The following is a 112818-nucleotide window of genomic DNA, read 5'->3' as shown; positions in this document are numbered from 1 at the left end:
GAAGGCCCTGCTTGACAAACTCCTGATCCACAGGGTTAAGGTGTACCGGGGGTCCAACGGAGATTTCCTGGTGCCCACCGGGCAACCCCAGTACCGGATGGTCCAGACCTTTTTTGAGACCTATCGGCGGTACCGGGACAGTGTTTTTTACGATGCCTCCGCCTGGTCGGTAGCCCATTTTTACAATATCGATTACCGTCCGCTGCGATCTGCATCCCTGGGCGAGGAGGTCAAGGACCTAAACAACCTGTTCCCTGTGGCCCCGGTGGCCCGTTCCGAGTACGCCTACCTGATTGACTGGAACGATTATAATGCCCCCGCCCTGCTCCACCGCCTGCAGTCTGAGGGCCTGGTCCTGGCCAGCGCCTTTAAACCCTTTACCACCCGCGTGGACGACATGGAAATGGCCTTTGACGCCGGAACCCTGGTAATCCCGGTCCGCCAACAATCCCACCCTCCCGAAAAGGTGTACGAGGTACTACAGGCGGCTCATCAGGAGCTGGGCGTCCCCGCCTACGCGGTGCACTCCGGCTACCACCTGAAGGGGATAGACCTGGGAAGCCGGTATGTACAGCCCCTACGCAAGCCGAAGGCCGCCATGCTTATAGGGGAAGGGATTCGCTCCTATGAAGCCGGGGAAGTCTGGCACCTATTGGATACCCGGGTGGGTATGCCCATTACCAAACTGCCGCTACGGGATTTTGACAGGATCCGCCTGGACGGGTACAATACCCTGGTCCTGGTCAGCGGCCGGTATGACCTGGATGAAAAACAGCGGGAGAAAATAAACGCCTGGGTCCGCAAGGGCAATACCCTGATCACCATTGGAAGCGCTTCCTCCTATGCAGTCAAGCAGGGATGGGCTAAGGAAACGCTGACCGAAGCCGAAAAGGACAGTACCAAACCCGCTACCCGAAAGCCCTATGCAGACGCCCCGGAAAACATCGGACGGGAAGAAGTGGGCGGGATCATCCTCAGGGCAGACCTGGATCTCACCCATCCGCTGGCATTTGGATATTCGGGTCGGGAAATCCCGGTCTACAAAAACAACCAGGTCTGGCTGGCACCGAGTAAAAACCCATATGCCACTGTGGCAAAATACACCCAGAACCCACATGTGGACGGATACATCAGCCCGGAAAACCTGGAGCAATTCGCGCGGAAATCGGCCTCCCTGCTGGTAAGCCCGGCCGGGGGAGGGCGTATTGTCCTTTTTGCCGACAACCCGAATTTCAGGGGGAGTTGGTATGGAACCAACCGGCTGTTCCTCAACGCGTTGTTCCTGGGGAATCATATCCGGGTGCCCCAGTAGAAAGTGTTTTAAACCAGCTTGCCGGCAGATTGCAGGGCAATCAGCTATTTTGGTGCCGGGGGGGGCGCCCCCCTGGAACCGCGAATAAATACCAAATCCTATGCGAAAATTCCTGTTTTGCCTGAGTGCGGCCATTATGCTTACCGCAACGGCCCTGGGCCAGCAATCCCTCTCCGAGGGTCCGTTTGACCAACTCATTATCCGTGGTGCAACCCTGATCAATGGAAACGGGGCACCTCCCTTGGGTCCGGTAGACATCGTAGTGGAGGGCAACCGCATCACACGGGTGGAAACCGTCGGGTATCCCGGGGTGGCCATCGACCCCAAGGACCGCCCAGCACTGAAACCAGGAGGAAAAGAAATCCAGGCAGCCGGCATGTATGTCCTCCCCGGGTTTATCGACATGCATGGGCATATCGGTGGAAAACCCCAGGGAGCTGAGCCGGATTATGTATTTAAACTCTGGATGGGCCACGGGATTACCACAGTCAGGGAACCCAGCGGCAGAGGGGTGGACTTTTCCATGGACCTCAAACGCAAGAGTGCCCAAAACAGCATCGTTGCCCCCCGCCTGCATATCTATACCGGATTCGGCCAGGGCAGCGACACCCCTATAAGCACTCCGGCACAGGCGCGGGAATGGGTCCGCAATAACGCCAAAAAAGGAGCCGACGGCATCAAGTTCTTCGGGGCTGCGCCCGATATTATGACCGCCGCATTGGACGAAAACAAAAAACTCGGGTTGCGCTCCGCCTGCCACCATGCCCAACTGGCAGTGGCGCGGTGGAATGTCCTGCACTCTGCCAGGGCCGGTCTCACCAGTATGGAGCATTGGTATGGCTTGCCGGAGGCCTTATTTGCCGACCGGACCGTACAGGACTATCCGCTGGATTACAACTACAACAACGAACAGCACCGCTTCGAGGAGGCCGGGAAACTCTGGCAGCAGGCAGCCCCTCCCTATTCCGACCATTGGAATGCGGTCATGGAGGAGCTGTTACAACTGGATTTTACCCTGGACCCCACCTTCAATATCTACGAAGCCAGCCGGGACCTGCACCGGGCCAGACGCGCCGAGTGGCATGAGGCCTATACCCTGCCCTCCCTGTGGCGTTTCTACGAGCCCAGTATGGTCTCCCACGGCTCCTACTGGCATTACTGGGGCACCGAACAGGAAGTGGCCTGGAAAAAGAACTACCAGCTTTGGATGACCTTTGTGAACGAATATAAAAACCGGGGCGGCCGCGTAACGGTAGGGTCCGATTCCGGGTTTATCTACCAGCTGTACGGCTTTGCCTATATCCGTGAAATGGAACTGCTGCGGGAGGCCGGGTTCCACCCGCTCGAGATTATACGCGCAGCAACCCTCAACGGGGCTGAGGCACTGGGGATGGAGCAACAAATCGGCACGGTGGAAGTAGGGAAGCTGGCCGACCTGGTGGTAGTAGAGGAAAACCCCCTTCAGAACCTGAAATCCCTTTATGGAACAGGAGCGGTGAAGCTAACCGAAAACAATGAGGTCGTCCGGGTAGGCGGTGTGAAATACACCATCAAGGACGGGATTTTATACGATGCAAAAGCCCTGTTGGCAGATGTACGCCAACAAGTCCGTCAGGCCAAGGAAGCAGAAGGTTTCCAACTCCTGCAGCCCGGGGTTAAAGAATAACCTCTTTATTTACGAACCTTAACGGGGCGAAGGGCGCGCCGGCTGGCGAGTACCAGGACCAGGGTCCCGGCAAGGCCGGTAATGAGCAGTATCAGTTCCATAACGCATACCCTTTAGTACGGGTATTATAGTAAAGTAACGCGTTTTGGGCGGGATTCTGCGGTATACCAGACCAGCAGCCCGAATATCCGTTAAATTACCCCAATCGGCGTAGCCGCTTGAGAAACCAGACCACCTCTGCGGCAGCCCAATACCTGGGTTTTTCCGTATCTTAAGCCTAAAAAAATGGCCCTGCCCCTGCTTCCCATACCCTCACGCGTATTACCCCTGGCCCTGCTGGCCTTCACCTTTCTGACTATCCGGGCTCAGGAGGCCCCAGTGTCCTACTACGGTTGCCTGCAGGAGGTATACCAGCGGGCAGGAGCGAACCTTGACAGTCTGGCGACTCGTTTTGAAACCGACCTCATCCAGGCAGGTGTCCTGTCGGACAGAACAGGCACAGCCTATCGCGAAATGTTGCAGCAAATAGCCTCCGGCATCCGCCTGGAGACCCGGGATATCCCATCATTCACCCCCCCGGCCAGTCCCGAAAAACTTTCCAGTGAAGCCCGAACAACGTGTACGGCTCTAAGCCCCGGCATTACGGATCAGGAACAAGAAGATCTTCCCTCCCGGTTTCTGGACCGGCGCGATATCCTGCGCGCTGAGGAGATCCCCGCAAGTCTTCAGGCTGCCTCCCTGCTGGAACTGTTGGATGCAGATGCTCTTGAAGATCCCTTCTACAGAGTAGAAACCTACTTTCTGCTGGAAGCACAGAGCCGGGAATCCGAAGCAGAAGCCACCCGCCTGAGGCAACCCCTGCCCCCTCCTGCCGGGATGCAAACCTTAGGGGCCAACCTGCTGCGGGTCTTCCTCAACAAACGCGACCAACTGGTGGTGGCGGACCAACTCCTGCCCTGGGAACGGCTTAAACCCCTGGTTTATGAGCATGCCCGCAGGTTTGGGGACGATGCCCGCTATATAATTGAACCGGAACCCGACGTCAAATTCAGCAGTTATACCCGGCTAAAAGACCAGATTGCCCTTGCCATCACCGAAGCTCGCCTCCAATACGCCCAACGGGTCTTCGGAAAATCCCTCTCCGGACTTTCCCCCGAGGAAACCCAATGGGTTTTCCGGCGGTTCCCCATGGCTATCAGTCTGCCATAAAAAAACCACCGCCTTGCGGCAGTGGTTTTATTCCTATTCCAATTAAACGGCTTAATCCATTTCCAGGAATTCTTCGAAACTCGCCAGTTGAAGGGTTTCCCCGCCCTTCACCCTGGGCTTTAGTTTCTCAAACTCGGCTTTGGCGGTGGCAAAACGGTCAGAGATCAGTTTAAAGTTCTCCATATCGGCTCCGGAAGGTGCCCCGTAGCTGCTGGCCACCTTACTGTATAGGTCTGCCATCTTCTCGCGAAGCTGCGGTTCTGCCGAGGCCACATAATTGTCTCCCGTGGTAATCACCAGGCCCTCTTTAAGGGTCTGGAGGCGTTCCAGATCGCGTTTGTCACCGGCCGCCTCTGCCTGTGCCATATAGGCGTCCACCTGGTATACCAGGTAGGCCAGGGATTCCGTCATGTCGAAGAGCTCCATGGTGGTCTTCTCCTTGGCCTTGCGGTCTTCCAGGGAAATACCATTGTCCTGGTAGACTACCTCGAAGGGATGCTCATAGGTCTCACGTCCCTTCTGGATGACAGCCTTGTACATCCCTGCCGGCACAGTAGGGGCGGTAAACCCTCCGAAGGAGAACGTCTTGCCCTTGGCCACTTTAGGTATCTTCCGGGTAAAGCCCCAGGAAACCACATTGATCCCAGCAGATTTCCCAGGTTCTACGTCGACAACCTTATTGCCATCCATATCCTGGATCTGCATGGTCATCTTCCCGAAGGTGTGACGCCGTTTCATATAATACTTCAGCTGACCCTGGGTGCTCCGGTTGGCCCCCACAAACTCGGTCTCTACCGTGGAATTGCCAAAACTGCTGCGCTCGTTGATTTCCATCGGTTTGGAATCGAAAAAGTGCAGGGTGGCATCCATAACCCCGGCATTGAGTTCGCGTAAAGGGGAAATATCGTCCAGGATAATCACCCCGCGGCCATGGGTCCCCATAACCAGGTCGTTGGTTCCCTTGTGCAATTCCAGGTAATGGACGGCTACAGGAGGCATGTTATTGCGGAAGGGAGCCCAGCTCAGGCCACCATCCAGGGTAATAAACAGGCCGAATTCTGTACCCAGAAAGAGCAGATCCGGGTTCTCGTAATCTTCCTGGAGGGAGCGGGCAAAACCTTCCACCTCATCGGTAATGATGGATTTCCAGGTAGCTCCGAAATCCTCTGTTTTGTAAGCGTAGGGAGCCATATCCCCGCGGGTGTGGCCGTCGAATACGGCATAGGCCGTACCCTTGTCGTGCACACTGGCCTCAATGTGGTAGACCCAGGTATTGGCCGGGAGTCCTGAGATATTGGCAACGGTATTGGTCCAGGTCTTGCCCCCATCGCGGGTGACCTGCACATTTCCGTCGTCTGTCCCCACCCAGATGATGTTCTCATCCAAAGGCGATTCGGCTATGGTAAAGATGGTAGTATGGTTTTCCGCCCCGGAATTGTCCATGGAAAGCCCACCGGAGTCTTCCTGGTTTTGCTTGGCCGGATCGTTGGTGGTAAGGTCCGGGCTGATGATTGACCAGGTTTCCCCCATATCCTCGGATTTGTGTAGGTATTGGCTTCCCATATAAAACCGGTCCGGCTGGTGGACGCTGGTGGCCATAGGGGCATTCCAGTTAAAACGCAGGTCAGGCGCCTGAGCTGTGGGTTGGGGCTGGATGGTCTTGATCAGTCGCTTTTCCGTATCGGTACGCCAGACATTCTCGGCACCCTGCATTTCGCTGTAAATAATGGGTTTGGTGGGGTGCTTCAACACCCGGAACCCGTCGCCCTGGCCAATGGAATTCCAGTCTCGGGCGGTAATGCCGCCCGGGGAAGAGGAAGGCCCATACCAGGATCCATTGTCCTGCAATCCGCCATAAACGTTGTAGGGCTCCGCGTCGTCCACGCTAACGTGGTAAAACTGGGATAGCGGAAGGTCTTCGCAGATTTCCAGGGTGCTACCCCCGTCCCAGCTCCGATACAGCCCGCCATCGGTACCTACATACATGATATCGGAATCGACAATGCTGAAGGCGATGTCGTGGATGTCCGAGTGCATATTGCCCAGGCTGCGGAAGGTTTTTCCACCATCCCGGGAAATACTGCCGCTGAGACCGCCTTTAACCACCACATCCTCGTTGCGCGGGTCTACCACAATACGGGAGAAGTAGAAGGGGCGTACTGTAATCTCAAAATCGTTGTTGAGCTGTTCCCAGGATGCCCCGGCATCGTCGCTGCGGTAAAGTCCTTTGCGTTCGTCCTGCTCGGCCTCAATTACAGTATAGAGTACCTGTGGGTTGGAAGGCGCTACGGCAATCGCCAGGCGTCCGAGGGCCCCACCCGGGAATCCGTTATGAATCTTGTTCCAGGTAGCACCGCCATCGGTCGATTTAAAAAGGGCACTGTTCCCGCCGCCAGACTCAAAGGACCAGCCGGTACGGCGGAATTCCCACATGGAAGCATAAAGGGTGTTGGGGTCGGAGGGGTCCATGGCCATATCAGCCACCCCCGTCCGGGCATCCGTATAGAGGATACGGTCCCAGGTAGCACCCCCGTCGGTGGATTTGTAAACCCCGCGTTCCTCACTGTCGCTCCAGAGGGCACCCAAAACGCCCACATAGATGATGTTGGGGTCTTCCGGATGGACCAGTACATTGGCTATGCGCTCGCTGTTGTCGAACCCGAGTTTTTCCCATGTCGCACCGGCATCTCGGGAGCGAAACAAACCGCATCCCACAGATACGCTGTTTCGCGTCCAGGTTTCTCCTGTGCCTACATAGATGGTATTGTCTGGATCGCTCGGATCCAGGGTCACTACCCCGATGCTCTGGCAATACTCGTCGAAGATCGGGGCAAAGGTAGTCCCGGCATCGCCGGACTTCCAGACGCCACCCCCTGCGGATGCAACATACATAATCCGGTTGTTGGCAGGGTGGACCTCCAGGTCGTTGATTCGGCCGCTCATCAGGGCCGGGCCAATGTGGCGTGCACGCAAGTCGCCGAAGACATTGTCTGCGCGCAAGGTGTCTTTTTGTTGTCCGGCAACGGCTTGTGGAAATGCCACCGCCAGCAACATGAGCCATATAAAAGTTCTCATATTACAGGTTGATTAAAAATAAAAGGCCGGTACAATACCGGCCTTTATAATGGGTGAGTTATTCTTTGGTCTCAGCTACTTCTTCCGGGAAGGCAAACGCAGCGGCATCTACCTCCGGGTTGAGTTCGATGGTCTCCATGGTAATGGGCTGGGAACCTCCGTTCTTAACCCCCTGGCTCATGGAGAAGGGAAAGTACAGGCCATCCACTTCCTGGTAATCGCTGAAGGTGACCCAGGACATCTGGCCCTTCATGGGACCCATATGGATTTCTGACTCCATGGCGATGGGCACGTAATTTTCAGTGTCGAAGTAGTAAAATGCCACATCTTCCTTGGTTTCCCCATCTATGGTGAGTGGCTCCTTTACGAGCTTAATTTTATAGGCCGGGGTACCTTCTACCGATTCTTCACCCACATATTCTACCGTATACCCCTTGTCCTTATAATCCAGGAAGGAATCCGGAAAATCGTTGGTGTTCAGCTTAAAATTGGCGGTGGCTTCCGCATCGCTTTTTTCTGCCTTCATGGTCATGAAGTTGGTGCTCCAAAGGGTTTCCCCATCGAAGACCCCTTGTTTGATTTCCTTGCCCTGAAACTTTATGACAGTCATCTGCCGTCCGTCGCTGAGCTGGTAAATCTCTAATGGGATCTCCATGCCCTGCTGATTGACTTTGGCAGTCATTTTCATCCCTGTAACGGCTTTAAGGTTCTCCCGACCCCCGATATTTTCAAAATAGTTGTCGAGGATCTCGTCGGCTGTCTGGGCCTGCAGGGAAGTCCCCAATGCCAGCGCCAGCGCGAGAACGGTGAAGCGAAGTGTTTTCATAGATTTCCGAATTTTAGAATTAATGGTTCTTAGCATAAGTAGCGAATTCCCGGGATTTGTTTCACTTTTTTCGGGTTTTTTTTTGGTTTGGGAAGAAAAAAAAATCATTTCTGGTAGTGGCTGACTGCAAGGGGTTTGCAGGGAAAAGGGCGAACTTGTTCCCGGGCGGGCGGGTGGGTCCCTGAACGGCAACCTCCCCTACCCCCTCTAAACCCCCTCTTTTCGGAGCACTTCCAAGGGCGGGCTCTTAATAACCCCACGGCTGTTCGCAAGGCCGATACCCAGTACCAGCAGGGTAATCACCGGGAAGACTACCCCGAAGGGGACCCAGGAGGGGGTAAAGGGAACCTCGAAAACCCCATAGGCCAGCAGTTCCGTAGCCAGTAGGGCCAGTACGGCGCCCATCAGCCCACCTATAGCCCCAAGGAAAAAGTATTCCATGGCCGAAATCCTCAGGATCTGCCGGCCCTGAGCCCCCAGGGTACGCAACAGCACACTTTCCCGTATGCGCTGGTATTTGCTGGTACGGACTGCGCCCAGCAATACGATGAGTCCTGTAAGGATACTGAAAAAGGCCATAAACCGGATCACCCAGCCAATTTTATCCAGTATATCGGTAATCACATCCAGGATCTGGCGGATGTCCAGTACGGTAATATTGGGGAAATTCCGGACCAGGGCCTGTTGCAGGCGGGCTGAGGAATCGGTATCCGGGGCATAGGTGGTCATCACATGGAACCGAGGGGCGTCCTCCAGGACTCCCGGCGGGAAAACCACGGAGAAGTTGAGCTGCATCCGCCCCCAGTCCACCTGGCGGATACTGGCCACATAGGTGTCCATCAAGACGCCCTGCACATTAAAGACCAGGGTATCCCCAATGGTTACCCGGGCATCGCGGGCCACGTTGTCGGAGAGGGAGACGGGCACCGGGCCGGTCCCTGCGTAACTGGAGGCCCATTCCCCCTCCTGAAGGACTTCGGAGGGAATCAGGCTATCCCTGTATGTGACCCGGAATTCGTGGCTTAGAATCCATTGGTTGATCGTTGAAGTGGAATCGGCACGGATTGCCTCCACCGTGCGGCCCGCAATGGAGGCCAGCCGCATGGTTACAATGGGGATATTCTCAAGCACTTCCATACCCGTGGGCCGTATCTGGGCTGCCACCGACTCTTGCTGCCCGGCCTGGACATCCAGTAAAATCAGGTTGGCAGCAGGCCGGTCATCCTCCATCCTGGCCCGGGCTAAAAGCATGTCCTGCGTAAAATAAAGCGTACTGATTAAAAAAGTTCCAATCCCGATGGCCAGGATCAGGACCAGGGTCTGGTTGTTGGGACGGAACAGGTTAAGGAGTCCCTGCCGGGCCTCGAACCCCCATCCGTGGGGAAAATACCGGCGCACCCCCCACATAATACCCCAGGCGATTAACGCCAGGACCAGGAAGACCGCGGCAAGACCAAGTACAAACCACAGAGCGCGCAGGGGTCGCTCCAGAAGCAAGACGGACACCCCCCACAAGACCCCAAAAATGAGCAGGAGAACTGCGGTGGTAATCCTATTGGACATGGCCGGGGTACGCTCTGCTACCCGCAATACGGCCAACGGACTCACAAACCAGCTGCCCAGCAAGGGCAGCAGTCCAAATAGGAGTGCCATCCCCACACCAAGGACAAGCCCCAGAGCTACCGGTTCCCAGTGTGTGCTCCATTGGAGTTCCACCGGTAGCAACCCGCCTATGAGTTGGGGGAATACCGCTTGCAATACCAACCCGAGACCTGTACCGACTATTCCTCCCAGGAGCCCGATCCCCGCGATCTGGAAAAGGAAAATCAGAAGACTTTGCCTGCGGGAAGCGCCCAGGCACTTCAGAATAGCTATGGAAGCCCGCTTCTCCTTCATGTAGATGTGTACGGAACTGGCAATCCCTAAACACCCCAGCAAAAGGGCGATAAAGGCCACCAGCTTCAGGAATCGCCCCACGTTTTGGTAGCGCCTGCCAAGCCGGTCGCTGGTGTCGGTATGCAGGTCCATATCCGCATTGGCGTCGTCCAGCACGGCATCCCAGCGGTCGTAAATGGCGCCCAGGTCCGTTCCCTCGGGAACTTGAAAATAGTAATTGTACTCCACCCGGCTGCCCACCTGGATGAGCCCGGTAGCTGCAATCTGGTCATAAGGGATCCAGATGGCAGGGGCCACCGAAGTGGAAACCTGCGTATTTCCCGGGGCATCCACAAGGCTCGCCGCTATGGGAAGGGTCAGGTTTCCGATGGTCACGGAATCTCCCGGCCGAAGGGCATACTGGGTCATGACCGTGGCATCCACCAGCGCCCCAGGGGCCTTCCCGAAGGCACCGGCAGCAGCTTCCGGTCTTGTGGTTAGTTCCCCATAAAAGGGGAAACCGGGTTCCACCCCCCGGATGCGCACCAGGCGGGTCCCTTCCCTGTCCGGGAAGGAGAGCATGGAGGCAAAATTCACTTCCCTGAGATAGGTCCCTGGAATAAGGGCTATGGTATCGCGGAGGGCTTCATCGGGTTCGGATTCCATATCTACCAGGAAGTCGGCACCCATGAGCTCGCGGGACTGGCCGGCGATGTTTTCCTCCAGGGTCATCCCGAAATTCTGGATGGCCACCAGGGCAGCGATACCCAGCACGATGGAGCTCATAAAGAGCAATAAGCGCCTGAGGCTGGCCCGCCCATCGCGCCAGGCCATCTGCAGGAGCCATAAAAGCCCTGCCTGGTTCTTCGGTATTTGATCTGAATGCCTGCTTCCCATTTGCCTATTCCAGGATTCTTCCTCCTTTAAGCCTGAGGATCCGGTCGCACTGCCGGGCCAGGTCCATATCGTGGGTTACAATCACCAATGTGGTCCCGGCTTCTGCATTGAGGTTAAAAAGCAGGTCTATAACACGGCTTCCGGTATCCTCATCCAGGTTCCCCGTGGGTTCGTCCGCAAAAAGGAGGCTGGGACTGTTGGAAAATGCCCGGGCCATGGCCACCCGCTGCTGCTCGCCCCCAGACAACTGGCTGGGGTAATGGTCCATGCGCTCGGCCAGGCCTACCTTGGTGAGGAGTTCTTTTGCCGTGGTTGCAGCAGCCTTGTCTCCCCTGAGTTCCAGTGGCAGGCTCACGTTCTCCAGCGCCGTCAGGGTGGGCAGCAACTGAAAATTCTGGAAGATGAACCCGACCTCCCGGTTGCGCAGGGCTGCACACTGGTCCTCATCTAGGGTTCCCAGGTCCTCCCCACATAGGCTCACACCCCCGGAATCGGGTTGGTCCAGGCCCGCACATAAGCCCAGTAAGGTTGTCTTTCCGCTCCCGGAAGGCCCCACAATGGCAAACCGGGTTCCGGCCTCTACCGAGAAGGTAATATCATCCAGGACGGTTAGGGTTTTTTCCCCGCTATGGTAGCTTTTCCGTAGCTGCGTTACGTTTAATATATTTGACATGAGCCCGTGGTTCGAAGGGCTGAAAATACACAAACCACCTCGAAAACCCAGAGCGCGCGCTATGTCTGCCTTCTTAAAATTTCGTTATTTTTTGCTGCTTGCCCTGTTGATCTCCTGTGGGGACCGGACGGCTCAAACATCTTCCCAGGCTCCTGCAGAGGAGGAACAAACAGCTGAACAACCCACTACCTCTGCCGGGAACGTCATCCTCTTTTTCGGCGATTCCCTCACGGCGGGTTACGGCCTGGAAACCGAACAGGCCTTCCCTGCCCTCCTGGGGCAACGCCTGGATTCCCTGGCGTATCCCTACCGGGTAGTCAATGCCGGGCTCAGCGGGGAAACAACCGCCGGGGGGCGTAACCGCCTGGACTGGATCCTCAGGCAGGAGGTAGCTGTTTTTGTCCTGGAACTCGGGGCCAACGATGGGCTGCGCGGGATTCCCTTAAGTGAGACCCGTGCCAACCTCACAGCTATTATCCAGGGGGTGAGGTCGCGCTACCCCGAGGCGGAAATCGTTCTTGCCGGTATGCAGCTCCCGCCCAATATGGGACCGGATTACACCGCAGAATTCCGCGCGCTCTTTCCCGAGATCGCTGCAGAGGAAGGCGTGGCGCTGATCCCGTTTCTGCTGAAAGGAGTTGGGGGCATTCCGGAGCTCAACCAACAGGATGGCATCCACCCCACGGCAGAAGGCCATAAAATCCTGGCCGAAAACGTCTGGGCGGTATTAGAGCCGCTTTTAAACAAGAATCCGTCCTAAGTTCTCGAACCCGAATTTTGATTTGGGAATCCCCGATGGGAGGCTGCAGGGGTATGGGCTAATTATACCCCCGGGGGGCCATAGGCCTGCAAGGCGGTTGCATCCTGCATGGTTACATTGATGGTTGGGGGCGGGGGCAATACCCCGAGTCAGATCAACACCCTATCCGGAAAGCTCCGGCATCAAACCCTGTCCGAATCTTAAGCGATCCCCTTGTCGTATTTGGTACTGAAGGAAAGTGCCTTCTTTACCCGGGAGCCGCTGCGGCGGTACAGGCGGGCTACCTGCTGCTCCTTCTGGGCCATATGCTGCTGGATCTCGCTGACCTGAACCAGCTCCATTTTTACACCTTCTACTTTTACTTCGGCAATGCGCTCCTGGGCCTGGGCAGCTACTCCGATGAAAAGGACAAAAACGATGGTGATTACAGCTTTCATGATTTGGGGTCTTTATCTGTAATCTGAACGGGGCAAAGGGGTGTACAGGCCCTTGCATTTCGTCGAAGAACCCTTTATTCCCGGTATCTGGCAAAATCCCGGATAAGCGGTATCAAAATCCCGGTGAACGGATCAGATGCCCGTTTCCGCTTATCGAAAGAAGTGGTCGTTTATCGGTAGGGTCCCGGGTTTTTCAGGGAGGTATTTTCGGTATTTATCAGAAATCAGGAAAGGCGCGGGGCGAATCTTAAGCGATTCCCTTGTCGTATTTCGTGCTGAAGGAGAGCGCTTTCTTTACGCGGGAGCCGCTGCGGCGGTACAGGCGGGCTACCTGTTGCTCCTTCCTGGCGATGTGCTGCTGGATTTCGCTAACCTGTACCAGCTCCATTTTTACACCTTCCACTTTTACTTCGGCAGTGCGCTCCTGAGCCTGGGCGGCTACTCCGATCAAAAGGACAAAAACAAGGGTTACAATGGCTTTCATAATTCGAACTGTTATTTGATAAAATAACAGCCCGATGAGGGGTCAAGGGGGGGTGAAATCGGCCAAACCCCCTTATTTTTCGGTATGCGACAAAAACGGCGCTTAAGTGCTCAAAAGCATCGGTGAACGGATTCCACTCCGTAAACCGCATACCGGGAAAACAAGCCGTTAACCGATGGTTTTGGGCCTCAGATTTTGAGGAAGGGAAGCGGGTCCGGGCAATTTTGGCGATAAAAATCCAGCTCTTCGGGACTGCAAACCCCCGGGTAGTCGCCACTATACCCTTCAAGATCCCGGATAAGCTGAAAATGCAGGTGGGGCGGATACCCGCCATTGTCGGCCTCCAACCCCAGGCTACCCAGCACTTCCCCGGCGCCAATCGCCCGACCCGGGTAAAGTCCGGTAAGGCTTTCAGGACTCAGGTGTCCGTAGAGGGAAAAGAGGCGCTGCCCATTCGGCATATCGTGCTCCAGGAGGATCACCGGGCCATAGTCCCCTGGGGTGAGGCGATGCGCCAGGCTGTGGACCTTTCCCGAAACCGGGGCCAGGACAGGGGTTCCGGCCGGGGCCCAGAAATCCACCCCCAGGTGGATGTTGCGGGGCACATTTTCCTGCCCTCCAAAATGGCCGAAGCCCGCATAAATCCCCCGACGCTCCAAATATCCCCCATACGCCACCTGCGCCTGATGGTCATCCAAATGAGTCAACACCCGAACCCCACAGGCTTGAAGGTCGAGGCCTTCCAGGTCTATCGGGATATAGTCCTTCGGGGAATAGGGGATTTGCAGCAAGGGTTTCACAGGAGCCAATTTCGGTTAATTCTTCCGGATTTCACAAGCGGGGTTGTAAGTATCTCCCACCCGCGGCGACCCTATCCCCGGTACCGGGCACCCAGGCTTTAACACCCTTTAGGGAAGCGGTCTGCCCGTCCCTTTGTATCTTCGAAAACAAAAAAAGAATCGCCATGCGCACAATTGGAAAAAGTCTGTACGGGGCCGCGGTCCTGCTCCTGCTGGTCTGCTGCCAGTCCCATGCCAAATCGGATGCCTCCAAGGAGGAGCCCCTGCCCACCCCCATGGCAGCAGATACCCCCCAGGACCTGTCCGGGTATGAAACCGCCTATTTCGCCAGCGGTTGTTTCTGGTGTGTGGAGGCCATTTTTGAAAGTGTCAGGGGAGTAAAAGAGGTCATCTCGGGCTATGCCGGCGGCCTGGAAAAAGACCCGACCTATGAACAGGTCAGTTACGGGCGAACCGGGCATGCCGAGGCCGTGGAGGTCTACTATGACCCGGAGCAGATCAGCTTCTTTGAATTGGTCCAGGTCTTTTTCGGCTCCCACGACCCCACTACCCTGAACCGCCAGGGACCGGACAGGGGGGCGCAGTACCGCTCCATCGCCTTTTATAAGTCTCCGGAGGAGCAAAAAATCATAACTGCGTATATAGAGGCCCTGGAGGAAAACCAGGTCTACGACCAGCCCATTGTAACCGAGGTGACCCCTTTTACCCTTTTCTACAAGGCGGAGTACTACCACCAGGATTATGAGCGCCGTAACCCGAATAACCCGTATATCCAGAATGTTTCCATTCCCAGGTTAAACCGATTCAAGGCCAATTTCAAGGAGTATCTCAAGGAGAATGCGCATTGAGCGCCTCGTAGGTGAGTAGGTCGCTGGGCCAGGACGGCCCAATAGAAGGCAGTAGGGATTTGGGATGGCGTGAAGGCTGTTGCTACTCTTTTAAGGTTACATCGCTGTAAGAGGCATTAATGACCACAGAACGGCCCGAATCTCGTTTCTGATGGTAGCCTTTCCTTTCGCTCCCGTAGGCTTTTGCAGGGCCCTCCCAAACGATCTGTCCGGGCAGGGACACATTCGAGGCGTGGTTGGCCACCCGGATCCCATAGGGGCTGTCCGGTAAAACGGCCCGGATTTGTCCGTTTTGCACCTGAACCTCCATCCGGCTGAAGTCGGACGCAATGGTGCCGATGTTCAGTACCCCAAGGTTATTGTGAATGGATACCTCCCTTAGGAGCCTTTCAATAGTCACCTCCGAGGCATTGGCCGAAAGCCGCAGGCGTCCTACCTGGTCCAGAAGGACCTCGTCAGAAAAGTCTGCCTGGAGCTTCCCGTTATTCCATGACTTTACCGCCACGGGGGAATAACGGACGCTTACGTCCGTTTGATCCCCGTCTATGGTGGAGGCAAGCAACCTTGAATAGGACAAGGTTGCCTGCATATTGTGGGTATTCCCAGCGAGTTTCACCTCCCCGTGGCGCACGTTGAGTTTGAGCCGGGCATCTTTCGGCATCTTAACCCGGATGGTCTTCTTGATGTTGAACTTGCGGTTCCCATCGTTACCGCGCATAAAAAACACCCTGGACCTATCCGCATCCTTCCGGGCCCTCAGTCCCATTTCGCGGGCCTCTACACGAGCCTTAGCAGCTTTTTCGCGTTCCTGTGCCCGCAGCTCCATCCGGGCCTCCCGCTCTTCCATCCGCCGGGCCATACGTTCTTCCATCTCGGCCTGCCGTTCTTCCATCCGAGCCTGACGCTCCTCCATGCGTGCGGCGAGCTCTTCGCCCCGCGCTTCCATCCGCTCGGACCACTCCTTCATCCGCTCTTCGTACTCCGGGGTGAATTTCTCCTTGAATTCGGACTGCCAACGTTTCATGTAGGCTTCCCCGTCCTTGGAATAGGCTTCGTAATCGAAATTGGGAACGGGCGGCATGGGTGGCAATTCAGGCATATAAAATCCGGGGACTTCTATGCCTTCCAGGATTGGAGCGATGTCCGGGATTTCGATGTCCGGCATCACAAAATCAAAATCGGCCACATCAGGAGCAGCAAAACGGTAGGTCCAGGCCTGGTCGGCGCGGGTGCTGATTTCCACCTCCGAACTGTTGCCCAGGATTTTCATTCCCCCGTTTTCGAAATAGGCCCGGGCCTCTTCCTCAGTAGCCCCTTCCAGGGTAATCTCGGCCTCCACTACCACCTCATTGCGGTTCCAGGTTTCAAATTCGATGTCGGCATGGGTGGTATTGAGGGATACCGAGACATCGGGAGCCACCTTGAAGGTTTCCTTGTAGGTCCTGGATTGCTGGCCCAGGGCGGTGCCCAGGCCGAGGACCATAAGGAGCAGGCCCTTACACACTGCTGATAACTGTTTCATTTTTCGATTGTTTTAATTCGTTCAACTTCGCTTTTAGTTTTTGCAACAGGTCCAACCGCAGCTGGAAATTCCGGATCATAGCCGTTATGGTTTCTTCGTTGGGGCCAATCTCGTTGAGCTCCCGGCTGAGGCTTTTGTATTCGGCATCGAGCTGCCGCAGCCGCTCCAGGTACCCGTCGGCCACGGCCTTGTTCCCATCGGAGATATCCAAACTGGCCAATTCCATACTGATGTTCGCCGCATAGTACTGCTCCAGCTTTTTCAGGTCGGGCGAGAGGTCCCCCAGGGAGAGGCCTTCTTCCACTGCAGTGCTATCCTGCAACACCACCTGGGGTTGCACAGGAACCGAGGGGTCGCGGGGTGGATAGAGCCAAATCCCGAGACCGAGCAGGCCCACCACGCAGGCCGCTAAACCCAGCCACAGATAGGGTTTGTTCCGTTTCCTGGGGAATTCGGCATCGAGCCGCTCCAGGAACCGCGCCTCGTGGCCGTCGGGCATGGGCGGGGCTTGCTGCCGTTCCTTTTCAAATAGGTTTCTAAGATCCTGCGACATGTCGTTTCTCTTTTAAAAGTTCCTTCAGATACCCTTTCCCCCGCATCAGGCGGGTCCTGCACGTGGCTTCGCGCAGGCCGAGGATTCCCGATATTTCACTGTGGTCGTAGCCTTCCACCAGGTAGAGCTGCACCACATAGCGGTATTTATCCGGCAGGTCCTCAATGGCCTGGTACACCTGCTGAACCCCCACCGGGAAGGACACTTCCCAATTTTCGGTTTCCGCCACAGCCAACCGGTGTTCCTCGAGTTCCACAAAGTGCTGCCGGCGCGCTTTGAGGAAATCGATGCAACGGTTAATTACAATCCGCTTAAGCCAGGCCCCGAAAGCGACCTCCCCCCTGTACTGGTCCATCTTCCGGAAAGCTTTGATAAAGGCCTCCTGGACCAGGTCTTCGGCATCCGCCTCGTTCTGCACCAGTCGCATGGCCACACAGAACATGCCATGGGCATATTTCCGGTAGAGGGCCAGTTGTGCCTTGCGGTCCTGCTTCCTGCACTGCTGGATCAGGTCGGATACTATAGCGGTCGACGATTCCAGTTCGGGTTGATTTTTGTTGCTGCCTAAAGGACGGGAGCTTTCCGGCTGCGTTTCAAAAACAGCTGATTTTTTGTGAAATTTTAGGAATTCCCATCCAAAAGGTAAGGCGAATCCGCGAGGGGCAGACGGAACCGGGCTGCGGTTCGGGCCGAATTCGTATTTTTAACCAAATAACTGCCGACCTATGAAAATCGTTAAGTGGATTGGAATTATCCTGGCCGTAGTGCTGCTGCTGGGTTATTTTATCGGGATGCCCTACCTGAGGGAACAAACCAAGAAGCACAGCCCGGAAAAGGAAGTGGTCTATGAAGCCTCGGGCATCACCCTTAAGGTGAACTATTGTGCCCCGTTCAAAAAGAACCGGGTTATTTTCGGCGACCTGGTCCCCTATGGAGAGGTCTGGCGGACGGGCGCCAATGAACCAACCACCTTCTCCACAACACACGACATTACCGTTGGGGGAAAGGACCTGCCGGCAGGTACCTACTCCCTTTGGACTATCCCGGGCAAGGACGTCTGGTCCCTGATCCTGAACCAGGAAGTCCCGGACTGGGGCGTTACCCTGCTCAGCGGGGGTGCAAAGACAACCCGGAACCCGGATATGGACGTATTGCAGGTTGCCGTTCCCGCCCTGGGCCTCCCTCAGCCGGTGGAGCAGCTCCTTATCGAATTCCAGATTGTCCGGGGCGAGGTGGTGCTGGTACTCTCCTGGGACCAGACCCAGATCATGGTACCTGTAAAGCCTGTCGCCTAAGCCCCAAACCCATGGCCCTTTCCAAAACGCGAAAACCAAGGGATATTGATGCCCTCCTCCGGGAATTGCAAAACGGAGACCGGGGCGCCCTGGCGCGGGCCATTACCCTGGTGGAAAGCACCCTCCCTGCAGATGTACCCGACGCCCGGCAACTGGTGGAGGCCTGCCTGGGCAGCGGGACCGACAGTATTCGCGTGGGTATTACCGGAGTCCCGGGGGCTGGAAAAAGCACCTTTATAGAAGCCCTTGGTCTATTGCTGACCGGGCAGGGGGAGAAAGTAGCCGTCCTGGCTGTAGACCCCAGCAGCAGTGTCAGCAAGGGAAGTATCCTGGGCGACAAAACCCGGATGCAGCAGCTCAGCCGCCACCCGAATGCCTTTATCCGCCCCTCCCCTGCCGGGCAGTCCCTCGGGGGGGTTACCCGAAGGACCCGGGAAACCATAAGCCTTTGCGAGGCCGCCGGGTACCGGATTATCCTAATTGAGACCGTAGGTGTCGGTCAGAGTGAAACCGCCGTCCACGGGATGGCGGACTTTTTCCTGCTACTGAAGATTGCAGGTGCCGGCGACGAATTGCAGGGCATAAAAAGGGGGATTGTGGAAATGGCCGATGCCATAGCGATCAACAAAGCCGATGGGGAAAACGTCCCCGCAGCCGAGCGGGCCGCAGCCCGTTTTCGACAAGCCCTGCATCTCTACCCCCCGAAACCCGGGGGCTGGACCCCGGAGGTACAGTTATGCTCGGCCACCGAAGGAACGGGTATTCCTGAAATCTGGTCCATGATCCTGGCCTACACCGAACGTATGAAAACCGCCGGGGTTTTTCAGGCCAAGCGCAGGGAGCAAAACCTGCAATGGTTCCAAAGGGCCCTGGAAGATGCCATGCTGGAACAGTTTTACCGCGACCCCGCCTTCCGGGAAGCCCTGGAGGCCGGGCGCAAGGCAGTGGCAGAAATGCAGGTAAGCCCCTTCCGGGCAGCCCAGTCTTTGGTAGCGCGGTTTTCGCAAAACCCGCAGACCGGTTCTCCCACCCCTTAAGCCGAAAAGAATTACCTTTGGCCCCAAACCCGCAACATCCATGGAGGTGCTGACCCACTCCCTGCTTTCAATCGTCATCCCCCTGTACAATGAGGAGGATAACGTGACCCTGCTCACCGAAAAGATACACGAGAGCCTCAAAGGATACACCTACCAGATTATCTATGTGGACGATTTTTCCACAGACGCTACCCGCAAGGTGGTCGCCGATATGGCAGACCCGAAGGTACACCTGGTTTGCCTGAAAAAGAATTACGGACAGAGCCTTGCCCTGGCCGCGGGGATAGACTACGCGGAAGGGGAATACATCATAACCATGGACGGGGACCTGCAAAACGACCCGGGGGATATCCCCATGATGCTGCCCCACGTCCTGGACGGCAGTGCGGATGTGGTAACGGGCATCCGCCAGAAACGCAAGGATTCCCTGGTGAAGAAAATCCCGTCCAAAATCGCGAATTTCCTTGTCCGCCGGGCCACCAAGCTCGATATAAAGGACAACGGCTGCGCCCTGAAGGTCTTTACCCGCACCATTGCCAAGGATCTGAACCTCTATGGGGAAATGCACCGGTTTATCACCCTGCTGGCCTACCTGGAGGGCGCCCAGATCAAACAGGTGCCTGTACGCCACCACGCCCGCAATGCCGGGGTTTCCAAATATGGCCTGGAGCGGGTCTTCAAAGTCATCGCAGACCTGATGCTGCTGCTGTTTATCCGCAAGTATTTCCAGCGCCCCATCCACCTCTTCGGGATTTTCGGGGTCCTGCTTATTATGCTGGGTATAGCCATAAATGCCTACCTGCTGATCGTTAAATTCGGGTTCGGGCAGGATATCGGTACCCGGCCCCTGCTCATTTTCGGGATGATGTTTATCCTGGGGGGCATCCAGCTGTTTACCATCGGGATTGTCATGGAACTCCTGATCCGCACGTACTACGAATCCCAGAGCAAACGGCCTTACCGGGTCAAAAATGTGCTGATCGGTGGAAAACCTTCGTAAAAAAGGAATGGCGGTGCTGAAGATCTCCTTCAGCCTCCTTCTGCTTTACCTGGTTTTCGACCGTATCCCTTTCCGGGAGGTATGGGCTGCAGCCAAAAGTGCAAGCCCGGTTTACCTGCTGGCTGCCCTGTTGCTGTTCATAATCTCAAAAGGTATTGCGGCCGTTCGCCTCAACGGGTATTTCCATCAGGTGGGCCTGCCCCTATCGGTGGGCAGCAACCTCCGGCTCTATGCCCTGGGGATGTTCTACAACCTGTTTCTCCCGGGAGGCATAGGCGGGGATGCCTACAAGGGATATGCACTGAAAAAAGCCTTCGGGCATCCGCTTAAGCCGCTGGTATCGGTCCTCCTCCTGGACCGCCTGAGTGGCCTTTACGTCCTTTTTGCTTTTGCACTGGTGTTACTGATCTGGGCGGGACCTGAAGCCATCGCGCCCTTTCGATGGGCTCTGGCAGCCCTCATTCCCGTAGGGCTGGGGCTTTATTTTGTCCTGCACCGCCGCCTGTTCCCGCAGATAACCCCTGTATTCTGGAAGGCCCTGGGCCAAAGCGCCGGGGTACAACTCTCACAGGTTGGCGCCGCTTACTTTATCTTTCTCTCCCTCGGGATACACGGGGATGCCCTCCCCTACCTCCTGCTGTTCCTGGCCAGTAGTATAGCTGCCGTACTGCCCATTACCATAGGGGGCATCGGGAGTCGCGAACTCGTCTTTTACTACGGGGCGGTGTGGTTCCTGCTGGAGGAACGGACCGCTGTGGCAATCAGTATGCTGTTTTTCCTGATAACAGCCGCGGTTTCCCTCTGTGGCATCTATTACCACTTCCGCAAACCGGTCCTGGTTCTGGAAGATGGGGGGAACCCTACGGGCGGGTAAGGTGTACCAAATGCCGTTGCCGGACCACCTTTCCGCGGGTTTCAGGGTTGAGGAACCGGGCCTGTAGGCGGGATATCCGGAACTGGTCTGCTGTAAACTGCCTGTCCCACTCCCAGCCATCTGCCCGCAATGCATCCAATTGGTCCTGGGTGACATAGACCCAGGGAGAGGCAACCTCCTTCAGGGATTCTTTATCGGCCTGCACGAGTGGCCTTCCGAAATAAAAGTCGAAGGCCCAGGTATGGGACGCATCAAGCTTGTAGATCCGCTCCGGGGCGAGGCCTTCCCCGGTCAGGGAGCGCGCCAGTTCGGAACCGGCCTGGTACTTGAGCAGTCGGGGGTAAAAATATCCGTTTAATACCAGGTTCAAGCCAATGGCCGCCAAAAGGCTGATGCCTGCCAGGCGGACCAGCGGGCTATCCGCCCTGCGATACAGGGCTACACCAACCCCTCCCCAGAGCAACAGCAACCCGGCGGCAGCCCAAAAGGGCAGGGGAAAAACCCAGAGCAGGATCCCGGCCACAGCCAGGAGGAAAATACCAAATACAGCAGCCTGTACCACGGCTGCCTTCCGGAGCCAGTTTTCCCGGCCCTGCTGTGCCTGTTGGTCCAGAAACCCAGCCGTCAGCACGGCAAATAGCGGGATTACGATATTCAGGTAATGCGGCAGTTTAAACTGGGCAAAGCTGATCAGCAGGAATATCAGGCCAATGCCCCCCAGGGTAAGCCACTCGGGCAGGGCACCCCCGCGCCCCCTGAAATGGCGCCAGGCTTCTGCAGCCCTGCGGCCAAATGCGGCCAGTCCCATGAGGGTCCAGGGCAGGAAGACCCATAAAAAGGTGTGGAAAAAGAAAAAGTAATCGCTGCTGTTTTTGCCTACGCCTTCCCCACTGAGCCGCTCGAAACTCTGTTCCCAAAGGATAAAGAGGACCCCGCTGCGGTGGTCCCGCCCCCGGATAACCTTCTCCGGGTGCAGGTCAAACTGGTGGTAATATGCATACAGTACTGGGGCCAGTACCAGGGCAAACACGGCAAGGGCCACCAGGACCCTGGGGTGAAACAGCCGGTGCCATGTTCGGGTAGCGATTAACTGGCACAATACGGGAAGCCCGATGACCACGATGGCAATCTGCCCCTTGGTGGAGAAGGCGAGACCCGCCCCCAAAGCCCCCCATAACAAACCGGAAAGGCGACCCTGCATGAGGTAGCGCATCAGCTGCCAGAGCGCAAAGGCCGTGAAGCCGGTCAGGACGGCATCGGTCCGTACGTCTATGACGGAAAGGACAATGGTCTGGGCACTCAGGAAAATCAGCGCAGCCAGCCGTCCGGCCTGCTGGCCGTACAACAGGTTGCCCAGGCCCTTAACACTCCATGCCGCTACCAGGGTCAGCAGCAGTGCCGGGAGGCGGTAAGCCCAGTCGCTGACCCCAAAGATCGTATAGGACAGGGCAGCCAGCCAGTAATGCAGGTGGGGTTTATCCAGATATTCCTCGGTGCCCTTCCACAAATTAAGCCAGTCGTTTTCCACCACCATGCGCTGCGCCATCACGGCAAACTGGGCGGAATCGTTCTCCATAAGGGTTGCAGGTAGCCCTACGGCATAGGCCAGGACTACCCCTGCAACACCAAGCCAGTACAACCGGTTCCCGATCATCGCATCCATTTTTGGTCCGCCAAAAAATGCAGGCGGGCGAAAAGCCACCCGAAGAAAGCGCCTATCAGGATGCCGGTGAGCACATCGGTCGGAAAATGGACCCCAAGATATACCCGACTGTAGCCTACCAGTAGCGCCCACAAGATCAGAAGGCTTCCCCAGAGACTTCGGGAACGCCCCCAATGGGCAAAGAAAAATACGGCCAGGGCCATGGCATTGGCGGCATGGGCGGAGAAATACCCGAAGCGACCGCCGCAGGAGGCCTTCACCACGCGAACCAGCCCGTCCAGTTCCGGGTCATGGCAGGGCCGCAACCGCCCTACGCCATATTTAAAGAGGTTGGCCATCTGGTCTGTGGCGGTAATGAGCAAGGCGATAAAAACAAGGAAAAGCAACGCCCGCCGCCAACCCAGGGATCGAAACGCGTATACCAGCAACAGGGCATAGAGCGGGATTGCCGCCCATTTATCGGAAAGCGTCAGCCAGAGCCGGTCCCACCCGGCCCCGCCCCAGCCGTTCAGCGCGAGGAGGGCTTCCCTGTCCCACTCCAAAAGCGTTTCCCACATACGGCTTTAGTCTTCATAGCGCGCCACTTCCCTGTCGTAGAAATCCGTGGCTTCTGAAATTAAACGGGTGCTTTCTTCCTCCAGGTCTTTGCGGTCCTCAGGGGAGAATTCCTCGAACCACTCCACCTCGTCGTTCTCCAGGTTGATGATAAACCTCGGGTACTCGGTATGGAGTACAAATATGGCGGTAGGGTAGTCGGTATTGTCTGCGAGCAGGAATTTAGGAAGGTCCATGGTCGTCGCGGTTTTACGGTTGGCCGGGACCGGACAGCAGGCGTGCCGTCCGGTTCCGGAATCGAAGATACAACATAATTGAAGAGGCCGTGAGCCCTGCAAAAAGCCCGATCCATATCCCCGTGCTTTTCAGGTCGGTTTTCAGGCCCAGGTAATAACTCACCGGAAAACCGATAACCCAATAGGCCACAAAGGTGATCAGGGTGGGGATGCGCACATCCTGCAACCCCCTCAGCGCCCCGAGGATGACCACCTGGAGCCCGTCGGAAATCTGGAAAAAAGCCGCCACCAGCAGCAGGGTGGAAGCGATTTGCATAACCTCCAGGGCGTCGGCCCGGCCCACAGGGTCTGAAAGGTCCAGGTACAGGGTAGGGAGCCAGTGCCGCCCAATTAGGAACAACAGGGCAAAGGCCACCATGAGAATGGCAGACATCACAAAAATCGAAGTGGCGATCCGCTTGAGCTCCGGATAGTCCCGAAGCCCTTTCTGGTTGCCCACCCGGATCATGGCCGTAACGCCCAGGCCCATCCCGAACATATAGGTCATACTGCTCAGGTTCAGGGCGATCTGGTTGGCCGCCTGCGGGTTCTTCCCGAGAACACCGCTAAGCCAGATCGCCGCGGTAAAAATGGCAACCTCAAAGAAGAATTGCAGGGCCGAGGGCAGACCCAGGCTAGCAATTTTTCGGAGTACTTTTTTCTCCACCTGACGGAACCGCAGGGCCTTTACATAAGGCTCGAAGTACGCACGCCTCTGGAACAGGGCCCAGAGGAACAGGACCATGACCACCCGGGAGGCCAGGGTCCCCACACCTGCCCCTACAACCCCCATTTTGGGAAAGCCCAGAGAGCCGAAGATCAGGAGGTAATTAAGGGTGATATTGACCACATTGGCCACAATGGTGGCATACATCGGGTACCGGGTTCGGGAGAGCCCTTCGGAGAATTGCTTCAGGGCCTGGAATACCACCAGAGGGACCAGGGAAATCGCGATAAGGTCCAGGTAGGGCATGGCCAGGGCCACCACCTCTTCCGGCTGATCCATCAGGTACATGAGCGGCTTGCCCAGCAGGATACCCCCGAAAAGGGCCAGGCCAATGCCCAGGCAAAGGACCAGGCCATTCTGCAGAACCTTCCTTCCCTGCCGGGGGTTGCCGGCCGCATCCGCTTCGGCTACCAAAGGGGTGATGGCGGTGGAAAACCCTATCCCCAGGGACATGGCGATAAACAAGAAACTGTTCCCCAGGGATACCGCGGCCAGTTCAGCTGTCCCGAGCTGGCCCACCATGAGGTTGTCCGCGAAGGCCACGAAGGTATGCCCGAGCATCCCCAGAATGACAGGGGAAGCCAGGCGGAAATTATATCGGAATTCTCGGGTGTATTGCCGGATCAAAACAAAGGGTTTCGGCGTTAGGGTTTAGGGTCGTGCGCCTTGGCCGCCTCCCAATGGACGTCCATCTCGGCCAGGGTCATCTCGTGGAGGGAGCGGCCAGCCTGCCGGGCGCGCTCCTCCAGGAACTGGAAGCGACGGATGAATTTTTTGTTGGTGCGCTCCAGGGCATCTTCCGGGTTGATCCCGAGGAACCGGGAATAGTTGACCAGGGAAAAAAAGACATCCCCCATTTCGGCCTCCAGGGCGTCGCGGTCCTTCCCAGCCCTTGCAGCCTCGAGCTCTTCCAATTCTTCCCGCACCTTTTCGAAGACCTGTTCGGGGGCTTCCCAGTCGAAGCCCACCCCGGCCACCTTTTCCTGTACCCGGTTCGCCTTGACCAAAGCGGGCAACCCAAGGGGCACCCCCTGGAGGACGCTTTTCTTGCCTTCCTGCAGCTTGATCTTCTCCCAGTTGGCCTTTACCTGTTCGGCATCGGCCACCTCGGTATCCCCGTAGATATGTGGATGGCGGCGGATCAGTTTTTCGCAGATATCGTTGGCCACGTCGGCCAGGTCGAAATCCCCCGTCTCTGAACCGATGCGGGCGTAAAAAACAATATGGAGCAGGAGGTCCCCGAGCTCCTTCTTGACCTCTTCCAGGTCGTTCTCCAGGATGGCGTCGCCCAGCTCATAGGTCTCCTCAATAGTCAGCTGCCGGAGGGTCTGCATGGTTTGCTTCCGATCCCAGGGACAACCCTCGCGGAGTTCATCCATAATAGTAATCAGTCGGTCTAGGGCCTTGAGCTGTTCGGTTCGGGAATTCATGGCTAAGAATTTCGGCAAAGGTACGGATTCGGAGATTTTGGCGGCGAACGGAAATTCCCGTAAATTTAACAGATAACCCAACCGATACCACCATGGCCCTGCGCTCCCTGTTACTCTTGCTTCTACTTGCGTCCTGCACTACCGAGCCAGCCTACGATGTTATCATCCGCGGCGGAACGGTAGCCGATGGCAGCGGGGCGCCCGCCTACCCCGCCGATATAGGGATCAGGGGCGATACCATTGCCGCCATCGGAGACCTTTCGGGCCAGGTGGGCCATTCCGAGGTCGACGCCACCGGGCTGGTGGTCTCCCCTGGGTTTATAAACATGCTTAGCTGGGCCAATGTATCCCTATTGGTGGACGGCCGCTCCCAAAGCGATATCCGCCAGGGGGTAACCCTGGAAGTGATGGGCGAAGGCCGCTCCATGGGCCCGCTCAATGCGGAAATGCACCGGGAGATGGCCACAGACCAGGGCGATTTCCGATTCGAAGTGCCCTGGCGCACCCTGGGCGGATACCTCAGCCATCTGGAAGCCAAAGGCGTTTCGACCAACGTTACCTCCTTTGTAGGCAACGGGACGTTGCGGCAATACGTTATGGGATATGAAAAACGAGCCCCTACCCCGGCAGAGCTGGATACCATGAAACGCCTGCTGCGCGAGGGAATGGAAGAAGGGGCCGTAGGGCTTTCCACTTCGCTGATCTACGTCCCCAGCGGTCATGCCAGTACCTCGGAAATCATAGATCTGGCCCGTGTTGCTGCCGAATATGACGGGATGTACATTTCCCATATCCGGAGCGAGGAAGACAGCCTTCTGCACGCTGTAAAGGAGCTTATTACCGTTGCGGACTCGACCGGTATCCGTTCCGAAATCTACCACTTCAAGGCATCGGGGCAGGACAACTGGGACCTGCTGGACAGCGCCATTACCCTGGTGGACGACGCGCGCCGGAGGGGCCTTAAGGTCACCACCGACATGTATATGTACAACGCCAGCTCTACCGGCCTGAATGTGCTGCTTCCGGCCTGGGCCAAAGACGGGGGGCACGAGCAGACCATGGCATTCCTGGAAGACCCTGCACAGCGGGAACGAATGATCCGTGAAGTCAAGTTCCATGTACCGCCGGAAAATATCCTGTTGGTAGGGTTCCGCAACCGGGAGATGCGGCACCTGATCGGGAAGACACTGGCCGATGTTGCCCAGGAACGGGGCATTGAGGCCCGCGAGGCCATAGCCCAGCTCATTTATGAGGATGACAGCCGCATTCAGGTGGTCTACTTCTCCATGAGCGAGGACAACATCAAAAAGAAACTGGCCCTTCCCTATATGTCCGTGTGCTCGGATGCCGGGTCCTACACCAACGAGGGGGTGTTCCTGGAGCAGAGCACCCACCCCCGGGCCTATGGTTCCTTTGCCCGGTTACTGGCCCATTATGTCAGGGAAGAAAAGGTGATCTCCCTGGAGGAAGCCGTCCGCCGCCTGACGTCCCTGCCGGCTACCAACCTGAAACTCGACCGCCGCGGGATGCTTCAGGTGGGCTACTACGCCGATGTGGTGGCCTTCGACCCGGAGCGGATCCAGGACAACGCGACCTTTGAATCCCCCCACCAATACGCAACGGGTGTGGACCATGTTTGGGTCAACGGGGTTGCAGTGATTTCAGGAGGGGAACATACAGGAGCCACCCCGGGCAGGTTTGTAAAAGGCCCGGGCTACCGAATGAACAAATAAACCACCTATGAAACCCAAAATCAAAGCGGTCCTCGGGACTGCCCTGCTGATGGCTGCAACGGCCTGTAAGGAAAAAACCGAACCCCAGGCCGCCGAAGCTGCAGACCCTGCCCCCCAACTCCAATTGGTGGCGGAAACCTTTAGTTTTACGGAAGGCCCCGCCACCGCGGCAAACGGGGATGTCTACTTCACCGACCAGCCCAATGACCGCATTTACAGGTGGGACGGGGCAACCGGGGAAATCGAGCTGTTTATGGAACCCGCCGGACGGGCTAACGGGCTTTATTTTGACCAGGAGGGATACCTGCTGGCTGCGGCCGATGAGAAATTCGAGCTCTGGCGTATAGGGCCGCAGAAGGAAGTGCAGGTCCTGGCCAGTACGTACGAGGGCAAGCACTTTAACGGACCCAACGACATCTGGGTTCACCGGGACGGGACCATCTACTTTACCGACCCCTATTACCAACGGCCCTACTGGACCCGGAAGGCCAAGGAAATCGAGCAGGAACAGGTGTATATGATCCGGCCCGGTTCAGAGGAGATCGTGCTGGCCGCTTCCGATTTTGTGCAGCCCAACGGGATTATCGGCACCAAGGATGGCTCATGGCTGTACATCGCAGATATAGGGGATAAAAAGACCTACCGGTACACCATAGGTCCGGACGGGACACTTGGGGAACGCGTCCTGGTGGCTCCTATGGGATCGGACGGGATGACCCTGGATGCGGAGGGCAACCTCTACCTCACCGGAGACGGGGTGCATGTCTACAGCCCGGAAGGCGATCTGCTCAGGCATATCGAAGTCCCGGAAGACTGGACGGCCAATGTCACCTTCGGTGGCCGCGAGGGGAATATCTTGTTTATCACCGCCATGGATGCCATTTACACCCTTAAAATGGACGTGAAAGGCATGTATCCCTGATCCCGGAAATACAAACCTTAAAACAAAACGGAATGCGAAATACGATACTCGCCCTTGCTGGGCTATTGTTAACCACCGGGGCCGGCTGGAGCCAGGACAGTATCCCCCTGCCCCACACCCCGGCAGAAAACGTCATGTGGTCCGGGGGCGAAAAACACTACTACTCCCCCATCTGGGACAATGAGGTAGTCACCAACGTTTCCACGCCAAGCCTGCAAGTCTTCCTGCCAGCAGCAGGGACGGGCAATGGGGCCGCTGTGGTGGTTGCCCCTGGAGGCGGGCTATATGGCCTCAGCATCGAAAGCGAAGGGCGGCAGGTAGCCAGCTGGCTGGCGGAAAAGGGTTTTACCGCCTTTGTGCTGAAATACCGCCTGGTGCCCACGGGTAAGGACGGGATACAGGAAATTACAACCCTGGGGACGGAAAACCCCAGGGAACTCATGGCCCAGGTGGCCCGGGTGCTCCCCTTCTCGATTTCGGACGGGCAGCAGGCGGTTGCCTATGTCCGGGCCCATGCCGCCGAATACGGGCTAGATCCCGGAAAAATCGGGTTTATGGGCTTCTCGGCAGGGGGCGCCGTAACCATGGGTGTCGGCTATGAAGCCTCCGGCAAAACTGCGGCCGACTTTATCGTCCCGGTTTACCCCTGGACTACAGCCTACCCGGTTGCGCCCGCCCCGGACAACGCCGTACCCATGCTGGTGATATGCGCCTCGGACGACCCGCTTGGCCTGGCAGCCGGAAGCACAGCACTCTACCAGGCCTGGTTGGCTGCCGGGAAGACCGCTGCTCTGCACATATATAGCGTAGGGGGGCACGGCTTTGGCATGAAACAGCAGGGGTTGCCCTCGGATTCCTGGATCGAGCGCTTTTACGACTGGGCCAAAGTCCATATTTTAGCTCCTTAACCGCCTATGAAGATATCCCCCAAGAATTTCGGTCCGGGCCACGGCCTGTTTTGGGCTTTTTGCGCCATGGGCCTGCTGTTGCTGCCCCGACAGGCCCGGGGGCAGGACCCTTTGCGTTTCGAAAAGGAAGTGACGGCCCTGTTGTCCCGAACCGACAGCCTTTGGAACAGGCAACAGCCCGCCATTGTCTTTACGGGGAGCTCCAGCATCCGGATGTGGAATACCCTCTCCCGGGATTTCCCCGGGGTGCAAATACTCAATACCGGCTTTGGGGGTTCCCAGGCCTCGGACCTGCTCCATTACCTGGAGGCCCTGGTCCTGCAATACAGTCCGGCCCAGGTGTTCATTTACGAAGGGGACAATGACCTGGCAGAAGGCAAGCGGCCCCGCCAGGTCCTGAAAACCCTGGAAACCCTGACAATGCAAATACAAACTGAGCATCCCCGGACCCCGGTGGTCTGGATTGCGGCAAAACCCAGCATAAGCCGTTGGCACCTTAGGGGGAAATACCGGAGGTTTAACCGCAAGCTGGAGAGACGGGCCCGAAAGAGCCCCGCCGTAGATTTTGCAAATGTCTGGCACCCGATGCTTAATGGGCGCCGTCTGAAAACCGGGCTGTTTATTGAAGATGGCCTGCACATGAATGCCGAGGGCTACCGCATCTGGCGGGAAGTCATCGGCCTAAAACTCAAAACAACCGATAGTACAAACTAATATGAAAACTCCTTCCCTTTCCCGATTCCTGATCCGTGGGGCTGCCATTGCCGGCCTCGTGGCGGCAGTAGCCGCCTGTACCCAGGAAGCCCCCAGGATTGTTTTTCCCGAAACCGACCTGGCAGCAGTCCCCATGATTCCCAAGCCCCTGGATGTAGCACCCAGCGGCACCGCTTTTGGCCTGGACCGTTTCACCGCCATTTACAGCACGGAAGCCCTGGAAGGGGTGGCCGGGTTCTTGTCGGAAAAAATACAGTCCAAGACGGGGCTCCGGATCCCGGTGAATGCCGAAGGGGAAACAGAAGTGCACCGCGGGATTTACCTGAGCACCTCGGAAATGGATAACCCGGAGGCCTACCACCTGCGCATAGGCCCGGATTCGGTCACCATAAGCGCCGGATCGGCCCAGGGAGCATTCCTGGCCATCCAGACCCTGCGCCAGGCCATTCCGGAGACGTCCAATGACACCCTGGCGGAATATCCCATCTGGCCCGTCCCCGGAGGAGAAATCCGAGATGTACCCCAATTCGGGTACCGGGGAGCCATGCTGGATGTCGCCCGTCATTTCTTTTCGGTGGAGGACGTCAAAAAATATCTGGACGTGATGGCCTACTACAAACTCAATGTACTGCACCTGCACCTTACTGACGACCAGGGGTGGCGTATTGAAATCAAGTCCTGGCCCAAGCTCACCGAAGTGGGCGGCAGTACAGAGGTAGGGGGCGGACCCGGCGGATTCTATACCCAGGAGGACTATGCGGAAATCGTACGCTATGCGGCCGAGCGCCATATTACCATTGTACCGGAGGTGGATATGCCCGGGCACACAAACGCTGCCTCGGTAGCCTACCCTATCCTAAATGGCAATGGTAAGACCCCGGAACTGTACACTGGGACCCATGTGGGATTCAGCACCTGGGACACGCGCAAGGACACGGTCTACGCCTTTATCGATGATGTGGTACGGGAAATCTCGGCCCTGACCCCGGGCCCCTACTTCCATATCGGAGGGGACGAGAGCCACGTCACCCGGAAAGACGACTATATCTACTTCATTGAGCGGGTGGAGCCCATTGTGCAGAAATACGGCAAACGCGTGATCGGTTGGGATGAAGTGGCCCATGCCGACCTGGACAGCAGCACCGTGGCCCAGTTCTGGGCAGATGAGGAAAATGCCACGAGGGCCGTGGGTAAAGGGATGAAAGTCCTCCTATCCCCCGCCCGCAAGGCCTACCTGGATATGCAATACGACACCTTATCAGAATACGGGTTGCACTGGGCCGCGTATATCCCGGTGGATACCGCCTATATCTGGGACCCATCCACCTACTCCGCGGGGATTGCCCCGAAAGACATCCTGGGCATTGAAGCGCCCCTGTGGTCGGAGACCATCAGTACCATAGAAGAATTGGAATACCTGGCCTTCCCCCGCCTGTTGGGGTATTCAGAACTGGGCTGGACCCCGGCAGCAAAACGCTCCTGGGATGAATACAAACTGCGGCTTGCAGCGCAGACACCTTATTTCAAACGGATGGACATCCGGTACTACCCGTCTGCCCTGGTCCCCTGGGAAGTCCCTGACTTACCGGAGCCTCAGAACCCGGATTAAGGGATCAGGCCTCCTGGCCGGCATCCTCCCCGCTTTCAGGCTCAGTGTCCGGGGTGAAATCGTTCACCCCATTCTCCTGCAGCAGGTTATACCATTGGATAACCTTGCGGATGTCGCTGGCATAAACGCGGTCCTCGTCGTAGTTGGGGAGGACCTCGAAGAAGTAGGCTTCCAGGTCTTCCCTGGCCGCCTTGTGGCTTAGCGGGATTTTACCCCCCTTTTCCTTCTTCTGGATTTTGGCAAACACCTCCCTTAAGGGAAGTTCCTCTTCCAGGGTATAGATGGCAATTTCCGAGAGGACACTGACATTTCCGGTCATACCTACCGAGATTTTTTTGCCGTCCAGCAGGGATTCCGCCACAAATCCGGTACGGGTCTGGGTAACCAGCCGGAAAAGTCCCGGCTTGCCCCCAATGGATAATATCTTTTCTAATTGCATAGCAGGGGTTGAAATTGGCTGCAAAGATGTAAAAAAAGTTGGTTTCCGGGCAGGGTCCTACCGCTTTCGTTTCATGTCTGGGAACCGCATGCGGTAATCGACCTGCACCTTTCCTTTGGAAATATTGCTCAGGCGTCCTTTAAGCAGGCGCTTTTTAAGGGACGAGAGGTGGTCTGTAAAAAGCACCCCTTCAATATGGTCGTACTCGTGCTGGATCACCCGGGCCAGTAACCCGCTGAAGGTCTCGGTGTGCGTCTCGAACGCCTCGTCCATATAGGTCAGGGTGATGGTATCCATCCGGTTAACATCCTCCCGGATATCCGGGATGCTCAGGCAGCCCTCATTAAACGGCCACTTACTTCCGGTTTCGGATTCCATACGGGCATTGATAAAGACCTTTTTGAAATCTTTTAACTGCCCCCTTTCGGCCTCCTCCAGCTCGTCGTCCTCGGCAAAGGGGCTGGTGTCTACCAGGAAAAGGCGGATGGCCTTGCCAATCTGGGGTGCCGCCAGGCCCACCCCGCTGGCCTGGTACATGGTTTCCCACATATCGGGGATCAGGCTTTCCAGGCCGGGGTAATCCGCATCGATCTCTTCGCATTTCTTCCGGAGCACCGGGTCTCCATAGGCCACAATGGGTAAAATCATAAGTTATTTCTGCTTAAATAGGATTGCAGGATCAGGGTGGCGCTTACCTTGTCCAGCACCGACTTGTCCCTGCGCTTTTTCTTTTTCATCCCCCCTGCTACCAAAGACCTCGCGGCCATTTTGGAGGTGAAACGCTCGTCCTCCCTCACAATCTCCAACCCTGGGAAACGCTTCTCCAGGCGCGTTATAAAGGCCAGGATGGCCGGTTCTACCTGAGAGGGGGTGTTGTCCATCCGACGAGGCTGACCAATAACCAAAAGGTCCACGGTTTCCGCACTTAGGTAGGATTCCAGGTAGGCCATCAGGTCTTCCGTAGCCACGGTTTCCAGGCCCGAGGCAATAATCCTGAGCGGGTCTGTTACCGCCAGGCCGGTCCGTTTCTCCCCAAAGTCCATTGCCAGAATCCTGCCCACCGGAAATTTTTGACAAAATTACGGATAAATCGTTACAGCTCTAAATTTTGCTGGCCGCCCCGCCCCGTAGTCCTATCTTTGCCCAAAATACAGACCCAGACCATGGAAGCATTGCGCCAAAGCATCGAAGCCGCGTGGGAAGACCGCGGACTCCTGAAAAACCCAGAAACCCAAAAAGCCATCCGGGAAGTAGTGGACCTGCTGGACCAGGGCGCCCTGCGCTGCGCCAGCCCTACCCCCAATGGGTGGAACATTGAGGAATGGGTCAAAAAGGCCGTAGTGCTGTATTTCCCCATCCAGAAAATGGAAACCCTGGAAGCCGGGATTTTCGAATACCACGATAAAATACCCCTCAAACGCGGATACGCGGGGAAAGGGGTACGGGTGGTTCCCCATGCAGTTGCCCGCCACGGAGCCTATATTGCACCGGGCACCATCCTGATGCCGAGCTATGTCAACATCGGGGCTTATGTGGACGAGGGGACTATGGTCGATACCTGGGCCACCGTAGGAAGCTGCGCCCAGATCGGCAAGAACGTGCACCTGAGCGGGGGCGTGGGCATTGGCGGGGTCCTGGAACCCCTGCAGGCCGCCCCGGTTATTGTGGAGGACAACGCCTTTATCGGGAGCCGCTGTATTGTGGTAGAAGGGGTGCGCGTGGAGCGGGAGGCCGTCCTGGGAGCCAATGTGGTCCTGACAGCGTCTACCAAAATTATCGATGTCAGCGGGGACGCCCCCGTGGAATACAAGGGACGGGTACCTGCCCGTTCTGTGGTAATCCCGGGCAGCTTTACCAAGTCATTTCCGGCCGGCGACTACCAGGTTTCCTGTGCCCTCATTATCGGAACGCGTAAAGAAAGTACAGACAAAAAGACTTCCCTGAACGATGCGCTCAGGGAATACGATGTGGCCGTTTAGTATAGGGGTTTTCTAATGTTCTTTTACCAGTCCTTAGGCCTGTACAGCCCTGCTCCTAAGTAGGTCGGAAGTCACGGAACCCCATAAAACGGACCCTTTGCCTTTTTCGTAAGGTATGCAGGCTCGCTTAAAATAATCCCCCTTTTTGTGCGTTACAAGGGTATACCCATGCCCGATTTCGGGTTTCGAAAAACGCCATAATGCCGTATCGCACTGCAGTTACCGCCCTAATTATCACCTACAACGAGCGTGAGAACATCGAGCGTTGCCTCGCCTCGGTGGCCTTTGCCTCCGAGATCATCGTGGTAGACTCCTACAGTACAGACGGCACCTATGAGTACCTGCTCCGGCAGCCCCAGGTCAAAGTGATCCAGCATCCGTTCCAGAACTTTACGGCCCAGAAAAACTTTGCCCTCCGGCACGCCAATAACGACTGGGTCCTCTTTATAGATGCCGATGAGGTCGTGGGCGATTCCTTGAAAGCCGAAATCCTGGGAACCCTATCGGCAGCACCGGCAGACGTGGATGCCTATTGGTTTTACCGCGACTTTATGTTCGGGGAAAGGCCCCTGAGGTTCAGCGGCTGGCAAACCGATAAGAATATCCGTTTGTTCCGGCGTTCCGGGGCCAAATACAGCGAATCCCGCCTGGTTCACGAACGCCTGGAGGTTAAGGGGAAGACTGGAGCGTTAAAGGCCCGCCTCACCCATTATTGCTACAAAAACTTTAAAGACTACCGCCGGAAAATGCTCATGTACGGCCGGCTGAAGGCCGCGGAGGCCTTCCGCTCCGAAAAACGCTTTTCCTGGGCCCTGCAACTGCTGAAGCCCGCGTGGAAATTCGGCTATAACTACCTGGTACGCCTGGGCTTTCTGGACGGGATTAACGGAATCACCATCTGTTACCTGGGTGCCCTGGAAGATGTGGAGCGTTACCGGTACCTGCGCCGCCTGGAACGGGAAGCCCGAAGGGCGGAACGTACCTGGGTCAAACCGGTACCCCGCGCCCTGGAAATCTACAAGGCCGGCGAAGCCTCTTCGGCTGCCTGAAACCCCGACAGGCACCTACTTTAATGCTATCCCCGGTTTTCGGACCCCCTTTATTCGGGTATAATACCCTATTCCTACAGGTTTTAGGTTAGCTATGCGTAGCTTTGCAGCATGGCCTATGACATCACACTCGAAGGGAAAAACCTCAAGGAGGCGCACTCCCTCCTGCAACAGGTTTGCGGCATAGCGGAACAGGCAGGGGTTACCTACTGGCTGGAAGGCGGTACCTTACTGGGAATCCGCCGGGAAAACCGGCTGCTGCCCTGGGACAATGACCTGGATATCTCCATGATGTCCGACCAATTGGGTAAACTGGACACCTTTCTTTCCCTGGCCAGGGGCGCCGGTTTGCGCATCCGTATCCGGACTTTCGAGGCGGGTAACCCTCCTTTTACCCCAGGGGACATTCGCATGGTTAAAATCCGAAAGCGCCGCTTTTTCGGGTTGCTCAAAGGGAAGGTCACCCTGGATATCTTCGTAAAATACCGACAAGATGATCTGGCCTACTGGATGATAGCGGGAAAGACCAAATCTGTGCCTTATAACTATTACCAGAAATTCCGCACTGTGGAGTTTCGAGGCCACTCCTACAGCATTCCGGTAGATACGGAGGGCTACCTAACCTACAGGTACGGGGATTGGGAAACCCCTAAAAAAGACTGGGATACCACCACGGACGACCGGGCCCTTTCCTAAGCTTTGGGGTGCAGGGTGAGGTTGAGGGTATCTTTCAGGATGGTACTGCTTATACTTTTGGTATAGGGGAAGTACTCCATCTGGCAGCTCACCTTGGGATATCGGCCCTTCCAGTCATCCCCCACCGAAATGGCATCGATACGGTAGGCATCCACGACCTTTTGCTTGTCCTTGTCCACCTGTGGGATTACCTGGTCTACATAGGATATGGCCTCCAGAACGCGGGCGCGTTCCTCATAGGGGATTACAGGACGGCGGCCTTTCTCCTTTTCGATGAGTTCGTCTGTGGAAACCCCTACGATAAGGTATTCGCAGAGGGCTTTAGACTGCTCCAGGATATTCAAGTGCCCGAAATGGAATACATCAAAACACCCGGAGGTGTACATCCGACGGTATTTTTTGGCCTTGCGTTCCAAAAGGTCGATAATGGGCTGTGAGCCATGGATCCGGATCTCCAGGTCGCCCTCAGGGTTGAGGGCGCGCAGCTGCCCAACCAGTTCGGAAGCCTGAGTGGCTGCCCGGTCGTCAGTTGCCGAGATACGCCACCCCGAAGGCGTTGCCACTACAAACTCCCATCCCGGAAAACGCTTTGCCAGCGCTTCCATTGCCTTACCATCCATAATGCCGTTAGTTTGAAGTGCAAAAGTAGTCAAATCGGTGACAATGGGAAGGGAGGTCACCCACAGCGGCTAGGATAGCCTATTTTAGTAGTTGCCCAATAAAAAGTACCTTTGACCCCACGGGCGGGTGCAGTTCCCGGAGTGGGCTCCCCCGCCTGCCCAGAAGACTCCTTAGCATGAAAATAATTATCCTGGCCGCGGGTATAGGTTCCCGCCTCGGCAATCCTTTTCCGAAGCCTCTTACACCCCTGGCAAACCAAAAGAGCATCATGCAAATGCAGGTCGAGAACCTCTCACGCCATTTCCATTTGGATGCCATACAGGTGGTGGTGGGTTTTAAAAAAGACCTGATCATGGAGCGTTTCCCGGAACTGACCTATATCTACAACCCGTTTTTCGATCAGACCAATACCTCCAAAAGCCTCCTGATGGCCCTTCGGAAAAACCGTGGCGAAGATGTGCTTTGGCTTAACGGGGATGTGGTTTTCGACCACAGGCTCCTGGAAGCCATACGACCTTTCATTGAAGTGAGAACCTCCTTTGTGGCCGTGAACACCAGTAAGGTAGGGGAAGAAGAAGTCAAATACACCCTGAGCGATCAGGGAACTATCAAAGCGCTGTCCAAAGAAGTAGAGGGCGGACTGGGCGAGGCCGTGGGCATCAACTTTATCGCCGCCGAGGACCTTGAGGTATTTATCAGCCATCTGGAAGCCTGCGAGGACAACGATTATTTCGAAAAAGGCCTGGAGCGGTCCATCGAGAAGGATGGGGTCCAAATCCAGGCGCTGGATATCTCCCAGTTCGATTGTATGGAGGTCGATTTCAAACAAGACCTGGACAAGGCCAACTCCATGCTCCGTAAATGAGGACGGTCCTTTTTTGCCAAAACCCCTATGCCTTTGGGATCATGGCACCCCTTCGCGATGCCCTGCGCAGCGAGGGACATGAATACATATGGTTTCTGACCGGTAATCTGCTGAAGTCCTTTCCTTTCAAAGAAGATCCGTTTACGACCCGGATCCTGGAGTTACAGCACTACCTGCCGGATGCAATCTTTGTTCCGGGAAACGAAGTCCCCCACTACCTGCAAGGGGTAAAGGTCCAGATTTTCCATGGCCTGGCCGGGGAGAAAAAGGGACACTTCCGGATCCGTCACTATTTTGACCTTTACCTCACCCAGGGCCCCTATTTTACTGAGCGGTTTCTGGCCCTCAGGGAAAAGCACCAGGATTTCGAGGTGGTGCAAACCGGGTGGCCCAAGCTCGATATCCTCTGGGATGCCACACTCCGGGCCCGCTGCGTACAACACAGGACCCAACTCCTGGAACAGGCCGGGGCCGGGACTTTATTGCTCTATGCCCCCACCTTTTCCCCAAGCCTGACCTCAGCCCCCTATCTGCTGGACGAAATCCGGGACCTGGCGGAAGACCCGAAGTATCTCATACAGATCAAATTTCACGACCTGATGGACCCGGGGGTGGTGGCGCAATACGAGGGGCTTGCCTCCCAGCACCCTCGGGTAGAAGTGGTCCGTGAGAGCAATATTGTGCAGTATCTGCTCGCGGCAGACCTACTGATCAGCGATACCTCTTCCGTGATTTACGAGTTCCTGCTGTTGGACAAACCCGTGGTATCCTACAGGAGTATTGCCGAGCGAATCCAATGGGAGAACGCTGCGAATTACCGCAACCTCAGGGCCCTGGTGGAAACCAACCTACAGGACGACCCTTTCTCCCGGCAGCGGGCGGAGATCAAGGCCGCCTTCCACCCGTATGAAGACGGGCAGTCGGCATCCCGAATGCTACAGGCTACCGAAGCCTACCTCAGAACCCATGGCGTGCCTGAAGGCCGTCGCCTCTCCCCTTACCGGCGTACCAAAATCCGGTGGCTGTTTGGCCCACATATCCACGAGCCTTATCTGGGGCCCAGGAAGGTCCCGATATCCGCGTTGCTGATTACCTATAACGAAATCCTGCATATTGAGCAGGTGCTGGAGAACCTCAAATTTGCCGATGAGATTATCGTGGTGGATTCCCACAGTACAGACGGGACGGCAGAAGTGGTACGGGCCCATCCCAAGGCCAGGCTCATCCAGCGGGATTTTCTTAACTATACGGACCAGAAATCCTATGCCCTGGAGCAGGCCAGCCACGATTGGGTGGTATTCACCGATGCAGATGAGCGCATCCCAGATACCCTGCTCGATGAAATCTACCGGACCATAAACAACCCGGAACAATCGGTAAGTGCCTTCTTTTTCAGGCGCCGGTTTATGTTCAAAGACAAAGTATTGCGCTTCAGCGGCTGGCAGAGCGACAAGAATTACCGTCTGTTCCGAAAAAGCCGCTGCAGGTTCACCAACAACCGTATTGTCCATGAAACCCTGGATGTGGATGGGTCTACGGCCATTCTGGACAACAAGCTTATCCACTATTCCTACCGCTCCTATGAGGACTATAAAGGGAAAATGCTGCGGTACGGAAAGATGAAGGCACAGGAGGAATACGCAAGGGGAAAACGCTTCGGGTGGCTGCCCATGGTCCTGAGGCCCGCTTATAAATTCCTGAACCACTTTATCCTGCGTCTAGGTATTCTAGACGGTACAAGGGGCGTAGTTGTCTCATACTTAAATGCCCTTGGGGTATACTCCCGTTACCAGGAACTAAAATGCCTCAGCAGGATAAACAAACCTTGAGGGCCGGCTGCCCCTGCCCCATCGTAAAGCAGGAAGTTCAAGGCCATGATTCAGAATGCGAAAACTGGTCCGGCCATTTGAGCAGCTCTGGTGTAAGTGGTACCTTTGCCAGACGGTAGTCCCCTTGGGGAAACCCGGACAGGGATGACCCTGTACGAACCGGAATTGGAGCGATGACCACCCAGAAATACCATAAGGAGGCGCTGGCCCACCCTGTTTTCAAGACCCTGAGTCATGCAGCACAGGAGCTTGGACTGGAGGCGTATGTCATTGGTGGGTATGTCCGGGATTTCTTCCTGGGCCGCGACCAGAAAAAAGATATCGATATCGTGGCCATAGGCAGCGGGATTGGTCTGGCCCGTGCAGTGGCCAACGAACTCCCGGGAAACCCAAAGGTGACGGTTTTTAAAAATTTCGGGACGGCCATGGTCCGCCACGGGGACCTGGAACTCGAATTTGTGGGGGCACGGCGGGAAAGCTATTCCCGGGACAGCCGCAAGCCCATAGTAGAAGACGGTACCCTTCAGGACGACCAGAACAGGAGGGATTTCACCATCAATGCCCTGGCCCTTTCGCTGGATCCCTTGGAATTCGGGAAACTCCTGGATCCTTTCGGGGGCCTGGATGACCTGGAAAAAGGGATTATACGAACCCCTCTGGAACCGGCCACTACGTATTCCGACGACCCCCTGCGGATGATCCGCGCCATTCGGTTTGCCGCCCAGCTCGACTTCCGCATCGAACGGGATTCGCTCAATGCCATAGGAGTGCAGAAAGACCGGATCCGAATTGTTTCCCCGGAGCGCATTACCGATGAGTTACATAAAATTATGGCAACCGATAAACCCTCCATAGGTTTCGGGTTGCTGCACAAAACCGGGCTGCTGGGGTATATCCTTCCGGAACTCGTAGCCCTGCAGGGGATTGAAGAGCGGGAAGGCCAACGGCATAAAGATAACTTCTGGCACACCCTGGAGGTAGTGGATAATATTGCCCAGGCCACCGATAACCTTTGGCTGCGGTGGGCCGCCTTGCTCCACGATATCGGGAAGGCCCCCACAAAACGGTTCGACCCCAAGGTGGGCTGGACATTCCACGGACATGAATTTGTGGGATCCAAAATGGTGTACAAACTCTTTAAAAGGTTGCGCCTGCCCCTGAACGACAGGATGAAATACGTCCAGAAACTGGTTATGATGAGTTCCAGGCCCATAGTCCTGTCCAACGATTATGTGACGGATTCTGCGGTGAGAAGGCTGGTATTCGATGCAGGGGATGACGTAGAAGACCTGATGACCCTGTGCGAGGCGGACATCACCACCAAAAACCCGAAAAAACAAAAACGCTACCTGAAAAATTTCCAACTGGTACGTGAAAAAATCACCGAGGTCGAGGAGCGGGACCGGATCCGGAACTTCCAACCCCCGGTTACGGGGGAGGAAATCATGGAGGCCTTCTCCCTGAAACCCGGGTGGGAAATCGGCATGATCAAGGAAGCCATAAAGGAAGCCATCCTGGAGGGGGAAATCCCCAACGAACACGGCCCCGCCAGGGACTTTATGCTTGAAAAGGGCAGGGCCATGGGCCTGAGCCCCAATACCAACAAACCCTAACAGGCACATTGTGAGAACACGACTCAGAACGTATTATTACCGCATGGCCCGCACCGCCCTGATCCTGGTTTACCTGGTAATCCTCGCAGGGGCCGTGGTCCGCATGACCGGCAGCGGCATGGGGTGCCCGGACTGGCCCAAGTGCTTTGGGTACTACATCCCCCCTACCCAGGAATCCGAATTAATCTGGACCCCGGGAAGGGAATACTTAAAGGGCCAGGTCATAATCCGCGACGAACAACTCTTGCTGGCAAGGGAGGATTTCACTGCGGCCGAAGCCTTCGAAGCCTCTCACTGGGAACCCTACACCCGCCACGATTACGCTGTTTTCAACGCTGCCCATACCTGGGTGGAATACATCAACCGGTTGCTGGGCGCGCTCTCCGGCCTGGCCATCCTGGCCATGGCCCTCTGTTCCCTGGCCTGGTGGCCCGAGAAAAAAGGCCGGGTGGCCTTTGCCTGGCTCACGGTAATCGCCATAGGCTTCCAGGCCTGGCTGGGAGCCACCGTGGTCTACTCCGTACTGGCACCTGTGCGGATTACCCTGCATATGTTTATGGCCCTGGTCATCGTGGGCATGCTTATCTGGATTGTATTCCGGGAAACCAAGACCAATCCCGGACACCGGGCAGACCCCCTGACCTTCCGGGTCTGGACCGCCACTGTCCTGGCCTCTCTGCTGCAGATTCTGATGGGTACACAGGTCAGGCAATTCGTGGACGAGCAGGCAGAGGCCCTCGGGGAAGGCACCCGGGACCTCTGGCTACAAGATCCTTCGGTCGTTTTCCTGGTACACAGGTCTTTTTCCATCCTGATCGTACTGCTGCACCTGTGGGTAGCCTGGCGCATTGGCAAGAAGCAACTGGGATATGGGGGCATGACCCCTATCCTGATCGTAATCGGTCTCATCCTGGTCAGCGGCGTGGCTATGAATTACCTGGCCTTCCCCTGGGGAAGCCAGCCCCTGCACCTGGTCATGGCAGCCGTACTCTTCGGAATGCAGGGTTTCCTGTGGTTGCAGATGCGGCATACCCACCGAACGCGGTTTTCTTCGTAACTTTGCCGGAATCTTTTTTACAAAGAAGACTCCATGATTTACAAAATCCGCGTTATCCTCGATGCCCAGGAAGATATTTTCAGGGACCTGGAAATTGAGGCAACAAGCAGCCTGGAAGACCTTCATATGGCCATTACCCAGTCGTTCGGTTTTTTGGGTGAGGAAATGGCATCCTTCTTTACCTGCGATGAGAACTGGCAACAGGAGGAGGAAATCCCCCTCTTCGACATGCGGGAGTCCGAGGACGAAGGCATGCGCATGGGCAATACCACCATTTCCCAGGTGCTTAGCGAGGAAAACCCGAGGATGCTCTACGTCTACGACTTCCTGAATATGTGGACCTTCTTTGTGGAACTCGCCGATGTGGCCCCTTATGAAAGCGGACGCAGCTACCCCAACCTGCTCTTCAGCTTTGGAGAAGTGCCCGATACCCCTCCGGAGAAACGGTTTGAAGCCGAACCCGAAGAAGAAGCGGAGGACATTGACGACGCTTTCGGGAATTACGAAGACATGGATTTCGACGAAAACTGGAATTAACCTTATCTCTACGGCCTGGCCATGCTAAACCTTTATGCGACCCAAATCGAGACAGTATCCCTGCACCGTGTGGGCAACAAACACCGTGCTGAACCCCTGTTTCTGTCGGAGACCCCATACGCCCTGAACGATGAAATCAGCGGGCTGCTGAAGGAGTACTTTTTTAAGCCGTTCCGGGAAAAAGAGGAGAATTATTTTTGTTTCCGGCACGAAGCCTCCCTGGAATTCCATCCCATATACGAAGCGGTCTCTGCCGTTTTCGACAACCCTGCCCGCCTGCACGAGGTAAGCCGGGAAATCGCCCGCCACCTTTATGGGCAATCCAACCACCCCCATATAAAGAGTGGGGAGTGTTACGTGACTTACCTTACCGATGTGATGCTGGACAACGAGAGGACAGATGCCGTCGGTATTTTTAAAAGTGAAGTAAAGCAGGACTTCCTGCAATTCCGGGAAAAAGGTTCCAATCTGGACATGATGGTTGAGCAAGGGGTTAACCTGCATAAACTCGATAAAGGCTGCCTGATATTCAACCGTTCCCGCGAGGAGGGGTACAAAGTCCTTTCGGTGGACAGCAACCGCTACGACGCCAAGTACTGGGTTGAGGAATTCCTGGGGCTTGCCCCCCTCACAGATGAGACCTTCTACACCAAAAATTACCTGAAGTTCTGCCAGGGGTTTGCCCGCGACGTGGTCCTGCCCGCTGAGGATAAGCAACAGGAGGTCCTCTTTATGAACCGGGCGGTAAACCACTTTGCCAAAAATGACGCCTTCGAGGAAAGCCGCTTTTTAAATGAGGTCCTGGAGAACCCGGAACTCATCCCGGAGTTTAAACACTACAAGGTGGAAAAAGGGCCCAAATACAGCATTGAGGACGTCTCGGATTTTGCCATCGCTAACAAAGCGGTAAGCGATACGCGCAAAAAAATCAAAAATGTAATCGACCTGGACACCAATATCCAGATTAAGCTGAACTTCATCAACCCGGAGTCTGCAGAGAAATTTGTGGAAAAAGGTTGGGACGAGGAGCGGCAGATGTATTACTACCTGGTGTACTTTAACCGGGAGCAAAAAACCTGAGGGCGGTTCGGGGGCGATTTAAGGGCCCCCTCCCCCCACCCAGCAAGGTATTCCCGGACCCTGCAACCCGCAAGCACCCCGGCCTGGGACCAGCCCCCGATTGACGCTTGCAGTATAAGCCCCCATATTAAAAAAGAAGGGGGCGGGGCAAAAGCCCCACCCCCTTTGAAATCATTTTACTCCCCGTACCGGAAGCCTATCCCTCCTCCCCGGCCGGCGGCTGCACCACCACATAGTCGTAGCGGATCTGCCATCCTTCATCGGTCTTCTGCCACAAGACCATGTAGTCCCCCGTCAATTGCATGGAGGGGATGGGGCTGTTCTCATTGGCTTCAAAAGTCTGGACACCCCTGCCGCGTTCCACGGCATGGTCACCAAAAAATTCGAAGTCGAGGACTTCCAATTCCAGGCTCCAATCCCCAATTTCGGCCGCGGCCCTCTGGGCAGCAATCCAGGCTTCCCGCCCCCGGATCTCCGGCTGGCCAGTAATAATTTGTATAACATCCGGGGCGAAGTAGGCCCCGGCAGCCTCAAACTGCCCTTCCCTGCTGAGGGAGGTAATGGCGGCATTGGCGGCCTCTACCTCAGCCAAGGCCGCCTCCCTAGCCTCCTGCCAGGCAGCAGCTTCGGCCTGGGGGTCCGGTTCCGGGGCGGGTTTCGGGTTACAGGAAACAACGAACAGGACAAGTAGTCCCAAACGAAAAAGGGTCTTCATATGTTGATGGTTTTAGTTACGAAACAAATGGGCATTCCGGAAAACGGGGGAAGGGAAACTATATCCGGATACGCTTTTCAATAATCTGCTTCATGCTGACGTCCTCGTAATTCCGCTTCACGAAATCGAGGGCTACCTCCAGGATATCCCCCATACACCGGCATTTCTTAAAGTGCACATCGTGCGTGAGCTGGTAGATATCACTCTTGAGTTGTTCCACGTTCTCGGGGGTGGAGATGGTATCTGACTTGGCAATCGAGATCAATTTACCAATCCGCCGTTGGGAACTCAGGATGCGCTTGGCCACAAAGGACCGCTCCTCCACCTTGTACTGGTCCACCGAATCCCGGAGCAGGCGGTCACGCACCAGACCTACCATGGGGTTGTTTTCCTTAAAGAATTGCGGGCGGTAAATCTTGAGCTTGCCCTCGTAGCACTGCTGGTCAAAATCGATGGCCCGGATCTTGTACACCACATGGTCGAAATCGTGCATGGGGACAATCACGTAGTTATAGGAACGCATGTCCCCCAGCAGGCGGATCATACACCTCTCGTTGAATTTCACGAATTCCTTGGCCAGTTGTGCCTTTTCCGAGGCACTGCAATCCGGCAGCATTTCCTTGATGAAGACATCGCCGGGGATACCTGCGATATGCTCTTCAATAAGGGTGTTGCCGTATACCAGAAAGTTCAGGTTATAAGGCGATAAGAGGTGCTCCAGTTCCAACCCATAGATTCGGGAGGCATCCGCCTTTTTTACGTAGAAATACGTGAAGTTGTCATTCAGGATGTTCCGCACTTTGATCCGGAAGGGCTTGGAATTCCCAAACGTGCAGTAATCTACGGCATCCACATTGAGGTATTGGAAAGTGTGGTCGCTCCCGTCCGAGTGCAGGATAGAGTACACCTTTTTAAGACTTTCATCGATCTCCCTCCGTTCAGTGTCTGAGTAATATACCCGGATCCAGAGGGTATCCTCCCCCCTGTCGTCATAAACCACCACAGAACCCGCAAACCGCAGCAGGTCTTCATAAAAAATCGGGATTTCAATCTTCCTGCTGTATTGGTCCAGATACGCGTCCAGGGCCGGGCAGACCGGGAAAGTCGGCTTCTTTTTGGACATGAGTTTTTCTTCGGACACAACGAGGCGCTTTAGGTGGTTACCTGTAACAAATTACGCAATTCTTCGTCAACTAAGGAAAGAAGCTCCTAAAACCCTTCCGTTTGGACACCATACTAACCGTTACCAACCTCACCAAGAAATTCGGGCTGCTCACCGCCGTGAAGGATCTGTCCTTTTCCATAGAAAAAGGCAATGTTTACGGCATCCTGGGGCCCAATGGCAGTGGTAAATCCACCACCCTGGGCATTGTCCTTAATGTGGTAAACCGGACCTCGGGCAGCTTCCAGTGGTTCAATGGCACCGCTTCCACCCACCAGGCCCTGAAAAAGGTCGGGGCCATCATTGAGAGACCTAATTTCTACCCGTATATGTCTGCGGTGCAGAACCTCAGGCTGGTATGCAAAATCAAGGAAGTACCTGAAGACCGCATCCGGGAGAAGCTCGAACTGGTAGGGCTCTGGGAACGGAAAGACAGCAAATTCAAAACCTACTCCCTGGGAATGAAACAGCGCCTGGCCATTGCATCGGCCCTGCTGAACAACCCGGAGATCCTGATTCTCGACGAACCAACCAACGGCCTGGACCCACAGGGCATCCACCAGATCCGGGAACTGATCAAGCAAATTGCAGCACAGGGCACCACCATCCTGCTGGCCTCCCACCTGCTGGATGAGGTGGAAAAAGTGTGTACCCATGTGGTGATCCTGCGCAAAGGTGAAAACCTCTACACGGGCAAGGTAGACGGCATGCTGGCCTCCCACGGCTTCTTCGAATTGCGCGCTGCCGATAACGGCCAGTTGCGTAGTTTTCTGGAAAGCATGGGTGCCTTTTCCAATTTCAGCGAGGAGAACGGGATCCTTACCGCCTACCTGGAAACCCCAATGGAAGCCGAAACCCTCAATGCCCGGTGTTTTGAGAACGGCATCCGCCTCTCCCACCTGGTGAAACGCAAAGAGAGCCTGGAACAGCAATTCCTGGCCCTAACCAACAATACTGCCCCCCGGGCCTCCTAAACCGACCCCCAACAGATGAAACGCCTCCTGCAAATCGAGTTTATAAAGCTTTGGAACAACCGCTCCAGCCGGGTATTGATCCTCTCGTACTTTATCCTGCTGACCTCCATCGCCTTAATTGCAGCCATCCGCTTCGATATCGGGCCCATCGAGTTTCACCTGGCAGAACAGGGAATTTTCAACTTCCCTTACATCTGGCATTTCAACACCTTTGTTACCGCCTTCTTCAAATTGTTCCTGGCCATTGTTATCGTCTCCATGATGTCCAACGAGTACAGCAACAAAACCATCAAACAAAACCTCATAGACGGGTTGTCCAAAAAGGAGTTTATCGGCTCCAAATTTCTGACCGTACTCAGTTTTGCAGGCGTCTCCACCGTTTTTGTCTTTGTGGTTTCCATGATCCTGGGCCTGATCTATTCGGACTACAACGAAGTTTCTATCATCTTCTCCGACATGGAATTCCTGCTGGCCTTCTTCGTCAAACTGGTGGGCTTCTTCAGCTTTTGCCTTTTTCTGGGCATCCTGGTCAGGCGCTCTGCCTTTGCCCTGGGGTTCCTGATACTCTGGGCGATCCTGGAGCAGGTTTTTTTCGGCCTGCTGGGCTGGAGGTTCGTCAGCTGGGAAACCGCCCAGCAGATCAAGGATTTTTTCCCGCTGGAATCGATGGCCAACCTCATCAAGGAACCGGTTAGCCGTCTCAACGCAGTCCAATCCGTAGCGGAGCAAATCGGAGAAACCATCGAACTGGACTACCAGGTACACGCCTACGAATTCCTGATCACCCTGGCCTGGACCGCCCTTTTTGTGTACTGGTCCTACGCCTTGCTTCGCCGCCGCGACTTGTAGGGCTTACCCGGCCTTCCCCATCGGGTAAACCGTTCACCTTCAAAGCCCTGCCACTTGTCGTACCCAGGGGCCGATTTACGGATTATTTCGTACTTTACCCCTCCTGGACCGAAGGAAATGTTTAAAAAATTGCTATGTACCGCCGGGCTGCTTTTTGGGCTCCATACGGCAGCCCAGCAATGCCCCGCCATCCTGTCTCCCCTGCCGGGAAGTACAGGTGTATCCGTTTCTGCCAGCATTAGCTGGGAAGCGGTGGAAGGGGTTACAGGATACCGCATCGCCATTGGTACCACCCCGGGCGGAGACGAGGTCCTGCCCCTGACCACGGTAGGTGCGGCCACGACCTTTACCCCTCCCTTCGGCCTGCCGGACGATACCCAGATGTACGTCAGTCTCTACCTGCTCTTTCTGAACCAGCCGGATATCGCCTGTGCCCCCTTCAGCTTTACTACGGAGGATGTAACCCTCCCACCGCCGTGCACAGCCCTGAGAAGCCCGGTCAACGGGAGTACGGATATCCCGGTGGCCTCCAATCTGAACTGGTCCTACAGCCCTACGGCAAGCGGGTACCGCCTGGCGATCGGTACCTCCCCGGGCGGCAGTGAAATCCTCCCCCTGACCGACGTGGGGAATGTCCTGAGCTATAACCCGCCTGCGGATTTCCCGGCCGAAACAACTATATACGTGCGCATCGTCCCCTACAACGACAACGGAGATGCGGATGCCTGCCTGGAAGAGCAATTCACCACCGGGCCCCTGGCGACCCTGCCGCTGTGTTCACAAATGGTCAGCCCGGTAAACGGGGAAAGCAATGTCCCCCTTTCCCCTGTGCTGGAGTGGGAGGCCGTTGCCGGGGCCGATGGCTATATCGTTTCCATCGGCACCTCCCCCTTTGACAATGACGTTTTGGACAATGTGCGCTTTTTTACCAACCTCACCAATGTGATCAACTTTGAGCCCAACCGGATTTACTATATCCGGATAATCCCCTTCAATACGGCCGGGGAAGCCATAGGCTGCGGGCAGGAGACCTTCTCCACCATCCTGGGGTGCGGTCCGTATTTCGACCCGGGCACGGGGGAACTGGTAGACCTCCGCCCTGAAATCGACTTCCCGGAGCTTGTGGGCATTTGCCTGGGGGATGCGGTGACCACCCTGAGCGCCACGGGAGATGCGGACGGGTACCGTTGGTATATCATCGACAGCCCGGGCAGGGAGCGCCTGCTGGCCGAGACCGAGGATTTCGAAGTGCCCGGAGAGGGATTGTACCGGTACGAGGCCTACAGGAGCTATTCCGGCCCTTCCGGCGCCTTTGAGTGCGCGTCCTCCGCAGAGTTCCGGGTTACCGCCTCGGAAGCCCCGGAAATAAGAGATACCGATGTCCGTCTGGGGGTAGGCGTAATCAGCATTACCACCGAGGTCTCCGGTTCCGGGGACTACGAATTTGCCCTGAAGGATCCTGCCGGGCCCTACCAGGACAGTAACCGCTTCGAGAACTTACCCTTGGACACCTATACCATCCATGTGAGAGATAAGAACGGATGCGGTTCAGACCAGGTAGTGGTAACCCCGGACCTGACCGTGGAGGGCTTTCCCAAGTTCTTTACCCCTAACGGGGACGGCACCAACGACCGGTGGCAGTACATCGTTCCGGAATCCGGCCTCAACCCAGTTCGGGAAATTTTCATTTTTGACCGGTACGGGTCCCTGCTGGCCCAAATAGGACCGGATTCCCCGGGGTGGGACGGAACGGTCAACGGGCGGCCACTCCCCCCTAATAACTACTGGTTCAGGGCGGTGGACCGCAATGGAGGAGAGATCCACGGACATTTTGTTTTAAAACGGTAAGGGAATGAAGTGCCAGGGTGTTTTATGGTGTTTTGCGCTGGTGCTGGCGGGGTTCTCTGCCAAGGGACAGAGCTGCCCCAGGCCCGTATTTCCGGCAGACGGCCAACAGAATGTCCCCGTGGATGCCGCCATTTCGTGGACCGCCCCCGGGACAGCTACTGGCTTTATCGTTTCCATAGGTACTACCCCGGGAGGAGTGGATATCCTCACCAACCGCACCTCCTCCCCTATTACTTCCTATACCCCGGAAGTGGGCCTGCCCGAGGACACGGTGGTATACCTGAGTTTTATCCTGATCCGTTCGGACGGCTCCCAGGTGAGTTGCCCCGGCTGGAGTTTCCGCACTGCACCTTTTCCTTCGCCTCCGGGGTGTACCCGGTTGGTGGAGCCTGCAGAAGGGGCCACTGGATACCCGGTAAACGACGCCCTTACCTGGGCCTATGCTCCCCTGGCCACGGGGTACCGCATCAGTGTGGGCACCACCCCCGGAGGCACCGATATCCTGGACAACAGGGACGTTGGGAACCGCCTGACGTTTAACCCCCCGGGTAATTTCCCCACAGAAACAGACATCTACGTGAGTATCACGCCATACAACCGCCTGGGTCCCGCCCCGGGAACCTGCCCGACCCAGCGTTTTACCACCGGGGCTTCCCTGGTAGACTGCTCTTTCCATGAGCCCACCGTGTCGGGCTTCCCCGAACGCTTTTCCCTATGCCCCGGGGAGACCAGCCGGGAGATATCGGCCCCCGGTCTGGCGGACGGATACAATTGGTACCGCCTGGGCCCTGGCGGACAGGAAACCCTCATCGGTACGGAAAACATCCTTGAAGCCACCCAAACCGGGTCCTACCGGCTTGAAGTCTACAACCTGGTGGGCTCCCTGAACGAGTTTACCGTGTGCAATATCCTCAGGGATTTTGAAGTGGTGGAGGCCCGTCCCCCGGAAATAAACGGGGCCACGATTACCCGGGAGCCCGATGGCCTGCGCATCGTGGTGGAAGTAGCCGGCGAGGGAGATTTCGAATACGCCCTGGACCCCGATGGCGGGTTCCAGACCTCTCCTGTATTTACAGGTCTCCCGTTAGACACCTATACGGTTTACGTAAGGGACCGGGATGCCTGTTTCGTCAGTGAAAAAACCCTTACCCGGCGCCTGAGCGCAGCAGATTTCCCGGCCTTTTTCACCCCCAATAATGATGGCTACAATGATCTGTGGAAATACGAGCCCCCGGAAGACATTCAGGACGCCCAAATGGCTTCCATCCATATCTTCGACCGCTACGGCAACCTGATCCTGCAGCTGGATCCGGAAACCCAGGGGTGGGACGGGAAACTAAACGGGAGGCCCCTGCCTTCCACCGTGTATTGGTTTGAGGCCATCTCAAGGCAGCAACAGATCATCCGGGGTTACTTTGCCTTGAAACGATAAGGCTTGCCAGCCCCCTGCCTCCTTTGTATTTTTACAAGATGAAGTTCCAAGTTGTTTCGCCCTTTAAACCCACCGGAGACCAGCCCGGAGCCATCCGCCAGCTGGCCGGGGGTATCCGGGAGGGAGACCGCTACCAGACCCTGCTCGGGGTAACGGGTTCGGGGAAGACCTTTACCGTGGCCAACGTGGTGGCAGAAGTACAGCGGCCCACTCTGGTGCTGGCACACAACAAAACCCTGGCGGCACAGCTCTATTCGGAATTCAAACAGTTCTTCCCGAACAACGCCGTGGAATACTTCGTCTCCTATTACGACTATTACCAACCCGAGGCGTATATCCCCAGCAGTGGCCTTTACATCGAGAAAGACCTCTCGATAAACGAGGAGATTGAAAAACTCCGCCTCAGCGCAACGTCCTCCCTGCTTTCCGGAAGGCGGGATGTACTGGTGGTGGCCTCCGTTTCCTGCCTCTACGGGATCGGGAACCCGGTGGAATTCAAGAAAAATGTCATCCGCCTGGAGCGCGACCAGGTACTGGCCCGGACCAAATTGCTTCAAATGCTGGTCCAGAGCCTGTACGGCAGGACCACTGCCGACTTTAAAAACGGGAATTTCCGGGTAAAGGGCGATGTGGTGGACGTCTTCCCCAGTTATGCGGACCACGCCTACCGCATCCATTTTTTCGGGGATGAGATCGAGGAGATCGAAGCCTTCGACCCCTATAACAATACGGTCATAGAGGCCTACGAAACCCTGACCATTTACCCCGCCAACATGTTTGTGACCTCCCCGGACATCCTGCAGGAGGCCATCCGCCAGATCCAGGACGACCTGGTACGGCAGATCGACTACTTCCGGGAAATCGGGAAGCCGTTGGAAGCCAAACGCCTGGAGGAACGCACCAACTTCGACCTGGAAATGATCCGGGAGCTGGGGTATTGCTCCGGCATTGAGAACTACTCCCGATACCTTGACGGGAGGGAACCGGGTACACGCCCCTTCTGCCTGCTGGACTATTTCCCGGACGACTACCTGATGGTGGTCGATGAAAGCCACGTGACCATCCCCCAGGTGCACGCCATGTACGGGGGGGACCGGTCGCGCAAGGAAAACCTGGTGGACTACGGCTTCCGCCTGCCGGCAGCCCTGGATAACCGGCCCCTGAAATTCGAGGAATTCGAGGCCCTGCAGAGCCAGGTGATCTATGTAAGTGCCACCCCGGCCGATTACGAAATGGAAAAGAGCGGAGGCGTCTATGTAGAGCAGGTCATCCGCCCAACCGGCTTGCTGGACCCGGTCATCGAGGTGCGGCCCAGCGAAAACCAGATAGACGACCTGGTGGAGGAAATCCAGCAGCGCGTACAGCGGGACGAACGCACCCTGGTCACTACGCTGACCAAACGGATGGCCGAGGAACTCACCAAATACCTGACCCGGATCGATATTCGCTGCCGGTATATCCACAGCGACGTGGATACCCTGGAACGGGTTGAAATTATGCAGGACCTGCGCAAGGGCATCTTCGACGTGCTGGTGGGGGTAAACCTGCTGCGGGAAGGCCTCGACCTGCCCGAAGTCTCCCTGGTAGCTATCATTGATGCAGACAAGGAAGGGTTCTTACGAAGCAACCGCTCCCTGACCCAGACCGTGGGCCGGGCCGCACGCCACCTCAACGGTAAAGCCATCATGTATGCGGACACTATTACAGACAGCATGCAGAAGACCATAGACGAGACCCAATACCGTCGGGAAAAGCAGCTGGCCTACAACAAGAAACACGGGATCACGCCAAAGGCCCTGGAGAAAAGCCTGGACAATGCCCTGGCGAAAAACTCCGTCTCCACCTTCCACTTCGAGAAAAAGGCACAGGAAGCCAAGGAGCCTGATCCGGCTTACATGACTGCCCAGCAGCGGGAAGACCTGATCCGCCAGAAGCGCAAAGCCATGGAAAAAGCCGCCAAGGAACTCGATTTTATGACCGCAGCCCAGTTGCGCGACCAAATCCGACAGCTCCAGGAGCAGGAATAAAAAAAGCGCCCCGGTTCCCGGGGCGCTTTCCTAACTAACCAACTAAACAAACCAACCATTATGCGGCCCGTTAGGAGGGCCGGACATAATATCGTTATGCGATTTCAATAAGCCTTTTCGGCTTGGGAAGGGCCTCTTCGCGCTTCGGGAGCGAAAAGCGAAGGATTCCGTCCGTATATTCCGCCTCAATAGCGTCCTCATTTACGGTTTCCGGCAGGGTAAAGGCCCGCTTGAAGCTGCTGTAGCGGAATTCCCTGCGGGTATACCCGTTCTCCTCTTCCTGTTTTTCGGCTTCGCGCTCCATGGAAATGGTGAGCACGTCATCGTCGATCTCAATGTTGAAATCTTCCTTTTTCATGCCCGGAACAGCCAGCTCCAGGGTAAAATGGGTTTCCGCCTCACGGATGTTAACCGCCGGCAGGGTATGGTTCTGGAAGTCTGTGCCGCCAAACCAGTCCGGGGTCAATACATCGTTCCAGATACTGGGAAATAAGCCGGGATTTCTGCGAATCAAACTCATGGTATAGTCATTTTTATGTTTTACATCGTACTGCAGGTCTATCCTGCACCCACTGTAAAGCAAATGCTATACCGTCGCTAACAAACTGTCGTTTTGTCTTGTGTTTTACCAGGAATACTGTCGTATTGACAGTTTTAGCTTTTTTCCTAGTTGTAATGAGACCTGAAGATCTCCATCATTACCTCCGGGGGGACAATCTTGTCCGGATACTGATGCATCACGGTCAGAACCTGGTCAATGGCCGACGGAGGAAGTCCCATCTGCAGGCCGATGTCCTTGAGTTTGCGGACCTCTTCCGGTTGCCGCTGCTGGTCTACATTCATCAGCAGGACCAGACGGTGGAACTGGACAATCCGGTCTATCTGGCTTTTGGGCATCACGGTGTTGACTCCTTCATCCAGCAAGGCATCGAAATCCTGACGGGTAATACCCAATTGGCGGGAGACCCCCAACAGGAAATAGAACTCCGGCTCTGCAATGGCCTTGTCGGCACGGGCAAAGGTGATCATTTCCGAGAGGATGCCAAGTTTTTCCCTGTAGTTCGCCATAGTTGTCCTAGAGATTCCTGTATACTATAAACTCCAAAGACGCCTTTTTCGTATACAACGCCCGCGGAAGGCAAATCCCGGAAATAAAAAACCCCGGCGCTAAGGGCCGGGGTCTATTACCTCTCATGGGAGGTTAGCTGGTAAAGCGGATCGGCACTTCGTAGGTTTTGCCTTGTTGCAGGCCTGCCCCGGTTACATCCTTGTAATTGAGCTTGGCCTTCAGGAAGGATTCCACCTTGCTGTCTTCGGTCCTGACGGAAAGTACGACGATTTCCCCTTCAGTGTTTACGGTAAAGCGCACATAGGCGGACAGGTCCTGGTCCTCATTCAAGACAATATTGTTGTCTTTGAGCATTTGACCGATTTCGGAGGCGATTTTGGTTTCGGGCTCCTTAACCGAATTCTTGCCTTCTGTGGCAAAAACGCTGGCGGAGAACATCAGGGCTGCGGCTACGAAGAATACACTTGCTTTTTTCATGACTTGTTTGTTTTGATGATTGATGATTGATGAATGTATGCCTAAAAGACGACGTCATGCGGACGCCGTTACAGGTAATTTCGGTTTTAACACTTTTTTAGTTCATTTTTTAGATAATCCGCAATTTTATTAAGCCTTCTAGCGGATTCCCTAAACAAAAGGCCCTTTGGTGAGAAGGGCCTTAGGTGCATTACGATGCGACGCGAATGGGGAGTACAAACCGTTTCCCTTCCAGGGATTGGTCTACATAGACCTTACGCCCTTCGAGCTTTTCCATTACAAAAGACTCCAGGCCAGGGTTTTGGCTCTCCACTTCCAGTATCCGGATGCGGTTGGAGGCATCGAAGGTAAAAAGGATCTTGGCCGTGAGGTCTGCCTGCCCCGATTCGAATGCGTTCTGACTCAGCAGAAATTCGATCTGGCCGGCAAAGGGGGCACGGGGTTCAACACTTTTTTCAGGGGCTGCGAAGGCCGGAGCGGCCAACAGCACGCCCAACAGGGCAGTAATCAACATTTTCTTCATGATGTTTCGATTTTGATTGATGATTGATGAATGTATATGGAAAGGACGCCCCGGGCCATGGCCTTGTTACAGGAAAGCGTGCGGATTAACACTCTTTTAGGCATTGCTACCGTCCTTTCACAGGGCCAAAGTAAGGAAGGGAAAATGGGCTGGGCAAGGGGTAAACCGGAACTTCACCCAATGATAAACCCAGGGTAACACCAGGGTGCCCGGGCATAAAAAAAAGGTTGCGAAACCCTGTCGCAACCTTTATATGCTATAGCCGAATGAGGGCTTTAGGCCAGTACTTCCTTTACCTTATCGGCAGCTTCCTGGAACTGCACGGCAGAATGGACCGCTAGGCCGGAATTGTCGAGGATTTCCTTTGCCAGCTCGGCATTGGTACCCTGCAGGCGGACAATTATGGGCACCTTAATGGCATCCCCCATGTTCTTGTAGGCATCTACCACCCCCTGAGCTACCCGGTCGCAACGGACAATCCCTCCAAAAATATTGATCAGGATGGCCTTTACATTGGGGTCCTTGAGGATGATGCGGAACGCTTCTTCCACCCTTTTGGCATCTGCAGTACCCCCTACATCGAGGAAGTTGGCGGGCTCCCCGCCAGCCATCTTGATAAGGTCCATGGTGGCCATGGCCAGGCCGGCACCGTTTACCATGCAGCCCACGTTTCCGTCCAGGTCCACATAGTTCAGGCCCACGGCGCGTGCTTCCACCTCTATGGGGTTCTCCTCCCGCAGGTCGCGCATCTCGGCGTACGCCTTACGGCGGTAGAGGGCATTGTCATCGAGGGTTACCTTGGCGTCTACAGCCGCGATCTTGTCGTCGGAAGTCTTCAGTACCGGGTTGATCTCAAAAAGGCTGGCATCGCTTTGCTCGTAGGCTTTGTAAAGGGCCATGACAAACTTGACCATCTCCTTGAAAGCCGCCCCGGACAACCCCAGGTTAAAGGCTACCCGCCGCGCCTGAAAAGGCAGGATCCCCGTTGCGGGGTCTATCTCCTCGGTAAAAATCAGGTGTGGTGTCTTTTCGGCTACCTGCTCAATATCCATCCCTCCTTCCGGGGAGTACATAATCATGACCTTGGCCGTAGCCCGGTTGAGCAATACAGACATATAGTATTCGCTGGTTTCCCCGGGGCCCGGATAGTACATATCCTCGGCCACCAGTACCTGGTGCACCTTTTTGCCCTCGGCCGAAGTCTGGGGGGTTACCAGGTTCATCCCGATGATCTGCCCGGCAATCTCCTCCACCTCCTTGAGGTTTTTGGCGAGTTTAACGCCCCCGCCCTTGCCGCGGCCACCTGCGTGGACCTGGGCTTTGATAACATGCCAGCTGGTACCGGTATCCTGGGTGAGCTGCTTGGCGGCGTCTACCGCTTCCTGGGCATTGTGAGCCACAATCCCGCGTTGCACCCGTACTCCAAAACTCGCCAGGATTTCCTTCCCCTGATATTCGTGTAAGTTCATGTCTGTCTTTTTCGGTAGTTGGTTGCAAAAATAGCAAACGGAGGGCATTTCCCCTAATGGATTTCAAGGGGAATCTCCTCCCGGGCAAAAACACTGCGCCCCCACCGGCGATCCTTCCCACCGCTGTAAATGACCGGAGTCATGGCAGACCCGGGTCGATGGAAATGATGGCGGTCATTGTAAAGGCCAGGTGTTAAAGGTACCTTAACGACCAGCATTAAAATCCGGAAGTATTCTGGCATGGAAAATAGAATTTGAGGGCTTGAAACATCATAGGGAATCTGAAAATGGGATTGAAAATAGTAACCCAATAAAAAATAAGTCATGAAAATTTTCAGATTGATTTCAGGCGGGGTTCAGAGTATCATTCTAATATTCTTTGCCTCAAGTTGTACAACGGAGGAAGTCATCGTAGAAGAGGGCAGTTGCAGCCTCGAGGACTTCATTGAAAACGTCCAGATTGCCGTATCGGAGGAACCCACCGAAGGCAACAACCTCTCATTTCCTGTCATTTGGTCGGATGGGTTTGAAAAAACCCTTCGCGAACCGCCAATAGAAGGCGAAGCACGACTCGAAGGGGAATGGTGGTATGTCTGGGGCGAAGACCCCATCGATCCCAGTTTCCCGGTTTACAGTTGCCAGCCCAATAGCATCATTCCCTACCTGTGTGCCGATGCCAGCGAGCCAGGCGCGGACGGAAGCGACATCTATAAGGCGTACATTCAAAAGGTTGCTTCCAACGTTTGGCAGGCTGCCAATTTCCCGGCAACTGAACCGGTGAATGTGGACCTGGTGGACTGGGGCGACAACCTGGAATCCATAGACTGGAACATCCGTTCCATGGTACGGACCGAGGTAGTCCTTTATGAAAATCTGGCTGAACCTGTCCTGGAATACGCCATGCGGCATGTCAGCGGCTGGGGCGAAGACGAAGTCCACGGTCTTCAAACTACCCTAGACAGCGCCATTGTTTACGGTCCCGGAACCCAGGCAACCGTTTACTCTCACAACGCCCGGCTTACCATTCAAAAACTGAATGTGGACCGGGATTCCATCCCGGAAGGCAGCCTTACCTGGATTCCGAAGGAAGGATGGGTAAGCGCCCAGCAGGATACCACCCTCATTAACTCACCCCTGTTAAACATGGCCGTATATGAAGCGGCAGACGGGCCCGGGTATTACAATGCCGAGGTTAACGTGAAAGGCAAAATAATTTATGGATATACCTGGAACCTGCGGCATCTGAATGAAGGCGCAGGTACCTATCGGATTACCTTCAGCTTCGACGAAGAAGGAGGTCCGGCAGCCCTGAATACCTTCTTTGACGAAATGACGGAAATCCTGATTGCGGAAGAGGAAGAAGTTTCTGAAGAATCCGAGGACGCGGAAGGTGGACGAGGCGGAAGTGGTGTTATTGACTTTGAAAACAACCTCACCTACATGGATATCCGCATTAAAGAAGGCGGCGGCGGCGGTGGCGGCGGCGGTGGCGGTGGCGGCCACAACGGCGGCGGCGGTGGCGGCGGCCACAACGACGGCGGTGGCGGCGGTGGCGGCCACGGCGATTGATGCCTCAAAAAAAGCGATAAAAGCCCAAACGTGCGCTGCACGTTTGGGCTTTTTCCGTTATAGACGGTTTGCAGATGACCTGAATACGCACCAGCGGCACCACCGGGCTCCCAATCCCTATAGCGTCAAACCCTCGAAGTCCAGCGGGTCAAAATTCCGGAAATGCCCGTTCATCCCGATGCGCTCCCGGGTGCGGTTAAGCTGCTCCATCACGGTCGCCGTTTGCTTCAGGTGAGCCAGCAGGAACTCCAGGCGTTCGCGCTCCCCCGGCATGCAGAGCAACTCGAATTCCTGTTGCAGGGATAATCCCATTTTATGGGCCAGGGAAAAACTGTTGAAAACCTCCCGCCGAACAGGTCCGAAAGGCAGGTCCATAAGGCCGTACAAAACCCCGCAGGCCTGGATTACCGCCTCCGTCAGCGATGCATCCGCATCGTTTAACGTGTCCAGGAATTGCACTTCTCCACCGGGGTATAGCTTCCCCTCCATCCTCGGCTGGAAACTCAGCACCCGGAATACCTGCCTGGCCACGCACACCACATCCATAGACCGATCGGCATAGGTATTTACAATTTCTTTTAGTTGTACTTCCGTCCCATGTGAAATGGTCTCATTGAGATATACCGGGATTCCGAAGGTACGGGCGTGCTGCCGGCAATCGGAAATCAGGGACTTGTAACGCTCCTCAAAAATATGGAGGGGCACGGTCTCCCCCGGAAAGAAGACGGATTGTAGTGGAAAAAGGGGCAATATCATATCCCTAAAGCTACGACGCGGCAACCTAATATTCAAGATGATTCAAAAATTGAAAGTTTTATTTATAACATTTTGTTTGATTTTATAGATTCACTTTCTTTTTTTTGGCCCACACCGGCCAAATAAATTAGATTTGCGCAAATCGCATGAGAGATGCAAAGACAGGATTTACTGCAAATTGCAGAGACTTACGGGGCCCCGGTATACGTATATGATGCCGGTAAAATCCAGAGCCAGTTCAACCGCCTTACAGCTGCCTTCAGCAGCGTGGGACGTCTGAAACTGAACTATGCGGCCAAAGCCCTCTCCAACCTGTCCATCCTGCGGCTGATGAACCAGCTGGGCAGCGGGCTCGATACGGTTTCCATCCAGGAGGTACAATTGGGCCTGATGGCCGGGTTCCGACCGGAAGATATCATCTACACCCCAAACGGGGTCTCCCTCGAAGAGATCGAACAGGCGGCCGCCATGGGGGTCCGGATCAACATCGACAACCTCTCCATCCTGGAGCAATTCGGCAGCAAGCACCCGGACATCCCGGTTTGCATCCGCATCAACCCCCATGTCATGGCAGGGGGCAACAGCAAGATTTCCGTTGGCCATATCGATTCGAAGTTCGGGATCAGCATCCACCAAATCCCCCACCTGCTCCGGATTGTGGAACTCACCCGGATGAAAATCAACGGGATCCACATGCATACAGGCAGTGATATCCTGGATATCGATGTCTTCCTCTATGCCTCCGAAATCCTATTTGAAACCGCAATGCATTTCAAAGACCTGAATTTCATCGATTTCGGCAGCGGCTTTAAGGTACCCTACAAGGAAGGGGATATCCAGACCAATGTAGAGGAGCTGGGCGAAAAACTAGGGGGGCGTTTCAACGCCTTCTGTAAAGCCTATGGACAGGAGCTGGAACTCGCCTTCGAGCCCGGGAAATTCCTGGTTTCCGAGGCCGGTTACTTCCTGACCCGGGTAAATGTCGTAAAACAGACCACCTCCACCGTATTTGCCGGGGTAGACTCCGGGTTTAACCACCTGATCCGGCCCATGCTCTACGGTTCCAGCCACGAAATCATCAACCTTTCCAACCCGGAAGGCAAGGAGCGTTACTACTCCGTAGTGGGATATATCTGCGAAACCGATACCTTTGCCAGTAACCGGCGCATCGGTGAGATTGCCGAAGGGGATATCCTGTGTTTCCGCAATGCAGGGGCCTACTGCTTTACCATGGCCAGCAATTACAATTCCCGGTACCGCCCGGCAGAGGTGCTGTGGAAGGACGGCCGGGCACAGCTCATCCGCAAGCGGGAAACCTTCGAGGACCTGATCCGCAACCAGGTGGAAGCGGACCTGAGCCCAGCGTCGGAAATGACCCATCGGGAGGTGAAATAAATCCCATCCCGGAGCGTTAGGTTTTATAAAGGGTTGCGACCCAAATAGCAACCCCAGATACCCGATATGAAAAAACACGTACTAAACCTCTTTCTCGTGGTACTGCTGGCCTCCGGGTCGGTAAGTGCCCAACAGGTGGAATGGATGAGTTGGGAAGAGGCCGTAGCCCTGGCCGAGTCCGGGCAACAATCCAAAAAAATATTTGTGGATGTCTACACCGATTGGTGTGGCTGGTGCAAGCGCATGGACAAGGATACCTTCCAGAACCCGGAGGTAGCCGCCTATATGCGGGAGAATTTCCTGATGGTAAAACTCGATGCCGAGCAACAGGCGCCCATTGTCTATAAGGGCAAGACCTTTTCCTTTGTCCCCCAGGGGCGGCGCGGTTATCACGAACTGGCGGCTGCCCTCCTCCAGGGCCGGCTGAGCTACCCCACGGTAGTTTTCCTGGATGAAAACCTCAACATGCTGTCCCCTGTCCCGGGGTACCAGCAACCGGAGGCCTTTATGAAAATTGCCCGGTATTTCGGGGATAACATCTACAAAGACAAAGATTGGCAGACCTATAGCGGCAGCAGTCGCTAAGGATACCGCAATAAAACAGAAACCCGGCCTGGCGGCCGGGTTTTTGCTTTTCTGAAGGAATTCCGCTACCTGCTGTAGTTCGGGGATTCTTTAGTAATAGTCACGTTGTGCGGGTGGCTCTCATGGATACCGCTCGCAGTAATTTTTACAAACCGGGACTTCTCCTGGAGCGCAGGGATATCTGCGGCCCCGCAATAACCCATCCCGGCACGTAAGCCACCGACAAACTGGTGGATACTTTCAAACAGGTCTCCCTTGTAGGGAACCCGCCCCACAATGCCTTCCGGGACGAGCTTCTTAATGTCGTCCTCCACATCCTGGAAGTAGCGGTCCTTGCTGCCTTCCTTCATGGCCTCAACAGAGCCCATTCCCCGGTAGCTTTTGAATTTCCTACCCTCATAGATGATGGTTTCCCCGGGGGATTCCTTGGTCCCGGCCAGCAAGGACCCCAGCATAACGGAGTCGGCACCGGCGGCCAAAGCCTTGGGGATATCTCCCGTATAGCGGATGCCCCCGTCTGCAATAACAGGTACCCCGCTGCCTTTGATGGCGGCAGCCACTTCGAGCACAGCCGAAAACTGCGGAAAGCCTACCCCGGCTACTACCCGGGTGGTACAGATACTGCCCGGACCAATCCCGACTTTTACCGCATCTGCCCCGGCATCTACCAGGTAGCGGGCGGCTTCCGCGGTGGCAATATTACCTACAACCACATCCAGGTCCGGATACGCCTTCTTCACTGCCTTGAGGATGCCCACCACCCCTTTGGTGTGCCCGTGGGCGGTATCGATAACCACTGCGTCCACCCCGGCCCCTACCAGGGCACCGGCCCGCTCCAGGGCATCGGCTGTTACGCCTAGGGCAGCGGCGACGCGCAGGCGGCCATACTGGTCTTTGTTGGCAATGGGTTTCTGGGTGAGTTTGGTAATATCGCGGAAGGTAATAAGGCCGGCCAGCTTATTGTCCTTATCCACCACCGGGAGCTTCTCGATTTTATTTTCCTGGAGGATGTCCTCGGCCTGGGCCAGGGAGGTCCCCACAGCCGCGGTAACCAGGTTCTCCGAAGTCATAACCTCGGAAATGGGCCGGTCGTTGTTTTTTTCAAAGCGCAGGTCCCGGTTGGTCACGATTCCGATAAGGGTTCCGTCGTCGCTTACAATGGGGATACCCCCAATACTGTGTTCCTTCATACTCGCCTTGGCATCGCGCACCAGGGCGTCGGCTGGGAGGGTGACCGGGTCCAGGATCATCCCGCTTTCGGCCCTTTTGACCCGCCGTACCTTCATCGCCTGCTGGTCTATGGTCATGTTCTTGTGCAGGACCCCGATACCCCCTTCCCGGGCCATGGCAATCGCCATCCGGGATTCGGTTACCGTATCCATAGCCGCGGATACAATGGGAACATTGATGCGGATGTTGCGGGTAAACTGAGTGGTAATATCAACTTCCCTGGGCAGGATTTCGCTGTAGGCGGGAACCAGGAGGACATCGTCGTAGGTGAGGCCTTCTCCGAGAATCTTGGCGTGGTGGGCTTCCATGGCAATTAAGGATTAATTGCGTGCAAATATACTACAATTTCTCCGCAGTTGCGCAGTTGGTCCATCCGGGCCGGGAACAGGACAGGAAACCCGACATGACGTTTGTCATATTATTTTTAATTATTCTAAATAAACTTTGGTCATTCAAATATGAGCTTCTACATTTGCGATATATTTTTAACCAGTCTAAATAAACAGATGAAACGATTAACCTCCCTCCTGCTCCTGTTATCCGGGCTACTGACCACAGCCCAACAGAACGATAGCCTGCCCCCTTTCCCTACCGTTAACCTCAGCGAAGTAGTCCTTCAGGCGAAGGTTATTTTCGGGAGTAAATTCGAAGCCCGCAACCGCACGGGTTCATCCTATTATATTTCCCCCCAGGAAATCGCCAAGTTTAATTTCACAGACGTCAACCGTACGCTCCGGGCCGTCCCCGGGGTCAATATCTATGAGGAGGACGGGTTTGGGCTCCGCCCGAACATCAGTTTGCGCGGCACTTCCCCGGAACGCAGCTCCAAAATCACCCTTATGGAAGACGGCGTCCTGATCGCCCCTGCCCCCTACAGCGCCCCCGCAGCCTATTATTTCCCAACCATCGCGCGGATGCAGGCGGTGGAAGTCCTCAAAGGCAGCAGCCAGGTCCAGTTCGGGCCCTATACCACAGGAGGTGCCATCAACATGATCAGCACGGAGGTCCCAGAAAAATTCAAGGCCTATGTCCGCAGCAGCTACGGCAGCTTCCAGAGCGCACAACTGCACGCCCAGCTGGGCGACAGCCGTAAATACTTCGGGTACTCGGTGGAATACCTCAACTACAATTCCAATGGCTTTAAAAACCTGGACGGCGGTGGGGATACCGGTTTTGACCGCAATGACCTGGTAGCCAAGTTCCGGGTAAACCTCAACCCGGAAGGAGAAGTAAAACAAGCCCTGGAACTCAAGTTTCAATACTCGGACGAAGACTCAGACGAGACTTATCTGGGGCTTACCCAGGCCGATTTTGACGCGGACCCTTTCCGGCGCTATGTGGCCTCTGCCGAAGACAATATGGCTACCGAGCACACCCAGTTCATGCTCACCCACGTTCTGGATATCAACCCGAATTTCAGGATTACCACTGTGGGGTACCGCAACCAATTCCAGCGCAACTGGTATAAACTAAACGACCTTACCCTGGGTGGGGAGCGGGTAGGCATTGCAGACATTATGGAAGACCCATCCAACTTTGGCAGTTACTACGATGTGGTGAGGGGAGTATCGGACAGTCCCTCAGACGCCCTGGCCGTGAAGGCCAACAACAGGGACTATCTCTCCACCGGGGTACAGACCAAAATCGATATCCACTGGCGTGGCGAAGAAACCTTCCACGACGTGGAAGTAGGGCTGCGGTACCACTACGATGAAGAAGACCGCTTCCAGTGGGTAGACCGGTATGCCATCCTGAACGGGGATATGGCCCTGACCACCTCAGGGGTTCCCGGCACGGACGCCAACCGCATAAGCGATGCCACTGCCTTTGCCGGGTTCGCCATGTACAAGTTCAAGGTGGGCAACCTGACCCTCACCCCCGGCCTCCGTTATGAAAACATGCGCCTGGGCCGCGAAAACTTCGGCACTGCAGACCCGGACCGGATTGGAACCGACCTGAGCACCCGCGAAAACCGGGTGGATGTCTGGATCCCAGGGATGGGCTTTAACTACAACTTCCCGAACATTTCTGTCTTTGGCGGGATCCACAAGGGCTTCTCCCCTCCCGGAAATGAGGAAGGCCAGCAACCGGAAGAAAGCATCAACTACGAATTGGGTACGCGCTTCAGCTATGCCGGATTTACCGGGGAAGTTCTCGGGTTTTACAACGATTACAGCAACCTGCTGGGCAGTGACCTGGCAGCCACCGGAGGTACCGGATCCCTGGACCAGTTCAATGCCGGAGAGGTCCGCGTTAGCGGCCTGGAACTCCTGCTGAATTACAACCTGATGCAGAACAACGAGCGGTTTTCCCTGCCTGTGACCTTTGGCTACACCTTTACAGACACCGAATTTCTGAACAGTTTCGGCAGCGAGGATGAACTCTGGGGGACGGTAACGGCCGGGGATGAGATGCCTTATATTTCCCGCAACCAGTGGAACGCTTCCGTAAGTCTGGAGCACAGCGCTTATGAACTGAATTTCAATGCGCGGTATGCAGGGGCCTTCCGGACCCAGGCCGGCAGAGGGGATATCCCGGCAAACCAACGGGTGGATTCCAACTTTGTTCTGGATTTTGGCGGGAAATACCACCTCAACGAACATGTGACCTTTACGGGGAATATCCTGAACCTGCTGGATGAAACCTACGCCGTGGCCCGGGTACCTGCGGGCCTGCGGCCGGGGCATCCCTTTGGCGTGTATGCGGGGATTATCCTGCAATATTGATATGTGTTTGTTTGCACTTACCCCGGACCGGAAACGGCCGGGGTTTTTTATTAGTGGTAGGCAGAAAAGAGTTCAGTGGCCTTGTTGAATGCTGCCTCAAAGGCCATCCACTTGACGCCGGTTTCCACCTTTTGGGAAGTAAAGTAGGAAAGCATCTTTTCAGTGGGCATATTGCCAGTGAGTTCATCCAAGGCCATGGGACAGCCGCCAAAACCCTGTACCGCCCCGTCAAAGCGTCGGCATCCGGCCCGGAAGGCTGCATCCACTTTCTCGTGCCAGGTGGTGGGATGGGTATGGAGATGGGCGCCGAACTCCACCTTCGGGTGGCGCGGGATCAGTTCGGAAAAAAGCAACCCGATAACATCGGGGGTAGAGCTCCCCACCGTATCGGAAAGGGAGAGGATGGAAACCCCCATGGCTGCAAGGCGCTCGGTCCACTCCGATACGATTTCAGGACTCCACGGATCCCCGTACGGATTGCCAAACCCCATTGAGATATAAACCACCACCTGCTTACCGTTCAGGGCGGCAAGTTCCAGGATATCCTCCAGTATCCCGATGGATTCCGCGATGGTTTTATGGGTGTTGCGCATCTGGAAATTCTCCGAGATGCTGAAGGGGTACCCCAGATACTCGATCTGCGGATAACGGCACGCTTCCTCGGCGCCCATTCTGTTGGCCACTATAGCCAGCAACCGGGTACGGGTACGGCTAAGGTCCAGGCCCTCCAATACCTGGACGGTATCGGCCATCTGGGGGATGGCCCTGGGCGAGACAAAACTACCGAAATCCAGCGTATGGAAGCCACACCCCAGCAAGGCTTGCAAGTAGCGAACCTTAGCCTCTGTTGGGATAAAGTCCCGGATGCCCTGCATGGCATCCCGGGGGCATTCCACAATTTTTACCTGCTCCGGCATGGTTTGTTCTCTGGGGTATAAAAGTACTATAAATAGTGCTTCCCGGGCCCGGGGATTGGTTTTGGGCTTGTGACTGCTGGCAGGGTGCAGGGAGTTGGGTTAAGTTGGAATTGGGTGGGCGGGTGGGGGGTCCCCCCCTGCATAAAAAACACGCCTCGGACCCATAACCTTTCTTTGCTTATCTTTCCCCAATAAAACGCCGCCCATGCGACCCCTAACCCAAGCCATCCTTATCTGTGTCCTGGTAGGATCCATCACCTCCTCCGGGGCCCAGCAAACCCAAGAGCCCAACGAACGACTGCTACGACACGTGGTCCTTTTTAAGTTCAAAGCGGAAACCACCGGGGATACCCTGGATGCTATCCGGGAAGCCTTCCTCGCACTCCCGTCCAAAATACCTGGAATCCATGATATGGAATGGGGCCTGAACAATAGTCCCGAAGGCTTGAATAAGGAGCTGACGCACTGTTTTATGCTCACCTTCACCTCCGAAGCGGACCGGGATGCCTACCTGCCAAACCCGGACCACATTGCCTTCACAGAACTGGCAGGGCCGCATATAGAAGATGTTTTAGTAGTAGACTACTGGACGGGCGGACCAAAGTAATCAAGTGGCCCGCTGCAGCAACGCCTTGTTGATCCGACGCACCAACGCGGGGCCCTCGTAAATAAATCCGGTCCACAACTGCACCAGGCTGGCACCTGCATCCAATTTTTCAAGGGCATCTTCTGCCGAGTGGATGCCACCCACGCCAATAATGGGAAAGGAACCGGAACTCTTCTCATGTAAAAAACGGATGACCTCGGTAGCGCGCTCTCTGAGGGGCTGCCCGCTAAGTCCTCCTGTCTCCTCCTGCAGGTACAGGTCCGAACGCAGGTTTTCGCGGGCGATGGTTGTATTGGTCGCAATAACCCCGTCAATGCCAGAAGCCCTAACAATTTCGATGATATCCAGTAGTTGGGAATCGGTGAGGTCGGGCGCAATCTTCAGCAGGATGGGCTTTTCGGCAGATCCGGTTATCTGGGCACATTGCCTGTTTTCCCGCTTCATCATCTGGAGCAGTTCGGTAAGGGGCTCCTTATCCTGGAGTTCCCGAAGCCCTGGCGTATTGGGGGAGGAAACATTTACCACAAAATAATCCACGTGGGGAAATAGGGCCTCGAAGCAAATCATATAATCCTTTACGGCCTGCCGGTTAGGCGTAATCTTGTTCTTCCCGATATTGCCCCCAATGAGCACCTTATGTTCCTTTTTCAGTTGCTCCACGGCTGCAAATACCCCCTTGTTGTTAAACCCCATCCGGTTAATGATGGCCTTGTCTGCGCGTAGCCTGAAAAGCCTTTTTTTGGGGTTGCCGTCCTGGGGCTTGGGGGTCAGGGTGCCGATTTCGATAAATCCGAAACCAAAATTCGACAGCTGGTTGTACAGACGGGCGTCTTTGTCGAATCCGGCGGCCAGCCCCACAGGGTTGGGGAACCTGAGGCCAAAAACCTCCCGCTCCAGGCGGGGGTCCTCCAGGGTGTAAAGCCGGCGAATGAGGCCTCCCAAACCTAGTGTATGCACCCAACGGATGGCTGCAAACGACCAGTGGTGCACCCGTTCCGGATCGAACAGGAAAAACAGGGGGCGCAATAGGGTTTTGTACATGGGGGCGGTGGAATTTGGTCAAAAGTACAAACTTCCACGTGTTACCGCCAGAAGGAAAAAGGAAACTTATCCCATAAGATCAACAGGGTATCACTCCTGCCTCAGGGGAGCCATGGGAGCACGGTAAACCTCCCTGCAAAGCTGAGCATACCGCTCGTATTGCGCTTCATTAAACGTCCCCAGCAGCAGTCGGTCAAACCGGGTGGCGTTGGCTATCATTTCCTGCTTGAGCACATCGAATTTCTGGCCCAGGGCTGCAAGGTCCTCATCGGACTTCTGGGGGTGGGTATCCAACAGGATCCGGGCTTTCTCCTCCAGGGGAGTGTTAACAGCTTCCAGTTCCTTCGTCCACTGGGACAGACGGGATTGCTGTACGGAATCGAGCTCGAAAACGGCGATGATCATGTCGGTGTCCCTACCCCCTATCCCAAGGGTGCAATCCTGGGCCTGTACCAGGAAACTGCCCAGGAAAAGGGCAAGTAGCAGACTAAAAGAGTGTTGCTTCATTCTTCGTATTTTTCCGGGCCTAAAGTACCTTTACCCTAAAGCTATTAACTCCGAAACCCCCTAAAAAGTATATGGAAAACCTGTTGAAACGATTCCTGGGCTATGTACAGACCGACACCCAAAGCGACCCGGGTTCCGACACCACCCCCAGTACGGATAAACAATGGGTCCTGGCCCGGAGGCTCTTCCGGGAACTGAGCGAGATGGGTATGGAAGCGGTGACGCTGGACGAAAAAGGATATATCATGGCTACCCTGCCCTCAAACACCTCCTGGGAGGTACCCGTAATCGGGTTTATAGCCCATTACGACACCAGCCCCGATTTCAGCGGAACTAACGTGAAGCCCCGGATTGTGGAGGAGTACGACGGGGGGAACATCGTCCTGCACGCCGAAAAAAACATCGTGCTATCCCCGGACCAATTCCCGGAGCTCCGGGCCTATACCGGGCAGGACCTGGTCGTTACCGACGGAACCACCCTCCTGGGCGCGGACGACAAGGCCGGGATTGCCGAGATCCTCACTGCTATGGAATACCTGATCGCCCATCCGGAAATCCCCCATGGAACCATCCGGGTCGGGTTTACCCCGGATGAGGAAATCGGGCGTGGGGCCCACCATTTCGATGTTGCCGCTTTTGGCGCCCAATGGGCTTATACAGTAGACGGGAGCCAGATCGGCGAACTGGAATACGAAAATTTCAATGCGGCCAAGGCTACCATCCGGGCACATGGGCGCAGCGTACACCCGGGGTATGCCAAAGACCGGATGATCAACGCCATCACCGTGCTACGGGAAATCCTGGACCAACTCCCCCGGGAAGAGGTCCCGGAGCGCACCGAGGGAAGGGAAGGTTTTTTTCATATCCACGACCTTTCCGGCCACGTGGAGGAGGCTACGGCCTCCCTGATTATCCGCGACCACAGCCGTGAGGCCTTTCAGGCGAGAAAGGCGCTGCTCGAGCAACGGGTACGGGAAGCCTCCCAGCGCCATAACACCCCGGTGGACCTGGATATGGCCGACCAGTACTACAATATGAAGGAAAAAATCATGCCCGTATTCCCCATCGTGGAAGTCGCCCGGGAAGCCATGGAGACCATTGGAATTAGCCCTAATGTTAAGCCCATCCGGGGGGGCACGGACGGCTCCCAGCTCAGCTTCATGGGGCTCCCTTGCCCGAACATCTTTGCGGGCGGGCATAATTTCCACGGGAAGTTCGAATTCGTCCCGGTCCAGAGTATGGAGAAGGCTGTAGCCGTAATCGTAAAAATTTGCGAACTTACTGCTTCCAAACCGCCGGAAACATGGACAAAGCAGCAAAAATAGAGGCGTATTTCGAAAAGGATGGCCCTTTCCGGGAAGGACTGGCCTTGTTAAGGGAAATCGTCTTGAAGGCCGAAGTGGAGGAAACCCTCAAATGGGGCTCGCCCGTATATACGCACAACAACCAGAATGTACTGGGTGTTATGGCCTTCAAACAGCACTTTGGATTGTGGTTCTTTAACGGGGTTTTCCTATCGGACCCGTTGGGGGTGCTGGAAAACGTCCAGGAAGGCAAAACAAAGGCCATGCGCCATTGGAAATTCACCTCGGCCGCCGAGATCGACCCCAGGGCTGTTCAGGCCTATGTAGCCGAAGCTGTTGAGAATGCCCGGAAGGGGTTGAAATTGGAACCTTCCCCCCGAAAATCCCTGGTCATACCCGAAGCGCTGAAGACAGCACTAAAAGCCAACCCAACCCTCGAAAAGGCCTTCCAGGCTCTGGCTCCATACAAGCAAAAGGACTTCGCTGAATATATCGGGACAGCAAAACGGGAGGCTACCCGGGAACAGCGGATGGCAAAAATCCTGCCCATGATCCGGGAAGGCATCGGGTTAAACGACAAGTATCGCAAGTGCTAAGGACGGCCCTTTCCCGGACTACTTCAAGGACCAGCCATTGTGGTATTCGGCCTGCATCAGGGCATTGGCCCCGGCGTCGGTGAAGGCTGCCTGTCCCGAATCCCAGAAGAGCCGTTTGCCGGATTTAAAGGCAATATTCCCCATATGCGACACCCGCGCCGCATGGTACCCGACTTCTATGGGTGCTTTAAGGATTCCCGCATCCCTGCTTCTGACCGCTTCGGCAAAATTCAGGGTGTGCAGGTCCAGACCACTGCCCTCGGCAGAGCGGGTGGGAACCGCTTCGATCTTCGGCTGGTCTCTGAGTTGCCTCCAACTTTCGTGTTCCACCTCGGGGATTACTTCCCAGCCACCCCGGTCCAGTACAAGGGTACCGTTGTTCCCGATAAAGGCGATCCCATGGTTGCGGCCGTAATTGCCCCCATCGATGCCGGTGGCATGCTCCCACAGCAGGTTGAAACCGTCAAATTCGTACACGGTCTGCAGGGTATCCGGGGTTTCGGAAGCATCGTCTGCATAGGCAAATTTACCCCCTGAAGCCATAACCGATTTCGGCTGGGTCGCCTGCATCCCGTAAAGGGCATAATCAATCAGGTGCACCCCCCAATCCGTCATCAGCCCTCCGGCATAATCCCAGAACCACCGGAAATTGAAATGGAACCGGTTGGGGTTAAAAGCCCTTTTAGGGGCTGGGCCCAGCCACATATCGTAATCGACACCTTCAGGAGCCTGGGTGTCTGGTTTCAACGGAACGGGCATCATCCAACCCTGGTAGGCCCAGGCCTTCACCAGGCGGATAGGGCCCAACACCCCGGAATGCACATATTGGATGGCGTCCACAAAATGGGGCTGACTCCGCTGCCACTGCCCTATCTGCACCATCCTCCCGCTTTGCTGCACGGCCCCAAGCATCCGGTCTGCCTCTTCTATGGAATTGGCTATAGGCTTTTCGCAATACACATCCTTGCCGGCGTCCAGAGCATGGACCATCTGCAGGCAATGCCAGTGGTCAGGGGTCCCGATGATGACCGCATCGATGTCTTTGCGCTCCAGCAGTTTCCGATAATCGGTATAGCCTTCGGGTTTTTTCCTTCCCCCTCCAGCCACATCGGCCTGCCGGCGTTCCAGCACATTCCGGTCCACATCGCAGAGGGCCACCACCTCTACATCCTGCTGCCGCATAAAGGAAGTGAGGTTGGAAAAGCCCATCCCGTTACACCCTATCAGGCCAAGTCTGAGTCTGTTGTTGGCCCCCAGAATACGTTTGGGTGTTGCCCAGAGGGAGGCCGGCACCACGAGGCTGGCTGCAGTGGCAGAGACCCCCAGGGTCCCTGTTTTAAGGAAGGATCGTCTTGAATACATATCGGAAGGTTTATCCTGTAAAAGGTAGGGATTTTTGTAAAAAAAAGCACCGGGGTTACCGGTGCTTTTCTTTCGGAACAATGGGAGCTGTCCGTTTACTTCTGCTGAGGGGTATTGAGTTTTTTGCTCATCTCCATGGAAATGGCAGACCGGTCGAACTTAAGGCGCCCGGCCATGGTCTCAATGATGCAGGAAAAATCGCTGTCGTTCAGGTCCACGACCTTGCCATGAAGGCCGCTTTTGGTAACGATTTTATCCCCCCGCTTGAGGTTTTGGGTAAATTTCTTTTCGTCCTTTTGCCTCTTGATCTGCGGGCGGATCATAAAAAAATACGCCACGGCAAATATGAGGATCATCGGGAGAAACTGCTGGAAGCCCTCCATATCTAATAGTTATTTGTTACGCAATTATCTTATTGGGAAACCGGGCCCATAGTGGCGGGAGCCGTTCCGGTGCGGGCATTGACAAACGCCTTGATCCGCAACATCTCGGCACCTTTGGAGGTATTGGCGCGGATGGTTACCGTTTTGGTTACCTGGCCACTTCCGGAGCCGTTGAATTTCACCTTGATCTCTCCCGTTTCCCCTGGGGCGATGGGCTGGTTTACCGGGGCATCCGGTACGGTACAGCCGCAGCTGGCGGAAGTACTGGTAATGATCAGGGGGGCGTTACCGGTATTGGTAAACCCGAAAACGGTTTCCTGGGCAGCACCCTGCTCGATGGTTCCAAAATCGTGTTCGGAGCGGTCAAATGTCATGACAGCTACGTTCTTGGAAGCCTCGTCCCGCTGTGCGGCCACTTCCAGGTTGGCGGCATCTATTTTCTCAGAAGCCTTGTCCTTGCATGAAGTAAAGGCCGTCAGGGCCAGAACACTCAGAATGACAGTTGCTTTTCTCATGATGGTGTGCATTTAATTTCAGTTCGGTCAAAAATAAGCATTAATTCCTTATAAGAGGCCGCGGCCCGTTTTTTTAAGGCGGCCCGAAGCCTTGTATTCGCGGATGAGTTTATCCAGGATTCCATTGATAAACACACTGCTCTTGGGCGTGGAGTATTCCTTGGCGATTTCCAGGTATTCATTGATGGTGACCCGCTCCGGGATGGAGGGGAAATACAGCAATTCCGCAATCCCCATCTTCAGGAGGATGGCATCGATCTCAGCAATGCGGTCCTTATCCCAATTGGGTGTTTTGCCCTCGATTTCCTTTTCGAGTTCCCCGTCCCTGAGGACCGTCTTGCGCAGCAACTCCAGGGCAAACTCCATATCCTCCGGTCCTTTCAACAAAGCCGGCAGCAGAAACCCTTCGGCAGAAGTAGCTTTCATTTTCCCGAGGCGTTTCATAATAAAGGTATTGACCAATGGAAGGTCGTCTACCCAGGTAATCCCCTCATCTTCAAGGAAATCGTATACTTTGTCGTTAGGGGCGATAATCTCCCGGAAAATCGAAAGGATGAAGGCCCGGTCCTGGTCCCACCCCCCTTCCGAAGCGCTGTACGCTTCGAATTCCGGGCTTTGAAGGATCTGGGAATACAGGATTTTGACATACTCCTCATTGAGGTACCACTGCCGCAGTTTCCGTTTTCCCAACTCGGCCTCCAGGGAACTGTCCGAGGCAATGGCCGAGAGAAAGACATTCCCGGCGAGCCTGGCAGGGTCCGGGCCCATGGGGGCTTCTTTCAGGTAGCGTTTGGCCCCTTTTTCCTTCTGGGAAACCGCATAGAGGTGGAGTTCCCGGAACAACCCGAGAACCAGCAGGTAGAGGGTATAGGTCTGGCCTATACTTCTGCGCAGGAACTTCTCCGAGGATTCCAGGTCACCGGCTTTGGAAAGGCTCAGGGCATAAATGCTCTGCATTACTTTGACCCGGATGTGCCGTCTGGTTAGCATGTAAAGAACTTTGCTGGAATGAACGGGGCAAAAATAGCAATAGATTCCGAATTCCGGCATACCCCGGGGGTTTATGAAATCTCTAACGCCGCTTTCGCGCCAAAGGGCTATCTTTGTCCGGCTGTGATCCCTGCAGCACCATCCCATGCCCCCGGGCCAATGAAAGCACTCAGACACCTCAACAAGTACTTCCGGAAATACTGGTTCAAGCTCCTGGTGGGCATTATAATTACCATCATAGCAAGGGTTTTCCAACTGGTAATGCCTTCCTATGTGAAGAACATCGTAGAGGTGGTGGAGCAGTACGGTGCCGGGGCCCTTGCCCTTCCGGAGGCGCGTGCCCAGCTGTTGGAATATATCGCCATCATTATCGGGGCGGCACTGCTATCGGGGTTTTTTACCTTCCTGATGCGGCAAACCATCATCAATGTTTCCCGCTACATCGAATACGACCTGAAAAACGAGGTCTTTGACCACTACCAGCTACTGAGTCTCAATTTCTACAAGAACAACCGCACCGGGGATCTGATGAACCGCATCAGCGAGGATGTCAGCCAGGTACGCATGTATGCCGGACCGGCCATCATGTATGGGATACAGACCCTGACGCTCTTTGTCTGCCTCATCCCCCTGATGTTTATCAAAGCGCCCACCATCGCCTTTTACGCTCTGGTTCCCCTTCCGGTATTATCCGTGCTGATTTACTGGATCAGCCGGGTTATCCACCAACGCTCCACCCGGGTGCAGGTCTTCCTCTCTACCCTTTCGACTTTCGCCCAGGAATCGTTCTCGGGCATCTCGGTGATCAAGGCCTATGCCATTGAACCCCGAATCAGTAGCGAAGCCGAGGCCCTGGCCCTGGAGGGTAAGGAAAAAAGTATGGACCTGGCCAAAGTCAATGCCTGGTTTTTCCCGCTGATGATCCTGCTTATCGGGGTCAGCAATATCTTTGTGATCTATGTGGGAGGGGTGCAGTATTTCAGGGGTGAGATCGATACCCTGGGGACCATCCTGGAGTTTATCATCTATGTGAACATGCTCACCTGGCCGGTGGCCATTGTAGGGTGGCTGACTTCCATCGTGCAACGGGCCGAGGCCTCCCAGCGACGCATCAACGAGTTCCTGGAACAGGAACCTGAAATCGTCAATTCTGCAGAAGCGCCTACCCCTATTTCGGGGAAAATTGAATTCCGGAATGTCCATTTTACCTATCCCGATACCGGTATCAAGGCCATAAAAAACCTTTCCTTTACCATAGATCCGGGGCAGACCCTCACCATTCTGGGAAAAACCGGTTCCGGGAAATCGACCATCCTGGAACTGATCGCACGCCTCTACGATGTGGAATCCGGCGAAATCCTTATCGATGGTGTCCCCATCGGGGAAGTTCACCTGGATTCCCTCCGCCAGGCCATCGGGGCCGTGCCCCAGGACGCTTTCCTGTTTTCCGACACCATTGAAAATAACATCCGCTTCGGAAAGGCCGATGCTACCCAGCAGGAAATTGAAACCGCGGCCCGCATGGCGGTTGTGCACGACAACATCCAGGGGTTTGCCAAAGGCTACCAAACCATCCTCGGGGAGCGCGGCATTACCCTTAGCGGCGGGCAGAAACAGCGCGTTTCCATAGCCAGGGCCCTGATCAAGGACCCGGTCATTTACCTCTTCGACGATTGTCTCTCGGCCGTAGACACGGAAACCGAGGAAGCCATCCTGTCCAACCTTAAGAAAGCCTCCCGCGACAAAACCACCATCATCGTAAGCCACCGGGTCTCCTCGGCCATCCATGCCGACAAGATCCTGGTCCTGGAAGACGGCCGCATCATCCAATCCGGCACCCACGAGGAATTACTCGCTGCCCCCGGGTATTACAAGGAGCTTTATATCAACCAGCTATCGGGTAAGGAAAACTAAAAAAAGTTGCTGTTTTAGCATTTTTTTCACATTTTTGGGAACCTTATACCCAAGCTAACTAGATTCCGATACGATGAGCGAGAAAGACTTGACGGAGCAGGAGGAGATTTTTTCCAAAGTGCTCCGGGCTGGCCGCCGGACGTATTTCTTCGATGTCCGCAGCACCAGGGCCGGGGATTACTACCTCACCATTACCGAAAGCAAGAAATTCACCCACGACGACGGGTCCTTCCATTACAAAAAGCATAAGATCTACCTGTACAAGGAGGACTTTGAGGCCTTCCGGGACATCCTGGAAGAAACCACAGAATATATTATTGATTCCAAAGGCGAGGAGGTCATCTCCGAGCGCCACCAGAAGGATTTCCGAAAAAACGAACCTTCTGAGAACGGCATGCCCAGCAGCGGCAGCTTTGTGGATGTGGATTTCGACGACATCTGATACTCCTTACAATCATATATTAAGGCCTCCCACGGAGGCCTTTTTTTATGGCTAGGTCTTTTTGGCGCTGCAACCCGCAGGTGTTATCTTTACACATTAGGGACCCCCCGAAAGTAACGGCCCCGTGAAAACAGAACCACTACAATGAAAAAAACGCTTCTTTCCCTCTGTGTGCTGTTAACCGCATTCGGCACTTTAATGGCGCAGGAAACACCAGGACTGGATTACTTCCTGCCCCAGCAAATCAGCTATAACCCGGAAATCCCCACCCCGGAATCGGTCATTGGCCACCAGGTGGGCCAATGGCACGTTACCCACGATAAACTGGTGCAGTATATCACCACCCTGGCTGCAGCCAGCGACAGGATGGTCCTGGAAAACAGGGGCACCACTTTCGAAGGCCGGCCGTTGCTGCTGCTGAAAGTCACCTCCCCTGAAAACCACGGACGCCTGGAGCAAATCCGTCAAAACCACCTCGCCCTGACAGAATCCGGGGCCGGGAGCATGGACCTGTCTGGTATGCCCGTGGTCGTTTACCAGGGGTTTTCCATCCATGGGAATGAACCCAGCGGTGCCAACGCCGGACTGGCCTATGCCTATTACCTGGCCGCCGCCCAGGGGCCGGAAATAGAGGAAATGCTTCGCAATATGGTCATCCTGATGGATCCCTCCTTTAACCCGGACGGGTTGCAGCGGTTTGCCCACTGGGCCAACACCCATAAGGCCATTACCATGACCCCGGACCCCAATGACCGGGAATACAATGAGGTCTGGCCCGGAGGGCGCACCAACCACTACTGGTTTGACCTGAACCGGGACTGGCTGCCCGTGCAGCTCCCGGAGAGCCGCGCCCGCATCAACACCTTCCACGACTGGCTGCCCAACGTGCTTACCGACCACCACGAAATGGGCACGAATTCCACCTTCTTCTTCCAGCCCGGGGAACCTTCGCGCATCCACCCCCTTACCCCGGAGCGCAACAAGGAGCTCACCGCCGAAATAGGAACCTACCACGCCAAGGCCCTCAATAAGATCGGCTCCCTGTATTATTCGGAAGAAGACTACGACGATTATTACTACGGAAAGGGATCTACCTTTCCTGATGTCATGGGCAGTATCGGGATCCTTTTTGAACAGGCAAGTTCCCGGGGCCACATGCAGGAGAGCGACAACGGGGTGCTCACCTTCCCCTTTACCATCCGCAACCAGTTTGTAACGGCGCTTTCCACCATCGAGGCGGCCCATAATATGCGGACAAAACTTCTGGATTTCCGCAGGGATTACTACGCCCAGCTCCGCAGCGAAGCCCGGGGTACCAGGGGCTACGTCTTTGGGGATTCCAAAGATGGAGCAAAGGCCGCGCACCTGGCCGAAATCCTGCTCCGCCACCGCCTTACGGTTTATCCCCTTCAGGGAGAAAAGACTATCGGCGGAAAAACCTTTACAGGGGGGAACAGCTATGTGGTACCACTCAACCAGAAAAACCCGAGGCTCATCCGCGCCATGTTTGAAAAGCGCACCACCTTTACCGACAGCCTCTTTTACGACATCTCGGCCTGGACCTTCCCCCTGGCGTTTAACCTGGACTACTCCGAGGTCAATAGCCTTCCGGAAACCGGCAATGCCCTGCAGGAACTCCCATCCCTGGGCGGAGGCGTAGACCGCAAAAGCCAGTACGCCTATTTGTTCGAGTGGCACGAATACTATACCCCCAAGGTCCTGAACGCCCTGCTCCAAAAAGGGCTGCGCGCCAAAGTGGGGCGGGAGCCTTTCCGGATGGGAGGGCGCAGCTACGACTACGGGACCATCATGGTACCCGTCCAGGGCCAGGACCTGGATCCCGACACCCTGTATGCCACCTTGCAGGAAATCGCCTCCGGTACCGGGGTTAGCCTGACAGGAGTCGATACCGGGGTTACCCAGGGTATAGATTTAGGCAGCCGGGAATTTGAACGGGTGAAGGCCCCTAAAGTGGCTCTTATCGTGGGGGATGGCATCCGCTCCTACGATGCCGGGGAAATCTGGCACCTCTTCGATACGCGCTACGGCATCCCACTCACCAAACTGGACACCGACCAGCTTTCCCGTGCGGACCTGGACCGGTACACCGACATCATCCTCCCAAGTTCCTGGGGCTCCGGCGGCCTGTCGGAAAGCGCTGCCTCCAAACTCAAGGAATGGGTTTCACAAGGAGGTACTCTCATCGCCTACCGCAGCGCGGCCAGCTGGCTCGAGCGCCACGAACTTATGGACCTGAAGATGGTCCGGGACAGTACCCTTCAGGCCAAAAACCTGCGCTTCGACCAGAAAGAGGAATTCTATGGCGCTCAGGTAACCGGCGGAGCTATTTTTGAAGCACGCCTGGACCGTTCCCACCCGGTAAACTGGGGCTATAAAAACGACCGTCTGGCGCTGTTCCGCAATTCCAACATCTACCTGGAACCTGAGAAAAACAGTTTTGACAACCCCATCCAATACACGGAAAACCCCCTTCTGAGCGGCTATATTTCTGAAGAAAACGCCCGCCTGATTTCGGGCAGCGTCCCCTTCAAAGTATCGCGCATGGGCGGTGGAAGGGTTATCCTTTTTACGGATAATACCAATTTCAGGGCATTCTGGTACGGCACCAACAAATTGCTGATGAATGCCATTTTCTTCGGGCATATCATGTAAGGAAGCCTACCGGCCCTTGACGTAAAGCAGGTTAAAAGCAATCAGGAAGGCCACGGCTACCCCAGCTGTGGCCCATCCTGCCAGCCAACCCAACAGGAGCAGCAAGGCGAGGTAGTACAGCGGATACACCAGAAAAGCAAAGCCAAACCGGAAGGTACTCATGAATTCCGGCTCCCAAACCTTATTGCGGGCCACCCAGCCCCATGGCAGCACCACCGGGGCATTGAGCAGGCGGAATAACCCATCCCACAACCTGTGCAGGAGACCAGTGCCCTTTGAGCGCCTTGGAAAATCCCGGGTAGCGCCCTTCAGGTAGGCGTTGACTTCTTCCGGATGGTTAAAATCGGCTCCCTGTTCTTCCAGGGGTAGGATTTGCGCCTCGTACTCCCTGTCTGGGTCGGCATGGGTGGTGAGGGTGGTCAGGGCCTCGAAGATACGTTGCTTCACTACCGCTGCCGCCTGGGCTTCATCCAGGCCTTCCCACAGTTCCCTTGCAGCAATAGGCGTACCGAATACGTAGGTAACACGGTCCGGGAAACCGGCCGCATCCTGGTAGTTGATCCCAACGGGCACCAGTTGTAAATCCAGGTCCGGATAGCACTCCATGGCCCGGGCTACAATACGGGTAAATCCTTTACTGAGCGGGCGTACTTGCCGTCTGAGGTTGTGGTTGGCCTCGGGAAACAGAAGCAGGTGCTCCCCTTGGGAAAGCAACTCCGCACACCGGTCGAAAACGGCATCATTCCTCCTGAGGGTGTGCCGCCCATCGCGCCAGCGATAGATGGGGATCATCCGCATGGCATCGAAAAAGGCTTCCAGCAGCCCGCCCTGAAAAACATCGGAACGGGTCAGGAAATACGGTTTTCTGGCTCTGGCGAAAGCCGCGTACAACAAGGGGTCAAGAAGGGCATTCTGGTGGTTGGGCAGGAGCACTACCGGTTTATCGGCCGGGATCCCTCCCATCCCCTTGAAGGAAATGCGCTGGTAATAACACTGGAACGCTGTCCGGATTACCGGTTTGAGGATCGCATATATGACTTTTTTCAAAGCACAGGTTCTTTTCGCAACAGGTAACGGCTCCAGATCCCGGCAACCAAAAGGCCGGTAACCAGATGCCAGATGCCCCAGAAGGCGGCTACCAGGGCCATTCCCCCAAGACCGTCAAAAAAAGTAAATATAATTAAAAGCCCAAGGCCCGAATTCTGGATGCCCGTCTCCAGGGTAATGGTACGGACGTCCTTTCGGCTGAGCCGCAGCAGGCGGGCCGTACCAAACCCTGTTCCCAGGGCAATGAGATTATGCAGGAGCACAATCCCGAACACTGCCCCTACATAGGCTGCAAATACATCCCGGTCCTTCCACAGGGCCAGGCCGATTAGCCCGAAAAAGAACAACAGCGACCCCCCCTTGAAATAACGGGTAAGGCGCAGCGCGAGGGCAGGCCGGTAATGGCGCAGGGCCATACCGCAAACCAGGGGGACGGCCAGCAGCAGCCCTACCAGGCGGATCATTTCCAGCAGATCAATGCGGACTGTTTTCAGGATTTCAGCCGAAGGGGCATACAGCCCACCCCATAACTGTAAATTCAGGGGGGTCATCAGGACAGCTGCCAGGGTTGCTAAGGCGGTCAGGGAGACTGACAGTGCCGTATTGCCACGAGCCAGGTGCGACATAAAATTGGAAACGTTCCCCCCAGGGCAACTGGCAACCAAAATCATCCCCAGGGCAAAACTCGGCTGGGGCCGTATCAGGACCACCAACAGGAAAGTAGCAAGGGGCAGCAGGATAAACTGGCACAGCACCCCGGTAAGCATGGCTCTGGGGGCTTTCCATATCTGCCTGAAATCAGAAGGGCGTATGTCCAGGGCAATCCCGAACATAACCAGGGCCAGGGCTATATTCAGCATCCACAGGCTCTGGGAATCGAAATGGATTTGCAAATGGTCTATCTGCGATTCCATGTCACCAGATCATGAGGTTGCACAATGAAAGTAGAAGCCGCACAGCGCCTCCCGGCATTTTCATAGGAGGCCTCAGTGGCCGTGATAAAGCATAGAGGGGTAGGAATCAAATGCGTTTGGTTGGCCCCTTAAAGGGAAGGTTAGTTGGGTCAGAAGATAGGAAGAGTCTGAGGATAAACCAACTTTTGAGTATTTTTGGGACCCGCAAAACCCTTTCCCGATATGGCTCGAACCCCCAGCAATATGATCCCCCTGGGCACCCCGGCCCCTGATTTCAGCCTGCCCGATACCGTTAGTGGTAAAACACTGGACCTGGACTCAGTAAAAGGCACCAAGGGAACCGTGGTTATGTTCATTTGCAACCACTGCCCTTTTGTGAAACACGTAAATGCCGAGCTGGTAAGGCTCGCCCGGGACTATCAACCCCTGGGCATTGGTTTTGTGGCCATTTCCAGCAACGACGTAGAAAATTACCCCGAAGATGCCCCGGGGGAGATGACCCGTACCGCTGTGGCAGAAGGGTACCCATTCCCCTACCTTTACGACGAAACCCAGCAGACGGCGAAGGACTACGATGCGGCATGCACGCCGGATTTCTACCTCTTCGACCCGGGCCTGAAACTCGTTTACCGGGGCCAGCTGGACGACTCCCGCCCCGGGAATGACAAACCCCTTACGGGAGCCGACCTCCGAGCCGCCATCGAGGCCACGCTCAATGACTTAAACGTTTCTCCGGACCAGAAGCCCAGTATTGGCTGCAACATCAAATGGAAACCGGGAAGCTGATCGATACCGGCCAGAGCCTGGAGCCCCAACCCCTGGAATGGGTCCCGGTTACCCGCGAGAAGGGCAATGACTACCTCTTAACCGGGCAGCAGGCTTACCGGGACCACTATTGCCACCTGTGGCCCGGGGGAGACCCTGCCCCTTACATCTCCCGGAATTTCAATTCAGAAGTACTGCGCCATGACCTGGAGCAGGGGGACACCCGCCTGTACCTGCTGCTCTCAGAGGGTACCCCCACGGGCATCTGCAAATGGGTCCTGAGTAAAACGCGTAAAGGCCTTCCGGGCCAGAACCCGCTGTTTATAGAAAAAATATACTTCAGGAAAGCCCACACAGGCAAGGGCCTGGGCAGTGCGCTGATGCGGGGTATCCTGGCATATGCCCGGGAGACCGGGGCAGATTGCCTTTGGCTGGAGGCGATGAAAAAGGGCCCGGCCCTGTCCTTCTACCAGAAGTGGGGGTTCCGAATCCTGGGTGAAACCCAGGTCCCCTACCCCGAGGTGTTGCCCGGGGAAAAAGGCATGTGGGTACTGGCAAGGCCGGTAACCCTACCAGCCCATCCGCTCCAATAGGCCCGAAATATGGGCAAGGTGGTGGTTGCTGTGCCAGGCATAGCGGCCTACATTCTCCTCCAGAGTGGTAACGCTCCCCGTCTCCGGATGGACAAAGGCCCGCTTTAATTCGGCCCGGGATAGCCCCCGAAGGAGATACACCAATTTGGCATGTACGGCCTGTAAGTGGTCCAGGGAAAGCGACACAGGGGCCGTGCGGGCATCGAAAAGGTCTGCCCAGCCGTCCTGCAGGTACGCCTTGATTACAGGTTGATCTTCGGTTAAAGCCCATTTAAAACGGGTATAACTATGGTGGTGGCTATCCGAGAGATGGTGGATGACCTGGCGAACGGTCCAGCCCCCAGGGCGGTATGGCGTATCCAGCTGGGATTCGCTCAGTTGGGCGGCCAGGTCACGCAGGCGGGTGGGTAGGGCTTCCAACTCCGCAATCCAGTCCTGGAGTTTCCTGTCGGATATGGATTCGGGTTTATGGAAATGGCCTATGGGGTAGCGGAGGCGCTCTGAAGATGCATCGTTCATGGGAAGGGCTTTCCTGTAAAATTAATAGAATTTTAACCCGGCACCAAAGGGATTAAATTATTATTCTACTACTTTTATAGGCTAACTATAATATTTATTCCTATGGCACATCTAAGACTGGGGGATACGGCTCCCAATTTTACGGCAGCAACCACCCAGGGCACCCTTACGCTCTATGACTACCTGGGGGACCACTGGGGCATCCTTTTTTCGCATCCCGCCGATTTTACGCCCGTATGCACCACAGAACTTGGGACGGCAGCCAAGTTTAAGCAGGAGTTTGACAGGCGCAAGGTGCGGATGATTGCCCTGAGTGTAGACCCACTGGATTCGCACCAGGAGTGGTTGAAGGATATCGCAGATACCCAGAAGGTGGAGGTAAACTTTCCCATCATTGCCGATGCGGACCGCCAGGTTTCGGACCTGTATGATATGATTCACCCCAATGCCAACGACACCCTTACGGTGCGCTCAGTCTTTATCATTGGGCCGGACCGGAAAATAAAACTGATCCTGACCTACCCTGCCTCCACCGGGCGTAATTTCTACGAGCTTCTGCGGGTGATCGATTCCCTGCAGCTCACGGCCTACCACAAGGTAGCCACCCCCGCCAACTGGGAGCAGGGGCAGAAAGTGGTGGTTAGCCCGTCTATCCCTACCCCGGAGGCCCGAACCCTCTTCGGCGACCAGGTGGAAGAACTCCGGCCATACCTCCGTCTAACCCCGGACCCTACGGCCTAAACCACTTATTTTCAAAAGTTTTCGAAAAGAATAGTGTCTACTCCATTTATTCCCCATACCTTCGCACTTTAATTTTATATCTTTTATTTTATGAGTTCAGGAACAGTAAAATTCTTTAATGAATCCAAAGGATACGGTTTCATTACAGAAGACGGTTCAGACAAAGACCATTTTGTACACGTCTCCGGCCTAATCGATGAGATCCGCGAAGGTGATGTTGTAGAATTTGAGCTGCAACGCGGAAAGAAAGGCATGAATGCCGTGGAGGTACGTGTCGTTGAATAGACCCTTCCCTTTCTAAATAAAAACCCCCGGCAGGCGCCGGGGGTTTTTTGTTTTAGGATATCCCTTCCAGGGAGACATCGAAGAGTAACGGGGCATCCGGGGGAATCACACCGCCGGCTCCGCGAGACCCGTATGCGAGGTCCGATGGGATCAGCAAACGGGCTTTGTCCCCTACCGAAAGCAGGGCAATGCCTTCATCCCAACCTGGGATAACCTGCCCCTCTCCCAGAAGGAACTCAATAGGTTGCCCGCGCTGCACCGAACTATCGAATAAGGTGCCATCCAAAAGGGCCCCTTCGTAATGCACTGCCACCCGGTCGCCGCGTTTGGGTTTGGCCCCGTTCCCGGATTCGAGGATTTTATAGCGCAGCCCGCTGGGGGTCTTTTCAAAGCCCTTGGCTTTTTCTTCCATTTGGGCCAGCATGTCTGCCTTGGCCTTTTCCTTGCGGGCATCCCCGGAGGAAACGAAGTCCTCGAAGGCCCGAACGGCATCCCAGGCCTCGGCCTCGGCACCTACCCGCACGATCTCCACGGATTCAATGGCATCGCCCTGGGCGATGGCATCTACTACTTCCTGACCCTGGGCCACATGTCCGAAAACGGTATGCTTCCCATCGAGCCAGGGGGTGGGTACATGGGTAATAAAGAACTGGCTCCCGTTAGTACCGGGCCCTGCATTGGCCATGGAGAGAACCCCCGGTTCATTGTGGCGGAGGTCCGGATGGAACTCGTCGTCGAACTTATATCCCGGGTCTCCCGTACCGGTCCCCAGGGGGCATCCGCCCTGGATCATAAAATCGGGGATGACACGGTGGAACTTCAGGCCGTTGTAGTACGGGGTACCCGCTTTGCCCTTGGGCAGGCCGCCCTCGGCAAGGCCTACAAAATTCCCCACGGTTCCCGGGGTTTTATCGTGAGTGAGTTTTACGAGGATCTCTCCCCTGCTGGTGTTGAATTTGGCGTAAATCCCTTCTTGCATCTGCTTGGTTTTAGGCGCCAAAGATACGGAATATATAACGACCGGGCCTAGCGACCCTCCTCCCGGTCTGTCAATGCCCCGACCTGGGAATCGACCAGGTAGAGCAGGGCCGCCATCGTGGCCGCACCCAGCTCCAACTCCCGCTTATTAACGGCCGAGAAGGTATCGTTTTCGGCATGGTGGTAATCGAAATACCGCTGGGAATCCGGTCGCAGACCGGCCAGAATAGGGCCCTGGGGTTTAAGCGGGCCAATATCGGCACCGCCCCCGCCCCTGGTGAACTGGTGCACCAGGTAAGGCTCAAACAGCGGTTTCCAGGACTGGATATGCTCGAAGGCCGCATCGGAACAATCAAAGGAAAACCCCCTGGGGGTAAAACCACCGGCATCGCTCTCGAGAGCAAAAATATGCTCCTCCCCTTTCCTCTGGGCCTCGGCCGCATACGCCCTGCCTCCCCTGAGTCCGTTTTCCTCATTCATAAACAGGACCACGCGGATGGTATGCCTGGGGCGGTAACCCTGGCTTAGCAACAACCTCAGGGCTTCCATACTCTGTACGCATCCTGCCCCGTCGTCGTGGGACCCGTCGCCCAGGTCCCAGGAATCCAGGTGGCCGCCTACTACCATGACCTTCTCAGGAAATTCCGTACCCCGGACCTCTCCAATGACGTTGTGGGAGGGCACATCCTCCAGCTGGCGGCAACTCTGGCGGAAAAAGAAGCGGATATCCGGGTTGAGCTTCAGGGTAGTGCTCAGAAGCTCCGCGCCGTTTGTACTGATAGCGGCTGCAGGGATTCGTTCCTCCAGCGAAAGCTCGCCATAGCTCATGGACCCGGTGTGGGGATAGTCGTCCAGGCGGAGGTTCATGGAACGCACAATAACCCCGGCCGCCCCATAGCGCGCAGCCTCCGCCGCACCGGAATACCGCTGGTCCACACAACCCGAATAGGCCTGGAAGGTGTGGATCTGGGTGGGGTCCATGGGGCGGTTGAAAAAAACGATTTTTCCCTCAATAGCCTCCCGGCCCAGGGAATCCAGGGCCGCTATACCATCTACTTCCACCACCTGGGCCTTGAGCCCCCCTGGCGGAGTGGCCACCGACCCCCCAAGGGCACAAATGGGTACATTGTTGGTATTGCCCGGGTCACTTTCGATATAGGCGAATTCCGTAGTACCCCTTACCCATTTCGGGACCATAACCGGTTGGAGCCACACCCGGTCCAGCCCCAGGGACTCCAGCTCTTTCCGGGTATATTCCACGGCCTGTTCTGCCTGTACCGATCCGGAAAGCCTGCCCCCTATCTGGTTGGAAAGGTAATCCAGCCAACCATAAGCCTTCCCTTCAGTTAAAGCTGCTGAATAGAGCCTACGGATCAGCAGTGAATCGGATTGCTGGGCCTGGGCCATATATCCCAATAGCAGGAAAAATATGCCTGCCAGGGCCCAAGTCCCTGCCTTTGAGCGTATACCAAACAGAGGGTTTAAATGCATTTCTACGTGTTTTATGTTAACTACTCCGCCTCCAGGCGGGCTTTGAATTCGGAAATACGGGCCTGCAAGTCCTCAGACAGCACCGGTTCCTCAATATCGGTGTACCGGGTGAGCTCCTCATAAAGAATGGAGGCGAAAAGGTAGCGCGCGGCCGGCTTGCTATCCGAGGGAATAACATACCAGGGGGCATGCCCGAAGGTTGTTTTGGAAATAGCTTCCTGGTAGCAGGCCTGGTATTGGTCCCAGAGTTCCCGCTCATCCAGATCGCCCGGGGAAAACTTCCAGTTCTTCTCCTTTTTTTCCAACCGCCTAAGCAACCGTTGCCGTTGTTCTTCTTTGGAAATATTCAGGAAAAATTTAAAAATCAGGGTGCCGTTCTCGGCCAGGGTCTTTTCAAAGGCATTGATCTGGTCAAAACGGCGGTCCCAGAACGCCTGGTCTATATCGGAAACCTGCCGGACATCCGGGAGGTACTCCCCCAGGATATATTCCGGGTGCACCCGGGTAACCAGCACATTCTCGTAATGCGTCCGGTTAAAAACCCCGAATTTCCCGCGGGCAGGCAGGGCAATGTAATGCCGCCAAAGGTAATCGTGTTTGCGCTCCAACTCTGTGGGAACCTTAAAACTATGCACTACGACCCCCCGGGCATTGAAGTCCTTGAAGACCTCCCGGATAAGGCTGTCTTTCCCGGCCGTATCCATCCCCTGAATACATACCAGAACGGCATATTTCCCATGGGCATACAAGGTATCCTGAAACTTGCCCAGACGTTTGCGCACATGTTCGAGTCGCTTCTTGAGCGCCTTTTCCGAAAGCCCGAAATCCTCGTAGGTGGGAAGGGCTGAGAGGTCGGTTTTGGGATATGCCCTGAAATCCTTTGCCTTAATTGAATCCATGCCCTGAAGATAAAATATTTTCGCCGGGTGCACCATTCCCCGCCAAAAAAGGACACTTCGTCTATGACCCTGACCACAGGTCGGTGGTTTGGGCACAGAGGACGAAAAAAATGGAGCCTCCCGGGATTAAGAGGTACTTTTACATTACCCAAATCAGTACCCTACCCGCAAGGGCTTAAAACAAAACCGAATGAAATCCCTACTTGTGCTCGTTGCCGGCAGCGCCCTGCTGCTGCTCTCTGCCGCCCCGGAAAGATCCTGCATCAGCGCAGGTTCCATGGTAGGCTTTGTGAACAACCACGTACGCCAGGCCCTGGAGGCTTCCGACCTGAACCTCAGCCGGTACCACGCCTATAAAGCCCTCAACACAATAGAAAAATCCAAATCGCAGTTTGAAGATTGCGGTTGCGACCACGCCAACCAGAACATTGAGGAAAGCCTTCAGAGCCTGAAACTGGCCACCCGTGTAAGCTCCCTTGAAGGAGCCCGCATCCTGCTGCAAAAGGCCCTGGAACACGCCCGGTCGAGTAAAGAAGCCATTGACGAACACGAACAGCACGAAAGTCAGTACGGGAGCGGGAAATTAGCGCTGAATACTGCCACAGCCAGTGACGCCCGGCAGAAAAAGCCTTTGACCAGCAGCCAGATAGAGGCCAAGATAGACTTGGCCCTGGAAAACTACCGCAACTCCCTGGAGGACGTCGTCCGGGATGTACCCTGTCCGGAGGCCCTGGAGTTTGTGGAACGTATTTACGCCCATTGCGAAAAACAATTGCTGCGGGAAGACCTGAGCCCGGCCAAGCGCTATTACAATATCAGGACCAAGGAGATTACGGAGGATGCCCTGGAAGCCCTCGGAGGCTGCCCGGAATAACGGTTCGGTTATTTGCTGGCGAACAGGTCCACGTCGCTTTCGCTGACCTCACTCCCTCCTAATATAATAAGGCGCTCCACCACGTTGCGCAGCTCCCGGACGTTCCCTGTCCAGTCATATTTTTGCAATTTAGCCACTGCCCCCTTGGAAAAGCGTTTGGTGGGTACGCCCTGTTCCTGGCTGATTTTTTCAGAAAAATGTTCGATGAGCATGGGGATATCGTCCCTCCGCTGGTTCAGAGCGGGTACCTGGATAAGGATTACGGCAAGGCGGTGGTAAAGGTCTTCCCGGAACTTCCCGTCCTCAATTTCCTGCTTCAGGTTTTTATTGGTGGCTGCTACCACGCGGACGTCTACCTTGATATCCTTGTCTGAGCCCACGCGGGACACTTTGCTTTCCTGCAAGGCCCTCAGGACCTTGGCCTGGGCGGAAAGGCTCATGTCCCCGATTTCATCCAGGAAGATGGTGCCTTTGTTGGCCGCTTCAAATTTCCCCGCCCTGTCCTTCACGGCAGAGGTAAAGGCACCCTTAACGTGGCCGAACAGTTCACTCTCAATAAGCTCGGAAGGGATGGCGGCACAATTGACCTCCACAAAGGGTCCCCCGCTGCGCGCACTTTTCTGGTGCAGCCAATGGGCCACTAATTCCTTGCCCGTCCCGTTGGGACCGGTAATCAGTACCCGGGCATCGGTGGCTGCCACCTTGTCTATCATCTCCTTGATCTGCCGGATTTCACTGCTTTCGCCGATCATCTCGAAATTCTTGCTCACCTTCTTTTTGAGGATGCGGTTCTCGGCAACCAGCTCCTTCCGGTCCAGGGCATTACGGACCGTAGTAAGCAACCGGTTCAGGTCCGGCGGTTTGGAAATGTAGTCGAAAGCACCCATCCGCATGGTCTGCACCGCGGTATCCAGGTCCCCGTGGCCGGAAATCATGATGAAGGGCACCTCAGGCCTCGCCTTCCCGGCAGCTTCCAGCACCTCCACCCCGTCCATCTTGGGCATTTTGATGTCGCATAATACCAGGTCGTACTCGGTTTTCTTCAATTTCTCCAACCCCTCCAGGCCGTTTTCGGCTTCTTCCACCTGGTAGGCGTCATTTTCTTCGGCAAGGATCTTTACCAATACCCTGCGGATAGCGGCTTCATCTTCTATGACAAGTATTTTGGACATACAATGGATTTTATGGGTTTCAGGGCTCCCTTCCAAAGGTAGGGGGTTCCGGGAAAACTACACAACCCCGGTTCAATAACCGGGCCAAACCCTTTTGGATATCCGGCTTAGCCGGGGTTGTTAAGATCGGGCAAAGCTTCTTACATTTACACAAGCGCGCGACCCAACCCCATGAAAAGGCACCCCCTAAAGCCCTTCCGATTCTCCTTATACCTGGCCATTGCCACCCTGGTTACTATGGTGTGGGCCGGATGCCGGTCGGAAAACCGGGACGCAAACCGAAATAGACAACCCGAGGCTGTCCGGGTCTTTGCCGCCTCCAGCCTTACCGACGTCCTGGGCGAAATAAGCCGCGAATTTCAGGACCAAACGGGTAGGGAAGTCCGGTTGAATCTGGCTTCCAGCGGAACCCTCGCCAGACAAATTGCCCATGGCGCCCGGGCTGACCTCTTTATTAGTGCCCACCCGGCCTGGTCTGAATACCTGGACAGCCTGGGCCTGATCCGCCCCCCGGGTCTGACTTATTTTGCGGGCAATACCCTTGTTCTGGTAACCCCTTCCGATAGGAACCTGCAACCGGAAAGGACAGGTGACTCCATCCCCTGGGAGGCGTGGTTGTCCGATGGAATGCTCTCCATGGGAGATCCGGCACACGTCCCCGCAGGAAAATACGCCGCCCAGGCCCTTGAGGCGTTGGGGTTTCACGGCAAAACCCTCCCGGCCATGGACGTTCGCGCGGCCCTGATGGTCGTTGAAATGGGCGAAGCCCCCCTGGGGGTGGTTTACGCCAGTGATGCCAGGCGCTCGGAAAAAGTACGGGTGCTGCTGGAACTGCCGGATTCGTTATATTCCCAGATCCGGTATACCGGGGGAATTTGTTCCGATAGGAAGGGGGCACGGGCTTTGCTTCGATTTCTAACATCCGCAGAAGCCGGAAAAATTTGGAGGAAACACGGATTAAAAACGGTACCATAGCATGGAGACCTGGATAGGTTTTACTTCGGCAGAATGGCAGGCGATAGGCCTTTCGGTAAAGGTAGCCCTGGCCTGTACCCTGGTTACCGTACCCCTCGCCATTGCCGCCGGATACCTGCTGGCGCGCCGCCGGTTCTGGGGCAAGTCTGTGGTAGAAAGCCTCTTCCACCTGCCGCTGGTCATGCCCCCGGTCACAACGGGGTTCCTCTTGTTGCTCCTTCTGGGGTCGCGCAGCCCTTTGGGTGAATGGCTGGAATCCGTTTTCGGGATCCGGATTGCCTTTAGCTATGCGGCTGCCGTAATCGCAGCTGCAGTAGTCTCCTTCCCCCTGGCTGTAAGGGCTGTCCGCACGGCAATGGAAATGGTGGACCCCGGGTTGGAAGAAGCCTCACGCCTGCTTGGCGCAAGCCGCCTGAAAACCTTCTTCCGGATCACCATACCCCTGGCCCTGCCCGGAATCCTTTCCGGGGCCATCCTGTCCTTTGCCCGTTCCCTTGGGGAATTCGGGGCGACCATAACCTTCGCAGGGAATATTGCCGGAGAAACCCAGACCCTCCCCCTTGCCATCTATGCCCTGATGCAGGTCCCCGGCAAGGAGGAAGCCACCTTAAGACTGGTCCTGGTCTCGGTGGTGATTTCCCTGGCTGCGATGTTGCTTTCCGAGTGGTATCTACAAAAGATGAAGCATGACAGAGGTTGATATTCACATCCGCCGCGACGGGTTTACCATCCGGGTTAACGAAACCTTCTCCGGGGGTATTACCGGCATTTACGGGCCGAGCGGGGCGGGCAAAACCTCATTGTTGCAGGCCATGGCTGGCCTGGTAATGCCACAGCAAGGACAGATTTCGCATCAGGGCCGCACCCTTTTCGATGCCGCAACCCGATTCAGTGAACCGGTAAAAAAACGAAATATCGGGTACGTCTTCCAGGAAGGGCGGCTCTTTCCGCATATGAGTGTTGCGGAAAACCTGCGGTATGGCATTCCGCAATCCGGACCGGGTCCTGTTGGTTTTGACCAGGCAGTTGACCTGTTGCAACTGGAACCACTGCTCCACCGCAAGCCCTCTTCCATTTCAGGGGGTGAAAAACAGCGTACGGCCCTGGGGAGGGCTCTGCTTTCCAACCCCCGGATGCTCCTGTTGGATGAGCCTTTTACAGCCCTGGACCAACAGCTGCGCAGCGCCATAATCCCGTTTATCCTTGGGGTCCATCGGGAAGCGAATATCCCGGTTTGGGTGGTTAGTCATGACTTGCCGGACCTGCTTCGCCTAACCAACCGCCTGTTGCTGCTGAAAGATGGGGTTTGCCAGGGACACGGGAACTACCATGAGCTGCTGGAACAGGAGAGTGCTTTGTCTTTGCTGGGCCACGGGCCTTTGCTCAACGGCCTGGAGATGGAAGTCCGGAGGTCAGAACCGGGAAAAATCCTTCTTACAGGAAAGGGGTTGGAACTTACCAGCCAGTCCGATGGTGCTGGCCTAAAAGCCGGGGACCGGGTTCGGGTGGGGATTGCCGCGACAGATATCGCGTTGGCAACCGGGAAAGTAGAAGGAATCTCAATCCGCAACCAGGTCCGTGGAACCCTCAATAGCATACGGGAGGTGGACGGGCAAATCGTAGCCCTTGTGGATGCTGGACAGCCGATGGTGGTCTGCCTGACACGGGAGGGGATGCAAGCCCTTCAGCTCAGGGAAGGGATGCCCGTCTGGTGCCTGATAAAATCGGTAGCCGTGCAGTTGGTCAGGGAAGCCTGACCGCTGGGGCCCCGCCCCCCACTTCAAAACTACCGGAACTCCCTGCACCTGCCTTGCAAAAAGGAATGAAAGCGCATACCCCCTTTAATCCCCCTGCCGGCGCACCTCCAGGGGAGTATGCCCGTAGAAATGCACATCCCGTTGCGGGAATGGGATGGTGACTTTGTGCTCCCGGAAGAGGCGGTCTATACGGTACCGGATTTCACTTTTGGTCCTGGGGTCGGTAAAGGAATCACTGATGTGGAAATGCACCGAGAAAAGTAGGGCAGAATCGCCAAAATCGTCGAAGAGCACAAACGGTTTGGGGTTTTTCAATACCCCTTTCTGGTCTTCTACTGAAGCCAGAAGCAACCGGGTCACCAGATCCACATCGCTCCCGTAGGCCACCCCTACCCGTACGGCTTCCCGCGTGGTACGACGGTTCTGGGTGTAGTTGTAAATGACCTCGCTCAGGAATTTATGGTTGGGGATCACCAGGACTTTATCGTCGCGGGTGAGTGCCCGGGTACTGCGGAGTTTGATTTCAAATACCTTGCCTACCTTCCCATCCACCTCAACAATATCCCCAACCCGGAGGGATTTATCCACAAGGATAAGGATGCCTGCAATAATGTCCTGGAACAACTCCTGCAAGGCCAGCCCCACCCCTACAAAAAGGGCGGCCGATGCCGTTATAAGCAGGGTGATGTCGATCCCGGCAGCACTCATGGTGAGCAGCACCACCGCCACATAGATCACATATTTGATATACTTGAAGATGGTAACAAACTTCAGCTTGTCTTCCTGGACCATCTTCCGGGTAAGCAGCCTGCGGAGCCATCGCAACAGCAGGGCTGTGCCCACCAGGGCCAGGGTAAGGACCAGCAGAAGCCCGAGGGTAACATGGATGGCGTTTTCCCCTTCCCCCAGATGCAGACCCATGTTGAGGACTTCGCGTACTTCAGCCCACAGGTCTTTCTCGATGAACTCCTTTACCGGTTGGATTTTATCCTGTGCCATGCTAGTATTTCAGCCACTTATACAACTCCTTATAGGTCGGCTTCTTGCCATACATCAGGATCCCGACCCTGTAGATTTTGGCAGCCAGCCATACAATCCCTATAAAGGTAATCAACAGAAAGAGAAGGGAGGCGAGTAATTGCCAGAGGGGCACCCCACCCTCCCCAATGCCCCCGGGCAGCCGCATGAGCATAACGATGGGGGACGTAAGGGGAAAAAGGGAAAAGGCCACGGCAATAGGCCCATGCGGGTTGCTGAAAACCGAGAAAAAGCCCACATAAATGGCGAGCATCAGGGGCAGGATTACCGGAAAGATAAACTGCTGGGTATCGGTTTCGTTGTCTACCGCTGCACCGATGGCCGCATAGATGGAACTGTAAATGAGGTATCCCAACACGAAATAGACCAGAAAAAACAGGATGAGCATCCCCATGGGCAACTGTATGAATTCCTCAATAACCAGGCGGGCGGTCTGATCCTGGGCCAGCGCGCTATCCGCCAGACCCTGGTCCAGGCCGGGCATTCCCGGGCGCTGCATCAGAATGGCCGGATCTATGTCCATAAAGAGCAAGACCACAAACAGCAGCATCCCGGCCGATAGGATCCAGATCAGAAATTGCGTTACCCCTGCCAGGGAAGTCCCGATAATCTTCCCCATCATCAGTTCGAAGGGTTTTACCGAGGAAATGATCACTTCAATGATCCGGCTGGTCTTTTCCTCAATGACGGACCGCATCACAAATCCGCCGTAGATAATGATAAACATCATGATCAGGTATCCGAAACTGCCTCCTACTATCGCCTTGAATTCATTAATACCCTTGTGGCTTCGTTCCCCACTGAAGGTCTCCGTATTCAGGTCGTATCCCTGTCGAACGCTTGCGTACTGCTCCTGGCTAACCCCCAGGCTTTCCAGGCGATAGGCTCTCAGATCGTCCTCCAGTACCGATTCTACTGTTTGCAGGACCGCAGTGCTGGGCACCTCTCGGGTGTAGAAATAAGCCCCCTGCGCCACCTGATCGGGCCCCGCGAGGTTGGGTAGGTGCAGCAAGCCGTAATGGCCCATTGCGATGGTACTGTCCTTGGCGGCCGGTAACCCCATTCCCCTCAACTGCACAAAGGAAACCCCGTCTTCCGTAAAAAAGGAATCCCCGAAATAGGCACTCTCATTGAGCACGGCCACTACCCGCGTTTCATTGTCGTTGACCTTGGTGAGATAGGCAATCAGCACAATCATGCCCACCAGCAATATCGGGCTGAGAAAGGTCATGATCACGAAGGATTTGTTGCGAACCTTGGCCAGATACTCCCGCCTGATAATCAATCCAAGCTTACCCATGGCTTTCCTGTTTTTGAACGGTTTGGATAAAAATATCATTGGCCGAAGGAATCCATTCGCTGAAATGGCTCAGGTCCCCCTGCCCTGCCAGTAATTGCAGGGCTGCTGCCTTCTGCGGGTCGTCCAGCTGTACTGTAAAGGTGTACGATCCTTCTTCCGGGTGGAAGACAGGTTCGGAAATCCGGAGTTGCTCCTGGAGATGTTCCAGGCCCCGGCCGCCTTCCCGGGGGCTCCATTCCACCTTGTAGCGCCCGGTTCGGTTGGCCTTTTTAATGTCGGATAATTTGCCGCTGAGGATGAGCCTGGAGCGGTGGATGAGCCCGATGTACTCACATAGTTCCTCTACCGATTCCATCCGGTGAGTGGAAAAGATAATGGACGCCCCCTGTTGGCCCAATTCCAGAATCTGGTCCTTTATGAGGGCGGCATTGATGGGGTCGAACCCGCTGAAGGGCTCGTCGAAGATCAGCAATTTGGGCCGGTGCAGGACGGTAACGATAAACTGTATTTTCTGAGCCATCCCTTTGGAGAGCTCCTGCACTTTGCGGTTCCACCAATCGCCGATTTCGAACCTTTCAAACCAGAACCGCAATTGGGCTTTAGCCTCCTGCCTGCTGAGTCCTTTTAATTGGGCCAGGTAGAGGGCCTGCTCCCCCACCTTCATGCTTTTATAGAGTCCCCTTTCCTCGGGCAGGTACCCGATCCGGGCAATGTGTTCCGGCTTGAGGGGTTCCCCGTCAAAGAGGACACTGCCGGAATCCGGGAAGGTAATCTGGTTGATGATACGGATCAGGGTGGTTTTACCCGCTCCGTTTGGCCCCAGGAGGCCGAAAATAGACCCCTTGGGTATATCCAGGGTAATCCCGTCGAGGGCCTTATAAGTGCCGAATTGTTTGGTTACTTCCCGTACCGAAAGAACTGCTTGCATGCAGGGTGAATTTTTTCGAGCGTAAAGATAGCGGATTCCATTCCATTCCAGGGGCAGGCCCGATGAAATCCCTCGGCATACCGCAGCGACCGGGAGGACGGGAATCCCCTAAAACAAAAACCCATCCCTGGTCAGCAACCAGGGATGGGAAAAAAATTGCTATGAAAAAGAAAATTAATATTGGAGTCCCAATATCAAGTCAAATATACATTTTTTTTTGAAAGGTCCCGGAAATATTCGCTAAGAGAACATATCCTTGACCTTCTCAAAAAAGGATTTGTCGGATTTTTCTGGTTTCGGGCTAAAGTGGTCGTCCTCCTGCATCCGTTCGAAAAATGCCCGCTGTTCCCGGTTTAACTCTTTGGGAGTCCATACGTTTACATGGACAAGCAAGTCTCCGGTACCATAGCCATTCAGGCTCGTTACCCCCTTATTGCGGAGGCGGAGAATTTTCCCGGATTGGATGCCGGGCTCCAGCTTAATCCGGACCTTTCCTCCCACGGTATCAATTTCCTTAGAGGTACCCAGCACGGCATCGGGCATGCTGATGTACAGGTCGTAATGCAGGTTGTCCCCCTCCCGCTTCAGGGTGGGGTGTTCCCGGGTTTCGATCGCTACCAGCAAGTCCCCGGCTATACCGTTCCCGGGAGCCTCGTTGCCTTTCCCGGAAACCTTGAGCTGCATCCCGGACTCTACCCCGGCCGGGATTTTAATGGAAACCGTTTCTTCTGTGAGTTTAAGCCCGTGGGCATCTGCATCGGCTGGTTTGTGATCTATGACCTGGCCGCCACCACCACAGGAGGTACAGGCTGTAGCCGTCTGCATCCGACCCAGGATGGTGTTGGTGATTTTGGTAATCTGGCCACTCCCCCCGCAGGTCCCGCAGGTTTTGTAGGTAACGCCAGGCGCCTGGATTTTACGCTTGACTTTTACCTTTTTCTCCACCCCATTGGCTACCTCTTCCAGATCGAGGGTTACCCGGATGCGCAGGTTGCTTCCTTTTACCCGGCGTTGTCCGCCGCCGAAGCCTCCGAAACCACCGAACCCGCCGCCAAAGGCACTTCCGAAGATATCCCCGAACTGGCTGAAGATATCTTCCATATTCATACCGCCGCCGCCAAAGCCACCACCTTCGAACGCGGCATGGCCATATTGGTCGTATCGGGCCCGCTTATCCGGGTCACTCAATACCTCATAGGCCTCGGCTGCTTTTTTGAACAGCTCTTCGGCCTTGGCGTCGCCGGGGTTTTTATCCGGATGGTATTCAATGGCCTTCTTGCGGTAAGCCTTCTTGATTTCTGCGGCGCTTGCCCCTTTGGAAATGCCCAGTATGTCGTAGTAATCTTCTTTCATGACCTTAGTTTCCCACCACTACTTTCGGGTGGCGGATGATGCGTTCCCCCAGGGTAAACCCCTTCTCAATTACATCTACGATCTTTCCCTTCAGGCTCTTTTTGGGCGCGGGAATCTGAGTTACGGCCTCGTGCACTTCAGCGTCGAAAGCATCCCCCTGTTTCACGGTGATCTCTTCAAGACCCTTATTCTTGAGGGCTTCCTTGAATTTATTGTGGATCAGCTTCACCCCCTTGAAGAGTTCCTCATCCTCGGAACGTTCCAATTCGCGAAGGGCCCGGTCGAAATCGTCCAAAACCGGCAGCATGGCTGTAATGACCTCCTGCCCGGCCGTTTTGAAAAGTTCCATCCGCTCCCGGGAGGTGCGCTTTTTATAATTCTCGAATTCTGCGAACAAGCGCAAAAATTTATCCTTTTCGGCGGCAAGTTCCTCACGGAGGCCATCGGCCTCGGATACTTCCGAAGTGGGATCTGCAGCAGCCTGCTGCTCCTCAGTTGCGGCGGCTTCTGCCCCGGCCTCCTGTTGCGCTTTACTCTCTTTATCTGTGCTCATCGGCGTTTAATTCCTCAGTTTAACAGCATACATGGCGGCAAAAGTACTGCCATTCCTCGAAAAATGTCAAAATGTCACTAAAAATAAGGGGTATATGCGGTGGGTTGACAAAAATGGACCCGTAAATACCTTCAGGACCCCAGGAGGTCTTCCAGAGCCGGACGCAGGTTGCAGAATTGAAACGAAAAGCCTTCCATCTGGGCCTTTTCCGAACTCACCCGCTGGCTTATCAGGACCACGGAGGCCATCTGACCCAGCACCAGTTTCAGAAACCATGCCGGAACCTTAGGAAGCCAGAGGGGGCGGTCCAGGACTTCGGCCACTTGTGAGATGAGCTTCTCATGGGTAACCGGATTGGGGGCTACGGCGTTGTAAACCCCATCCCATTTGTCTTCCGCAGCCCTTTGAAACATGGAGACCAAATCGGTGAGGTGGATCCAGGACTGCCATTGTTTGCCATTACCCAGGGGAGCTCCGGCGTAATAGCGGACGGGTCGGGCCATCTGCGGCAGGGCACCGCCATCTTTGGCCAGTACCAGACCAATACGCAGAATCCCTACCGGGATTCCCTCCTGCGAGAAAGCCCGCGCTTCCGCTTCCCAGGCGGCCACCGTCTCACTGAGGAACCCGGAGACTTGCTGGTCATCCGCCTCGGAATAATAGGCCGTCTCAGAGTCGGGGTATATCCCGATAGCCGAAGCGGAAACCAGGTATTCCACCTGGTGGTTCCCCACTGCGCGAAGCCCCTCCCTGAGGGTCCTCAGGCTTTGGGTCCGGCTCTCCAGGATCGCTTTTTGGTATTTGGGGGTCCACCTCTTGGCTATGGGGGCACCGGCCAGGTTCACTATTGCCCTGACCCCTTTAAGGGCTTCCAGGTCCATGGTCCCGGCAGCAGGGTCCCAGGTATACCCCTGAAAATCTTCCGAATTCCTGAGGCCAGTGGTGCTTCGGGTAAGATATTTCACAGCAATACCAGCCTCCCTGAAACGTGCCGTAAGGGCAATTCCCACCAAACCTGTTGCTCCCGTAATAAGAATGCTCAACGTTCTGATTTTGCGCAAAAATACGGCTTACTGCTGTAAGGCCGGGCTGGTTTAAAGGCGATTTAACACTACTTGGAGGCGCGGAGCATTTCGCGCTTTCCGGGTGGGCCGGGGAGGCGTTCTACGGAGAACCCCGCTGCCTGCATGGCGCGCCGGACACTTCCTTTTGCCGCATAGGTTACCAGTTTACCCCCGGGGGAAAGCGCCTGGTACATCGCCTGGAAAACGGGCTCCGTCCAGAGTTCGGGCTGTACCCGGGCGCCAAAGGCATCGAAATAGACCAGGTCTGCCATATCGGTTTCGCGAAAGGAGAGGAAATCCATTTGCAGTTTGCGTAACTGAAACCCAGGGGTAATGGGCTCAAAGGACTCCCAGGGCGTTTCGTGCAACCGTTTATAGAGGCCGGGGGCTTCCGTATGGCCCAGGTATTTCCCGTAATCCAGGGTAGGCCATAGTTCAGGCCCCAGGGGAAAAGCCTCCAGGGCTGTATAATGTATAGGCGTGTAGTCCTCTTTAGCCTCCAAAAGCGTAATCAGGGCATTCAACCCGGTTCCGAAGCCCATCTCCAGGATGCGCAAGGGGCCGGTAGGCATAGCCTGCAGCCCGGCACGAATAAAAACATGGTAGGCTTCCTGAACCGCTCCGTGTGTGGAGTGGTACTGCTCGTTCCATTCGGGTACCCGGAGTGTGGGCGAGCCGTCGGCGGTACGGATGAGCTTGCGCTCCATGCTATTGCCAGATCCGCACTCCGGAGGCCTCAAAGCCCGGTTCGCTTACGGGGCCCACCAGTGCCTCAATGGCTTCCGGGGCAGCCCCACCGTCTTCGGCCAGGTGGCGGCGTTCTTCCTCCTCCACTACAGATACGAATGCCTTGCCTTCCACAGTTACCTGGGCGCCCGCAATATCCTTGGGCACAAAGAAGCCATAGTCCTTAAAGCGTACCATTACGGTGCGGTCATCCGGAAGGGCCACCCGCATCCAGCACCCCTTGGCCTGGCAGACCTCCAGTACTTCGCCCCGAAAGGCCGTCTGAACAGTATCCTGTGCCTGCATCCCTTCGTAGAGGGCCACCATATCCGATGGCCCGGTTACTTCCCTGTCCGACATGGGGTCGCCCACGGCAGTGAAGGTTTCAACCACTGCCTGGTCTTCCGTCACGGCATCTCCGCCAGCGGAAGCAGGGTCCTTTTGTTCTTTACAACTCAGAAGCAATGCGAAAAACACAAGGAAAATGTTAAAATGTTTCATGATGGACAACAGATTGATCTACCCTGTAAAAGTCCGGATTTTAAGCGGCTTTTTAAAGGACTTGCTCAAATTTATTATGTAATTTTAGTCCGCAAAATGGCCTGTACATGGAGTTTACAACCAAAACCATCCCGGTAGAAAAGACCAGTGCCTCCCGCCTGGCCCAGGTAGATTTCAACAACCTCAGTTTCGGAGGGGTCTTCACCGACCACATGTTTATCTGTGAGTATAAGAACGGCGCCTGGCAGGACGCCAGGGTAATCCCTTATGGTCCGCTTTCCCTGGAACCGGCCGCCAAGGTTTTCCATTATGGGCAGGAAGTTTTTGAAGGCATGAAAGCCTACAAGGATGCCGAGGGCAAGATCTGGTTGTTCCGCCCCCTGGAGAATCAGCGGAGGCTGAACCGATCTGCGGCCCGGCTCGCGATCCCCGAAGTTCCCGAGGCCATTTTTATGGAAGGGCTTAAAACCCTCCTGCAGGTCGATTCGGATTGGATCCCCACCCAGGCCGGGAGCTCCCTGTACATCCGCCCGTTCATCTTTGCCTCGGGCACCGGGTTCCATGCATCCCCTTCGGATGCCTATACCTTTATTATCGCTTGTGCTCCTTCCGGGGCCTATTTCTCAGGAGAGGTCAGTGTCCGCATTGAGGAGACATATTCCCGTGCCGCCAACGGGGGTGTGGGATATGCCAAGGCCGGAGGGAATTACGCGGGGCAATTCTACCCCACCAAACTGGCCCAGGAGGCAGGGTTCCAGCAAGTGGTCTGGACAGACGACCACACCCATGAGTATATCGAGGAGGCGGGTGCGATGAACATCTTCATCCGCATCGGGGACACCCTGCTGACCAGCCCAACCAGCGACCGTATCCTGGATGGCATCACGCGGAAAAGCATCCTGACCCTGGCCGAGGCCGAGGGCATCCCCACGGAAGTTCGGAAAATAAAGGTTTCCGAGCTGGTCGAAGCATCCCGGCAGGGCACCCTTCTGGAAATGTTCGGCGCCGGGACGGCGGCAGTGGTTTCCCCCATCAGCAGCTTTGGGTACCGGGACCAGGTATATACCTTGCCCAAACCCGAGAAATCCTATGCCGCTTATATTAAAGAGCGGATCACCGACATTCAGTACAACCGGGCCGAAGATCCTTTTGGCTGGCGCTACCCGGTAGGTAACTAGAGCTCGGCAGCCAGATTTAAGCCTTCAGGATTTTAGCAATATCCGGCTGGAAGTAATCCGGCCCTTTCAGCACCTTGCCGTCCTCACGGTAGATCGGTTTTCCGTCTGCGCCCAGTTTGCTCATGTTGCTCCGCTGTATCTCTTCGAAGACAGCTTCTATTTTATCCTGCAGGCCATGCTCCAGCAGGGTACCGCACAAAATGTAGAGCATATCCCCAAGGGCATCTGCCACCTCCACCAAATCTCCGCGGGAGGCAGCATCCAGGTATTCTTCGTTCTCCTCCCGCATGAGTTTATATCTCAAGAGGCTTTTTTCAAGGCCCAGGTGGGCGTCCGGGGTTTCGGAAATACCCAGGCCAAAGGCACGGTGGAAGGTTGCTACGGCTTCTATTTTGTCTTTCATAGGGCTAATGGTAGGAATTTAGGTTAGTTTTGCAAGAGGAAAATGCCCCCGTCGGGGCGGTTAAAAGTAATCAGATGTTCAGCACCGGGCAAGCGATCTTCGCACTGCTTTTCATCATTGGGTTTACCATCGCCGTGGTCCTGATGTACCGGAAGGACAGCGGCTGGCTAAAAAAGGAATACAAGGGCGTTCAATGGATATTACTCGCCTTTGTGAGTTTCGTAATTATTCTCTTCTTCCTTAAGTATATACTCAGGTAATATGCTGGCAATTTGAGTTTACAACAAAAATTGAGGCTTTTACAACCAAATGAGGTATTCAGTACGTATTACATAAGAAAAGACGTACTTTTGCGTTATACTGCTAAATAACCTCGATCAATGGAGCTCTTTTTTACGATTTTTGCAGCGGTTGTAGCCCTTAATGCATTCCTATTGATCTTCAGTACCTCGGTTCGCGCCCAACGCAAGGAGAAGGCCCGCACCTCAGTTTCCCTCAGGCTGGAGGATTTTCGAATCAAGTCGCTCGACACGGAGTACCGCAAAGCGGTTTAATCCATTTTTTCCTTAGATTTATCCCTGATGGCGCGCAGGTGCGCCATTTTTTGCATTTCCCGCAATGAAGCAATTGCTTTTAGTTATCCTTGGCGGGGGCATAGGGAGTGGTCTGCGGTACCTCATTGGCCAATATCTCAACCCCGTCTTTTCAAATTTCTACCTGGGCACCTTCCTGGTCAATATCCTGGGGTGCCTGCTCATCGGGCTCCTGCTCGGGGCCGCTCTGCGCAGCGGGGTCTCCAACCCCACCCAATCGGCTTTATTGGTAACAGGCTTCTGCGGGGGGTTCACCACCTTTTCCACCTTTGGCCTGGAGCAGTTCCTGTTGCTTCGGCAGGGAAGCTTCCTCCCTTTTCTCACCTATAGCCTGGGCAGTCTGGCAGTGGGGATTGCAGCCGTGGCCCTGGGGTTCTGGCTCACGCGATTCTTCTGATCGCCTGCGTATTTTTCTAACTTTTATCAACGTTTTTGGTTATTTGTTAACAATCCTTCAAGGTTTTGTAGGGTTTTACCCGCTTTTATTCAAATTTTAACCTCTTCCTCTCCCTTTCTTTCATCAATCTCTCAATAATTATCATTTTAATTACCCATACCCTCATTTTATAGGGGGTCATTTTACCAGTATTATAAAAATAAGTGAGTTACCCCTCCTTTTTTGAGGGGGTTTATGAATTAATCTATATTTGGCCTCGATCAACAAAAACTACTACTCATGAAGAAAGTGGAAGCCATTATTAGAAAATCCAAGTTCGATGAGGTGAAAAAAGCACTTCATCAGATCGAGGTGAATTTTTTCAGCTACTGGGATGTAACCGGGGTTGGAAATGAAAAACAAGGACATGTCTACAGGGGGATCTCCTACAGTACCTCAGATATCCAGCGCCGGTACCTGGTCATTGTGGTATCGGACGGGTTTCTGGAGCGGACCATCAACACCCTGCTGGAAACCGCCTACACAGGCAATGTTGGAGATGGGAAGATCTTCGTCTCCGATGTCATTGAAGCCTACCGGATCAGAACCAAGGAAAGCGGCCACGCCGGAATCAACTAACTAACCGACTCAAAAGCACTATAAGTTATGGATACTGGATTATTTACTGCCAATAACGTATGGATGATGGTGTGCACCGCCCTGGTGTTTTTCATGCACCTGGGTTTTGCCTTCCTGGAAATCGGGCTTACCCGCCAGAAGAATACCATCAATATCCTTTTCAAGAACATTTTCATTATTACCGTGGGGCTGCTGATGTACTACATTGGCGGATTCAACCTGATGTACCCCGGGGATTTTAACGGCTTCCTCGGGTTCTCCGGGTTTGGGCTGGGCACCGACGCCGCCGGTCTCACCCCGGAATATGCCGATGGCGGCTACACCTACTGGACCGACTTCCTCTTCCAGGGGATGTTTGCAGCTACTGCGGCCACCATCGTGTCCGGGGCTGTTGCCGAGCGCATCAAGCTGGGGCCCTTCATGGTCTTCACCGTGATCTATGTAGGCCTTATTTACCCCATCGTCGGATCCTGGCAGTGGGGAGGCGGGTTCCTTTCCACCCTGGGTGGGGATGATGCCGGCTTCTACGATTTCGCAGGTTCTACCCTGGTACACTCCGTAGGGGGCTGGGGCGCCCTGGTTGCCATCTGGCTGCTCGGTTCGCGGATCGGGAAATTCAGCGACGAAGGGAAGCCCCAGGCGATCCCCGGGCATAATATCCCCCTGGCTACAGCCGGGGTCCTGATCCTCTGGCTGGGTTGGTTCGGTTTTAACGGGGGCTCTGTGCTTTCGGCAGACCCGGCCCTGACCTCCCTGGTACTGACCACCACCAGCCTTGCGGCCGCCGCAGGGGGTGTAAGCGCCTTTGTGGTTTCCACCCTGGCCTATAAAAACTACGACCTCACCATGTTCCTCAACGGAATCCTTGGTGGCCTTGTGGGCATTACTGCCGGGGCAGATTTGATGTCCCCCAACGAAGCCGTAGTTATCGGTCTTCTGGCTGGCGCCATTATTGTAGGTGGTGTTGCCCTGATAGACCGCATTCGCCTGGATGACCCCGTAGGTGCCGTAACGGTCCACCTGATCTGCGGGATCTGGGGAACCCTGGCGGTTGGCATCTTCGGCGACAAAGCCGGGGTAGACCAATTCCTATACCAGCTGGCAGGGGTTGGCGCCGCAGGGGTATTCTGTATCCTGACCGCCTTCATCATCATTTTCACCCTTAAGAAAACTATCGGGATCCGCGTGGACAAGGAAGAAGAGCTCGACGGTCTGGACCTGCACGAGCACGGAATGGACGCCTACGCCGATTTCCGGATGAACCAGCATTAATGACGCTTTAAAAAAACGACGGAGCGTTCTGCCAAACGCTCCGTCTAAAAGCAACCGATCACTGACTCCTTTAAAGACAATCACTCCCGCAATGGGAGCAAAACTCAAGTACAATGAAATCGATCACCTTTACAAATTTCGCAAAAGTTCTGCTTATTGCCTTTAGTTTTCTGCTTTCCCTTCCCCTGGCAGCCCAGGAGGAAGAGGCCGAAGCCAAAAAATTCACCATCAGCGGGACGGTAGACGCCTATTTCCGGGCAAACCTGACCGCCCCCAACGACGAGGATGCCATTGCCCCCGGGTCCTCTTTTGCTAACCTTCCCGGGTTTTCCCTTGGTATGGCCAACGTTATCGCCTCCTACGAAGGGGATAAGGTGGGCTTTGTGGCCGACCTGGTCTTTGGTCCGCGCGGAACGGATGCCGTTTTCGCCTCCCCCATGTATTCCCTGACCGGCAACATCCTGAACCAACTCTATGTGTACTGGAACGTTTCCGAAAGCGTGACCCTCACCTTCGGAAACTGGAATACCTTCCTGGGGTACGAAGTAATTTCCCCGGCGGCGAACTTTAACTACAGCACCTCCTACCTGTTTTCGTATGGCCCGTTCTCCCACACGGGGCTCAAGGCAGATTTTGACCTGGGCAACGACTGGTCTGCCATGGTGGCGGTCATGAACCCCACAGACCTTACGGAGTTCAATCCTACCGGAGATTACGCTGTAGGGGCCCAGCTCGGGTATTCCGGGCAGTACCTGAATTTTGTGTACAGCCAGGGTGGGTATGAATTGGACTATACCGGTGGCTTCGATGTTACTGAGGATTTTTACCTGGGCATCAATGCCGCCTATTTCGATAACGATGACCTGGGCTTTGCAGGGGTTGCCCTCTACCCCCAATACAGCACCTCCGAAAATTTTGCCATCGGCCTTCGGGCAGAGTATTTTGCTGAAACCGGGGACTTTGGCGCTATAGGAAGCGGGGTGGAAGACTCCAGCGTCCTGGCGGTGACCCTCACCGGAAGCGCGACTATCGGCGACCTGATGATCAAGCCGGAACTGCGCCTCGACAACGCTTCGGACGATGCTTTTATCAACAACGACCTGGATCCGACCAAGAGCCTGGCTTCCTTCCTGGTTGCCGCAGTATATTCCTTTTAAAAGAGCGGAAAGCCGCCCATTTGTTTAGTTTGGTTAATGGAGAAGGCCCCCGGGAACACCCGGGGGTTTTCTATTTCGCGTATTTCATGACCCCGGCCCGGATTTCGGCATCCAGGTGGTTGACCTCGGGGACGATGGGGCAGGAATACTTGGCGTTATATGCACAAGAAGGGTTGTAGGCCGTATTAAAATCAAGAAGGATGGAATCCGACTGCGGGATGACCAGGTCTATGTACCTGCCACCGGAATAGGTCTCCTTTCCGTTTGTTTCATCTGTAAAAGGAAGGAACAGGTAGTCCTCGAGCCCCTCCTGTTGCATCAGGTCCACATTCTGGTAGACCTGCAGGCTAAAAGGCTGGCCCTTAAGCTCAAAATACAGGGTCCCGTACTGCCGTTCCCGTGTCATGCGCTCTGTGGTGGTAGGCATATCGAACGGAAGGGCTTCCGGGGTGCGGACCAGACGCGCCCAAACCTGGTAGGAGGTATCTGCCTCAAAAAAAGCCAGTCCTTTAAACGCTCCCCGCTCCTCGTTAGGCAGGGGTGAGGTATCGGGGTCGCGGAACTCCGCATTGATCTTTTCCTGAAAAGCCCTCACCGCCGCCATACCCCTTGCCGGGGCCGTTATATGTGGCGTACTTGCCGGGCTGTCGTGGTAGCGTTTTCCATTATTGCAGCTCAGGAGGCACGCCGCCGCCAAAAAGCATGCCATGGCAGTATAGGTGCGTTTCATAGGTCAAGTCCAAAGGGCGGGTAATGGGGGATCGTACCCGCGAAGGTTTTAACGAATAGTCTTTCGACGCCTAAATATCGCACCTTCAGGGAAATCTCCCAAACAAAAATGGTTCGGGGCCGCAGAAACCCATGGAAATAGAGGGGAAACTCCCAGGCGGGTACCGGTAGATGCACTCCGCCGGCAAAGTGGGTTACCTATCTGTTGAAACCCTGGTCCGGATCCCCGTCCTGGGGTTCGGGCACCTCGTAGCGTGCCTCCTTCAGATATTGGGAAATAAGGGTATTGTATTCCGGGGTTATCCGCAGCAGGGCGGTATGCGGCAGGGCATAAAGGGCCTCCCGGTCTGCGTACCCCTGTTTGAGGAGTTCTTCCAGGTAAAACAGCGCGGTTCCAAAATCGTCATATTTGGCCGTAAGGGATATGAGTTCCAGGTAATTCTCAAAGGTGGCGGGGGAGGTTATGGTCTTGACCATCCGCAACAGGATTTGTCCGTCCTCATCCGGGTTCTCTGCCGTCCGTGCAATCCGAATGTATTCATCCACCAGGGCATTCACATAGGATTCCAGGCGCATCCCCATGAGTTTCTCCTCCATTCTCGGGCTTTCCTTGTACTTCCCGATCTGTTCCATCTGATAGCGCCACCACCCCAGGTTGTCGAGGTTAAAACTCAGAACATCTTCCTCCAGGTAATATGAAAAATCGTCCCTCAGGATGCGCTCGCGCAACTGGAACGCACCAGCATCGCGTTTCTGCACCTTAAACCCCGCTTCCCGCCGCAGGTCCCGCTCCATGGCCTTTAACTCCCGGGTATCGGTAAGGGGGTCCAGCAAGGCAATGGCCTCTTCCAGCTGGTCGTATGCCAGCAGGAAGGAACCCGCCTGCCAGAGCTGGCTGACGTAAGTTGTAAAGGAGGCGCGGGAGCGCTCAATCAGGGCCGAATCCCTGGCCACATGCCCTCCTGCCATCCCCATAAGGGTCAGGACATTCACCCCCCGGTCCACCAGGGCGTCTTCCGGACGGCGTTCCCCCCCTTCGAAGTAAAGCACATGGTTGGGCACCTTCCGGTTATCGAGTAGTTCTTCCCCATCGAGCATATTGAGGTAGCGGAAATCGGACCGGCCTATGACCCCTACAAAATGAAAACGGGAACGCGGGCGCACCAGTTCCCAGTTGGGCAGGCCGGAACCCAGCAACAGCACCCCGCGTACGCGTGGGATCAGGCTGGGCAAGAGGGTCGCCAACTCCCCGCCGTTCCCGTACCCGCTTACATAAATCCGGTTCAGGTCCAGGGGCAGCAAAGCGGTCAGGACCTCAAGGCTTTTCCCAAAATACAACACTTTCTGGGTCAGCGACAGGCTGTCCGACAGGGCCTTGGAGGTAGCCAGGACATAGCCGTTACGCTCGGCGGCGTTTTTCATATACCGCATGGACTGGTAGGTGTCTCCGTCGGTTTCTACCATAAAAAGCAAGGGCCATTTTCCAGCCGGCTCGAAATGGGAAGGCAGATACAGGCTCAGGCGGCTACCCACCGAATCGGCAAGCGGCAGGCTGTCCATTACATATCCTTTGGAAAGGGTCATTTCCTGGGCACCGGCGGGAGTAAACCCTAAGGCCAGGAGGCAGAGGAGTAGGAATGGTTTTTTCATACTTGGGTATCCATCAAAAATCCGGCCAATCTGTTCGGCCCGCCGAGAGACCCGGCACGGATCGCTTCCGGGGACATACACTAAGATAGCGAAAACGCCCTAAAGCCTGCCTTCCCGCTTCGAATCCTTTTCCCAAAAGGGCTTTATAGGCGCATTAGACACCACTTCCGATAAAATGATGTGCGTCCTGGTTTCACCGTACTGGATGAGCCTGTCGATAAAGCGTTCCAGGTGGAACTGGTCCCGCAATACCACTTCCATAATAATATTCTCGTTCCCGGTAATGCGGTAGCAATTGATGACTTCATCCAGGGACCGTACCTGCTCCAGGAACGGTTTCAACTTTCCCATGAACGCCCGGAGGGTAATGATTGCCTTAAGCTGGTACCCCGCGCTGGTATGGGAAACAGAGGTCCAGTACCCCTCAATAACCCCGAGGTCCTCCATCCGCTTAACGCGCTCCGCTACAGCAGGCGGAGTAAGCCCTATAGCGCGGCCGATACCCGTCAGGGAGGCCCGGGCATTTTTCTGCAGTGCCCCCAGGATACTCCAATGCAATGAGTCTAATTTAAATTCCATAGTAGATAAGCATAAATACCTTCTTTCATTAAGTAAATATACCTTTTAATCTCATTTAATGAATTAAAACAGGGGTTTTCCCGAAGTAACTTTATGGAAAATTGCGAAAGAAAATGTCTTACCAGCGCATTAAGGAGCTGCCCGTTTACCGCCAGGCCCTTTCCCTGAGGACTATGAGTCGGGAAATTGCCTCTTTTGTGACCCACAACAAAGATCTGCTGACCCTGGCCAAATCCCACAGCCTCCGGGACCATATCGCAGACTCCCTGCTGACCGATGCCATCCTGATCCCCCAGGAAATCGCCCGGGCAGAAGGGACCAGCTCGGTGCAGATCCGTCAGCGTTGCGTCCACTTCATCCAGGTCATGACCCAGAACCTGAATATGTACTGCAGGGGGCTGGAACACGACGGGGTGCGGGAGCGGGAATACCTGGACCTGCTGCGCAGCGAGGTCAAGCACTTCCGCCGCTCCTTCAAAAAGTGGCGCAAAGGCCTGCTGGAATAGCCCTATTACATGTTGCGACGGTACTGCCCGCCCACCTCGAAGAGCGCCTGGGTAATCTCGCCCAGAGAGGCCACCTTGCAAACCTCCATGAGTTTCCCGAAGAGGTTTTCGTGGGTTACTGCCGCCTGCTTTAAACCCGTCAGGGCTTCGTGGGCATCGGCACCGTGTTGGGCGTGTACCCGCTTCAGGGTATCGATCTGCGCCTGCTTCTCCTCCTCCGTGGCCCGGATCACTTCCTCAGGCAACACCGTAGGGGAGCCTTTGGAATTCAGGAAGGTGTTCACCCCTACAATGGGGTAGGCCCCGGAATGCTTCAGGGTTTCGTAATGCAGGCTCTCTTCCTGGATACGCGAGCGCTGGTACATGGTTTCCATGGCTCCCAACACCCCTCCCCGCTCGGTTAGGCGGTCGAATTCCGACAGGACCGCTTCCTCCACCAGATCGGTGAGTTCCTCAATGATAAAGGCCCCCTGCAACGGATTCTCATTTTTGGCCAGACCCAATTCCTTGTTAATGATCAGCTGGATAGCCATGGCACGGCGCACCGACTCTTCCGTAGGGGTGGTGATGGCCTCGTCGTAGGCATTGGTATGCAGGGAATTACAATTGTCGTAAATGGCGTACAGGGCCTGGAGGGTGGTCCGGATGTCGTTGAAATCGATTTCCTGGGCATGCAGGCTGCGGCCCGAAGTCTGGATGTGGTACTTGAGCATCTGGGCCCTGGGGTCCGCCCCGTATTTGGAGCGCAAAGCCTTGGCCCATATCCTGCGGGCCACCCGGCCAATGACTGCGTATTCCGGGTCGATGCCATTGGAGAAGAAAAAGGAGAGGTTGGGTCCGAAGGCATTGATGTCCATACCACGGCTCAGGTAGTACTCCACATAGGTAAACCCATTGGCCAGGGTAAAGGCGAGCTGGGTAATGGGGTTGGCACCGGCTTCCGCAATATGGTAGCCGGAAATGGACACCGAGTAAAAATTGCGCACCTGGTTTTCGATGAAGTACTCCTGTACATCCCCCATCAGTCTCAGGGCAAATTCGGTAGAGAAGATACAGGTGTTCTGCGCCTGGTCCTCCTTGAGGATGTCGGCCTGGACGGTACCCCGTACCTGCCTGAGGGTCTCCGCCTTGATTTGCCGGTACACTTCTTCCGGAAGGACCTGATCCCCCGTAATTCCCAACAGGTAAAGCCCCAAGCCGTTATTGCCTTCGGGCAGGTCCCCGCGGTAGGCCGGAGGGGTAATGCCCCGGGCCTTGAAATAGGCGGCCTTCCTGGCGTCCACCTCTTGTTCCAATCCGTGCTCCCGGATGTACTTTTCGCACCCCTGGTCTATGGCCGCATTCAGGAAATACCCCAACAGCATGGGCGCAGGACCATTAATAGTCATACTTACAGAGGTCCTGGGGTCGGCCAGGTCGAAGCCGCTGTAGAGCTTTTTGGCATCGTCCAGGCAACAGATAGATACCCCGGAGTTTCCAATCTTGCCGTAGATGTCGGGGCGGTGCCCGGGGTCGTTCCCGTAAAGGGTGACCGAATCGAAGGCGGTGGAAAGCCGTTTGGCCGGCATATCGAGGCTCAGGTAATGAAAGCGCCGGTTGGTGCGCTCCGGCCCGCCCTCCCCGGCAAACATACGGGTGGGGTCCTCCCCTTTCCGTTTAAAAGGGTACAACCCGGCCGTATACGGGAAGGCTCCCGGAACATTCTCCTGCAGGGCCCACAGCAACAGGTCTCCCCAGCTGCGATACCTCGGAAGGGCCACCTTGGGCACCTTCAGGTGGGAGAGGGATTCGGTATGGGTTTCCACCCGGACTTCCCTCCCCCGCACCTCGAAGCGGTACTCGGCATTGCGGTATCGGTCCCGGAGGCCCTCCCAGGCCAGGAGAAAATCCCAATGGCGGGGATTCAGGTCCTTGCGTTCCTGTTCAAAGACAGTGGCCAGGTCCTTAATGGCAGTTTTCCGGCCTTCCGGGGCCCCTTCCAAAAGTGCCTCCAGCCGAAGCCCGTCCGTATCCGCATAGGCTATCCAGGTGGTATCTGCCTTGCCGGCCAACCCGCATGCGGCCTGATAATAGCCATACAACCGTTCTGCTAGGGCGGCCTGTTCCCGGGCCCGGGTGTCGTACCCCCGGTTGCTTTCGGAAATTTCAGAGAGGTAGCGCGTCCGCGCCGGCGGGATGATGTACCGCTTTTCGGATTGGGCCTCTTCACTTAAGGCAGGTGCTTCCGCCCAGGAGGCACCTACCTCCTGCAAGGCCGCCATGACGGCATGGTAGAGCCGGTTCATGCCCGGGTCGTTGAACTGGGAGGCAATGGTCCCGAAAACGGGGAGATTCGCATCATCCCCTTCCCAGATCCCGTGGTTGCGCCGGTACTGTTTCTTGACGTCCCTGAGGGCATCCAGGGCACCGCGTTTGTCGAATTTGTTAATCGCCACCAGGTCCGCAAAATCGAGCATATCGATTTTTTCCAACTGGGTGGCAGCCCCGAATTCCGGGGTCATGACATAGAGGGACCGATCCGAATGTTCCAGGATCTCGGTATCGGACTGCCCAATCCCGGAAGTCTCAAGAATGATCAGGTCAAACCCGGCAGCTTTGAGAATCTCAACCGCCTCCTTTACATATTTGGAAAGGGCCAGGTTAGACTGGCGGGTCGCCAGGGAACGCATGTAGACATTGGGGTGGTGGATCGCGTTCATGCGGATGCGGTCGCCCAGTAGGGCCCCGCCTGTCTTCCGCTTGGAAGGGTCTACCGAAACTATCCCGATGCTCCGGTCCGGATGACCGGCCAGAAACCGCCGCACCAGTTCGTCCACCAGGCTGCTTTTGCCCGCCCCTCCGGTACCCGTAATGCCCAGGACCGGGGTTTTTCCCGATGGCTTGGGAAGCTCCTTGCGAAGGGCTTCAAAAGCTTCCGGCTGGTTCTCGGCCAGGCTGATGAGCCGGGCCAGGACCATGGGGTCGCGCCGCGCCAACCCATCCGGGATGGCTTTCCCCTTGGGCAGGGCTACCTGGGAGACATCGTAGTCGGACTGGTGGACCAGGTCGTTGATCATCCCCTGCAGCCCGAGTTCCCGCCCATCGTCCGGGGAATAGATCCGGGCAATACCGTAGTCCATCAGGGCGCGGATTTCCTCGGGGAGGATTACGCCCCCTCCCCCTCCGAAGATGCGGATATGGCCGGCCCCGCGCTCCTCCAGCAAGTCGTGCATGTACCTGAAATACTCGTTATGCCCGCCCTGGTAGGAAGTCATGGCTATGGCATTGGCGTCTTCCTGAATGGCACAGTCCACCACTTCGGCTACGCTGCGGTCGTGCCCCAGGTGGATTACCTCCACCCCGGTAGCCTGGATGATCCGCCGCATGATATTGATGGCGGCATCGTGGCCATCAAAAAGGGAGGCCGCCGTAACGATCCTGATTTTGTGGACGGGGCTATAGGGTTTTGATACTTCCATAATTCGGGATAAAAATGAGCGTATTCCGTTAAAGAATTCGAACCCAAATGGGGGTCGCGCTTCGGATTCTACAAAAATAATACGGGTTTTCCCAATTCCCTTGCCATTCCTTTACTTTTATCCCAAACCCGATACCTGTGCATACCACCCTCATGATCCATTGCCCCGATTCTTCCGGGATTATCCGTTCGGTTACCAGCCTGGTACATGACCTGGGCGGCAACGTCGTATACCTGGACCAGCACGTGGACCGGCAGGCCGGTATCTTCTTTATGAGGCTCGAAGCCGATTTTAATGAAGGGCACTGGGATGAAACCGGGTTCCGCGAGCAGTTTGCCACCCGGTGTGCCCAACCCTTTGCCATGCAGTGGTCACTGCACCTGGAACAAACCCCGCGTATGGCCCTGTTTGTCTCCAAATATGTGCACTGCCTCTACGACCTGCTGGGCCGGCACCAGACCGGGGAACTGCCGGTCGATATCCCGTTTATCGTCAGCAACCACGAGGACTGCGCCCCCATTGCGCGCCAATTCAATATTCCCTTCCACCACGTGCCGGTCTCCCGGGAAACCCGTGCCCGTGCAGAGGCAGAGCACCTGGCCCTCTTAAAGCGATACCAGGCAGATTTCGTCGTACTGGCCCGGTACATGCAAATCGTAGGGCCGGACCTGATTGCCGCCTTTCCCAACCGCATCATCAACATCCACCACTCCTTCCTGCCGGCTTTTGCCGGGGCCAAACCCTACCACGCAGCTTTCGAAAGGGGGGTCAAGATTATAGGGGCCACCAGTCACTATGTTACCGAGGAACTGGACGAAGGGCCCATCATTGCCCAGGACGTCACCCCTGTATCCCATATCCACAGTATTGCCGATTTTATCGCCAAGGGCCGGGACCTGGAAAAAATGGTCCTCGCAAGGGCGGTTTCCTTGCATGTGGCCCGCAAGACCCTCGTCTACCACAACAAAACGGTGGTCTTTGCCTGAATCCGGGGGCGATATTCCGGGGTCAACCCGGTACTCATGATGGTGATTTGCAGCAGACGTGGTTTTCTTTGAAAAAAGATAATTCGTTGTATACTAAATGCTTCCGAATTTACGTTTGTTTTTAAAACCCGTTAAATTTCATGCGTTCTTAACACGGGCTTAATGGCCGGTTCAGCGCTTTTAACGGAATTTTGCACACGAATTATTTGAGTTAGTATTTTTTGAGTTAGTTAGTTTGGAAAACCCCGGTTCAGCAGGACCGGGGTTTTTTATTGTCTCTCCCCCTGGTCGGTTCTCTGCAATCCCATTTACCTGAACTACAACACGCGCCATTCACAAGCCCTCTTTTGGGCTGGATTTTATCGAAAACGCAGCAAAAATCCGTACCCGCGCAAGGCAGGGCTGGCCGAAACGTTAAAAATTAGACAAAAGGCCTGAATTTTAGTTAAATACCCCCCTTTGCTGCAAACCAAAAAGGGCTGGCGGCCGTATATTTGGTATAAAACGGGAGCTATGAATCAGCAATTCTGCAAAGTAGGAGCCATCCACCCCCTTGGCGAAGGCCAAAAGGGCATCGACCTGCTGGAAAACCAGTACGAATATTTCAGGGCCAGGGCCGAAGAAGTAAAGGCCACCAATGCCAAATTCGGCGATTTCCTGGAGCGGAAGGCCCAAAAGGTACAGCGCCTGCTTAACGAACTGTTATAAGGATCACCCTTAAAGAAGGGCTGCCATCTGTGCCTGTAAGGCTGCAGCGCTCTCAGCTGCCTTTTGTGCAAAATCCGTACCCCGGGAAGCGTAGATAATCCCCCGGGAAGAATTCACCAATATCCCTACGCTGCTGTTCATCCCGTAGCGGCAGACTTCCTCGAGGCTCCCGCCCTGCGCCCCTACTCCGGGAATCAGTAAAAAATGGTCCGGTGCAACACGACGCACCCGCTCGAGGTATTCCGCCTTGGTGGCACCCACCACAAACATGAGCCGTTCGGCGTGATTGTATTCCAGGCTTTGGGCCAGTACCCGTTCAAAGAGCATCTCCCCACCCACTTCCCGCGTCTGGAAATCAAAAGCGCCCGGGTTGGAGGTTAAGCCCAACAGGATGCTGAATTTCCCCTCGAAGTCCAGGAAGGGCTCCACGGAATCACGACCCATATAGGGGGCCACGGTTACCGCATCAAAATCCATCGCATTAAAAAAAGCCTGAGCATAGCGGGTGGCGGTATTCCCGATATCGCCCCGCTTGGCATCCGCGATGGTAAAGTGATCCGGACAGGTTTCGTTCAGGTAGTCTATGGTACGGCCCAGCGCTTCCCACCCT

The 112818-nt window shown here is 55.4% G+C and carries 112 protein-coding genes (2 of these 112 cut by a window edge); 56 read left to right on the top strand and 56 right to left on the bottom strand.

Annotation, left to right across the window (positions count from 1 at the left end):
- The 3 genes from CA832_RS11965 to CA832_RS11955 all read left to right on the top strand — a co-directional run.
- Window positions 1–1312, top strand: partial view of a M14 family zinc carboxypeptidase gene (locus tag CA832_RS11965; RefSeq protein WP_088341838.1) — the 3' portion only. It extends 1205 nt beyond the left edge of the window; only the last 1312 of its 2517 coding nucleotides appear in the window; the start codon falls outside the window, past its left edge; it ends in the stop codon at window positions 1310–1312.
- 136 nt (window positions 1313–1448) lie between these two features.
- Window positions 1449–2978 carry an amidohydrolase family protein gene (locus tag CA832_RS11960; protein WP_233131806.1) on the top strand — a complete coding sequence of 510 codons (1530 nt, stop codon included), beginning with the start codon at window positions 1449–1451 and terminating at the stop codon, window positions 2976–2978.
- A gap of 285 nt (window positions 2979–3263) precedes the next feature.
- Entirely contained in the window at window positions 3264–4187 is a 924-nt protein-coding gene (locus CA832_RS11955) for a hypothetical protein (RefSeq protein ID WP_088341836.1), read from the top strand.
- 51 nt (window positions 4188–4238) lie between these two features.
- Here the strand turns inward: CA832_RS11955 and CA832_RS11950 are convergent, their stop codons facing one another.
- The 4 genes from CA832_RS11950 to CA832_RS11935 all read right to left on the bottom strand — a co-directional run bounded on the left by CA832_RS11950 (window position 4239) and on the right by CA832_RS11935 (window position 11533).
- Complete coding sequence (locus CA832_RS11950) at window positions 4239–7262, bottom strand: WD40/YVTN/BNR-like repeat-containing protein (protein ID WP_088341835.1); 3024 nt, start codon at window positions 7260–7262, stop codon at window positions 4239–4241.
- A gap of 58 nt (window positions 7263–7320) precedes the next feature.
- On the bottom strand, window positions 7321–8088 hold the full coding sequence (locus CA832_RS11945; RefSeq protein WP_088341975.1) for a LolA family protein: 768 nt from the start codon (window positions 8086–8088) through the stop codon (window positions 7321–7323).
- 207 nt (window positions 8089–8295) lie between these two features.
- Complete coding sequence (locus CA832_RS11940; RefSeq protein WP_088341834.1) at window positions 8296–10797, bottom strand: ABC transporter permease; 2502 nt, start codon at window positions 10795–10797, stop codon at window positions 8296–8298.
- Window positions 10798–10864: 67 nt separating this feature from the next.
- A complete protein-coding gene (locus CA832_RS11935) occupies window positions 10865–11533 on the bottom strand; it encodes an ABC transporter ATP-binding protein (protein WP_088341833.1) in 669 nt (222 codons plus the stop codon).
- A 61-nt stretch (window positions 11534–11594) separates the two neighbouring features.
- Here CA832_RS11935 and CA832_RS11930 point away from each other — a divergent pair, with 61 nt between their 5' ends.
- Window positions 11595–12293: an arylesterase gene (locus tag CA832_RS11930; RefSeq protein WP_088341832.1), complete on the top strand. Its 699-nt coding sequence runs from the start codon at window positions 11595–11597 to the stop codon at window positions 12291–12293.
- A gap of 200 nt (window positions 12294–12493) precedes the next feature.
- On the opposite strand, the gene CA832_RS11925 is transcribed toward CA832_RS11930, so the two are convergent.
- The 3 genes from CA832_RS11925 to CA832_RS11915 form a co-directional block, all read right to left on the bottom strand.
- Window positions 12494–12730: a hypothetical protein gene (locus CA832_RS11925; protein WP_088341831.1), complete on the bottom strand. Its 237-nt coding sequence runs from the start codon at window positions 12728–12730 to the stop codon at window positions 12494–12496.
- A gap of 247 nt (window positions 12731–12977) precedes the next feature.
- Entirely contained in the window at window positions 12978–13214 is a 237-nt protein-coding gene (locus CA832_RS11920) for a hypothetical protein (protein WP_088341830.1), read from the bottom strand.
- Between the two features lie 188 nt (window positions 13215–13402).
- Window positions 13403–14014, bottom strand: a complete 612-nt coding sequence (locus CA832_RS11915) for a peptidoglycan DD-metalloendopeptidase family protein (RefSeq protein WP_158211927.1) — start codon at window positions 14012–14014, stop codon at window positions 13403–13405.
- 164 nt (window positions 14015–14178) lie between these two features.
- Here CA832_RS11915 and msrA point away from each other — a divergent pair, with 164 nt between their 5' ends.
- The gene (gene msrA, locus CA832_RS11910; RefSeq protein WP_088341828.1) at window positions 14179–14862 is read left to right on the top strand and encodes a peptide-methionine (S)-S-oxide reductase MsrA; all 684 of its coding nucleotides are present in this window, start codon (window positions 14179–14181) and stop codon (window positions 14860–14862) included.
- A gap of 82 nt (window positions 14863–14944) precedes the next feature.
- Here msrA and CA832_RS11905 read toward each other — a convergent pair whose 3' ends face one another.
- Genes CA832_RS11905 through CA832_RS11895 form a run of 3 tightly spaced genes read right to left on the bottom strand, consistent with a single transcriptional unit; the run spans window position 14945 to window position 17409 of the window.
- Window positions 14945–16384 carry a hypothetical protein gene (locus CA832_RS11905; protein WP_143542386.1) on the bottom strand — a complete coding sequence of 480 codons (1440 nt, stop codon included), beginning with the start codon at window positions 16382–16384 and terminating at the stop codon, window positions 14945–14947.
- Entirely contained in the window at window positions 16359–16937 is a 579-nt protein-coding gene (locus CA832_RS11900; RefSeq protein ID WP_198944483.1) for a hypothetical protein, read from the bottom strand. The genes CA832_RS11905 and CA832_RS11900 overlap by 26 nt, the downstream gene beginning before the upstream one ends.
- Window positions 16921–17409, bottom strand: a complete 489-nt coding sequence (locus CA832_RS11895; protein WP_317042287.1) for an RNA polymerase sigma factor — start codon at window positions 17407–17409, stop codon at window positions 16921–16923. The genes CA832_RS11900 and CA832_RS11895 overlap by 17 nt, the downstream gene beginning before the upstream one ends.
- 253 nt (window positions 17410–17662) lie before the next feature.
- On the opposite strand from CA832_RS11895, the gene CA832_RS11890 reads away from it, so the two are divergent.
- From CA832_RS11890 to CA832_RS11875, 4 genes are read left to right on the top strand one after another with little or no spacing between them, the layout of a single operon-like run.
- Complete coding sequence (locus CA832_RS11890; protein WP_088341824.1) at window positions 17663–18232, top strand: DUF2911 domain-containing protein; 570 nt, start codon at window positions 17663–17665, stop codon at window positions 18230–18232.
- Window positions 18233–18243: 11 nt separating this feature from the next.
- Window positions 18244–19269: a methylmalonyl Co-A mutase-associated GTPase MeaB gene (meaB, locus tag CA832_RS11885; RefSeq protein WP_088341823.1), complete on the top strand. Its 1026-nt coding sequence runs from the start codon at window positions 18244–18246 to the stop codon at window positions 19267–19269.
- Between the two features lie 40 nt (window positions 19270–19309).
- The gene (locus tag CA832_RS11880; protein ID WP_088341822.1) at window positions 19310–20269 is read left to right on the top strand and encodes a glycosyltransferase family 2 protein; all 960 of its coding nucleotides are present in this window, start codon (window positions 19310–19312) and stop codon (window positions 20267–20269) included.
- 7 nt (window positions 20270–20276) lie between these two features.
- On the top strand, window positions 20277–21143 hold the full coding sequence (locus CA832_RS11875; RefSeq protein WP_198944482.1) for a lysylphosphatidylglycerol synthase transmembrane domain-containing protein: 867 nt from the start codon (window positions 20277–20279) through the stop codon (window positions 21141–21143).
- Here the strand turns inward: CA832_RS11875 and CA832_RS11870 are convergent.
- From CA832_RS11870 to mazG, 5 genes are read right to left on the bottom strand one after another with little or no spacing between them, the layout of a single operon-like run.
- Entirely contained in the window at window positions 21130–22797 is a 1668-nt protein-coding gene (locus tag CA832_RS11870) for an ArnT family glycosyltransferase (protein WP_088341820.1), read from the bottom strand. The two genes, CA832_RS11875 and CA832_RS11870, sit on opposite strands and share 14 nt — an antisense overlap.
- Window positions 22794–23363 (bottom strand): phosphatase PAP2 family protein, encoded by a 570-nt coding sequence (locus tag CA832_RS11865; protein WP_088341819.1) that lies wholly within the window; start codon window positions 23361–23363, stop codon window positions 22794–22796. The genes CA832_RS11870 and CA832_RS11865 overlap by 4 nt, the downstream gene beginning before the upstream one ends.
- A 6-nt stretch (window positions 23364–23369) precedes the next feature.
- On the bottom strand, window positions 23370–23597 hold the full coding sequence (locus tag CA832_RS11860) for a hypothetical protein (RefSeq protein ID WP_088341818.1): 228 nt from the start codon (window positions 23595–23597) through the stop codon (window positions 23370–23372).
- A gap of 13 nt (window positions 23598–23610) precedes the next feature.
- Entirely contained in the window at window positions 23611–24990 is a 1380-nt protein-coding gene (locus tag CA832_RS11855) for an MATE family efflux transporter (RefSeq protein WP_088341817.1), read from the bottom strand.
- A 17-nt stretch (window positions 24991–25007) separates the two neighbouring features.
- Window positions 25008–25793: a nucleoside triphosphate pyrophosphohydrolase gene (mazG, locus tag CA832_RS11850; protein WP_088341816.1), complete on the bottom strand. Its 786-nt coding sequence runs from the start codon at window positions 25791–25793 to the stop codon at window positions 25008–25010.
- Between the two features lie 92 nt (window positions 25794–25885).
- Here mazG and CA832_RS11845 point away from each other — a divergent pair, with 92 nt between their 5' ends.
- The 5 genes from CA832_RS11845 to CA832_RS11825 are packed head-to-tail and all read left to right on the top strand — an operon-like array spanning window position 25886 to window position 31679.
- Window positions 25886–27526, top strand: coding sequence for an N-acyl-D-amino-acid deacylase family protein (locus CA832_RS11845; RefSeq protein ID WP_088341815.1), 1641 nt, complete (start codon window positions 25886–25888; stop codon window positions 27524–27526).
- A 7-nt stretch (window positions 27527–27533) separates the two neighbouring features.
- On the top strand, window positions 27534–28448 hold the full coding sequence (locus tag CA832_RS11840) for an SMP-30/gluconolactonase/LRE family protein (protein ID WP_233131795.1): 915 nt from the start codon (window positions 27534–27536) through the stop codon (window positions 28446–28448).
- A 32-nt stretch (window positions 28449–28480) separates the two neighbouring features.
- Window positions 28481–29356: an alpha/beta hydrolase gene (locus tag CA832_RS11835; protein WP_088341814.1), complete on the top strand. Its 876-nt coding sequence runs from the start codon at window positions 28481–28483 to the stop codon at window positions 29354–29356.
- A 6-nt stretch (window positions 29357–29362) separates the two neighbouring features.
- Window positions 29363–30070, top strand: a complete 708-nt coding sequence (locus CA832_RS11830) for an SGNH/GDSL hydrolase family protein (protein WP_233131794.1) — start codon at window positions 29363–29365, stop codon at window positions 30068–30070.
- Between the two features lies 1 nt (window position 30071).
- Window positions 30072–31679 carry a family 20 glycosylhydrolase gene (locus CA832_RS11825; protein ID WP_088341813.1) on the top strand — a complete coding sequence of 536 codons (1608 nt, stop codon included), beginning with the start codon at window positions 30072–30074 and terminating at the stop codon, window positions 31677–31679.
- Window positions 31680–31683: 4 nt separating this feature from the next.
- Here CA832_RS11825 and CA832_RS11820 read toward each other — a convergent pair whose 3' ends face one another.
- The 3 genes from CA832_RS11820 to ruvX are packed head-to-tail and all read right to left on the bottom strand — an operon-like array spanning window position 31684 to window position 33179.
- A complete protein-coding gene (locus CA832_RS11820) occupies window positions 31684–32118 on the bottom strand; it encodes a DUF5606 family protein (RefSeq protein WP_088341812.1) in 435 nt (144 codons plus the stop codon).
- A gap of 57 nt (window positions 32119–32175) precedes the next feature.
- On the bottom strand, window positions 32176–32766 hold the full coding sequence (def, locus tag CA832_RS11815) for a peptide deformylase (RefSeq protein ID WP_088341811.1): 591 nt from the start codon (window positions 32764–32766) through the stop codon (window positions 32176–32178).
- Window positions 32763–33179, bottom strand: coding sequence for a Holliday junction resolvase RuvX (gene ruvX, locus CA832_RS11810; protein WP_088341810.1), 417 nt, complete (start codon window positions 33177–33179; stop codon window positions 32763–32765). The genes def and ruvX overlap by 4 nt, the downstream gene beginning before the upstream one ends.
- 102 nt (window positions 33180–33281) lie before the next feature.
- Between ruvX and CA832_RS11805 the strand changes: the two genes are divergently transcribed.
- The 3 genes from CA832_RS11805 to CA832_RS11795 all read left to right on the top strand — a co-directional run bounded on the left by CA832_RS11805 (window position 33282) and on the right by CA832_RS11795 (window position 35842).
- A complete protein-coding gene (locus CA832_RS11805) occupies window positions 33282–34097 on the top strand; it encodes a 2,3,4,5-tetrahydropyridine-2,6-dicarboxylate N-succinyltransferase (protein WP_088341971.1) in 816 nt (271 codons plus the stop codon).
- Window positions 34098–34297: 200 nt separating this feature from the next.
- Window positions 34298–35146 carry a glycosyltransferase family 2 protein gene (locus CA832_RS11800; protein WP_088341809.1) on the top strand — a complete coding sequence of 283 codons (849 nt, stop codon included), beginning with the start codon at window positions 34298–34300 and terminating at the stop codon, window positions 35144–35146.
- Between the two features lie 111 nt (window positions 35147–35257).
- Complete coding sequence (locus CA832_RS11795) at window positions 35258–35842, top strand: LicD family protein (protein WP_088341808.1); 585 nt, start codon at window positions 35258–35260, stop codon at window positions 35840–35842.
- Here the strand turns inward: CA832_RS11795 and CA832_RS15155 are convergent.
- Window positions 35839–36462 carry an adenylyltransferase/cytidyltransferase family protein gene (locus CA832_RS15155; protein WP_198944481.1) on the bottom strand — a complete coding sequence of 208 codons (624 nt, stop codon included), beginning with the start codon at window positions 36460–36462 and terminating at the stop codon, window positions 35839–35841. The two genes, CA832_RS11795 and CA832_RS15155, sit on opposite strands and share 4 nt — an antisense overlap.
- A 176-nt stretch (window positions 36463–36638) precedes the next feature.
- Here CA832_RS15155 and CA832_RS11785 point away from each other — a divergent pair, with 176 nt between their 5' ends.
- From CA832_RS11785 to CA832_RS11760, 6 genes are all read left to right on the top strand, one after another.
- Window positions 36639–37328, top strand: coding sequence for a phosphocholine cytidylyltransferase family protein (locus CA832_RS11785; protein ID WP_088341807.1), 690 nt, complete (start codon window positions 36639–36641; stop codon window positions 37326–37328).
- 41 nt (window positions 37329–37369) lie between these two features.
- A complete protein-coding gene (locus CA832_RS15290; RefSeq protein ID WP_317042286.1) occupies window positions 37370–39157 on the top strand; it encodes a CDP-glycerol glycerophosphotransferase family protein in 1788 nt (595 codons plus the stop codon).
- Window positions 39158–39330: 173 nt separating this feature from the next.
- Window positions 39331–40770: a CCA tRNA nucleotidyltransferase gene (locus tag CA832_RS11775; protein WP_088341805.1), complete on the top strand. Its 1440-nt coding sequence runs from the start codon at window positions 39331–39333 to the stop codon at window positions 40768–40770.
- 10 nt (window positions 40771–40780) lie between these two features.
- The gene (locus tag CA832_RS11770) at window positions 40781–41827 is read left to right on the top strand and encodes a COX15/CtaA family protein (RefSeq protein WP_088341804.1); all 1047 of its coding nucleotides are present in this window, start codon (window positions 40781–40783) and stop codon (window positions 41825–41827) included.
- Between the two features lie 33 nt (window positions 41828–41860).
- The gene (locus tag CA832_RS11765; RefSeq protein WP_088341803.1) at window positions 41861–42364 is read left to right on the top strand and encodes an IS1096 element passenger TnpR family protein; all 504 of its coding nucleotides are present in this window, start codon (window positions 41861–41863) and stop codon (window positions 42362–42364) included.
- A 21-nt stretch (window positions 42365–42385) separates the two neighbouring features.
- The gene (locus CA832_RS11760) at window positions 42386–43444 is read left to right on the top strand and encodes a nucleoid-associated protein (RefSeq protein ID WP_088341802.1); all 1059 of its coding nucleotides are present in this window, start codon (window positions 42386–42388) and stop codon (window positions 43442–43444) included.
- 196 nt (window positions 43445–43640) lie between these two features.
- Here CA832_RS11760 and CA832_RS11755 read toward each other — a convergent pair whose 3' ends face one another.
- Together CA832_RS11755 and CA832_RS11750 are read right to left on the bottom strand one after the other, a co-directional pair.
- Window positions 43641–44159, bottom strand: a complete 519-nt coding sequence (locus CA832_RS11755) for a YybH family protein (RefSeq protein WP_088341801.1) — start codon at window positions 44157–44159, stop codon at window positions 43641–43643.
- A gap of 58 nt (window positions 44160–44217) precedes the next feature.
- On the bottom strand, window positions 44218–45300 hold the full coding sequence (locus CA832_RS11750) for a hypothetical protein (protein ID WP_088341800.1): 1083 nt from the start codon (window positions 45298–45300) through the stop codon (window positions 44218–44220).
- Window positions 45301–45383: 83 nt separating this feature from the next.
- On the opposite strand from CA832_RS11750, the gene CA832_RS11745 reads away from it, so the two are divergent.
- The 5 genes from CA832_RS11745 to uvrB all read left to right on the top strand — a co-directional run bounded on the left by CA832_RS11745 (window position 45384) and on the right by uvrB (window position 52451).
- The gene (locus tag CA832_RS11745) at window positions 45384–46295 is read left to right on the top strand and encodes an ABC transporter ATP-binding protein (RefSeq protein WP_088341799.1); all 912 of its coding nucleotides are present in this window, start codon (window positions 45384–45386) and stop codon (window positions 46293–46295) included.
- Window positions 46296–46310: 15 nt separating this feature from the next.
- Window positions 46311–47144 (top strand): ABC transporter permease, encoded by an 834-nt coding sequence (locus CA832_RS11740; protein ID WP_088341798.1) that lies wholly within the window; start codon window positions 46311–46313, stop codon window positions 47142–47144.
- 129 nt (window positions 47145–47273) lie between these two features.
- Window positions 47274–48992, top strand: a complete 1719-nt coding sequence (locus CA832_RS11735; RefSeq protein ID WP_158211926.1) for a T9SS type B sorting domain-containing protein — start codon at window positions 47274–47276, stop codon at window positions 48990–48992.
- Window positions 48993–48996: 4 nt separating this feature from the next.
- Window positions 48997–50424 carry a T9SS type B sorting domain-containing protein gene (locus CA832_RS11730; RefSeq protein WP_088341796.1) on the top strand — a complete coding sequence of 476 codons (1428 nt, stop codon included), beginning with the start codon at window positions 48997–48999 and terminating at the stop codon, window positions 50422–50424.
- A 38-nt stretch (window positions 50425–50462) separates the two neighbouring features.
- Window positions 50463–52451 carry an excinuclease ABC subunit UvrB gene (gene uvrB, locus CA832_RS11725; protein ID WP_088341795.1) on the top strand — a complete coding sequence of 663 codons (1989 nt, stop codon included), beginning with the start codon at window positions 50463–50465 and terminating at the stop codon, window positions 52449–52451.
- Window positions 52452–52545: 94 nt separating this feature from the next.
- On the opposite strand, the gene CA832_RS11720 is transcribed toward uvrB, so the two are convergent.
- From CA832_RS11720 to sucC, 5 genes are all read right to left on the bottom strand, one after another.
- A complete protein-coding gene (locus CA832_RS11720) occupies window positions 52546–52971 on the bottom strand; it encodes an Hsp20/alpha crystallin family protein (protein ID WP_088341969.1) in 426 nt (141 codons plus the stop codon).
- Between the two features lie 146 nt (window positions 52972–53117).
- Window positions 53118–53519, bottom strand: a complete 402-nt coding sequence (locus CA832_RS11715) for a hypothetical protein (protein WP_088341794.1) — start codon at window positions 53517–53519, stop codon at window positions 53118–53120.
- Between the two features lie 133 nt (window positions 53520–53652).
- On the bottom strand, window positions 53653–53997 hold the full coding sequence (locus tag CA832_RS11710) for a hypothetical protein (protein WP_088341793.1): 345 nt from the start codon (window positions 53995–53997) through the stop codon (window positions 53653–53655).
- Window positions 53998–54187: 190 nt separating this feature from the next.
- Window positions 54188–54520 carry a hypothetical protein gene (locus CA832_RS11705; protein WP_088341792.1) on the bottom strand — a complete coding sequence of 111 codons (333 nt, stop codon included), beginning with the start codon at window positions 54518–54520 and terminating at the stop codon, window positions 54188–54190.
- A 275-nt stretch (window positions 54521–54795) separates the two neighbouring features.
- Window positions 54796–55989, bottom strand: a complete 1194-nt coding sequence (gene sucC / locus CA832_RS11700; RefSeq protein ID WP_088341791.1) for an ADP-forming succinate--CoA ligase subunit beta — start codon at window positions 55987–55989, stop codon at window positions 54796–54798.
- Window positions 55990–56313: 324 nt separating this feature from the next.
- On the opposite strand from sucC, the gene CA832_RS15150 reads away from it, so the two are divergent.
- Window positions 56314–57558, top strand: coding sequence for a hypothetical protein (locus tag CA832_RS15150; RefSeq protein ID WP_198944480.1), 1245 nt, complete (start codon window positions 56314–56316; stop codon window positions 57556–57558).
- 117 nt (window positions 57559–57675) lie between these two features.
- Here the strand turns inward: CA832_RS15150 and CA832_RS11690 are convergent, their stop codons facing one another.
- Window positions 57676–58314, bottom strand: a complete 639-nt coding sequence (locus tag CA832_RS11690) for an LON peptidase substrate-binding domain-containing protein (RefSeq protein ID WP_088341790.1) — start codon at window positions 58312–58314, stop codon at window positions 57676–57678.
- 153 nt (window positions 58315–58467) lie between these two features.
- Between CA832_RS11690 and lysA the strand changes: the two genes are divergently transcribed.
- The gene (lysA, locus tag CA832_RS11685; protein ID WP_088341789.1) at window positions 58468–59709 is read left to right on the top strand and encodes a diaminopimelate decarboxylase; all 1242 of its coding nucleotides are present in this window, start codon (window positions 58468–58470) and stop codon (window positions 59707–59709) included.
- 66 nt (window positions 59710–59775) lie between these two features.
- On the top strand, window positions 59776–60294 hold the full coding sequence (locus CA832_RS11680) for a thioredoxin family protein (RefSeq protein WP_088341788.1): 519 nt from the start codon (window positions 59776–59778) through the stop codon (window positions 60292–60294).
- Window positions 60295–60359: 65 nt separating this feature from the next.
- Here the strand turns inward: CA832_RS11680 and guaB are convergent, their stop codons facing one another.
- Window positions 60360–61832 (bottom strand): IMP dehydrogenase, encoded by a 1473-nt coding sequence (gene guaB, locus CA832_RS11675; RefSeq protein ID WP_088341787.1) that lies wholly within the window; start codon window positions 61830–61832, stop codon window positions 60360–60362.
- Window positions 61833–62030: 198 nt separating this feature from the next.
- Between guaB and CA832_RS11670 the strand changes: the two genes are divergently transcribed.
- On the top strand, window positions 62031–64250 hold the full coding sequence (locus CA832_RS11670) for a TonB-dependent receptor family protein (RefSeq protein ID WP_088341786.1): 2220 nt from the start codon (window positions 62031–62033) through the stop codon (window positions 64248–64250).
- A gap of 50 nt (window positions 64251–64300) precedes the next feature.
- Here CA832_RS11670 and CA832_RS11665 read toward each other — a convergent pair whose 3' ends face one another.
- Window positions 64301–65167, bottom strand: coding sequence for a hydroxymethylglutaryl-CoA lyase (locus tag CA832_RS11665; RefSeq protein WP_088341785.1), 867 nt, complete (start codon window positions 65165–65167; stop codon window positions 64301–64303).
- A gap of 205 nt (window positions 65168–65372) precedes the next feature.
- Between CA832_RS11665 and CA832_RS11660 the strand changes: the two genes are divergently transcribed.
- Window positions 65373–65774: a Dabb family protein gene (locus tag CA832_RS11660; RefSeq protein ID WP_088341784.1), complete on the top strand. Its 402-nt coding sequence runs from the start codon at window positions 65373–65375 to the stop codon at window positions 65772–65774.
- Here the strand turns inward: CA832_RS11660 and CA832_RS11655 are convergent, their stop codons facing one another.
- On the bottom strand, window positions 65775–66815 hold the full coding sequence (locus CA832_RS11655; RefSeq protein ID WP_088341783.1) for a quinone-dependent dihydroorotate dehydrogenase: 1041 nt from the start codon (window positions 66813–66815) through the stop codon (window positions 65775–65777).
- 90 nt (window positions 66816–66905) lie between these two features.
- Window positions 66906–67322 carry a hypothetical protein gene (locus CA832_RS11650; protein ID WP_088341782.1) on the bottom strand — a complete coding sequence of 139 codons (417 nt, stop codon included), beginning with the start codon at window positions 67320–67322 and terminating at the stop codon, window positions 66906–66908.
- Between the two features lie 71 nt (window positions 67323–67393).
- Here CA832_RS11650 and pepT point away from each other — a divergent pair, with 71 nt between their 5' ends.
- Both pepT and CA832_RS11640 read left to right on the top strand, forming a co-directional pair.
- Window positions 67394–68647, top strand: coding sequence for a peptidase T (gene pepT, locus CA832_RS11645; protein ID WP_088341781.1), 1254 nt, complete (start codon window positions 67394–67396; stop codon window positions 68645–68647).
- Window positions 68626–69222 (top strand): YdeI/OmpD-associated family protein, encoded by a 597-nt coding sequence (locus tag CA832_RS11640; RefSeq protein WP_088341780.1) that lies wholly within the window; start codon window positions 68626–68628, stop codon window positions 69220–69222. Before pepT ends, CA832_RS11640 begins: the two co-directional genes overlap by 22 nt.
- An 18-nt stretch (window positions 69223–69240) precedes the next feature.
- Here CA832_RS11640 and CA832_RS11635 read toward each other — a convergent pair whose 3' ends face one another.
- The 4 genes from CA832_RS11635 to nusB all read right to left on the bottom strand — a co-directional run bounded on the left by CA832_RS11635 (window position 69241) and on the right by nusB (window position 72472).
- Window positions 69241–70584 carry a Gfo/Idh/MocA family protein gene (locus tag CA832_RS11635; protein ID WP_088341968.1) on the bottom strand — a complete coding sequence of 448 codons (1344 nt, stop codon included), beginning with the start codon at window positions 70582–70584 and terminating at the stop codon, window positions 69241–69243.
- Between the two features lie 95 nt (window positions 70585–70679).
- Window positions 70680–70967 carry a preprotein translocase subunit YajC gene (gene yajC, locus CA832_RS11630; RefSeq protein WP_088341779.1) on the bottom strand — a complete coding sequence of 96 codons (288 nt, stop codon included), beginning with the start codon at window positions 70965–70967 and terminating at the stop codon, window positions 70680–70682.
- Window positions 70968–70996: 29 nt separating this feature from the next.
- Window positions 70997–71482 (bottom strand): DUF1573 domain-containing protein, encoded by a 486-nt coding sequence (locus CA832_RS11625; RefSeq protein ID WP_088341967.1) that lies wholly within the window; start codon window positions 71480–71482, stop codon window positions 70997–70999.
- Between the two features lie 48 nt (window positions 71483–71530).
- Entirely contained in the window at window positions 71531–72472 is a 942-nt protein-coding gene (gene nusB / locus CA832_RS11620) for a transcription antitermination factor NusB (protein ID WP_088341778.1), read from the bottom strand.
- Window positions 72473–72631: 159 nt separating this feature from the next.
- Between nusB and CA832_RS11615 the strand changes: the two genes are divergently transcribed.
- The 3 genes from CA832_RS11615 to CA832_RS11605 all read left to right on the top strand — a co-directional run bounded on the left by CA832_RS11615 (window position 72632) and on the right by CA832_RS11605 (window position 77501).
- On the top strand, window positions 72632–74386 hold the full coding sequence (locus CA832_RS11615) for an ABC transporter ATP-binding protein (RefSeq protein ID WP_088341966.1): 1755 nt from the start codon (window positions 72632–72634) through the stop codon (window positions 74384–74386).
- A gap of 73 nt (window positions 74387–74459) precedes the next feature.
- Window positions 74460–74828: a PUR family DNA/RNA-binding protein gene (locus CA832_RS11610; RefSeq protein ID WP_088341777.1), complete on the top strand. Its 369-nt coding sequence runs from the start codon at window positions 74460–74462 to the stop codon at window positions 74826–74828.
- A gap of 144 nt (window positions 74829–74972) precedes the next feature.
- Window positions 74973–77501, top strand: a complete 2529-nt coding sequence (locus CA832_RS11605) for a M14 family metallopeptidase (RefSeq protein WP_088341776.1) — start codon at window positions 74973–74975, stop codon at window positions 77499–77501.
- Window positions 77502–77507: 6 nt separating this feature from the next.
- Here the strand turns inward: CA832_RS11605 and CA832_RS11600 are convergent, their stop codons facing one another.
- Window positions 77508–78548 carry a 1-acyl-sn-glycerol-3-phosphate acyltransferase gene (locus CA832_RS11600; RefSeq protein WP_088341775.1) on the bottom strand — a complete coding sequence of 347 codons (1041 nt, stop codon included), beginning with the start codon at window positions 78546–78548 and terminating at the stop codon, window positions 77508–77510.
- Window positions 78545–79462: a bile acid:sodium symporter family protein gene (locus CA832_RS11595; RefSeq protein ID WP_088341774.1), complete on the bottom strand. Its 918-nt coding sequence runs from the start codon at window positions 79460–79462 to the stop codon at window positions 78545–78547. Before CA832_RS11595 ends, CA832_RS11600 begins: the two co-directional genes overlap by 4 nt.
- A gap of 222 nt (window positions 79463–79684) precedes the next feature.
- Between CA832_RS11595 and CA832_RS11590 the strand changes: the two genes are divergently transcribed.
- Window positions 79685–80248, top strand: a complete 564-nt coding sequence (locus tag CA832_RS11590) for a thioredoxin family protein (protein WP_088341773.1) — start codon at window positions 79685–79687, stop codon at window positions 80246–80248.
- The gene (locus CA832_RS11585; RefSeq protein WP_088341772.1) at window positions 80230–80820 is read left to right on the top strand and encodes a GNAT family N-acetyltransferase; all 591 of its coding nucleotides are present in this window, start codon (window positions 80230–80232) and stop codon (window positions 80818–80820) included. The genes CA832_RS11590 and CA832_RS11585 overlap by 19 nt, the downstream gene beginning before the upstream one ends.
- On the opposite strand, the gene CA832_RS11580 is transcribed toward CA832_RS11585, so the two are convergent.
- Window positions 80797–81339, bottom strand: a complete 543-nt coding sequence (locus tag CA832_RS11580; RefSeq protein WP_088341771.1) for a YfiT family bacillithiol transferase — start codon at window positions 81337–81339, stop codon at window positions 80797–80799. The two genes, CA832_RS11585 and CA832_RS11580, sit on opposite strands and share 24 nt — an antisense overlap.
- A 102-nt stretch (window positions 81340–81441) precedes the next feature.
- Between CA832_RS11580 and CA832_RS11575 the strand changes: the two genes are divergently transcribed.
- A complete protein-coding gene (locus CA832_RS11575; RefSeq protein WP_088341770.1) occupies window positions 81442–82080 on the top strand; it encodes a peroxiredoxin in 639 nt (212 codons plus the stop codon).
- 90 nt (window positions 82081–82170) lie between these two features.
- Window positions 82171–82365 (top strand): cold-shock protein, encoded by a 195-nt coding sequence (locus CA832_RS11570; RefSeq protein ID WP_088341769.1) that lies wholly within the window; start codon window positions 82171–82173, stop codon window positions 82363–82365.
- A gap of 52 nt (window positions 82366–82417) precedes the next feature.
- On the opposite strand, the gene CA832_RS11565 is transcribed toward CA832_RS11570, so the two are convergent.
- Genes CA832_RS11565 through CA832_RS11555 form a run of 3 tightly spaced genes read right to left on the bottom strand, consistent with a single transcriptional unit; the run spans window position 82418 to window position 85733 of the window.
- Window positions 82418–83344, bottom strand: coding sequence for a peptidylprolyl isomerase (locus CA832_RS11565; RefSeq protein WP_088341768.1), 927 nt, complete (start codon window positions 83342–83344; stop codon window positions 82418–82420).
- A gap of 47 nt (window positions 83345–83391) precedes the next feature.
- The gene (locus CA832_RS11560; protein ID WP_394335752.1) at window positions 83392–84834 is read right to left on the bottom strand and encodes a M20/M25/M40 family metallo-hydrolase; all 1443 of its coding nucleotides are present in this window, start codon (window positions 84832–84834) and stop codon (window positions 83392–83394) included.
- A gap of 20 nt (window positions 84835–84854) precedes the next feature.
- Window positions 84855–85733 (bottom strand): PPK2 family polyphosphate kinase, encoded by an 879-nt coding sequence (locus tag CA832_RS11555; RefSeq protein WP_088341965.1) that lies wholly within the window; start codon window positions 85731–85733, stop codon window positions 84855–84857.
- Between the two features lie 190 nt (window positions 85734–85923).
- On the opposite strand from CA832_RS11555, the gene CA832_RS11550 reads away from it, so the two are divergent.
- Window positions 85924–86607 carry a hypothetical protein gene (locus CA832_RS11550; protein WP_088341766.1) on the top strand — a complete coding sequence of 228 codons (684 nt, stop codon included), beginning with the start codon at window positions 85924–85926 and terminating at the stop codon, window positions 86605–86607.
- Between the two features lie 8 nt (window positions 86608–86615).
- Here the strand turns inward: CA832_RS11550 and CA832_RS11545 are convergent, their stop codons facing one another.
- On the bottom strand, window positions 86616–87779 hold the full coding sequence (locus tag CA832_RS11545; RefSeq protein ID WP_088341765.1) for a sigma-54-dependent transcriptional regulator: 1164 nt from the start codon (window positions 87777–87779) through the stop codon (window positions 86616–86618).
- A 171-nt stretch (window positions 87780–87950) separates the two neighbouring features.
- On the opposite strand from CA832_RS11545, the gene modA reads away from it, so the two are divergent.
- From modA to modC, 3 genes are read left to right on the top strand one after another with little or no spacing between them, the layout of a single operon-like run.
- A complete protein-coding gene (gene modA / locus CA832_RS11540) occupies window positions 87951–88754 on the top strand; it encodes a molybdate ABC transporter substrate-binding protein (RefSeq protein WP_088341764.1) in 804 nt (267 codons plus the stop codon).
- A gap of 1 nt (window position 88755) precedes the next feature.
- Complete coding sequence (gene modB, locus CA832_RS11535; RefSeq protein ID WP_088341763.1) at window positions 88756–89454, top strand: molybdate ABC transporter permease subunit; 699 nt, start codon at window positions 88756–88758, stop codon at window positions 89452–89454.
- On the top strand, window positions 89441–90511 hold the full coding sequence (gene modC, locus CA832_RS11530) for a molybdenum ABC transporter ATP-binding protein (RefSeq protein ID WP_088341762.1): 1071 nt from the start codon (window positions 89441–89443) through the stop codon (window positions 90509–90511). Before modB ends, modC begins: the two co-directional genes overlap by 14 nt.
- Window positions 90512–90595: 84 nt before the next feature.
- On the opposite strand, the gene CA832_RS11525 is transcribed toward modC, so the two are convergent.
- From CA832_RS11525 to CA832_RS11490, 8 genes are all read right to left on the bottom strand, one after another.
- A complete protein-coding gene (locus CA832_RS11525) occupies window positions 90596–91510 on the bottom strand; it encodes a mechanosensitive ion channel family protein (RefSeq protein ID WP_088341761.1) in 915 nt (304 codons plus the stop codon).
- 1 nt (window position 91511) lies between these two features.
- Window positions 91512–92849, bottom strand: coding sequence for an ABC transporter permease (locus CA832_RS11520; protein WP_088341760.1), 1338 nt, complete (start codon window positions 92847–92849; stop codon window positions 91512–91514).
- Complete coding sequence (locus CA832_RS11515; RefSeq protein WP_088341759.1) at window positions 92842–93777, bottom strand: ABC transporter ATP-binding protein; 936 nt, start codon at window positions 93775–93777, stop codon at window positions 92842–92844. The genes CA832_RS11520 and CA832_RS11515 overlap by 8 nt, the downstream gene beginning before the upstream one ends.
- Window positions 93778–94017: 240 nt before the next feature.
- The gene (dnaJ, locus tag CA832_RS11510; RefSeq protein WP_088341758.1) at window positions 94018–95130 is read right to left on the bottom strand and encodes a molecular chaperone DnaJ; all 1113 of its coding nucleotides are present in this window, start codon (window positions 95128–95130) and stop codon (window positions 94018–94020) included.
- Between the two features lie 4 nt (window positions 95131–95134).
- Window positions 95135–95683, bottom strand: coding sequence for a nucleotide exchange factor GrpE (locus tag CA832_RS11505; RefSeq protein ID WP_088341757.1), 549 nt, complete (start codon window positions 95681–95683; stop codon window positions 95135–95137).
- 131 nt (window positions 95684–95814) lie between these two features.
- Window positions 95815–96726 (bottom strand): TIGR01777 family oxidoreductase, encoded by a 912-nt coding sequence (locus CA832_RS11500; RefSeq protein ID WP_088341756.1) that lies wholly within the window; start codon window positions 96724–96726, stop codon window positions 95815–95817.
- 68 nt (window positions 96727–96794) lie between these two features.
- Window positions 96795–97454, bottom strand: a complete 660-nt coding sequence (gene mnmD, locus CA832_RS11495; protein WP_088341755.1) for a tRNA (5-methylaminomethyl-2-thiouridine)(34)-methyltransferase MnmD — start codon at window positions 97452–97454, stop codon at window positions 96795–96797.
- Window position 97455: 1 nt separating this feature from the next.
- The gene (locus CA832_RS11490) at window positions 97456–97974 is read right to left on the bottom strand and encodes a DUF4920 domain-containing protein (protein ID WP_233131793.1); all 519 of its coding nucleotides are present in this window, start codon (window positions 97972–97974) and stop codon (window positions 97456–97458) included.
- A gap of 107 nt (window positions 97975–98081) precedes the next feature.
- Here CA832_RS11490 and CA832_RS11485 point away from each other — a divergent pair, with 107 nt between their 5' ends.
- On the top strand, window positions 98082–99152 hold the full coding sequence (locus CA832_RS11485; protein WP_088341754.1) for a branched-chain amino acid aminotransferase: 1071 nt from the start codon (window positions 98082–98084) through the stop codon (window positions 99150–99152).
- A 16-nt stretch (window positions 99153–99168) separates the two neighbouring features.
- Here the strand turns inward: CA832_RS11485 and CA832_RS11480 are convergent, their stop codons facing one another.
- Window positions 99169–99555: a pyrophosphohydrolase domain-containing protein gene (locus tag CA832_RS11480; protein WP_088341753.1), complete on the bottom strand. Its 387-nt coding sequence runs from the start codon at window positions 99553–99555 to the stop codon at window positions 99169–99171.
- A 74-nt stretch (window positions 99556–99629) separates the two neighbouring features.
- Here CA832_RS11480 and CA832_RS11475 point away from each other — a divergent pair, with 74 nt between their 5' ends.
- The 6 genes from CA832_RS11475 to CA832_RS11455 all read left to right on the top strand — a co-directional run bounded on the left by CA832_RS11475 (window position 99630) and on the right by CA832_RS11455 (window position 103592).
- Window positions 99630–99815: a hypothetical protein gene (locus CA832_RS11475; protein WP_088341963.1), complete on the top strand. Its 186-nt coding sequence runs from the start codon at window positions 99630–99632 to the stop codon at window positions 99813–99815.
- A gap of 120 nt (window positions 99816–99935) precedes the next feature.
- Entirely contained in the window at window positions 99936–100109 is a 174-nt protein-coding gene (locus tag CA832_RS15045) for a hypothetical protein (protein WP_158211925.1), read from the top strand.
- A 64-nt stretch (window positions 100110–100173) separates the two neighbouring features.
- Complete coding sequence (crcB, locus tag CA832_RS11470; protein WP_088341752.1) at window positions 100174–100545, top strand: fluoride efflux transporter CrcB; 372 nt, start codon at window positions 100174–100176, stop codon at window positions 100543–100545.
- A gap of 279 nt (window positions 100546–100824) precedes the next feature.
- The gene (locus tag CA832_RS11465; RefSeq protein ID WP_088341751.1) at window positions 100825–101163 is read left to right on the top strand and encodes a P-II family nitrogen regulator; all 339 of its coding nucleotides are present in this window, start codon (window positions 100825–100827) and stop codon (window positions 101161–101163) included.
- 27 nt (window positions 101164–101190) lie between these two features.
- Complete coding sequence (locus CA832_RS11460) at window positions 101191–102435, top strand: ammonium transporter (RefSeq protein ID WP_088341750.1); 1245 nt, start codon at window positions 101191–101193, stop codon at window positions 102433–102435.
- 113 nt (window positions 102436–102548) lie between these two features.
- On the top strand, window positions 102549–103592 hold the full coding sequence (locus CA832_RS11455) for an outer membrane beta-barrel protein (protein WP_088341749.1): 1044 nt from the start codon (window positions 102549–102551) through the stop codon (window positions 103590–103592).
- 70 nt (window positions 103593–103662) lie between these two features.
- On the opposite strand, the gene CA832_RS11450 is transcribed toward CA832_RS11455, so the two are convergent.
- The 3 genes from CA832_RS11450 to CA832_RS11440 form a co-directional block, all read right to left on the bottom strand.
- Window positions 103663–104322 carry a DUF1684 domain-containing protein gene (locus CA832_RS11450; protein WP_088341748.1) on the bottom strand — a complete coding sequence of 220 codons (660 nt, stop codon included), beginning with the start codon at window positions 104320–104322 and terminating at the stop codon, window positions 103663–103665.
- Between the two features lie 197 nt (window positions 104323–104519).
- Window positions 104520–105971 (bottom strand): alpha/beta hydrolase, encoded by a 1452-nt coding sequence (locus CA832_RS11445; RefSeq protein WP_088341747.1) that lies wholly within the window; start codon window positions 105969–105971, stop codon window positions 104520–104522.
- A gap of 99 nt (window positions 105972–106070) precedes the next feature.
- Entirely contained in the window at window positions 106071–106550 is a 480-nt protein-coding gene (locus CA832_RS11440; RefSeq protein WP_088341746.1) for an Lrp/AsnC family transcriptional regulator, read from the bottom strand.
- 113 nt (window positions 106551–106663) lie between these two features.
- Between CA832_RS11440 and CA832_RS11435 the strand changes: the two genes are divergently transcribed.
- The gene (locus tag CA832_RS11435) at window positions 106664–107056 is read left to right on the top strand and encodes a hypothetical protein (protein WP_088341745.1); all 393 of its coding nucleotides are present in this window, start codon (window positions 106664–106666) and stop codon (window positions 107054–107056) included.
- A 5-nt stretch (window positions 107057–107061) separates the two neighbouring features.
- Here CA832_RS11435 and CA832_RS11430 read toward each other — a convergent pair whose 3' ends face one another.
- Window positions 107062–110514: a methylmalonyl-CoA mutase family protein gene (locus tag CA832_RS11430; protein ID WP_088341744.1), complete on the bottom strand. Its 3453-nt coding sequence runs from the start codon at window positions 110512–110514 to the stop codon at window positions 107062–107064.
- Between the two features lie 137 nt (window positions 110515–110651).
- Here CA832_RS11430 and purU point away from each other — a divergent pair, with 137 nt between their 5' ends.
- Both purU and CA832_RS11420 read left to right on the top strand, forming a co-directional pair.
- Window positions 110652–111500 (top strand): formyltetrahydrofolate deformylase, encoded by an 849-nt coding sequence (gene purU, locus CA832_RS11425; protein ID WP_088341743.1) that lies wholly within the window; start codon window positions 110652–110654, stop codon window positions 111498–111500.
- Between the two features lie 513 nt (window positions 111501–112013).
- Entirely contained in the window at window positions 112014–112208 is a 195-nt protein-coding gene (locus CA832_RS11420; protein WP_143542385.1) for a hypothetical protein, read from the top strand.
- A 9-nt stretch (window positions 112209–112217) separates the two neighbouring features.
- Here CA832_RS11420 and pyrF read toward each other — a convergent pair whose 3' ends face one another.
- Window positions 112218–112818, bottom strand: partial view of an orotidine-5'-phosphate decarboxylase gene (gene pyrF / locus CA832_RS11415; RefSeq protein WP_088341741.1) — the 3' portion only. 209 nt of this gene lie beyond the right edge of the window; 601 of the gene's 810 nt are visible here — the last part of the coding sequence; its start codon lies beyond the right edge, outside the window; it ends in the stop codon at window positions 112218–112220.

Source organism: Robiginitalea sediminis (assembly GCF_002198115.1).
GTDB lineage: Bacteria > Bacteroidota > Bacteroidia > Flavobacteriales > Flavobacteriaceae > Robiginitalea > Robiginitalea sediminis.
Note: the sequence above shows the minus strand (reverse complement) of the source record. Positions and strands in the feature narration are given on the sequence as shown.

What these genes read in the sequence shown, in the direction of transcription:
- CA832_RS11450 (WP_088341748.1), bottom strand. Translation starts at nt 104,322, where the DNA reads ATGAAACGCACCTATACTGCCATGGCATGCTTTTTGGCGGCGGCGTGC.
- CA832_RS11555 (WP_088341965.1), bottom strand. Translation starts at nt 85,733, where the DNA reads ATGGATTCAATTAAGGCAAAGGATTTCAGGGCATATCCCAAAACCGAC.
- CA832_RS11865 (WP_088341819.1), bottom strand. Translation starts at nt 23,363, where the DNA reads ATGTGGGAAACGCTTTTGGAGTGGGACAGGGAAGCCCTCCTCGCGCTG.
- CA832_RS11440 (WP_088341746.1), bottom strand. Translation starts at nt 106,550, where the DNA reads ATGGAATTTAAATTAGACTCATTGCATTGGAGTATCCTGGGGGCACTG.
- CA832_RS11835 (WP_088341814.1), top strand. Translation starts at nt 28,481, where the DNA reads ATGCGAAATACGATACTCGCCCTTGCTGGGCTATTGTTAACCACCGGG.
- CA832_RS11550 (WP_088341766.1), top strand. Translation starts at nt 85,924, where the DNA reads ATGAAATCCCTACTTGTGCTCGTTGCCGGCAGCGCCCTGCTGCTGCTC.
- modC (WP_088341762.1), top strand. Translation starts at nt 89,441, where the DNA reads ATGACAGAGGTTGATATTCACATCCGCCGCGACGGGTTTACCATCCGG.
- CA832_RS11935 (WP_088341833.1), bottom strand. Translation starts at nt 11,533, where the DNA reads ATGTCAAATATATTAAACGTAACGCAGCTACGGAAAAGCTACCATAGC.
- msrA (WP_088341828.1), top strand. Translation starts at nt 14,179, where the DNA reads ATGCGCACAATTGGAAAAAGTCTGTACGGGGCCGCGGTCCTGCTCCTG.
- CA832_RS11590 (WP_088341773.1), top strand. Translation starts at nt 79,685, where the DNA reads ATGGCTCGAACCCCCAGCAATATGATCCCCCTGGGCACCCCGGCCCCT.
- CA832_RS11705 (WP_088341792.1), bottom strand. Translation starts at nt 54,520, where the DNA reads ATGAAGAAAATGTTGATTACTGCCCTGTTGGGCGTGCTGTTGGCCGCT.
- CA832_RS11640 (WP_088341780.1), top strand. Translation starts at nt 68,626, where the DNA reads ATGGACAAAGCAGCAAAAATAGAGGCGTATTTCGAAAAGGATGGCCCT.
- CA832_RS11670 (WP_088341786.1), top strand. Translation starts at nt 62,031, where the DNA reads ATGAAACGATTAACCTCCCTCCTGCTCCTGTTATCCGGGCTACTGACC.
- CA832_RS11505 (WP_088341757.1), bottom strand. Translation starts at nt 95,683, where the DNA reads ATGAGCACAGATAAAGAGAGTAAAGCGCAACAGGAGGCCGGGGCAGAA.
- CA832_RS11665 (WP_088341785.1), bottom strand. Translation starts at nt 65,167, where the DNA reads ATGCCGGAGCAGGTAAAAATTGTGGAATGCCCCCGGGATGCCATGCAG.
- CA832_RS11545 (WP_088341765.1), bottom strand. Translation starts at nt 87,779, where the DNA reads ATGTCCAAAATACTTGTCATAGAAGATGAAGCCGCTATCCGCAGGGTA.
- yajC (WP_088341779.1), bottom strand. Translation starts at nt 70,967, where the DNA reads ATGGAGGGCTTCCAGCAGTTTCTCCCGATGATCCTCATATTTGCCGTG.
- CA832_RS11430 (WP_088341744.1), bottom strand. Translation starts at nt 110,514, where the DNA reads ATGGAAGTATCAAAACCCTATAGCCCCGTCCACAAAATCAGGATCGTT.
- CA832_RS11870 (WP_088341820.1), bottom strand. Translation starts at nt 22,797, where the DNA reads ATGATCGGGAACCGGTTGTACTGGCTTGGTGTTGCAGGGGTAGTCCTG.
- CA832_RS11610 (WP_088341777.1), top strand. Translation starts at nt 74,460, where the DNA reads ATGAGCGAGAAAGACTTGACGGAGCAGGAGGAGATTTTTTCCAAAGTG.
- CA832_RS15045 (WP_158211925.1), top strand. Translation starts at nt 99,936, where the DNA reads ATGGAGCTCTTTTTTACGATTTTTGCAGCGGTTGTAGCCCTTAATGCA.
- CA832_RS11605 (WP_088341776.1), top strand. Translation starts at nt 74,973, where the DNA reads ATGAAAAAAACGCTTCTTTCCCTCTGTGTGCTGTTAACCGCATTCGGC.
- CA832_RS15150 (WP_198944480.1), top strand. Translation starts at nt 56,314, where the DNA reads ATGAAAATTTTCAGATTGATTTCAGGCGGGGTTCAGAGTATCATTCTA.
- CA832_RS11445 (WP_088341747.1), bottom strand. Translation starts at nt 105,971, where the DNA reads ATGAAAAAACCATTCCTACTCCTCTGCCTCCTGGCCTTAGGGTTTACT.
- CA832_RS11575 (WP_088341770.1), top strand. Translation starts at nt 81,442, where the DNA reads ATGGCACATCTAAGACTGGGGGATACGGCTCCCAATTTTACGGCAGCA.
- modA (WP_088341764.1), top strand. Translation starts at nt 87,951, where the DNA reads ATGAAAAGGCACCCCCTAAAGCCCTTCCGATTCTCCTTATACCTGGCC.
- CA832_RS11905 (WP_143542386.1), bottom strand. Translation starts at nt 16,384, where the DNA reads ATGAAACAGTTATCAGCAGTGTGTAAGGGCCTGCTCCTTATGGTCCTC.
- pepT (WP_088341781.1), top strand. Translation starts at nt 67,394, where the DNA reads ATGGAAAACCTGTTGAAACGATTCCTGGGCTATGTACAGACCGACACC.
- CA832_RS11650 (WP_088341782.1), bottom strand. Translation starts at nt 67,322, where the DNA reads ATGAAGCAACACTCTTTTAGTCTGCTACTTGCCCTTTTCCTGGGCAGT.
- CA832_RS11680 (WP_088341788.1), top strand. Translation starts at nt 59,776, where the DNA reads ATGAAAAAACACGTACTAAACCTCTTTCTCGTGGTACTGCTGGCCTCC.
- CA832_RS11920 (WP_088341830.1), bottom strand. Translation starts at nt 13,214, where the DNA reads ATGAAAGCCATTGTAACCCTTGTTTTTGTCCTTTTGATCGGAGTAGCC.
- CA832_RS11625 (WP_088341967.1), bottom strand. Translation starts at nt 71,482, where the DNA reads ATGAGAAAAGCAACTGTCATTCTGAGTGTTCTGGCCCTGACGGCCTTT.
- CA832_RS15155 (WP_198944481.1), bottom strand. Translation starts at nt 36,462, where the DNA reads ATGGATGGTAAGGCAATGGAAGCGCTGGCAAAGCGTTTTCCGGGATGG.
- CA832_RS11825 (WP_088341813.1), top strand. Translation starts at nt 30,072, where the DNA reads ATGAAAACTCCTTCCCTTTCCCGATTCCTGATCCGTGGGGCTGCCATT.
- CA832_RS11785 (WP_088341807.1), top strand. Translation starts at nt 36,639, where the DNA reads ATGAAAATAATTATCCTGGCCGCGGGTATAGGTTCCCGCCTCGGCAAT.
- CA832_RS11765 (WP_088341803.1), top strand. Translation starts at nt 41,861, where the DNA reads ATGATTTACAAAATCCGCGTTATCCTCGATGCCCAGGAAGATATTTTC.
- mazG (WP_088341816.1), bottom strand. Translation starts at nt 25,793, where the DNA reads ATGAATTCCCGAACCGAACAGCTCAAGGCCCTAGACCGACTGATTACT.
- CA832_RS15290 (WP_317042286.1), top strand. Translation starts at nt 37,370, where the DNA reads ATGGCACCCCTTCGCGATGCCCTGCGCAGCGAGGGACATGAATACATA.
- CA832_RS11420 (WP_143542385.1), top strand. Translation starts at nt 112,014, where the DNA reads ATGAATCAGCAATTCTGCAAAGTAGGAGCCATCCACCCCCTTGGCGAA.
- CA832_RS11945 (WP_088341975.1), bottom strand. Translation starts at nt 8,088, where the DNA reads ATGAAAACACTTCGCTTCACCGTTCTCGCGCTGGCGCTGGCATTGGGG.
- crcB (WP_088341752.1), top strand. Translation starts at nt 100,174, where the DNA reads ATGAAGCAATTGCTTTTAGTTATCCTTGGCGGGGGCATAGGGAGTGGT.
- CA832_RS11740 (WP_088341798.1), top strand. Translation starts at nt 46,311, where the DNA reads ATGAAACGCCTCCTGCAAATCGAGTTTATAAAGCTTTGGAACAACCGC.
- CA832_RS11525 (WP_088341761.1), bottom strand. Translation starts at nt 91,510, where the DNA reads ATGGCACAGGATAAAATCCAACCGGTAAAGGAGTTCATCGAGAAAGAC.
- CA832_RS11595 (WP_088341774.1), bottom strand. Translation starts at nt 79,462, where the DNA reads ATGGAATCGCAGATAGACCATTTGCAAATCCATTTCGATTCCCAGAGC.
- CA832_RS11950 (WP_088341835.1), bottom strand. Translation starts at nt 7,262, where the DNA reads ATGAGAACTTTTATATGGCTCATGTTGCTGGCGGTGGCATTTCCACAA.
- CA832_RS11485 (WP_088341754.1), top strand. Translation starts at nt 98,082, where the DNA reads ATGGAGTTTACAACCAAAACCATCCCGGTAGAAAAGACCAGTGCCTCC.
- CA832_RS11460 (WP_088341750.1), top strand. Translation starts at nt 101,191, where the DNA reads ATGGATACTGGATTATTTACTGCCAATAACGTATGGATGATGGTGTGC.
- CA832_RS11805 (WP_088341971.1), top strand. Translation starts at nt 33,282, where the DNA reads ATGGAAGCATTGCGCCAAAGCATCGAAGCCGCGTGGGAAGACCGCGGA.
- CA832_RS11520 (WP_088341760.1), bottom strand. Translation starts at nt 92,849, where the DNA reads ATGGGTAAGCTTGGATTGATTATCAGGCGGGAGTATCTGGCCAAGGTT.
- CA832_RS11925 (WP_088341831.1), bottom strand. Translation starts at nt 12,730, where the DNA reads ATGAAAGCTGTAATCACCATCGTTTTTGTCCTTTTCATCGGAGTAGCT.
- CA832_RS11475 (WP_088341963.1), top strand. Translation starts at nt 99,630, where the DNA reads ATGTTCAGCACCGGGCAAGCGATCTTCGCACTGCTTTTCATCATTGGG.
- CA832_RS11565 (WP_088341768.1), bottom strand. Translation starts at nt 83,344, where the DNA reads ATGCAAGAAGGGATTTACGCCAAATTCAACACCAGCAGGGGAGAGATC.
- CA832_RS11940 (WP_088341834.1), bottom strand. Translation starts at nt 10,797, where the DNA reads ATGGCCTGGCGCGATGGGCGGGCCAGCCTCAGGCGCTTATTGCTCTTT.
- uvrB (WP_088341795.1), top strand. Translation starts at nt 50,463, where the DNA reads ATGAAGTTCCAAGTTGTTTCGCCCTTTAAACCCACCGGAGACCAGCCC.
- CA832_RS11660 (WP_088341784.1), top strand. Translation starts at nt 65,373, where the DNA reads ATGCGACCCCTAACCCAAGCCATCCTTATCTGTGTCCTGGTAGGATCC.
- CA832_RS11760 (WP_088341802.1), top strand. Translation starts at nt 42,386, where the DNA reads ATGCTAAACCTTTATGCGACCCAAATCGAGACAGTATCCCTGCACCGT.
- dnaJ (WP_088341758.1), bottom strand. Translation starts at nt 95,130, where the DNA reads ATGAAAGAAGATTACTACGACATACTGGGCATTTCCAAAGGGGCAAGC.
- sucC (WP_088341791.1), bottom strand. Translation starts at nt 55,989, where the DNA reads ATGAACTTACACGAATATCAGGGGAAGGAAATCCTGGCGAGTTTTGGA.
- CA832_RS11570 (WP_088341769.1), top strand. Translation starts at nt 82,171, where the DNA reads ATGAGTTCAGGAACAGTAAAATTCTTTAATGAATCCAAAGGATACGGT.
- CA832_RS11820 (WP_088341812.1), bottom strand. Translation starts at nt 32,118, where the DNA reads ATGCAATTAGAAAAGATATTATCCATTGGGGGCAAGCCGGGACTTTTC.
- CA832_RS11730 (WP_088341796.1), top strand. Translation starts at nt 48,997, where the DNA reads ATGAAGTGCCAGGGTGTTTTATGGTGTTTTGCGCTGGTGCTGGCGGGG.
- nusB (WP_088341778.1), bottom strand. Translation starts at nt 72,472, where the DNA reads ATGCTAACCAGACGGCACATCCGGGTCAAAGTAATGCAGAGCATTTAT.
- CA832_RS11840 (WP_233131795.1), top strand. Translation starts at nt 27,534, where the DNA reads ATGAAACCCAAAATCAAAGCGGTCCTCGGGACTGCCCTGCTGATGGCT.
- CA832_RS11710 (WP_088341793.1), bottom strand. Translation starts at nt 53,997, where the DNA reads ATGAAAAAAGCAAGTGTATTCTTCGTAGCCGCAGCCCTGATGTTCTCC.
- lysA (WP_088341789.1), top strand. Translation starts at nt 58,468, where the DNA reads ATGCAAAGACAGGATTTACTGCAAATTGCAGAGACTTACGGGGCCCCG.
- CA832_RS11580 (WP_088341771.1), bottom strand. Translation starts at nt 81,339, where the DNA reads ATGAACGATGCATCTTCAGAGCGCCTCCGCTACCCCATAGGCCATTTC.
- CA832_RS11795 (WP_088341808.1), top strand. Translation starts at nt 35,258, where the DNA reads ATGGCCTATGACATCACACTCGAAGGGAAAAACCTCAAGGAGGCGCAC.
- CA832_RS11455 (WP_088341749.1), top strand. Translation starts at nt 102,549, where the DNA reads ATGAAATCGATCACCTTTACAAATTTCGCAAAAGTTCTGCTTATTGCC.
- CA832_RS11690 (WP_088341790.1), bottom strand. Translation starts at nt 58,314, where the DNA reads ATGATATTGCCCCTTTTTCCACTACAATCCGTCTTCTTTCCGGGGGAG.
- guaB (WP_088341787.1), bottom strand. Translation starts at nt 61,832, where the DNA reads ATGGAAGCCCACCACGCCAAGATTCTCGGAGAAGGCCTCACCTACGAC.
- CA832_RS11755 (WP_088341801.1), bottom strand. Translation starts at nt 44,159, where the DNA reads ATGAAGACCCTTTTTCGTTTGGGACTACTTGTCCTGTTCGTTGTTTCC.
- CA832_RS11775 (WP_088341805.1), top strand. Translation starts at nt 39,331, where the DNA reads ATGACCACCCAGAAATACCATAAGGAGGCGCTGGCCCACCCTGTTTTC.
- CA832_RS11515 (WP_088341759.1), bottom strand. Translation starts at nt 93,777, where the DNA reads ATGCAAGCAGTTCTTTCGGTACGGGAAGTAACCAAACAATTCGGCACT.
- def (WP_088341811.1), bottom strand. Translation starts at nt 32,766, where the DNA reads ATGATTTTACCCATTGTGGCCTATGGAGACCCGGTGCTCCGGAAGAAA.
- CA832_RS11715 (WP_088341794.1), bottom strand. Translation starts at nt 53,519, where the DNA reads ATGGCGAACTACAGGGAAAAACTTGGCATCCTCTCGGAAATGATCACC.
- CA832_RS11635 (WP_088341968.1), bottom strand. Translation starts at nt 70,584, where the DNA reads ATGTATTCAAGACGATCCTTCCTTAAAACAGGGACCCTGGGGGTCTCT.
- modB (WP_088341763.1), top strand. Translation starts at nt 88,756, where the DNA reads ATGGAGACCTGGATAGGTTTTACTTCGGCAGAATGGCAGGCGATAGGC.
- CA832_RS11585 (WP_088341772.1), top strand. Translation starts at nt 80,230, where the DNA reads ATGGAAACCGGGAAGCTGATCGATACCGGCCAGAGCCTGGAGCCCCAA.
- CA832_RS11480 (WP_088341753.1), bottom strand. Translation starts at nt 99,555, where the DNA reads ATGAAAGACAAAATAGAAGCCGTAGCAACCTTCCACCGTGCCTTTGGC.
- CA832_RS11490 (WP_233131793.1), bottom strand. Translation starts at nt 97,974, where the DNA reads ATGAAACATTTTAACATTTTCCTTGTGTTTTTCGCATTGCTTCTGAGT.
- CA832_RS11960 (WP_233131806.1), top strand. Translation starts at nt 1,449, where the DNA reads ATGCTTACCGCAACGGCCCTGGGCCAGCAATCCCTCTCCGAGGGTCCG.
- CA832_RS11720 (WP_088341969.1), bottom strand. Translation starts at nt 52,971, where the DNA reads ATGAGTTTGATTCGCAGAAATCCCGGCTTATTTCCCAGTATCTGGAAC.
- CA832_RS11860 (WP_088341818.1), bottom strand. Translation starts at nt 23,597, where the DNA reads ATGGACCTTCCTAAATTCCTGCTCGCAGACAATACCGACTACCCTACC.
- CA832_RS11435 (WP_088341745.1), top strand. Translation starts at nt 106,664, where the DNA reads ATGTCTTACCAGCGCATTAAGGAGCTGCCCGTTTACCGCCAGGCCCTT.
- CA832_RS11830 (WP_233131794.1), top strand. Translation starts at nt 29,363, where the DNA reads ATGAAGATATCCCCCAAGAATTTCGGTCCGGGCCACGGCCTGTTTTGG.
- CA832_RS11655 (WP_088341783.1), bottom strand. Translation starts at nt 66,815, where the DNA reads ATGTACAAAACCCTATTGCGCCCCCTGTTTTTCCTGTTCGATCCGGAA.
- meaB (WP_088341823.1), top strand. Translation starts at nt 18,244, where the DNA reads ATGGCCCTTTCCAAAACGCGAAAACCAAGGGATATTGATGCCCTCCTC.
- CA832_RS11465 (WP_088341751.1), top strand. Translation starts at nt 100,825, where the DNA reads ATGAAGAAAGTGGAAGCCATTATTAGAAAATCCAAGTTCGATGAGGTG.
- CA832_RS11875 (WP_198944482.1), top strand. Translation starts at nt 20,277, where the DNA reads ATGGCGGTGCTGAAGATCTCCTTCAGCCTCCTTCTGCTTTACCTGGTT.
- CA832_RS11800 (WP_088341809.1), top strand. Translation starts at nt 34,298, where the DNA reads ATGCCGTATCGCACTGCAGTTACCGCCCTAATTATCACCTACAACGAG.
- CA832_RS11615 (WP_088341966.1), top strand. Translation starts at nt 72,632, where the DNA reads ATGAAAGCACTCAGACACCTCAACAAGTACTTCCGGAAATACTGGTTC.
- CA832_RS11930 (WP_088341832.1), top strand. Translation starts at nt 11,595, where the DNA reads ATGTCTGCCTTCTTAAAATTTCGTTATTTTTTGCTGCTTGCCCTGTTG.
- CA832_RS11560 (WP_394335752.1), bottom strand. Translation starts at nt 84,834, where the DNA reads ATGCATTTAAACCCTCTGTTTGGTATACGCTCAAAGGCAGGGACTTGG.
- CA832_RS11900 (WP_198944483.1), bottom strand. Translation starts at nt 16,937, where the DNA reads ATGTCGCAGGATCTTAGAAACCTATTTGAAAAGGAACGGCAGCAAGCC.
- CA832_RS11890 (WP_088341824.1), top strand. Translation starts at nt 17,663, where the DNA reads ATGAAAATCGTTAAGTGGATTGGAATTATCCTGGCCGTAGTGCTGCTG.
- CA832_RS11955 (WP_088341836.1), top strand. Translation starts at nt 3,264, where the DNA reads ATGGCCCTGCCCCTGCTTCCCATACCCTCACGCGTATTACCCCTGGCC.
- mnmD (WP_088341755.1), bottom strand. Translation starts at nt 97,454, where the DNA reads ATGGAGCGCAAGCTCATCCGTACCGCCGACGGCTCGCCCACACTCCGG.
- CA832_RS11880 (WP_088341822.1), top strand. Translation starts at nt 19,310, where the DNA reads ATGGAGGTGCTGACCCACTCCCTGCTTTCAATCGTCATCCCCCTGTAC.
- CA832_RS11845 (WP_088341815.1), top strand. Translation starts at nt 25,886, where the DNA reads ATGGCCCTGCGCTCCCTGTTACTCTTGCTTCTACTTGCGTCCTGCACT.